At 71.3% G+C, this 94787-nt stretch carries 97 protein-coding genes and 3 tRNA genes (1 of these 100 cut by a window edge); 21 read left to right on the forward strand and 79 right to left on the reverse strand.

What is annotated here, in order from left to right:
* On the reverse strand, positions 1–680 hold the beginning of the coding sequence (locus ACIPYS_RS18830; RefSeq protein WP_400747372.1) for an NAD(P)H-hydrate dehydratase. The gene continues 868 nt to the left of window position 1, outside the view; the window shows 680 of its 1548 coding nt (coding positions 1–680); its start codon is at positions 678–680; its stop codon lies off the left edge, out of view.
* A 179-nt stretch (positions 681–859) separates the two neighbouring features.
* Here ACIPYS_RS18830 and ACIPYS_RS18835 point away from each other — a divergent pair, with 179 nt between their 5' ends.
* Positions 860–1408: a Uma2 family endonuclease gene (locus tag ACIPYS_RS18835; RefSeq protein ID WP_400747505.1), complete on the forward strand. Its 549-nt coding sequence runs from the start codon at positions 860–862 to the stop codon at positions 1406–1408.
* A gap of 42 nt (positions 1409–1450) precedes the next feature.
* On the opposite strand, the gene glmS is transcribed toward ACIPYS_RS18835, so the two are convergent.
* Positions 1451–3307, reverse strand: a complete 1857-nt coding sequence (gene glmS / locus ACIPYS_RS18840; RefSeq protein ID WP_093865071.1) for a glutamine--fructose-6-phosphate transaminase (isomerizing) — start codon at positions 3305–3307, stop codon at positions 1451–1453.
* A gap of 99 nt (positions 3308–3406) precedes the next feature.
* Between glmS and coaA the strand changes: the two genes are divergently transcribed.
* Entirely contained in the window at positions 3407–4402 is a 996-nt protein-coding gene (gene coaA, locus ACIPYS_RS18845; RefSeq protein ID WP_093861729.1) for a type I pantothenate kinase, read from the forward strand.
* Positions 4403–4465: 63 nt separating this feature from the next.
* Here coaA and glmM read toward each other — a convergent pair whose 3' ends face one another.
* The 37 genes from glmM to ACIPYS_RS19030 all read right to left on the reverse strand — a co-directional run bounded on the left by glmM (position 4466) and on the right by ACIPYS_RS19030 (position 29133).
* The gene (gene glmM, locus ACIPYS_RS18850; protein WP_400747375.1) at positions 4466–5830 is read right to left on the reverse strand and encodes a phosphoglucosamine mutase; all 1365 of its coding nucleotides are present in this window, start codon (positions 5828–5830) and stop codon (positions 4466–4468) included.
* Positions 5831–6001: 171 nt separating this feature from the next.
* On the reverse strand, positions 6002–6505 hold the full coding sequence (rpsI, locus tag ACIPYS_RS18855; protein ID WP_093861727.1) for a 30S ribosomal protein S9: 504 nt from the start codon (positions 6503–6505) through the stop codon (positions 6002–6004).
* A 46-nt stretch (positions 6506–6551) separates the two neighbouring features.
* Positions 6552–6995 (reverse strand): 50S ribosomal protein L13, encoded by a 444-nt coding sequence (gene rplM, locus ACIPYS_RS18860; protein WP_030393317.1) that lies wholly within the window; start codon positions 6993–6995, stop codon positions 6552–6554.
* Positions 6996–7235: 240 nt separating this feature from the next.
* Entirely contained in the window at positions 7236–8912 is a 1677-nt protein-coding gene (locus ACIPYS_RS18865) for an ABC-F family ATP-binding cassette domain-containing protein (protein ID WP_093861726.1), read from the reverse strand.
* 41 nt (positions 8913–8953) lie between these two features.
* On the reverse strand, positions 8954–9910 hold the full coding sequence (gene truA, locus ACIPYS_RS18870) for a tRNA pseudouridine(38-40) synthase TruA (RefSeq protein WP_400747378.1): 957 nt from the start codon (positions 9908–9910) through the stop codon (positions 8954–8956).
* 112 nt (positions 9911–10022) lie between these two features.
* Positions 10023–10502 (reverse strand): 50S ribosomal protein L17, encoded by a 480-nt coding sequence (rplQ, locus tag ACIPYS_RS18875; protein WP_030393314.1) that lies wholly within the window; start codon positions 10500–10502, stop codon positions 10023–10025.
* A gap of 127 nt (positions 10503–10629) precedes the next feature.
* Positions 10630–11652 carry a DNA-directed RNA polymerase subunit alpha gene (locus tag ACIPYS_RS18880; RefSeq protein ID WP_030393313.1) on the reverse strand — a complete coding sequence of 341 codons (1023 nt, stop codon included), beginning with the start codon at positions 11650–11652 and terminating at the stop codon, positions 10630–10632.
* A gap of 130 nt (positions 11653–11782) precedes the next feature.
* Positions 11783–12190, reverse strand: coding sequence for a 30S ribosomal protein S11 (rpsK, locus tag ACIPYS_RS18885; protein ID WP_014136257.1), 408 nt, complete (start codon positions 12188–12190; stop codon positions 11783–11785).
* 72 nt (positions 12191–12262) lie between these two features.
* Positions 12263–12643, reverse strand: coding sequence for a 30S ribosomal protein S13 (gene rpsM, locus ACIPYS_RS18890; protein WP_093861724.1), 381 nt, complete (start codon positions 12641–12643; stop codon positions 12263–12265).
* A 172-nt stretch (positions 12644–12815) separates the two neighbouring features.
* The gene (gene rpmJ / locus ACIPYS_RS18895) at positions 12816–12929 is read right to left on the reverse strand and encodes a 50S ribosomal protein L36 (RefSeq protein WP_003956441.1); all 114 of its coding nucleotides are present in this window, start codon (positions 12927–12929) and stop codon (positions 12816–12818) included.
* 33 nt (positions 12930–12962) lie between these two features.
* Positions 12963–13184 carry a translation initiation factor IF-1 gene (gene infA / locus ACIPYS_RS18900; RefSeq protein WP_003956442.1) on the reverse strand — a complete coding sequence of 74 codons (222 nt, stop codon included), beginning with the start codon at positions 13182–13184 and terminating at the stop codon, positions 12963–12965.
* 171 nt (positions 13185–13355) lie between these two features.
* Positions 13356–13799, reverse strand: coding sequence for a large conductance mechanosensitive channel protein MscL (gene mscL / locus ACIPYS_RS18905; protein ID WP_093861723.1), 444 nt, complete (start codon positions 13797–13799; stop codon positions 13356–13358).
* A 114-nt stretch (positions 13800–13913) separates the two neighbouring features.
* Positions 13914–14756, reverse strand: a complete 843-nt coding sequence (map, locus tag ACIPYS_RS18910; protein WP_400747507.1) for a type I methionyl aminopeptidase — start codon at positions 14754–14756, stop codon at positions 13914–13916.
* Positions 14757–14825: 69 nt separating this feature from the next.
* Complete coding sequence (locus ACIPYS_RS18915; RefSeq protein ID WP_093861722.1) at positions 14826–15479, reverse strand: adenylate kinase; 654 nt, start codon at positions 15477–15479, stop codon at positions 14826–14828.
* On the reverse strand, positions 15479–16789 hold the full coding sequence (secY, locus tag ACIPYS_RS18920; RefSeq protein WP_093861721.1) for a preprotein translocase subunit SecY: 1311 nt from the start codon (positions 16787–16789) through the stop codon (positions 15479–15481). The genes ACIPYS_RS18915 and secY overlap by 1 nt, the downstream gene beginning before the upstream one ends.
* Before the next feature lie 330 nt (positions 16790–17119).
* Positions 17120–17572: a 50S ribosomal protein L15 gene (gene rplO / locus ACIPYS_RS18925; RefSeq protein ID WP_093861720.1), complete on the reverse strand. Its 453-nt coding sequence runs from the start codon at positions 17570–17572 to the stop codon at positions 17120–17122.
* A 2-nt stretch (positions 17573–17574) separates the two neighbouring features.
* Entirely contained in the window at positions 17575–17757 is a 183-nt protein-coding gene (gene rpmD / locus ACIPYS_RS18930; protein ID WP_030251557.1) for a 50S ribosomal protein L30, read from the reverse strand.
* Complete coding sequence (gene rpsE, locus ACIPYS_RS18935; protein ID WP_030393306.1) at positions 17757–18377, reverse strand: 30S ribosomal protein S5; 621 nt, start codon at positions 18375–18377, stop codon at positions 17757–17759. The genes rpmD and rpsE overlap by 1 nt, the downstream gene beginning before the upstream one ends.
* Before the next feature lie 48 nt (positions 18378–18425).
* Positions 18426–18809 (reverse strand): 50S ribosomal protein L18, encoded by a 384-nt coding sequence (rplR, locus tag ACIPYS_RS18940; RefSeq protein WP_030055833.1) that lies wholly within the window; start codon positions 18807–18809, stop codon positions 18426–18428.
* Between the two features lie 3 nt (positions 18810–18812).
* Positions 18813–19352 carry a 50S ribosomal protein L6 gene (rplF, locus tag ACIPYS_RS18945; RefSeq protein ID WP_030393304.1) on the reverse strand — a complete coding sequence of 180 codons (540 nt, stop codon included), beginning with the start codon at positions 19350–19352 and terminating at the stop codon, positions 18813–18815.
* Positions 19353–19374: 22 nt separating this feature from the next.
* Complete coding sequence (gene rpsH / locus ACIPYS_RS18950; protein WP_030055831.1) at positions 19375–19782, reverse strand: 30S ribosomal protein S8; 408 nt, start codon at positions 19780–19782, stop codon at positions 19375–19377.
* Between the two features lie 286 nt (positions 19783–20068).
* Entirely contained in the window at positions 20069–20254 is a 186-nt protein-coding gene (locus tag ACIPYS_RS18955; protein ID WP_030393303.1) for a type Z 30S ribosomal protein S14, read from the reverse strand.
* Positions 20255–20258: 4 nt separating this feature from the next.
* Positions 20259–20828 (reverse strand): 50S ribosomal protein L5, encoded by a 570-nt coding sequence (gene rplE, locus ACIPYS_RS18960; protein WP_030393302.1) that lies wholly within the window; start codon positions 20826–20828, stop codon positions 20259–20261.
* Entirely contained in the window at positions 20828–21139 is a 312-nt protein-coding gene (gene rplX, locus ACIPYS_RS18965; RefSeq protein ID WP_030055828.1) for a 50S ribosomal protein L24, read from the reverse strand. The genes rplE and rplX overlap by 1 nt, the downstream gene beginning before the upstream one ends.
* Before the next feature lie 15 nt (positions 21140–21154).
* Entirely contained in the window at positions 21155–21526 is a 372-nt protein-coding gene (gene rplN / locus ACIPYS_RS18970) for a 50S ribosomal protein L14 (RefSeq protein ID WP_030393301.1), read from the reverse strand.
* A 102-nt stretch (positions 21527–21628) separates the two neighbouring features.
* Positions 21629–21901: a 30S ribosomal protein S17 gene (gene rpsQ / locus ACIPYS_RS18975; RefSeq protein WP_030055826.1), complete on the reverse strand. Its 273-nt coding sequence runs from the start codon at positions 21899–21901 to the stop codon at positions 21629–21631.
* Positions 21901–22125, reverse strand: coding sequence for a 50S ribosomal protein L29 (rpmC, locus tag ACIPYS_RS18980; RefSeq protein ID WP_049649042.1), 225 nt, complete (start codon positions 22123–22125; stop codon positions 21901–21903). The genes rpsQ and rpmC overlap by 1 nt, the downstream gene beginning before the upstream one ends.
* Positions 22125–22544 carry a 50S ribosomal protein L16 gene (gene rplP, locus ACIPYS_RS18985; RefSeq protein ID WP_030393299.1) on the reverse strand — a complete coding sequence of 140 codons (420 nt, stop codon included), beginning with the start codon at positions 22542–22544 and terminating at the stop codon, positions 22125–22127. Before rplP ends, rpmC begins: the two co-directional genes overlap by 1 nt.
* Positions 22545–22549: 5 nt before the next feature.
* Positions 22550–23374 (reverse strand): 30S ribosomal protein S3, encoded by an 825-nt coding sequence (gene rpsC, locus ACIPYS_RS18990; RefSeq protein ID WP_030393298.1) that lies wholly within the window; start codon positions 23372–23374, stop codon positions 22550–22552.
* Complete coding sequence (gene rplV, locus ACIPYS_RS18995) at positions 23374–23721, reverse strand: 50S ribosomal protein L22 (protein ID WP_030055822.1); 348 nt, start codon at positions 23719–23721, stop codon at positions 23374–23376. Before rplV ends, rpsC begins: the two co-directional genes overlap by 1 nt.
* Before the next feature lie 57 nt (positions 23722–23778).
* Entirely contained in the window at positions 23779–24060 is a 282-nt protein-coding gene (gene rpsS / locus ACIPYS_RS19000; protein ID WP_030055821.1) for a 30S ribosomal protein S19, read from the reverse strand.
* 11 nt (positions 24061–24071) lie between these two features.
* Positions 24072–24908: a 50S ribosomal protein L2 gene (rplB, locus tag ACIPYS_RS19005; RefSeq protein WP_030393297.1), complete on the reverse strand. Its 837-nt coding sequence runs from the start codon at positions 24906–24908 to the stop codon at positions 24072–24074.
* A gap of 36 nt (positions 24909–24944) precedes the next feature.
* Positions 24945–25265, reverse strand: coding sequence for a 50S ribosomal protein L23 (gene rplW, locus ACIPYS_RS19010; protein ID WP_030393296.1), 321 nt, complete (start codon positions 25263–25265; stop codon positions 24945–24947).
* Positions 25265–25942, reverse strand: coding sequence for a 50S ribosomal protein L4 (gene rplD / locus ACIPYS_RS19015; protein WP_093861718.1), 678 nt, complete (start codon positions 25940–25942; stop codon positions 25265–25267). Before rplD ends, rplW begins: the two co-directional genes overlap by 1 nt.
* 5 nt (positions 25943–25947) lie before the next feature.
* On the reverse strand, positions 25948–26595 hold the full coding sequence (gene rplC / locus ACIPYS_RS19020) for a 50S ribosomal protein L3 (protein ID WP_030393294.1): 648 nt from the start codon (positions 26593–26595) through the stop codon (positions 25948–25950).
* Positions 26596–26609: 14 nt separating this feature from the next.
* Positions 26610–26918, reverse strand: a complete 309-nt coding sequence (gene rpsJ, locus ACIPYS_RS19025; RefSeq protein WP_012785157.1) for a 30S ribosomal protein S10 — start codon at positions 26916–26918, stop codon at positions 26610–26612.
* A 400-nt stretch (positions 26919–27318) separates the two neighbouring features.
* Positions 27319–29133, reverse strand: a complete 1815-nt coding sequence (locus ACIPYS_RS19030) for a hypothetical protein (protein WP_093861717.1) — start codon at positions 29131–29133, stop codon at positions 27319–27321.
* A gap of 520 nt (positions 29134–29653) precedes the next feature.
* On the opposite strand from ACIPYS_RS19030, the gene ACIPYS_RS19035 reads away from it, so the two are divergent.
* The gene (locus ACIPYS_RS19035) at positions 29654–31363 is read left to right on the forward strand and encodes a hypothetical protein (protein ID WP_093861716.1); all 1710 of its coding nucleotides are present in this window, start codon (positions 29654–29656) and stop codon (positions 31361–31363) included.
* A gap of 94 nt (positions 31364–31457) precedes the next feature.
* On the opposite strand, the gene ACIPYS_RS19040 is transcribed toward ACIPYS_RS19035, so the two are convergent.
* The 6 genes from ACIPYS_RS19040 to rfbB form a co-directional block, all read right to left on the reverse strand.
* Entirely contained in the window at positions 31458–32366 is a 909-nt protein-coding gene (locus ACIPYS_RS19040) for a glycosyltransferase (RefSeq protein ID WP_093861715.1), read from the reverse strand.
* 5 nt (positions 32367–32371) lie between these two features.
* Complete coding sequence (locus tag ACIPYS_RS19045) at positions 32372–32770, reverse strand: DUF2304 domain-containing protein (RefSeq protein ID WP_030393290.1); 399 nt, start codon at positions 32768–32770, stop codon at positions 32372–32374.
* Complete coding sequence (locus ACIPYS_RS19050) at positions 32767–33456, reverse strand: glycosyltransferase family 2 protein (protein ID WP_030393289.1); 690 nt, start codon at positions 33454–33456, stop codon at positions 32767–32769. Before ACIPYS_RS19050 ends, ACIPYS_RS19045 begins: the two co-directional genes overlap by 4 nt.
* Positions 33457–33527: 71 nt before the next feature.
* Positions 33528–34865 (reverse strand): lipopolysaccharide biosynthesis protein, encoded by a 1338-nt coding sequence (locus ACIPYS_RS19055; protein WP_197698611.1) that lies wholly within the window; start codon positions 34863–34865, stop codon positions 33528–33530.
* Positions 34862–35797: a dTDP-4-dehydrorhamnose reductase gene (gene rfbD, locus ACIPYS_RS19060; protein WP_400747388.1), complete on the reverse strand. Its 936-nt coding sequence runs from the start codon at positions 35795–35797 to the stop codon at positions 34862–34864. Before rfbD ends, ACIPYS_RS19055 begins: the two co-directional genes overlap by 4 nt.
* Positions 35794–36771, reverse strand: coding sequence for a dTDP-glucose 4,6-dehydratase (rfbB, locus tag ACIPYS_RS19065; RefSeq protein ID WP_030393286.1), 978 nt, complete (start codon positions 36769–36771; stop codon positions 35794–35796). The genes rfbD and rfbB overlap by 4 nt, the downstream gene beginning before the upstream one ends.
* A gap of 81 nt (positions 36772–36852) precedes the next feature.
* On the opposite strand from rfbB, the gene rfbA reads away from it, so the two are divergent.
* Both rfbA and rfbC read left to right on the forward strand, forming a co-directional pair.
* Positions 36853–37728, forward strand: a complete 876-nt coding sequence (rfbA, locus tag ACIPYS_RS19070; RefSeq protein ID WP_030393285.1) for a glucose-1-phosphate thymidylyltransferase RfbA — start codon at positions 36853–36855, stop codon at positions 37726–37728.
* The gene (gene rfbC / locus ACIPYS_RS19075) at positions 37725–38333 is read left to right on the forward strand and encodes a dTDP-4-dehydrorhamnose 3,5-epimerase (RefSeq protein WP_093861714.1); all 609 of its coding nucleotides are present in this window, start codon (positions 37725–37727) and stop codon (positions 38331–38333) included. Before rfbA ends, rfbC begins: the two co-directional genes overlap by 4 nt.
* Positions 38334–38443: 110 nt before the next feature.
* Here rfbC and ACIPYS_RS19080 read toward each other — a convergent pair whose 3' ends face one another.
* From ACIPYS_RS19080 to ACIPYS_RS19120, 9 genes are all read right to left on the reverse strand, one after another.
* Positions 38444–38893 (reverse strand): GtrA family protein, encoded by a 450-nt coding sequence (locus ACIPYS_RS19080; protein WP_093861713.1) that lies wholly within the window; start codon positions 38891–38893, stop codon positions 38444–38446.
* Positions 38890–39849, reverse strand: a complete 960-nt coding sequence (locus ACIPYS_RS19085; RefSeq protein WP_093861712.1) for a glycosyltransferase family 2 protein — start codon at positions 39847–39849, stop codon at positions 38890–38892. Before ACIPYS_RS19085 ends, ACIPYS_RS19080 begins: the two co-directional genes overlap by 4 nt.
* Before the next feature lie 126 nt (positions 39850–39975).
* Positions 39976–41907: a hypothetical protein gene (locus ACIPYS_RS19090; protein ID WP_159424975.1), complete on the reverse strand. Its 1932-nt coding sequence runs from the start codon at positions 41905–41907 to the stop codon at positions 39976–39978.
* A gap of 240 nt (positions 41908–42147) precedes the next feature.
* The gene (gene tuf / locus ACIPYS_RS19095; RefSeq protein WP_093861710.1) at positions 42148–43341 is read right to left on the reverse strand and encodes an elongation factor Tu; all 1194 of its coding nucleotides are present in this window, start codon (positions 43339–43341) and stop codon (positions 42148–42150) included.
* A gap of 197 nt (positions 43342–43538) precedes the next feature.
* A complete protein-coding gene (gene fusA / locus ACIPYS_RS19100; protein WP_045937819.1) occupies positions 43539–45644 on the reverse strand; it encodes an elongation factor G in 2106 nt (701 codons plus the stop codon).
* Between the two features lie 39 nt (positions 45645–45683).
* The gene (gene rpsG, locus ACIPYS_RS19105) at positions 45684–46154 is read right to left on the reverse strand and encodes a 30S ribosomal protein S7 (RefSeq protein WP_030393278.1); all 471 of its coding nucleotides are present in this window, start codon (positions 46152–46154) and stop codon (positions 45684–45686) included.
* Between the two features lie 2 nt (positions 46155–46156).
* Complete coding sequence (gene rpsL, locus ACIPYS_RS19110; protein WP_014144289.1) at positions 46157–46528, reverse strand: 30S ribosomal protein S12; 372 nt, start codon at positions 46526–46528, stop codon at positions 46157–46159.
* Positions 46529–46908: 380 nt separating this feature from the next.
* Complete coding sequence (locus ACIPYS_RS19115) at positions 46909–48510, reverse strand: DUF2142 domain-containing protein (protein ID WP_093861709.1); 1602 nt, start codon at positions 48508–48510, stop codon at positions 46909–46911.
* 353 nt (positions 48511–48863) lie between these two features.
* Positions 48864–49385: a DUF1707 and DUF4190 domain-containing protein gene (locus ACIPYS_RS19120; protein ID WP_400747395.1), complete on the reverse strand. Its 522-nt coding sequence runs from the start codon at positions 49383–49385 to the stop codon at positions 48864–48866.
* Positions 49386–49760: 375 nt separating this feature from the next.
* Here ACIPYS_RS19120 and ACIPYS_RS19125 point away from each other — a divergent pair, with 375 nt between their 5' ends.
* The 12 genes from ACIPYS_RS19125 to ACIPYS_RS19180 all read left to right on the forward strand — a co-directional run bounded on the left by ACIPYS_RS19125 (position 49761) and on the right by ACIPYS_RS19180 (position 62943).
* Positions 49761–50570 carry an ABC transporter ATP-binding protein gene (locus ACIPYS_RS19125; protein WP_093861708.1) on the forward strand — a complete coding sequence of 270 codons (810 nt, stop codon included), beginning with the start codon at positions 49761–49763 and terminating at the stop codon, positions 50568–50570.
* Positions 50567–52237: a hypothetical protein gene (locus ACIPYS_RS19130; protein ID WP_093861707.1), complete on the forward strand. Its 1671-nt coding sequence runs from the start codon at positions 50567–50569 to the stop codon at positions 52235–52237. Before ACIPYS_RS19125 ends, ACIPYS_RS19130 begins: the two co-directional genes overlap by 4 nt.
* 73 nt (positions 52238–52310) lie before the next feature.
* Positions 52311–53177, forward strand: coding sequence for a hypothetical protein (locus tag ACIPYS_RS19135; protein WP_400747398.1), 867 nt, complete (start codon positions 52311–52313; stop codon positions 53175–53177).
* Positions 53178–53244: 67 nt separating this feature from the next.
* Complete coding sequence (locus tag ACIPYS_RS19140; RefSeq protein WP_093861705.1) at positions 53245–53985, forward strand: NAD-dependent deacylase; 741 nt, start codon at positions 53245–53247, stop codon at positions 53983–53985.
* Positions 53986–54195: 210 nt separating this feature from the next.
* Positions 54196–55599 carry a methyl-accepting chemotaxis protein gene (locus tag ACIPYS_RS19145; protein ID WP_400747400.1) on the forward strand — a complete coding sequence of 468 codons (1404 nt, stop codon included), beginning with the start codon at positions 54196–54198 and terminating at the stop codon, positions 55597–55599.
* Entirely contained in the window at positions 55596–56114 is a 519-nt protein-coding gene (locus ACIPYS_RS19150; RefSeq protein ID WP_093865067.1) for a hypothetical protein, read from the forward strand. The genes ACIPYS_RS19145 and ACIPYS_RS19150 overlap by 4 nt, the downstream gene beginning before the upstream one ends.
* A gap of 50 nt (positions 56115–56164) precedes the next feature.
* Complete coding sequence (locus ACIPYS_RS19155) at positions 56165–56824, forward strand: VWA domain-containing protein (protein ID WP_093861704.1); 660 nt, start codon at positions 56165–56167, stop codon at positions 56822–56824.
* Between the two features lie 13 nt (positions 56825–56837).
* Positions 56838–58163, forward strand: coding sequence for a protein phosphatase 2C domain-containing protein (locus tag ACIPYS_RS19160; protein ID WP_400747403.1), 1326 nt, complete (start codon positions 56838–56840; stop codon positions 58161–58163).
* A complete protein-coding gene (locus ACIPYS_RS19165; RefSeq protein WP_400747405.1) occupies positions 58160–59146 on the forward strand; it encodes a hypothetical protein in 987 nt (328 codons plus the stop codon). Before ACIPYS_RS19160 ends, ACIPYS_RS19165 begins: the two co-directional genes overlap by 4 nt.
* A gap of 149 nt (positions 59147–59295) precedes the next feature.
* The gene (locus ACIPYS_RS19170) at positions 59296–60510 is read left to right on the forward strand and encodes a cytochrome P450 (protein ID WP_400747407.1); all 1215 of its coding nucleotides are present in this window, start codon (positions 59296–59298) and stop codon (positions 60508–60510) included.
* Positions 60511–60530: 20 nt separating this feature from the next.
* Positions 60531–61532, forward strand: a complete 1002-nt coding sequence (locus ACIPYS_RS19175; RefSeq protein WP_400747509.1) for an ADP-ribosylglycohydrolase family protein — start codon at positions 60531–60533, stop codon at positions 61530–61532.
* Between the two features lie 100 nt (positions 61533–61632).
* A complete protein-coding gene (locus ACIPYS_RS19180) occupies positions 61633–62943 on the forward strand; it encodes a serpin family protein (protein WP_400747408.1) in 1311 nt (436 codons plus the stop codon).
* Positions 62944–63004: 61 nt separating this feature from the next.
* Here ACIPYS_RS19180 and ACIPYS_RS19185 read toward each other — a convergent pair whose 3' ends face one another.
* The 5 genes from ACIPYS_RS19185 to ACIPYS_RS19205 form a co-directional block, all read right to left on the reverse strand.
* Positions 63005–64120 carry an ADP-ribosylglycohydrolase family protein gene (locus ACIPYS_RS19185; protein WP_400747410.1) on the reverse strand — a complete coding sequence of 372 codons (1116 nt, stop codon included), beginning with the start codon at positions 64118–64120 and terminating at the stop codon, positions 63005–63007.
* Between the two features lie 138 nt (positions 64121–64258).
* Entirely contained in the window at positions 64259–65578 is a 1320-nt protein-coding gene (locus tag ACIPYS_RS19190; protein WP_400747411.1) for a DUF2786 domain-containing protein, read from the reverse strand.
* Between the two features lie 146 nt (positions 65579–65724).
* Positions 65725–66351, reverse strand: coding sequence for a hypothetical protein (locus tag ACIPYS_RS19195; protein WP_400747413.1), 627 nt, complete (start codon positions 66349–66351; stop codon positions 65725–65727).
* Between the two features lie 164 nt (positions 66352–66515).
* The gene (locus ACIPYS_RS19200; protein WP_231978826.1) at positions 66516–67136 is read right to left on the reverse strand and encodes a response regulator transcription factor; all 621 of its coding nucleotides are present in this window, start codon (positions 67134–67136) and stop codon (positions 66516–66518) included.
* Positions 67137–67192: 56 nt separating this feature from the next.
* Positions 67193–68368, reverse strand: a complete 1176-nt coding sequence (locus ACIPYS_RS19205) for a sensor histidine kinase (protein ID WP_400747415.1) — start codon at positions 68366–68368, stop codon at positions 67193–67195.
* Positions 68369–68413: 45 nt separating this feature from the next.
* Here ACIPYS_RS19205 and ACIPYS_RS19210 point away from each other — a divergent pair, with 45 nt between their 5' ends.
* Entirely contained in the window at positions 68414–68560 is a 147-nt protein-coding gene (locus ACIPYS_RS19210; protein WP_400747417.1) for a hypothetical protein, read from the forward strand.
* Here the strand turns inward: ACIPYS_RS19210 and ACIPYS_RS19215 are convergent.
* The 12 genes from ACIPYS_RS19215 to ACIPYS_RS19270 all read right to left on the reverse strand — a co-directional run bounded on the left by ACIPYS_RS19215 (position 68547) and on the right by ACIPYS_RS19270 (position 84167).
* Positions 68547–69227, reverse strand: a complete 681-nt coding sequence (locus ACIPYS_RS19215; protein ID WP_400747419.1) for a hypothetical protein — start codon at positions 69225–69227, stop codon at positions 68547–68549. The two genes, ACIPYS_RS19210 and ACIPYS_RS19215, sit on opposite strands and share 14 nt — an antisense overlap.
* 175 nt (positions 69228–69402) lie before the next feature.
* A complete protein-coding gene (locus ACIPYS_RS19220; RefSeq protein ID WP_093861694.1) occupies positions 69403–73293 on the reverse strand; it encodes a DNA-directed RNA polymerase subunit beta' in 3891 nt (1296 codons plus the stop codon).
* A gap of 101 nt (positions 73294–73394) precedes the next feature.
* A complete protein-coding gene (gene rpoB, locus ACIPYS_RS19225) occupies positions 73395–76871 on the reverse strand; it encodes a DNA-directed RNA polymerase subunit beta (RefSeq protein ID WP_030393256.1) in 3477 nt (1158 codons plus the stop codon).
* A 794-nt stretch (positions 76872–77665) separates the two neighbouring features.
* Positions 77666–78049, reverse strand: a complete 384-nt coding sequence (rplL, locus tag ACIPYS_RS19230) for a 50S ribosomal protein L7/L12 (RefSeq protein ID WP_093861693.1) — start codon at positions 78047–78049, stop codon at positions 77666–77668.
* A 90-nt stretch (positions 78050–78139) separates the two neighbouring features.
* Complete coding sequence (rplJ, locus tag ACIPYS_RS19235; RefSeq protein WP_030393254.1) at positions 78140–78703, reverse strand: 50S ribosomal protein L10; 564 nt, start codon at positions 78701–78703, stop codon at positions 78140–78142.
* A gap of 350 nt (positions 78704–79053) precedes the next feature.
* Positions 79054–79932 (reverse strand): hypothetical protein, encoded by an 879-nt coding sequence (locus tag ACIPYS_RS19240; RefSeq protein ID WP_093861692.1) that lies wholly within the window; start codon positions 79930–79932, stop codon positions 79054–79056.
* Positions 79933–80075: 143 nt separating this feature from the next.
* Positions 80076–80891 carry a hypothetical protein gene (locus ACIPYS_RS19245; RefSeq protein ID WP_400747423.1) on the reverse strand — a complete coding sequence of 272 codons (816 nt, stop codon included), beginning with the start codon at positions 80889–80891 and terminating at the stop codon, positions 80076–80078.
* A 182-nt stretch (positions 80892–81073) separates the two neighbouring features.
* Entirely contained in the window at positions 81074–81796 is a 723-nt protein-coding gene (rplA, locus tag ACIPYS_RS19250) for a 50S ribosomal protein L1 (RefSeq protein WP_093861690.1), read from the reverse strand.
* Between the two features lie 102 nt (positions 81797–81898).
* Entirely contained in the window at positions 81899–82333 is a 435-nt protein-coding gene (gene rplK, locus ACIPYS_RS19255) for a 50S ribosomal protein L11 (protein WP_093861689.1), read from the reverse strand.
* A 164-nt stretch (positions 82334–82497) separates the two neighbouring features.
* A complete protein-coding gene (gene nusG, locus ACIPYS_RS19260; protein WP_400747426.1) occupies positions 82498–83403 on the reverse strand; it encodes a transcription termination/antitermination protein NusG in 906 nt (301 codons plus the stop codon).
* 211 nt (positions 83404–83614) lie between these two features.
* Complete coding sequence (gene secE, locus ACIPYS_RS19265; RefSeq protein WP_093861687.1) at positions 83615–83947, reverse strand: preprotein translocase subunit SecE; 333 nt, start codon at positions 83945–83947, stop codon at positions 83615–83617.
* Between the two features lie 147 nt (positions 83948–84094).
* A tRNA-Trp gene (locus ACIPYS_RS19270) sits at positions 84095–84167 on the reverse strand.
* Between the two features lie 270 nt (positions 84168–84437).
* On the opposite strand from ACIPYS_RS19270, the gene ACIPYS_RS19275 reads away from it, so the two are divergent.
* Positions 84438–85682: a pyridoxal phosphate-dependent aminotransferase gene (locus tag ACIPYS_RS19275; RefSeq protein ID WP_400747428.1), complete on the forward strand. Its 1245-nt coding sequence runs from the start codon at positions 84438–84440 to the stop codon at positions 85680–85682.
* A gap of 142 nt (positions 85683–85824) precedes the next feature.
* Entirely contained in the window at positions 85825–86853 is a 1029-nt protein-coding gene (locus ACIPYS_RS19280) for an adenosine deaminase (protein WP_093861685.1), read from the forward strand.
* 46 nt (positions 86854–86899) lie between these two features.
* Here the strand turns inward: ACIPYS_RS19280 and ACIPYS_RS19285 are convergent, their stop codons facing one another.
* The 6 genes from ACIPYS_RS19285 to ACIPYS_RS19310 all read right to left on the reverse strand — a co-directional run bounded on the left by ACIPYS_RS19285 (position 86900) and on the right by ACIPYS_RS19310 (position 89516).
* On the reverse strand, positions 86900–87943 hold the full coding sequence (locus tag ACIPYS_RS19285) for a UDP-N-acetylmuramate dehydrogenase (protein ID WP_400747511.1): 1044 nt from the start codon (positions 87941–87943) through the stop codon (positions 86900–86902).
* Between the two features lie 98 nt (positions 87944–88041).
* Entirely contained in the window at positions 88042–88464 is a 423-nt protein-coding gene (locus ACIPYS_RS19290) for a MaoC family dehydratase (RefSeq protein ID WP_400747431.1), read from the reverse strand.
* 5 nt (positions 88465–88469) lie between these two features.
* A complete protein-coding gene (locus tag ACIPYS_RS19295; RefSeq protein WP_093861683.1) occupies positions 88470–88931 on the reverse strand; it encodes a MaoC family dehydratase N-terminal domain-containing protein in 462 nt (153 codons plus the stop codon).
* A gap of 147 nt (positions 88932–89078) precedes the next feature.
* Complete coding sequence (rpmG, locus tag ACIPYS_RS19300) at positions 89079–89243, reverse strand: 50S ribosomal protein L33 (RefSeq protein ID WP_006604855.1); 165 nt, start codon at positions 89241–89243, stop codon at positions 89079–89081.
* Positions 89244–89327: 84 nt separating this feature from the next.
* Positions 89328–89400 (reverse strand) — tRNA-Met (locus ACIPYS_RS19305).
* 43 nt (positions 89401–89443) lie between these two features.
* Positions 89444–89516: transfer RNA gene (locus ACIPYS_RS19310), tRNA-Thr, on the reverse strand.
* Positions 89517–89755: 239 nt separating this feature from the next.
* Between ACIPYS_RS19310 and ACIPYS_RS19315 the strand changes: the two genes are divergently transcribed.
* Entirely contained in the window at positions 89756–91024 is a 1269-nt protein-coding gene (locus ACIPYS_RS19315) for a hydrolase (protein ID WP_400747433.1), read from the forward strand.
* Between the two features lie 248 nt (positions 91025–91272).
* Here the strand turns inward: ACIPYS_RS19315 and ACIPYS_RS19320 are convergent, their stop codons facing one another.
* Positions 91273–91953, reverse strand: coding sequence for a response regulator (locus ACIPYS_RS19320; RefSeq protein ID WP_093861681.1), 681 nt, complete (start codon positions 91951–91953; stop codon positions 91273–91275).
* Complete coding sequence (locus ACIPYS_RS19325) at positions 91950–94607, reverse strand: ATP-binding protein (RefSeq protein WP_400747436.1); 2658 nt, start codon at positions 94605–94607, stop codon at positions 91950–91952. Before ACIPYS_RS19325 ends, ACIPYS_RS19320 begins: the two co-directional genes overlap by 4 nt.
* Positions 94608–94787: the final 180 nt, after the last annotated feature.

Raw genomic sequence — 94787 nt, forward strand, 5'->3', positions numbered from 1 at the left:
GGCAGCAGGGCGGCCACGTCGGCGTGCTGGAGGGCCGTCACCCCGGCCGGCGGCAGCTCCAGTCCGATCCCCACCAGCTGCACCGCTCCGGCGTACGAGGCGCCCGGGTCGATCAGCAGCCCGGGCTTGTAGGTGCCGAAGCAGACCGTGACGTCCGCCCGCAGCGCCGCCCCCGCGACCTCCCCGGTGTCGGCGTCCACCCCGCTGGGCACGTCGACGGCGACCACCACCCCGGTCCGCGCGGCCCGCGCGTAGGGCTCGGCCTCCGGCCGCAGCCCGCCCCGGCCGCCGATGCCGACGATGCCGTCCAGCACCAGGTCCGCGCGCGAGAAGTCGGCCAGGCCGACCTCCTGCTCCACCACCACCCGCCCGTGCGCCGCCCGCAGCGCCGCCAGCCCGCCGCCGTGCGCCCGCGCCGGGGCGAGCAGCACCGCCGTCACCCGCGCCCCGCGCCGGGCCAGGTCCGCGCCCGCGTACAGCGCGTCGCCCCCGTTGTCGCCGCTGCCGGCCAGCACCACCACCCGGCTGCCGTACACCCGGCCGCGCCGGCGGGTCAGCAGCCGCGCGCAGGTCACGGCGAGCCCGGTGGCGGCCCGCCGCATCAGTGTGCCCTCGGGGAGCCGGGCCATCAGCTCGGCCTCGGCGGCACGGACGACGTCGACGCGATGGGCGTGGCGCATGACGGAACTCCTTCGGCGGTCGGCTGACACCGACGCTAGCCCGCGTCCCGGCCCCACGGGGGCCGGGCCTGCGGCACACTTTCGAGTGACACCCACTTCGATCCCCCACCGGCCCCGGTCCGCACCCCTACCGTGTCGCTCGGTACGGACCAGCAGGAGGGAGAAGGGCCATGGTCGCCATGCCGGCAGTCGAGCACCCACTGGGCCGGGACGACGTCCTCCAGGCATTCCTGGCACTGGACACGCCGCCGGGCTTCAAGGCCGAGCTCGTCGAAGGGGAGATCACGGTGACGCCACCGCCGGACGGATCGCACGGGACGACGTTCTCGCTGCTGGCCAAGCAGTTCTTTCGCAAGGCCGCGACGGACCTCGACCTCGTGCCCGACAAGGGCCTGATCACGCCCACGGGCCGATACATCCCGGACGGCACCGTGGGCCCTGTCGACCACTTCATCGACGCGGATCCGTGGGCTCTGCCGACCGGTGTCCTGCTGGTGTTCGAGGTGACGTCCACCAACCCCCAGAAGGATCGTGGGCCCAAGCGCCACGGCTACGCCGCCGCCGGCATTCCCTGCTACCTGCTGGTCGACCGCAGCGAGCGCAAAGTCACCCTGTTCGCCAGCCCTGAGGGCGAGGACTACACCGTCCACACCCAGGTCGAGTTCGGCAAGCCCCTCGACCTGCCCGCCCCGTTCTCGTTCACGCTCGACACGGGGCCCCTGCGGTAGGACGCAGCCACCGCAGGGGCCCCGGGACGGAGCGGGTCCGGACTACTCGACGGTGACCGACTTCGCCAGGTTGCGCGGCTGGTCGACCTCGTGGCCCTTGGCCGTGGCCAGCTCGCAGGCGAAGACCTGCAGCGGCACGGTGGCGACCAGCGGCTGGAGCAGCACCGGCGTGACCGGGATGCGGATCAGGTGGTCCGCGTACGGGACGACCGCCTCGTCGCCCTCCTCCGCGATCACGATGGTGCGCGCACCGCGGGCCCGGATCTCCTGGATGTTGGAGACGATCTTGTCGTGCAGGATCGACCGGCCGCGCGGCGACGGCACGACGACCACCACCGGCAGACCCTCCTCGATCAGCGCGATCGGGCCGTGCTTCAGCTCACCGGCGGCGAAGCCCTCGGCGTGCATGTACGCCAGCTCCTTGAGCTTGAGCGCGCCCTCCAGGGCCACCGGGAAGCCCACGTGCCGGCCGAGGAACAGCACCGACTTGGCGTCGGCGAGCGAGCGGGCCAGCTCGCGCACCGGCTCCATGGTCTCCAGGACCTGCTCGACCTGCTTCGGCGCGTCGCCGAGCTCCTTGATGACCGCGAGGATCTCGTCGCCCCACTTGGTGCCGCGCACCTGGCCCAGGTACAGCGCGACCAGGTAGCAGGCGACCAGCTGGGTCAGGAAGGCCTTGGTCGAGGCGACCGCCACCTCGGGACCGGCGTGGGTGTACAGCACCGCGTCCGACTCGCGCGGGATGGTCGAGCCGTTGGTGTTGCAGATCGCCAGCACCTTGGCGCCCTGCTCGCGCGCGTGGCGCAGCGCCATCAGGGTGTCCATGGTCTCGCCGGACTGCGAGATGGCGATGACCAGCGTGCCCGGGCCCATGATCGGGTCGCGGTAGCGGAACTCCGAGGCCACCTCGACCTCGCACGGGATCCGGGTCCAGTGCTCGATCGCGTACTTGGCGATCATGCCCGCGTGGAAGGCGGTGCCGCAGGCGACGATGACGACCTTGTCGACCGAGCGCAGGTCGGCGTCCGACATCCGCAGCTCGTCGAGGGTGAGCCGGCCGTCGGTGCCGATCCGGCCGAGGAGGGTGTCGGCGACGGCCTTCGGCTGCTCGGCGATCTCCTTGAGCATGAAGTAGTCGTAGCCGCCCTTCTCGGCGGCCGAGGCGTCCCAGTCGACGTGGTACTCGCGCACGTCGGCCGGGGTGCCGTCGAAGTTCGTCACCGTGACGCTCTCGCGGCGCAGCTCGACGACCTGGTCCTGGCCCAGCTCGATCGCCTCGCGGGTGTGCGCGATGAACGCGGACACGTCGGAGGCGAGGAAGTTCTCGCCCTCGCCGCGCCCGACCACCAGCGGCGAGTTGCGACGGGCGCCGACCACCACGTCCGGGGCGTCGGCGTGCACGGCGACGAGGGTGAAGGCGCCCTCCAGCCGGCGGCAGACCGCGCGCATGGCCTCCGCGAGGTCGCCCTCGTACAGCTCGCCGAGCAGGTGCGCGACGACCTCGGTGTCCGTCTCCGAGCGCAGGGTGTGGCCGCGCTCGGCCAGCTCGGCCCGGAGCTGGGCGAAGTTCTCGATGATGCCGTTGTGGACCACGGCGACCTTGGCCGCGTCGTCCAGGTGGGGGTGGGCGTTGGCGTCCGTCGGACCGCCGTGGGTGGCCCAACGGGTGTGGCCGATACCGGTGGTGCCGCCGGGAAGAGGGGTCTCGGCGAGTGACTTCTCCAGGTTCGCGAGCTTGCCGGCCCGCTTGTCGGTGGCGAGGCTCCACTGCCCGTCGGAGCCGTGCACCTGCACCGCGACACCGGCGGAGTCGTAACCCCGGTACTCCAGTCGCTGCAGGCCTGCGATTACAACATCAAGGGCGGGCTGGGAGCCCACGTATCCAACAATTCCGCACATGCGTGCCAGCATAAGGGCGCTTCGGACGCCCCATTCGCACGGTTCGCCCACCGGCCGTGACCGACACCACAGCCACCGCGAACGGCGCTACGGCCCACAATGGAGCATGTGCTGACCGAACTCTGTACGCGGGGCGACATCACCCCCGGCCCCTCGCCGTCCCCCTACGTGGACCTCAGCCGGGCCGAGTGGAGCGCGCTGCGCGAGCGTACGCCGCTGCCACTGTCCGCGGAGGAGGTGGAACGGCTGCGGGGTCTCGGCACCGCACTCGACCTCGACGAGGTCCGGGACGTCTATCTGCCGCTGTCCCGGCTGCTGAACCTCTACATCCACGCCACCCACGACCTGCGCGGCGCGCTGGGCACCTTCCTGGACACCCCGGACACCGAACGCACCCGGACGCCGTTCATCATCGGGGTGGCCGGTTCGGTCGCGGTCGGCAAGTCCACCACCGCACGACTGCTCCAGGCGCTGCTGGCCCGCTGGCCGGAGCACCCCCGGGTCGAGCTGGTCACCACGGACGGGTTCCTGCTGCCGAACGCGGAGCTGCGCCGGCGCGGCCTGATGGCCCGCAAGGGCTTCCCCGAGTCGTACGACCGCCGGGCGCTGACCCGCTTCGTCGCGGACGTGAAGGCCGGCAAGGAGCGGGTCACCGCGCCGGTCTACTCGCACCTCGTCTACGACATCGTGCCGGACGAGCGCCTCACCGTGGAGCGCCCGGACATCCTCATCGTCGAGGGCCTGAACGTGCTCCAGCCGGCCCTGCCCGGCAGCGACGGGCGCACCCGCCTCGCGGTGGCCGACTACTTCGACTTCTCGATCTACGTCGACGCCCGCACCGACGACATCGAGAGCTGGTACCTGGACCGGTTCCGCAAGCTGCGGCAGACCGCGTTCCAGGACCCGAGCTCCTACTTCCGCCGCTTCACCGAGGTGCCGGAGGAGGAGGCGATGGAGTACGGCCGCCAGGTCTGGCGCACCATCAACCGTCCGAACCTGCTGGAGAACGTGCGGCCCACCCGCGGCCGCGCCACCCTGGTCCTGCAGAAGGGCTCGGACCACAAGGTCCGCCGGGCGCTGCTGCGCAAGCTCTGAGCGCACGCCGGAAGGCCCCCGCCGCGATCCTCCGCGGCGGGGGCCTTCCGGTGTCCGGGGCCGTCAGCCCAGCGAGCTGCGCACCGCCTCGGCGAGCGTCCCGGCGACGGACTGCGCCTGCGCCTCGTCGGCGGCCTCGACCATCACCCGGACCAGCGGCTCGGTGCCCGACGGACGCAGCAGCACCCGGCCGGTGGCACCAAGCTCGGCCTCGGCCGCGGCCACCGCGGCGGCCAGCTCCTCGCTGGTCCCGACCCGGCTCTTGTCGACGCCCTTGACGTTGATCAGCACCTGCGGCAGGCGGGTCATCACGGCGGCCAGGTCCGCCAGCGGCTGCTTGGTGGCGGCCAGCCGGGCACCCAGCATCAGGCCGGTCAGCGTCCCGTCGCCGGTGGTCGCGTGGTCCAGCAGGATGACGTGGCCGGACTGCTCGCCGCCCAGCGCGAAGCCGTGCTCCTTCATCGCCTCCAGCACGTACCGGTCGCCGACCGAGGTCTCGACCAGGTCGATGCCCTCGCGCTCCATCGCCAGCTTGAAGCCCAGGTTGGACATCACGGTGGCGACGGCGGTGTTGCGGCGCAGCGTGCCGGCCTCCTTCATGGCGACGGCCAGGATCGCGATGATCTGGTCGCCGTCGACCTCGTCGCCGGCCGCGTCGGCGGCCAGGCAGCGGTCGGCGTCGCCGTCCAGGGCGATCCCGAGGTCCGCCGAGTACTCGCGCATGGCGGTGCGCAGCCGGTCCAGGTGGGTGGAGCCGACACCGTCGTTGATGTTGAGGCCGGTGGGCTCGGCGCCCAGGGTGTGCACGACCTCGGCACCGGCCCGGGCGAAGGCCTCGGGGGCGACGTACGCGGCCGCGCCGTGCGCGCCGTCGATGACGACCCGGATGCCGTCCAGGCGGTTGGGCAGCACGCCGATGAGGTGGGCGACGTACTTGTCGAAGCCCTCGGTGTACTCGCGGACCCGGCCGACGGCGGCGCCGGTCGGACGGTTCCAGTCCTCACCGCCCGCCGCGTGCTTGTGGAAATGGGCCTCGATGGCGTCCTCGATGCGGTCGTCCAGCTTGTGGCCGCCGCGGGCGAGGAACTTGATGCCGTTGTCCGGCATGGCGTTGTGGCTGGCGGACAGCATCACGCCGAAGTCGGCGCCGAGCGCGCCGGTGAGGTAGGCCACCGCCGGGGTGGGGAGCACTCCGACCCGCAGTACGTCGACGCCGGCGCTCGCCAGGCCCGCGATGACCGCGGCCTCCAGGAACTCGCCCGAGGCGCGCGGGTCACGGCCGACGACCGCGACCGGCCGGTGGCCGTCGAAGGCCCCCGCCTCACCGAGCACGTGCGCCGCCGCGACCGACAGACCGAGCGCCAGCTCCGCCGTCAGCCCCTGGTTGGCCACACCGCGCACACCGTCCGTACCGAAGAGTCGTCCCATTGTCCCGTCCTCACATCGCCGCAATGCCTTGCAGTGAATCCGATCGAATCCCCGGCCTCCGCACAATGGCCGGGGAACACGACGCCCCGGAGTACACGGGGTACTCCGGGGCGTATGGAGCGCGTCCGGGGGCGTACACCACCAGGGCGGTGCGCACCCCCGGGGGCGCAATTAGCGCTTGCTGTACTGCGGCGCCTTGCGGGCCTTCTTGAGACCGGCCTTCTTGCGCTCGACGGCGCGGGCGTCACGCATCAGGAAGCCGGCCTTCTTGAGGGCGGCGCGGTTGTTGTCCACGTCCGCCTCGTTCAGGGCACGGGCGACACCGAGGCGCAGCGCGTAGGCCTGACCGGAGACGCCGCCACCCGAGATGCGGGCGACGACGTCGTAACGGCCGTCCAGCTCGAGGAGCTTGAAGGGCTCGTTCACGGTCTGCTGGTGCACCTTGTTGGGGAAGTAGTTCTCCAGGGTGCGACCGTTGATCTTCCACTGCCCGGTGCCCGGGACGATGCGCACGCGGGCGATCGCCTCCTTGCGACGGCCGAGGCCGGCGCCGGGGACGGCCTCGCCGAAGCGGCCGGCCAGGGACTCGGAGGTGTAGTTCTCCTCGGAGGTGTACTCGCCCTCGACGACAGTCTCGTCGAACTCGACCTCAAGGGTTTCAGTGGTCTCGGCCACGATGTTCCTCAGCTCTTTTCAGTGATGGGGGGCTTGGTGGCCGGAATTACTGCGCGACCTGGGTGATCTCGAACGGCACCGGCTGCTGCGCAGCGTGCGGGTGCTGGTCGCCCGAGTAGACCTTCAGCTTCGAGAGCATCTGGCGGCCCAGGGTGTTCTTGGGGATCATGCCCTTGATGGCCTTCTCGACGGCCTTCTCCGGGTTGTTCGCCAGGAGGTCGTCGTAGCGGACCGAGCGGAGACCGCCCGGGAAGCCGCTGTGGCGGTAAGCCAGCTTCTGGGTCTTCTTGTTGCCCGACAGGTGCACCTTGTCGGCGTTGATGATGATGACGAAGTCACCAGTGTCAACGTGCGGCGCGTAGATCGCCTTGTGCTTACCCCGGAGGAGGTTGGCGGCCTGGGAGGCCAGACGGCCGAGCACGACGTCGGTCGCGTCGATGACGTGCCACTGACGCTGGACGTCGCCGGGCTTGGGGCTGTACGTACGCACGGTCGTATGCCTTCGCTTTTCAGTGAGTGAGTCCTGACAGGAGCACCTGGAGGAGGGATCAGCCTGGCCGCCTTGGACGCAATTCAAGGGGGAGCCGCTGGTCGTCGACCTGATGTCTCCGGCGTACCGACCTCTCACGTGAGATAGAGCGAGCCAATACGCACATCAAGCGCCCAGGCTACCGGGCCGGACGGGGACGGTCAAAATCCTCCCCGCCGGAACGGTCTCCCGGGCCCCTGATCAGCGGTCCCGCTCGACCCGGCTGACGTCCCAGACCGGCTCCGGGGACTCGTAGACCCGGCCGTCCGCGCCGAAGACCAGGAAACGGTCGAAGGTCCGGGCGAACCACCGGTCGTGGGTGACGCACAGCACAGTGCCGTCGAAGGCCTCCAGCCCGGCCTGCAGCGCCTCGGCGCTCTCCAGGTCCAGGTTGTCGGTCGGCTCGTCGAGCAGCAGCGCGGTGACGCCGGACAGCTCCAGCTTGAGGATCATCAGCCGGGCCTGCTGCCCGCCGGAGAGCGACTCGAACTTCTGCTCCTCCTGCCGGTCCAGCTCGTACCGGCGCAGCACGCCCATCGCGGCGCCGCGGCCGAGCGCGTGCTCCTCCTCCACGATCGAGCGGACGGTGCGGCCCAGCAGCTCCGGGTGGGCGTGGGTCTGCCGGAAGTGGCCCGGCACCACCCGGGCGCCGAGCTTCCAGGCCCCGGTGTGGGCCACCGTGCCGTCGCCCGCCAGCAGCCGCAGGAAGTGCGACTTGCCGGAGCCGTTGGACCCCAGCACCCCGACCCGCTCGCCGTAGAAGACCTCCAGGTCGAAGGGCTTCATCAGACCGGTGAGCTCCAGCTGCTCCATGGTGAAGGCGCGCACCCCGGTGCGCCCGCCCTTGAGCCGCATCGTGATGCTCTGCTCGCGCGGCGGGGCCTCGGGCGGGCCGGCGTCCTCGAACTTCTTCAGCCTGGTCTGCGCGGCCGAGTAGCGGGAGGCCATGTCGTGGCTGACCGAGGCGGCCTGGCGCAGGTTGACGACGAGCTTCTTGAGCTTGGCGTGCTCCTCGTCCCAGCGGCGGCGCAGTTCCTCGAAGCGCTCGAACCGGGCCTTGCGGGCCTCGTGGAAGGAGTCGAACCCGCCGCCGTGCACCCAGACGCTGGAGCCGGCCGCGCCGGACTCGACGCTGATGATCTTCTCGGCGGTCCGGGACAGCAGTTCGCGGTCGTGGGAGATGAACAGCACGGTCTTCGGGGTGGCCCGGATGGCCTCCTCCAGCCAGCGCTTGCCCGGGACGTCCAGGTAGTTGTCCGGCTCGTCGAGCAGCAGCACCTCCTCGGGGCCGCGCAGCAGCGCCTCCAGCACGAGCCGCTTCTGCTCGCCGCCGGAGAGCGTGTTCAGGCCGCGCCACTGGGCCTTGTCGAAGGGCATCCCCAGGGCGGCCGTGGTGCAGACGTCCCAGTCGGTCTCGTAGTCGTAGCCGCCGACGTCGGCCCAGTCGGAGAGCGCCTGGGCGTAGGCCATCTGCGTCTTCTCGTCGTCCTGGGCGATCATCGCCAGCTCGGCGGCGTCGACCGCGCGGGCGGCCTTGGCGATCCGCGCGGGGGCGACGGAGACCAGCAGGTCGCGCACCGAGGCGTCGGCGGGCAGCGCGCCCGGGCCCTCCTGCTCGTCGCCGGCCTTCTTCTGCTCCTCGCGGCCGGTGGTGCCGACGAACTGGCGCATCACGCCGAGCCCGCCGCTGATCGTCACCGAGCCGCCGTGCGGCTGGAGGTCGCCCGCGATCATGCGCAGCAGCGTGGTCTTGCCCGCGCCGTTGGCGCCGACCAGTGCGACGGCCGCGCCCTCCCCCACCCGGAAGGACGCGTCGTCGAACAGCACCCGCCCGTCCGGCAGGTAGTACTCCAGGTGCGAAATCTCGACGTGTCCCATGGGGGAGATTGTCCCAAGCCGCCGCCCCGGACCCAAATGGATTAGGTGGCGCCGGGGCCTGACGGGAGGGTGGAGCCGAGCGGGGCGTCGGGGACCGGCGAGGCACCGGGGAGGGTGCGCATCCGGCGGGCGGCGCGGTTGCGCTCGGCGAGCTGTTCGTCGGCCGGGTAGCCGACCTCCTCCAGGGTCAGCCCGTACGGCCGGATCACGTTGACGGCGGAGTTGCGCACACCGCCGGCCAGCACCTCGCCGGGGAACTCCACCGGCCGGTGGCCGTCGCCGACCAGCAGCATCGCGCCGACCAGGGCGCGCACCATGTTGTGGCAGAAGGCGTCGGCCCGCACGGTGGCGACCGCGAGCGAGCCCTCCTGGGACGCGTAGCCGTCCACCGGGACCCGGTCCCAGCGCAGCTCCAGCAGGGTGCGGATGGTGGTCGCGCCCTCCCGCTTCTTGCAGTACGCCGCGAAGTCGTGCTCGCCCAGCAGCAGCCGGGCGGCGGCGTTCATCCGGTCCAGGTCGAGCGGCCGGTCGTGCCAGAGCACGTGGCCGCGCAGCAGCGGGTCGACCCCGCCGGGGTGGTCCGCGACCCGGTAGGCGTAGCGGCGCCAGATCGCCGAGAAGCGGGCGTCGAAGCCGGCCGGGGCCTCGCCCACCCGGTAGATCCGGACGTCACCGGGCAGCCGCCCGGCCAGCCGGCGCATCAGCTTCTCCCGGTGCGCCTCCCACAGCTCGGCCGGCAGGTCGACGTGGGCGACCTGGCCGCGGGCGTGCACACCGGCGTCGGTGCGGCCGGCCACGGTGAGCGGGTGGAGCTCCTGGCTGCGGGTGACGATCTGCAGCGCGGTCTCGATCTCCTCCTGGACCGTCCGCCGGCCGCCCTTCTGCCGGGCCCAGCCGGAGAACTCGGCGCCGTGGTACGCGAGGTCCAGCCGGACCCGGACGTACCCGTCGGCCGGGCCGTCCTTCACCGGCGGCCGCTCGGCGCAATCGTTGACCACTGCTCTCCACTCCCTGGACATAGAGGCTGGCTGGACGAAGAAGCTGGACAAAGAGGAACGGGCCCGCTCCCCCACGGATGGGGAAGCGGGCCCGCAACACACCTGGTGGGTGTCAGGCCTGCTCGGCGGCCTCGGCCTCGTCGGCCTTGGGGGCCTCGACCTTGGCCTCGTCGGCCTCCTTGACGGCGCGCTTGGTGGCGGCCTCGGCCTCGCCGACGGCGGTCTGCGCGACGGTCAGCGCCTCGACCAGCTCGATCACGGCCATCGGGGCGTTGTCGCCACGACGGGGACCGATCTTGGTGATACGGGTGTAGCCACCCGGGCGGTTCTCGTAGCGCGGCGCGATCTCGGTGAAGAGGGTGTGCAGCACCGAGATGTCGGTGATGGTCTTGCGCACCAGGCGACGGTTGTGGATGTCGCCCTTCTTCGCCTTGGTGATCAGCTTCTCCGCCAGCGGGCGCATCCGACGGGCCTTGGCCTCGGTCGTGGTGATGCGGCCGTACTGGAACAGCTCACGGCACAGACCGGCGAGCAGCAGCGGCTCGTGGTGCGGGCCGCCGCCGAGGCGGGCACCCTTGGTGGGACGCGGCATGGAATTACTCCTCGAATCTCCGACTGCGGCCGTACCAGGTACCGCAGCGGGCGTACGGACACTGTGTCCGCACGACTTTCACGACGACGGGGGCGGTTCCGGGGAACCGCCCCCGCGGTCAAGTCTCTCAGTACTGCTCGGTCTCCGCGTAACCCGCGTCGTCCAGGTCGTCGGCGCCGAAGGCGTCGGCGGCGGCGGTCGGGTCGAACCCGGGCGGGCTGTCCTTGAGGGCCAGGCCCATGCCGGCCAGCTTCGCCTTGACCTCGTCGATCGACTTCGCACCAAAGTTGCGGATGTCGAGCAGGTCGGCCTCGGAGCGGGCGACGAGCTCACCCACGGTGTGGATGCCCTCGCGCTTGAGGCAGTTGTACGACCGAACGGTGAGCTCGAGCTCCTCGATCGGCAGCGCCAGGTCGGCGGCCAGGGCGGCGTCCGTCGGGGACGGGCCCATGTCGATGCCCTCGGCGTCGATGTTCAGCTCACGGGCGAGGCCGAACAGCTCCACCAGGGTCTTGCCGGCCGAGGCCATGGCGTCGCGCGGACGCATGGCGGGCTTGGTCTCGACGTCGACGATCAGCTTGTCGAAGTCGGTGCGCTGCTCGACACGGGTCGCCTCGACCTTGTAGGTGACCTTCAGCACGGGGCTGTAGATCGAGTCGACCGGGATGCGGCCGATCTCCTGGCCGGAGGCCTTGTTCTGGACGGCGGAGACGTAGCCGCGACCGCGCTCGACGGTCAGCTCCATCTCCAGCTTGCCCTTGCCGTTCAGCGTGGCGAGGATCAGCTCGGGGTTGTGCACCTCGACACCGGCCGGGGGCGCGATGTCGGCGGCGGTGACGACACCCGGGCCCTGCTTGCGCAGGTACATCACGACCGGCTCGTCGTGCTCCGAGGAGACGACCAGCTGCTTGATGTTGAGGATGAGGTCGGTCACGTCCTCCTTGACGCCCGGCACGGTGGTGAACTCGTGCAGGACACCGTCGACGCGGATGCTGGTGACAGCGGCACCCGGGATCGAGGAGAGGAGCGTGCGGCGCAGGGAGTTGCCGAGGGTGTAGCCGAAGCCCGGCTCGAGCGGCTCGATCACGAACCGCGAGCGGAACTCGTCGACGACCTCTTCGGTCAGCGAGGGGCGCTGAGCGATCAGCATGGTGTGGATCCTCCTGAAGATCTTCGGCACCCACTATTTGATGCCGAACAGAACCAGCGTACGGGGTCCCGTCCGAAACGGGACCCCGTACGAGGTTTAAAACGTGGACTGCGAGCCCGAAGGCGCTGCGTCAGACGCGGCGGCGCTTCGGCGGACGGCAGCCGTTGTGCGGGGTGGGGGTGACGTCCTGGATCGAGCCGACCTCCAGGCCGGTGGCCTGGAGCGAACGGATCGCGGTCTCGCGGCCGGAGCCCGGACCCTTCACGAAGACGTCGACCTTGCGCATGCCGTGCTCCTGCGCGCGACGGGCAGCGGCCTCGGCGGCCATCTGCGCGGCGAACGGGGTGGACTTGCGCGAGCCCTTGAAGCCGACGTGGCCGGCGGAGGCCCAGGAGATCACGTTGCCCGAGGGGTCGGTGATCGAAACGATGGTGTTGTTGAACGTGCTCTTGATGTGCGCGTGGCCGTGAGCGACGTTCTTCTTTTCCTTGCGGCGGATCTTCTTCGCGCCGGCAGCCTGACGACCCTTGGGGGGCATAAGTCTGTTCTCCTACTGAGGTGGTCGGTCCGCTGACCCGCGGGCCGGAGGGATGTCCGGTTACGGGACGGACTACTTCTTGCCCGGCTTCTTCTTACCGGCGATCGCGCGACGCGGGCCCTTGCGGGTACGCGCGTTGGTGTGGGTGCGCTGACCGCGGACCGGCAGGCCGCGGCGGTGACGCAGACCCTCGTAGCAGCCGATCTCGACCTTGCGGCGGATGTCGGCGGCCACCTCGCGGCGGAGGTCACCCTCGACCGTGAAGTTGGCGTCGATGTACTGGCTCAGCTTGACCAGGTCTTCCTCGGCGATGTCGCGAACGCGGACATCGGGGCTGACACCGGTCTCGGCGAGGGTCTGCTGGGCGCGGGTACGGCCGATGCCGTACACGTAGGTGAGGGCGATCTCGATCCGCTTCTCACGGGGGAGATCAACGCCGGCGAGGCGTGCCATTCAAGGCTCCTGTGTTTCTTCAGAGGTCTGGCGAGCCACCTACTCCGACACCTCACGGTGAGGGAGCCCCGGCCTCTGACCGGGGGCGGCAGTCCGTCCTGGACGGATCGGGTGGCCCGCTTATGACGTTTTTCGCGTCGCGCGAAGTACTACGAGAAATGCGGGAGAGAGATCAGCCCTGGCGCTGCTTGTGGCGCAGGTTGTCGCAGATCACCATGACCCGGCCGTGACGGCGGATCACCTTGCACTTGTCGCAGATCTTCTTGACGCTCGGCTTGACCTTCATGCTTCAGGTTCTCCGGGTCTAGATCTGGCGTTCTTACTTGTAGCGGTAGACGATCCGGCCACGCGTCAGGTCGTAGGGGCTGAGCTCCACCACGACCCGGTCGTCCGGCAGGATGCGGATGTAGTGCATGCGCATCTTGCCACTGATGTGCGCGAGGACCTTGTGACCGTTCTGCAGCTCGACCTTGAACATCGCGTTCGGAAGAGACTCGATCACGGTGCCCTCGATCTCAATGGCGCCTTGCTTCTTAGCCATGAACTGCGAGATCCACCTTCCGGGACCGGCTACCGTATGCGGCACGCTCGTGCGAACCTGGGTCCACCCCGACCCCGACGAGGGGGAAGAGGGCGTGCTGGAGCACGCTACGAGTGAGCCGACGGTCCATCCTACGCCAGCGCGGGGGATGCACCAAAACGGGGGCTCCGGTCAGCGGCCGGTCGTGGCGGCCGGAACGACCGGGACGGCCAGCGGGTCGACGTGGGCGGTGCAGGCGGAGCAGCGGCGGGCGGCCTCGGGGATCTCGGTCAGGCACTCCGGGCAGGGACGCTTCGGGGTCTTCGGCTTCTTCGGCATGTAGCGGGCGGTCGCCTTGGTCACCGGCAGGACCACGCAGAAGTAGAGCACCGCGGCGGTCATGAAGAACGCGATCAGCACGTTGAGGAACTGGCCGTACGGGAAGGTCACTCCGGCGATGGTGGCCTTGTAGGAGCCGAAGTCGCCGGCGGCGCCGACCACCACACCCACCAGCGGGGTGAGGAAGGCGGACACGAAGCCGGTCACCACGCCGGTGAACGCGGCGCCGATGACCACACCGACCGCCATGTCGACGACGTTGCCGCGCATCATGAAGTCGCGGAATCCCTTGAACACTGCACTCTCCTCGCTCGAAGCCACTGCCAGCGCATAAAAATAGGACAAAAGCCCTGGAGGTCCAAACCTCCAGGGCTCCGCGTCCTTCGCCGGGCCGGTGGCCGGCCCGGTCCGCTACACGCCGAGCGGGTCCGGCGCGGCCGTGACACCCAGCCTGGCCAGCATCTCCTTGCCGCCGTCGAAGGCGGTGAGCACCAGCGGGCCCTCCTCGGTGACCGCCACCGAGTGCTCCCAGTGCGAGGCCCAGGTGCCGTCGTTGGTGACCACGGTCCAGTCGTCCTCCAGCACCTTGGTGTGCGGGGTGCCGAGCGAGACCATCGGCTCGATCGCCAGCACGGTGCCGGGGATCAGCTTCATGCCCTTGCCCCGGCCGCGCTCGACGTAGTTCAGCACGTGCGGCTCCATGTGCATCGCGGTGCCGATGCCGTGGCCGCCGTAGCCCTCGGTGATGCCCCACTTGCCCTTGGGCGGCAGCGGCTGGCGGCGGACGAAGCCCTCGATCGCCTTGGAGACGTCGACCAGGCGGTTGCCCTTCTTCATCTGGGCGATGCCGGCCCACATCGAGCCCTCGGTGACCCGGCTCAGCATCTCCACCTCGGGGCTCACCTCGCCGACCGCGACCGAGATCGCCGCGTCGCCGTGCCAGCCGTCCAGGATCGCGCCGCAGTCGATCGAGATGAGGTCGCCCTCCTGGAGCACCCGGTCACCGGGGATGCCGTGCACGACCTCGTTGTTCACCGAGGCGCAGATCACGCCCGGGAACCACAGGCCGCCGTGGTCCGCCCGGAAGTTCGAGGTCGCACCGTGCTCGGTGATGACCTTGTCCGCGATGTCGTTGAGCTCCTGGGTGGTGATTCCCGGGGCGACCGCCTCGCGGCACGCCTTGAGCGCCTCGGCGACGACCAGCCCGGCCGCTCGCATCTTCGCGATCTGCTCGGGGGTCTTGATCTCCACCATCTGGGTCACGCCTTCCTTGGGTTCCCGCGCGGTCCTTGCCGGCGGCCGTACGTACGTCGCTGAAAAAACTCAGCTGTCCTGCTTCAGCGCCTCGATCGCGCGGGCGGTGACCTCGTCCACCTTGCCGAGCGCGGGGATCGTGGCGATCAGACCCTGCTGGCGGTAGTAGTCGATGATCGGCTCGGTCTCCGTGTGGTAGACCTCGAGCCGGGTCCGCACCTTGTCCTCGGTGTCGTCCGAACGCTGGTACAGCTCGCCGCCGCACTCGTCGCAGACCCCGGCGGCCTTCGGCGGGTTGTAGTCCACGTGGAACACGTGGCCCCCGTCGTTGCGGCACAGCCGGCGGCCGGCGATCCGGCGGACGACCTCGTCCTCGGGGACCTCGAGGTCCAGCACGCCGTCCAGCGCGATGCCCTGCTCGGCGAGGAACTCGTCCAGCGCCTTCGCCTGGCCCAGGTTGCGCGGGAAACCGTCCAGCAGGAAACCGTTGGCGGCGTCCTCCTGGAGCATGCGGTCCTTGGCCATCCCGATGGTGACCTCGTCGGGCACCAGGCGGCCCGCGTCCATGTAGCTCTTGGCCTCGACACCCAGCGGGGTGCCCTGGCCGATGTTGGCGCGGAACAGGTCGCCGGTCGAGATGTGGGGGATGGACAGGGTCTTGGCGAGGAGGTGCGCCTGAGTACCCTTCCCGGCCCCGGGGGGTCCGACGAGGACGATACGCATCAGCGGAGGAACCCTTCGTAATTGCGCTGCTGGAGCTGGCTCTCGATCTGCTTCACAGTTTCGAGTCCGACGCCGACGACGATGAGCACGCTGGTGCCGCCGAACGGGAAGTTGGTCTGCTGTCCGAAGGCGACCAGGGCGATCATCGGGATCAACGCGATCAGGCCCAGGTAGAGCGAACCCGGCCACGTGATGCGGGTGAGCACGTAGTTCAGGTACTCGGCCGTCGGGCGGCCGGCCCGGATGCCCGGGATGAACCCACCATACTTCTTCATGTTGTCGGCAACTTCTTCGGGGTTGAAGGAGATCGCGACGTAGAAGAAGGCGAAGAAGACGATCAGCAGGAAGTACGTGGCCATGTAGACCGGGTGGTCACCGCGGACGAAGTGCTTGGTGATCCAGACCGCCCAGCTCGACTGACTGTTGGTCAGCTGAACCACCAGGGCGGGGATGTACAGCAGCGACGAGGCGAAGATGACCGGGATGACACCGGCCTGGTTCACCTTGAGCGGGATGTAGGTCGACGTCCCGCCGAAGGCCCGACGGCCGATCATCCGCTTCGCGTACTGGACCGGGATCCGGCGCTGCGCCTGCTCGACGAAGATGACGAGCATCACAACGATGACGCCGATCGCGATGACCGAGAGGAACTCGACCCAGCCGCCGCCGATGGTGCCGGACTGCTTGATCGCCCACATCGAGGTGGGGAACTGCGCCGCGATCGAGGTGAAGATCAGCAGCGACATGCCGTTGCCGATGCCCCGGTCGGTGATGAGCTCGCCGAGCCACATGATCACCGTGGTGCCGGCGGTCATGGTCAGGACCATCACGGCGATCCGGAACACCCCGGTGTCCGGGACGATCTGGTTGGCGTAGACGCACCCGGAGAAGAGGGCGCCGCTGGACGCGGTCGCCACGATCCCGGTGCCCTGGAGCACCGCCAGCGCGATGGTGAGGTAACGGGTGTACTGGGTGATCTTCGCCTGGCCGGCCTGCCCCTCCTTCTTCAGCGCCTCGAGTCGTGGGATCACGACCGTGAGGAGCTGGAGGATGATGCTCGCCGTGATGTACGGCATGATGCCGAGGGCGAAGATCGTCAACTGGAGCAGAGCGCCGCCGGAGAACAGGTTCACCAGGCCGAAGAGCCCGTTGTTCTTGGTCTCCTTGATGCAGGCGTGAACCGCCTCGAAGTCGACCCCGGGTACGGGAACGTGCGAGCCCAGCCGGAACAGCACCATGATGCCCAGCGTGAACAGCAGCTTCTTGCGCAGGTCGGGCGTCTGGAACGCCCGCGCGAACGCACTGAGCACGGTGCCTCCTGCGCCTCCCGCACGTCGTCGGCGGGAGGGTCGGTCCTGGAATGGGGAGTTTGCGGTTCGGGCCCCGTACAGACGGCACAGGCGAGCCTGCGCGCAGCCTACAAGGGAACTCCACGGACTCTAACAGTGCACGGCCACTCGAAAGAAGCGCGTACGCCCTCTCCCCCACTCATGGGGTACGGGATGCCCGGTTTTGCCACACAAAAGAACGAGAGCCCGTTCACCGCAATCCGGACCGCCCCGGGCCGGGGAAAGTCCGGAAAAGGCGTGAGCCCCGCGCTTCCCGGAACGGGAAACGCGGGGCTCACGAAGTCAGCGGGCTCAGACGAGCTCGGTGACGGTGCCGCCGGCGGCGACGATCTTCTCGGTGGCGGAGCCGGAGACGGCGTCCACCGTCACCTGCAGGGCGACCGAGATCTCGCCGGTGCCGAGCACCTTGACGAGGGAGTTCTTGCGAACCGCGCCCTTGGCGACCAGGTCCTCGACCGTGACCTCTCCACCCTGCGGGTAGAGCTCGGCCAGCTTGTCGAGGTTGACGACCTGGAACGTGATCTTGAACGGGTTCTTGAAGCCCTTCAGCTTCGGCAGGCGCATGTGGAGCGGCATCTGGCCACCCTCGAAGCGCTGCGGAACCTGGTAGCGGGCCTTGGTGCCCTTGGTACCACGACCAGCGGTCTTACCCTTGGACGCCTCACCACGACCCACACGGATCTTGTCGGTCTTGGCACCCGGGGCGGGACGCAGGTTGTGGATCTTGATCGGGTTCTCGCCCATGATCAGTCCACCTCCTCAACCGTCACGAGGTGACGAACGGTCTGGGCCATCCCACGGATCTCGGGACGGTCCTCCTTCACCACGACGTCGTGCATGCGCTTGAGACCGAGCGAACGCAGGGTGTCACGGTGATTCTGCTTGCTGCCGATGTACGACTTGGTCTGCGTGATCTTGAGGCGAGCCATCAGGCGCTCACCCCAGCAGCACGCGCCCGCAGCAGAGCGGCGGGGGCCACGTCCTCCAGCGGCAGGCCACGACGGGCGGCGATCTCCTCGGGGCGCACGAGGCCCTTCAGAGCGGCCACGGTGGCGTGCACGATGTTGATCGCGTTGTCCGAGCCGAGCGACTTCGACAGGATGTCGTGGATGCCGGCGCACTCCAGGACGGCGCGCACCGGACCACCGGCGATAACACCGGTACCGGGGGCGGCGGGCTTCAGGAGCACAACGCCGGCGGCCTTCTCACCCTGGATCGGGTGGGGGATGGTGCCCTGGATACGGGGGACCTTGAAGAAGTTCTTCTTGGCCTCCTCAACACCCTTGGCGATGGCGGCCGGAACCTCCTTCGCCTTCCCGTAACCGACACCCACGGTGCCGTCGCCATCGCCCACCACGACCAGCGCGGTGAAGGAGAAACGACGACCACCCTTGACAACCTTGGCGACACGGTTGATCGCGACGACGCGCTCGACGTAAGCGGTCTTCTCGACGGCGGGGGCGTTGCCCCGGTCGTCACGCTTACGGTCGCGCCGCTCGCCACCGGTGCCGCCGCCGGCGCCGCTACCGCGGCGCTGGGGTCCAGCCATTGGAATTACCTCTCTCGATTACGTCCGCCGACAGAGTCGACGAGCGGCTTAGAAGTCGAGCCCGGCCTCGCGGGCCGCGTCCGCCAGGGCGGCGATGCGGCCGGCGTACCGGTTGCCCGCGCGGTCGAAGACGACCGACTCGATGCCGGCAGCCTTGGCGCGCTCGGCGACCAGGCTCCCGACCTTCTTGGCCAGCTCGGTCTTGTCGCCCTCGGCGCCCTTGATGGACACGTCGAGGGTGGACGCCGACGCCAGGGTGTGACCCTTGGCGTCGTCGATGACCTGGGCGACCATGTGGCGGTTCGAACGGGTCACCACGAGGCGCGGACGCACCTCGGTGCCGGTGACGCGCTTGCGAACCCGGATCGCGCGGCGCTTGCGAGCGGCGCTCTTGTAGGCGTTGCCCTTGCCGATCTTGACAGAGACACTCATCGCTTACTTACCACTCTTTCCGACCTTGCGGCGGATAACCTCGCCCGCGTACTTGACACCCTTGGCCTTGTACGGGTCGGGCTTGCGCAGCTTGCGGATCTTCGCGGCGACCTCGCCGACCTTCTGCTTGTCGATGCCGTCCACGTGGAACTTGGTGGCCGACTCGACGACGAAGGAGATGCCCTCGGGCGCCTCGACGAGGATCGGGTGGCTGTAGCCCAGCTGGAACTCCATGTCGGAGCCCTTCGCCAGAACTCGGTAGCCGACACCGCTGATCTCCAGCGACTTGCGGTAGCCCGCGGTCACACCGGTGATCATGTTCGCCACCAGCGTGCGGGTCAGGCCGTGCAGGGCCTTCGACTGACGCTCGTCGTTGGGGCGGGTGACAGCCAGAATGCCGTCCTCGCCCTTGCCGATCTCGATCGGCGCGGCGACGACGTGGGTGAGGGAGCCCTTCGGACCCTTCACCGAGACCGTCTGGCCATCGATGGTGACGTCCACGCCAGCGGGGACCTGGATGGGCAGCCGTCCAATGCGCGACATTGCTGTACCTCCGTTTCCCGAATTACCAGACGTAGGCGAGAACTTCTCCGCCTACGCCCTTCTTGGCGGCCTGCTTGTCGGTCAGGAGGCCGGAGGACGTGGAGATGATCGCCACGCCCAGGCCGCCGAGAACCTTCGGCAGGTTGGTGGACTTTGCGTAAACGCGCAGACCCGGCTTGCTGATGCGCTTGATGCCGGCAATGGAGCGCTCACGGTTGGGGCCGAACTTGAGCTCGATGGTCAGCTTCTTGCCGACCTCGCCCTCAACCGGCTCCTCAACCTTGTAGGAGGAGATGTACCCCTCCTGCTGCAGGATCTCGGCGACGTGCGCCTTGATCTTGCTGGCCGGCATCGCCACGGAGTCGTGGTACGCCGAGTTCGCGTTACGCAGACGCGTGAGCATGTCTGCGATGGGGTCGGTCATGGTCATGATGGCCTCAGGCCTCTCTCGCCGCGGTTTCTCCGCGCCAGGTCCCCCTGCCGGACTCTTCCGAGTTCGTCAGGGGCACAAGCGCAGGGGACCTGCGACGTCGTAAGACTGGGTGCGAGCCCTCTCGCAAGAGGGCCACGGGCATCCATGGGGAAGCCGTGGCAGGGGGCCCGACCCCACTACCTTACGGGACTCCGTACGGCAGGCCCAAAACGGGCCGGTGTGGGATCGGGCACCTCTGCTTCGCTGGGTGCCCAGGGCACCTGGCTGACCTCGCGGAGGAGGACTACCAGGAGCTCTTGGTCACGCCCGGCAGCTCGCCGCGGTGCGCCATCTCACGGAGGCAGACACGGCAGAGGCCGAACTTGCGGTACACCGAGTGCGGACGGCCGCAGCGCTGGCACCGGGTGTAGGCCCGGACGCCGAACTTCGGCTTCCGCTCGGCCTTCGCGATGAGGGACTTCTTCGCCATTGGCTCACGCCTCCTTGAACGGGAAGCCCAGAGCACGCAGGAGCGCCCGGCCCTCGTCGTCGGTCTGAGCGGTGGTCACGACGGTGATGTCCATACCGCGCTGACGGTCGACCTTGTCCTGGTCGATCTCGTGGAACATAACCTGCTCGGTCAGACCGAAGGTGTAGTTGCCACGGCCGTCGAACTGCTTCGGCGAGAGGCCGCGGAAGTCACGGATTCGCGGCAGGGCCAGCGAAACCAGACGGTCCAGGAACTCCCACATGCGGTCACCGCGGAGGGTGACGTGGGTGCCGATCGGCTGGCCCTCGCGCAGCTTGAACTGCGCGATGGACTTGCGAGCCTTGGTCACGGCCGGCTTCTGGCCGGTGATCGCGGTGAGGTCGCGGATCGCGCCCTCGATCAGCTTGCTGTCACGGGCGGCCTCGCCGACACCCATGTTGACGACGACCTTGACCAGGCCGGGCGTCAGCATGACGTTCTCGTACGAGAACTGCTCCTGCAGCTGACCCTTGATCTCGGAGTTGTAACGCTCCTTGAGACGGGGGGTCACCTTCTCAACAGTCGTCTCAGACATCAGATGTCCTCACCGGTTCGCTTGGCAACGCGGATCTTGTTGCCCTCGTCGTCGAAGCGGTAGCCAACGCGGGTGACGACCTTCTTGCCGTCCTTCTCCACGACCAGCTGGACGTTGGAGACGTGCACCGGGGCCTCGACGGTGACAATGCCACCCTGGGTGCCCGGACCCGGCTTGGTGTGCTTCTTGACCCGGTTGACACCCTCGACCAGGACCTTGTTCTCGGCGGGCATGGCCTGGATGACCTTGCCCTGCTTGCCGCGGTCCTTGCCGGTGATGACCTGGACCAGGTCACCCTTCTTGATCTTCATGCTGTTCGCCATGAGTTAGAGCACCTCCGGCGCAAGCGAGATGATCTTCATGAACTTCTTGTCACGCAGCTCGCGGCCCACCGGGCCGAAGATGCGGGTACCGCGCGGGTCGCCATCGGTGTTCTTGAGGACGACAGCGGCGTTCTCGTCGAACCGGATGTACGAACCGTCGGGACGACGGCGCGACTTCACGGTGCGGACGACGACGCACTTGACGACGTCACCCTTCTTGACCGAACCGCCGGGGATCGCGTCCTTGACGGTCGCGACGATGACGTCCCCGATGCCGGCGTAGCGGCGACCGGAACCACCGAGAACGCGGATGCAAAGGATTTCCTTCGCGCCCGTGTTGTCGGCGACTCGCAGTCGCGACTCCTGCTGGATCACAGCTTTCTCCTGATCGTCAACGAGAGCTGACGGGCCGGCCGCTGCTCACACCGGCGTCCACGAGGGACCTGGTGCACATACGGCCGTACCGCATCAACTTCGTTACTTGGCCTTCTCGAGGATCTCGACGACGCGCCAGCGCTTCGTCGCGGACAGCGGGCGGGTCTCCGCGAGGAGGACCCGGTCGCCGATGCCGCAGGCGTTCGCCTCGTCGTGCGCCTTCAGCTTGTTCGTACGGCGGATGACCTTGCCGTACAGAGCGTGCTTGACGCGGTCCTCGACGGCGACGACGACGGTCTTGTCCATCTTGTCGCTGACGACGAGACCCTCACGGGTCTTGCGGAAACCGCGCGTCTCGTTGGTGTTCTCAGTCATCAGGCGCTCTCCACCGTCTCGATGCCCAGCTCGCGCTCGCGCATCAGGGTGTAGATCCGCGCGATGTCCTTACGGACGAGCTTGAGCCGTCCGTGGTTGTCGAGCTGCCCGGTCGCCGCCTGGAAGCGGAGGTTGAACAGCTCCTCCTTGGCCTCACGGAGCTTGGCAACGAGACCCTCGTTGTCCAGCTCGCGGAGGTCAGCAGCCTTGGTGCCGGCCGACATCAGCTCTCACCTGCCTCGCGCCGGATGATCCGGCACTTCATCGGGAGCTTGTGAGCTGCGCGGGTCAGCGCCTCACGAGCCACCTTCTCGTTGGGGTACGACAGCTCGAACATGACCCGACCCGGGTGCACGTTCGCGATCCACCACTCGGGCGAACCCTTACCGGAACCCATGCGGGTCTCGGCCGGCTTCTTGGTGAGCGGACGGTCCGGGTAGATGTTGATCCAGACCTTGCCGCCACGCTTGATGTGACGGGTGACGGCGATACGAGCGGACTCGATCTGCCGGTTCGTCACGTAGGCCGGGGTGACGGCCTGGATGCCGTACTCGCCGAACGCGAGCTCGGTGCCACCCTTCGAAGCGCCGCGGCGCTTCGGGTGGTGCTGCTTGCGGTGCTTGACCCGACGGGGGATCAGCATGACGGTCAGGCCTCCGTTCCGGTGTTCTCGGCAGCCGGAGCCTCGGCGACCGGGGCCGCGGGGGCCTCGGAAGCGGCGGGGCGACGGCCGCGGCCACCACGCTCGCCACCACGGCGCTCGCCACCGCGGGCGGGACGACCACCCTCGGGACGGGCCGGGCGGTTGCCCGAGCGGGCAGCAGCGTTCTCAGCGCGGACCTCGGCGATGTTCTTGACGTCGCCCTTGTAGATCCAGACCTTCACGCCGATGCGGCCGAAGGTGGTCTTGGCCTCGAAGAAGCCGTAGTCGACGTTCGCACGAAGGGTGTGCAGCGGCACACGACCCTCGCGGTAGAACTCCGAACGGCTCATCTCGGCGCCGCCGAGACGACCGGAGCACTGGACCTTGATGCCCTTGGCGCCGGACTTCATGGTGCCCTGCATCGACTTGCGCATGGCACGACGGAAGGAGACGCGGGAGGACAGCTGCTCCGCGACGCCCTGAGCCACGAGCTGGGCGTCCAGCTCGGGGTTCTTGACCTCGAGGATGTTCAGCTGGACCTGCTTGCCGGTCAGCTTCTCGAGGTCGCCGCGGATGCGGTCGGCCTCGGTGCCACGGCGACCGATGACGATGCCGGGGCGGGCGGTGTGGATGTCGACGCGGACGCGGTCGCGGGTGCGCTCGATCTCGACCTTGGAGATGCCGGCGCGCTCCATGCCCTTCGTCATCATGCGACGAATGGCAACGTCTTCCTTGACGTAGTCCTTGTACAGCTTGTCGGCGTACCAGCGGGACTTGAAGTCCGTGCTGATGCCGAGGCGGAACCCGTGCGGGTTAACCTTCTGGCCCATTACCGGGTCCCTTCCTTGCTGCTGACGACCACGGTGATGTGGCTGGTCCGCTTGCGGATCCGGTAGGCGCGGCCCTGGGCACGCGGACGGAACCGCTTCAGGGTCGGACCCTCGTCAACGTACGCCTCGCTGATGACGAGGTCGTCCACGTTGGAGTGGTTGTAGTTGTGCGCGGCGTTGGCAATGGCGCTGTCGAGCACCTTGCCCACCGGCACGGTGGCGGCCTGCGGAGCGAAACGCAGGACGGCCTGGGCCTCCGTGGCCGGCAGGCCACGGATGAGGTCCACCACGCGGCGGGCCTTCATGGGCGTGACGCGGATGTACCGCGCCTGGGCCCTGGCTTCCATGGTTGTCCCCTTAATGGAGTAAGTCATTGAGTCGGTCTGGCGGTGAAGCTCAGGCGACTAGCGACGCTTCGACTTGCGGTCGTCCTTGACGTGGCCGCGGAAGGTGCGGGTCGGAGCGAACTCGCCCAGCTTGTGGCCGACCATCGACTCGGTGACGAACACCGGGACGTGCTTGCGACCATCGTGAACCGCGATCGTGTGGCCGAGCATGGCCGGGAAGATCACGGAGCGACGGGACCAGGTCTTGATGACGTTCTGGGTACCCGCCTCGTTCTGCGCGTCCACCTTCTTGAGAAGGTGGCCGTCGATGAAGGGGCCCTTCTTGAGACTGCGCGGCATCTGACCTGCTCCTAGCGCTTCTTGTTGGTCTTGCGGCGGCGCACGATGAGAGCGTCCGACGCCTTCTTCGGGCGACGGGTACGACCCTCCTTCTGGCCCCACGGCGAGACCGGGTGGCGACCACCGGAGGTCTTACCCTCACCACCACCGTGCGGGTGGTCGATCGGGTTCATGGCCACACCACGCACGGTCGGGCGAACGCCCTTCCAGCGCATACGGCCGGCCTTGCCCCAGTTGATGTTCGACTGCTCGGCGTTGCCGACCTCGCCGACGGTCGCGCGGCAGCGCGCGTCCACCAGGCGGATCTCACCGGAGGGCATGCGCAGGTGCGCCATCTTGCCCTCACGCGCCAGCAGCTGGATGCCGGAGCCGGCGGAGCGGGCCAGCTTGGCACCGCCACCGGGACGCAGCTCCACCGCGTGGATGGTGGTACCGACCGGGATGTTGCGCAGCGGCAGGTTGTTGCCCGGCTTGATGTCGGCGCCAGCGCCGTTCTCGATCCGGTCGCCCTGCGTGATGCCGCGCGGCGCGATGATGTAGCGCTTCTCGCCGTCCGCGTAGTGCAGGAGCGCGATGCGCGCGGTGCGGTTGGGGTCGTACTCGATGTGCGCGACCTTGGCCGGCACGCCGTCCTTGTCGTGACGACGGAAGTCGATCACGCGGTAGGCGCGCTTGTGCCCGCCACCCTGGTGGCGAACGGTGATCCGACCGGCGTTGTTACGGCCGCCCTTGCTGTGCAGGGGGCGAACCAGCGACTTCTCCGGCGTGGACCGCGTGATTTCGACGAAGTCGGCCACGCTCGAGCCACGACGGCCCGGCGTAGTCGGCTTGTACTTGCGGATACCCATTTTCGTCCTCGTCTTGATCGACGATCACGGCCTCCGTCAGGAGGTCGGACCACCGAAGATGTCGATGCGGTTGCCCTCAGCCAGCGTCACAATGGCGCGCTTGGTGTCCTTGCGCTTGCCAAAACCCGTCTTGGAGCGCTTGCGCTTGCCCTGACGGTTGAGCGTGTTGACGGACTCGACCTTGACCGAGAAGACCGCCTCGACGGCCTGCTTGATCTGGGTCTTGTTGGCACCGGGCGACACGACGAACGTGTACTTGTTCTCGTCGAGGAGCGAGTAGCTCTTCTCCGAGATAACCGGCTTCACCAGGACATCACGGGGGTCCGTGAACGTCTTGCTCGTGATCTCTGCAGCCATCAGGCGGCGCTCCCTTCGAGCTCGCCCTCAGCAGCAACGGCCTTGGCGGACGCGGCGGGACCCGCCACGAAACGCTCGAAGGCGGCCTGGGTGAAGACCACATCGTCGGAGACGAGCACGTCGTAGGTGTTCAGCTGACCGGCGTCCAGGATGTGCACGTGCGGCAGGTTGCGGGCGCTCTTCAGACCCAGCTCGTCGGCACGCTCGACGACGAGGAGGATGTTCTTGCGCTCGGTGATCTTGCCGAACAGACCCTTGGCGGCCTTGGTCGACGGCACCTCGGCCGCGACCACGTCGGTGACGACGTGGATGCGGTTGTGGCGGGCCCGGTCGGTGAGCGCACCGCGCAGAGCGGCGGCGATCATCTTCTTCGGGGTCCGCTGCGAGTAGTCGCGCGGCACGGGACCGTGCACAACGCCACCGCCGGCGAACTGCGGCGCACGGGTCGAGCCCTGACGGGCGCGGCCGGTGCCCTTCTGGCGGTACGGCTTCTTGCCGCCACCGCGGACCTCGCCACGAGTCTTGGTCTTGTGGGTGCCCTGACGGGCCGCAGCGAGCTGCGCCACGACGACCTGGTGCATCAGCGGAACGCTGACCTTCGCGTCGAAGATCTCGGCCGGCAGCTCGAGGCTGCCGGTCTTGTCACCCGAGGGCGACAGGATGTCAATGGTGCTCATATCCTTCACAGCCCCTTCGCCGCGGTGCGGACGAGGACGAGGCCGCCGTTCGGGCCCGGGATCGCACCCTTGATGAGGAGCAGACCCTTCTCCGCGTCAACCGCGTGCACGGTCAGGTTCTGGGTGGTCACACGCTCGTGACCCATCCGGCCGGCCATCTTCAGGCCCTTGAACACGCGGCCCGGGGTGGCGCAGCCACCGATGGAACCGGGCGAACGGTGCTTGCGCTGCACGCCGTGACCGGCGCCGAGACCCCGGAAGTTGTGGCGCTTCATGACACCGGCGAAGCCCTTGCCCTTGGAGGTGCCGGTCACGTCGACCTTGACACCCGCCTCGAACAGCTCGGCGGTGATCTCCTGGCCCAGGGTGTACTCGGACGCGTCCGCGGTACGGAGCTCGACCAGGTGGCGGCGCGGGGTGACACCGGCCTTGGCGAAGTGGCCCGCGAGGGGCTTGTTCACCTTGCGGGGGTCGATCTCGCCGAAGCCGATCTGGACGGCGTCGTAGCCGGCCGGGCTGTCGGCGGTGTGGACCTGGGTCACGACATTGGGCCCAGCCTTGACGACGGTCACCGGAACGACCCGGTTGTTCTCGTCCCAGACCTGGGTCATGCCGAGCTTCTCGCCCAGGATGCCCTTAATCTGCTTAGCCATCTTCGGTGCGCCTCTCAGAGCTTGATCTCGATGTCGACGCCAGCCGGCAGGTCGAGACGCATGAGCGAGTCAACCGTCTTCGGCGTGGGGTCGAGGATGTCGATCAGACGCTTGTGAGTGCGCATCTCGAAGTGCTCGCGCGAGTCCTTGTACTTGTGCGGCGAGCGGATGACGCAGTAAACGTTCTTCTCAGTGGGCAGCGGCACCGGGCCCGCGACCTGCGCACCAGTACGGATCACCGTCTCGACGATCTTCTTCGCCGAGGAGTCGATGACCTCGTGGTCGTAGGCCTTGAGCCGGATGCGGATCTTCTGTCCCGCCATGGCTACCTTGTAGTCCTTCTGTCAAGTCGCCGCACGACTCCTCCTCCGACCCCCGCGCTCGGGCGTGTCGCCTTCGCGCTTGCAAAAAACCGGCGAATGAATCGTCGGTTTCAAACTTTCGGGGTGGGGGGGAGCCGGGCTGATACCCCGCACACGCTTCCCGGAAGATTCCCGTACTTTCGCCCCGCAGCTGCCGTGGCGTAACACACACGCTTGACGGCCATCACGGGAACGACGAGTAGATGGGACTCGCTTCCGGTCCTCCCGGCGGGAGGCGCGCAGCATCGGCACTCAACCGAGCAACTTGGACATACTGCCACAGGTGGGAGCCGGAAAGCCAATCGGGGCCGGTGAGGCAGCCCTCACCGGCCCCGGTCGGGGGCGCGCCCTCAGGGGCGGACTACTTCTGGGTCACCCAGGGAGCGATCCTGCCGCAGACCACGGGCCAGTCCTCGGTCGACACCCCGGCGCAGTGCAGCGTCTTCTTGTCCGGCTCCGGCTCCCAGTCCTTGACGATCGGGTCGGCGCAGGCGCGCTGCGGCGTCTCCGACTTCACCGGCGCGAACTTCGGGCAACTGCCGTCCTGCTTCTTGATGTTGTGCGCCCGCCAGGCGTCGATGCCCATCGTGTTGGTCTTCTCGTTCTGCGGCATGTAGCGGTCCACCGACCAGGACGCGCCCATGGTGGCGAACAGCGCCAGGGCGCAGACCAGTCCGGCGGCGAGCTGCCTGGTGCCGCGGAGCGGGACGACCGGGCCCGCCTGATCGGTGCGGCCGACCGCGCGGAACGACCGCTCGACCCAGCCCCGGCCCCGGTCGGTGGCGGCCATCAGACCGGTCACCGCCAGGATGATCAGGCAGTACATGATGATCCAGGTCGTCCGCGGGTAGAGCTGGACCATCTGGTCGTGGGCCATCTGCGAGGCGTAGTAGAAGCGCATCAGCCAGGCGCCGACGAGCACCGCCGCCGCCACCCGGACCACCAGGCTGCGCAGCCCGACCCCGATGCCGATGCCGACCGCGGTGAGCAGCAGCAGCGCGAAGCCGGTCTGGCCGGCCATCTCGCCCGCCTGCGGCCAGGTGTGGTACGTCTCCTGGCCGGAGCGGTCCGACAGCCAGCCGAGCACATAGGCCGGGTCGACGTAGTTGACGATGTAGGCGTACCGGTCCGGGGTCGTCGCCCCTTCCTTGGCGATCTGGTAGAGCAGCGGCGAGCCGATGGCACCCGCCAGACCCACCGTGGTGCCCACGAACAGCAGCGTCCGCCGGACGGCGCGGGCGCCGCCGCGCCAGGGGAACAGGAACAGGGTCAGCACGAAGATGCCCGGCGCCGACCAGAGGTACCAGCCCGAGTAGTAGAGGAAGAGCACACCGAAGACCACGCCGAAGCCCGCGCCGCGCAGCAGCACCGAGCGGACGGACAGCTCGCCGGCCCGGCGCAGCTCGCGCAGGCAGGCGCCCAGCAGCGGCACCAGGATGATCATCGTGACGTGGCTGTACGGCCGGATCGGGTCGAGGAAGACCAGCACCGAGGGCACCGCGACGGCCAGCGCCCAGAACGGCCGCAGCATGAGGCGCCAGGCCAGGTAGCTCATCGGCCCGGCCAGGGCGGTGAAGAAGATCTGCAGGTCGTGCAGGGCGTAGCCCTCGCCGCCGATCCCGCCGTAGTTGAGCTTCGCCCAGAGCGCGATCAGCCCGGGGAACAGCGGCGGGTAGACGCCGGGCAGCCCCTTGTCGTCGAGGATCGACGTGGCCATGTGGATCAGCTGGCTCGGGTCGCCCTCCTGGCCGCCGAGCGGCCACGGGGTGCCGCGCAGCGCGACCACCACTCCCCCGGCCACCACACCGGTCGCCAGGCCCGCGATCGCCCCGCAGACCAGCCGCTGGACCAGCCGGTGCCGCAGGGCCGCGCCCCGGTAGGCGGTGTAGAGCAGCACCGCGAGCAGGGGCAGACCGAGGAAGGCCGCGTACAGCTGGATCTTCGCCAGTCCGCTGACCTGGCCGATCCGGTTCAGCGGGTTCACGGAGATGCGCGTGCACAGCAGGGTGAGGAGGAGCGCGGCGGCGACGCTGACGACGACCTCGGCGGCGATCTGCACCGAGCGCCGCTCGAGCAGGGCCGCACGGCCCGCTCTCCCGCCCGTCTCCGGCGGCGGTCCGCCGTCGCGATCGGTGCTCGCGGCGCTGTCGACCGCTTCGGGGGCCAGGTTCGTCATCTCAGTCCATTCCGTCGGGCGGCCGCGCGGGGCCGCCGGAACTCGGAGGAGCACCTCGTGGCTCCCGTGCGGTGGACGGGGCCGTCGGCCAGGGCCCGGGAGGCTCCTCCGCCCGTCCGGCGCACCGCTCGCGGGGTCGTGCGGTCCGTTCGCGGCGCGTGAGCGCTTCGGTCCGCCCGACCCTCCGGATCGCACCGGGAAGTCTGCCACGCGGTCCTGGGCCAGGCCAATGTGTCCAACGGGGTAACGCACTGACCGTCCGGCCGCGTTGCCTCCCGCCGCCGGGTCGACCCCTTCGGGCAGTCGAACGCCCGGCGCGGCCGAGTGTTCATCCACCGGGCGCAACTCTTTTCCCGTCACGGTGGTCTACACAGGTGGCGTTCGAACGGCTCCCGTGCGCCTGGCAGAATCGAGGCTCGGCCCCACGGCCCCGCGGCCCCGGCACACCGCCGGCCGGCCCACCCGGTGGTCCACCGTCGGCCCCGCACCCCGATCACCACTCCTGAAGGACTCTCGGACAGTGACGAGCGCACCGACAGCCGCCCCCGACCTGACCAGACAGCCGCCGGCGACGCAAGGCCGTCGCGGTGCCCGGGGCGTCCCCGGCAGACCGGCCGTCTCCCTGGTCGCGGAGGGCCTGACCGCCGTCTTCGCGGCGCTGCTCATGACGGCGGCCGCGTCGACCGTCGACCTGAACCCGATGATGCGAATAGGCCAGGTCAGCGGACTGGCCGCGCTCCAGTTCCGGCTGCTGCTGCTGCTCGGCGTCGTCCTGGTGGCCTGTGCCGTCCTCATGCGGCGCCGGCCGCTCGCCCCGGTCCGCTTCGCCGCCGCCGCGGTCTCCGGCCTCGCCTCCGGCGTCACGGCCGCCGGGGTGTCGCTCGCGCTGCGGGACACCAACTGGCCGCTGGGCGGCCAGAACGGCGACGCCGGGAACCTCCAGGCCTGGGCCAACGCCCTGATGGAGGGCAAGTCGCTCGACGGCGGCTACCCCCCGGTCTACCCGCACCTGATCGCCTGGACCGCCGAGTACCTCACCGACGGCCAGACCGCGCACGCCCTCAAGCTGGTCGGCCTGCTGTTCACCGCCCTGCTCGGACCCGCCGCCTACCTGGCCTGGCGGCTGCTGCTGCCCCCGCTGTGGGCGCTGGGCATCGGCGTCACCGCGGCGCTGCCGATGATGCAGCCGTACAAGCCCTACACCAACATCGTGCTGGTGGCCTTCGTACCGGTGCTGGCCAAGCTGCTCCAGACCGTCCAGCGCGCGCCCCGGCTGCCGCGCCGGAAGGCCGCCGTCACCGGCGGCATCCTCGGACTGCTGCTCGGGCTGATGTTCATCGTCTACTCGGGCTGGTTCGTCTGGTCCGCCGCGGGAGCCGTGGTCCTCACCGCCGTGCTGCTGGTGCGGCTCCGGCGGACCGCCGGCAACGGCGCCCTGGTCACGGCCGGGTACACGCTCGGCGCCGCCGCTCTCGGCTTCCTCGCGGTGGCCGGGCTCAGCCTGTCCCGGCTGCTCTCCTCGGCCGGCGGGACGGTCGACCGCTACTGCTACTTCGACACCTTCACCGAGCCCACCTACTTCGCCATGTGGCGCGACGACCTGCCCGGGTCGGACGGGCTGAGCACCTGGCCGCTGCCCGGCGAACTCGGCGGCGTGGGCCTGTTCACGATCGTGCTGCTGGTGGGGCTGGGGATCGCCCTGACCCTCGGCATCGACCGGACCTCGGTGCTCGTCCCCGCCGCCTGCGCCGCCAGCGCCCTGCTGATGCGCTACTGGTACGCCTCCCACATGGAGAGCGACCAGGCGGTCATGCTCTACCCGCGGACGAGCGCGCAGCTGCTCCACTGCCTGCTGCTGCTCACCGGCCTCGCCTGCTTCCTGGTGGCCCGTCGCGGTGCCGACACCGGCGCCGCCCTCGGTGTGGTGCGGCTCTCCCGGCGCCCCGGCCCGCGCGCGGTGGCCGTCGGCACGCTCTGCGCGCTGGGCCTGCTGTTCGGCATGGCCGGCTCGGCCACCGCCGACAAGTTCATGCCGAAGCAGGACGGCGGCACCGGCATCCTCGCCTGGACCGCCCAGGTCACCGCCGACTACAGCGGCCACTGCTCCGCCTACGCGCCGGGCGGCACCTGCAAGCAGCCCGGCGACCCGGCCACGGTCGGGCTGCCCGAGGTGGACGAGGGGCTGCTGACCTGCCGGAACCTCGGCCCCTTCCCGACCTGGCGGCACTGACCCGCAAGCCCCGGGAACGGCCGTGGGGCCGGTGGACCTTCCGGTCCACCGGCCCCACGGCCGTTCTGTTCGCCGTCACCGGCGCGGGGACGCCTCAGGCGTCGTGCCGCTGCCCGGAGGTCAGGGCGTGCCGGACGAGCACCTTGGCGCCGCCGCTCTTCCCTCGGCGCAGCGCGCCCGGCAGCATCGTCAGCGCGTGCAGACGCGAGGCGCTGCGGAACCGGGCCGCCCGGGCGGCCTTCGGCCAGCCGCGGGCGTCCATCCGCTCCGCCACCGCGTTGAAGTACTTCTCCGCCTCGGCGAAGCGGGTGCCCGAGAACGCCTGCACGGAGGACTCGCTCACCGCGTGCCGGCGGTACTGGAAGACGACGGTGGTGTTGTCCACCATCATCGTCTCGCCGCGCTCCAGCAGGTCCACGACCAGCGCCAGGTCCTGGATGACCGAGTACTCGTCGCGGAAGTTGACCTGCCGCAGCACCTCGCCGCGCCAGCAGATCGACGGGAAGTACAGCCAGTTGCCGCGCAGCACGCTGGCCGCCAGCTCCTCGCCGCCCATCAGACGGCGGCCCTTGACGCTCGGCGAGTACAGCTTGTCCTTGACGTTGTCGGCCAGGCCACTGGTGACCACGCCGGCGCCGTCGATCACCTCGACGCCCGGCTGCACCATGCCCAGGTCGGGGTTGTCCTTGAGGATCGCCCGGACGGTCTCCAGGTAGTGCGGGTGCAGCAGGTCGTCGCAGCCCATGATGACCACATGGTCGGCGGTGGAGAGCTCCACGCACTTCTGGAAGTTCTTGGTGATGCCGAGGTTCTGCTCGTTGCGCAGGTAGCGCACCCGGTCGTCGCCGAGCCCGGCGAACCAGCCCGGGACCTCGGGCTCCTTGCCGTCGTCGACGACGGTCAGCCGGAAGTCCGGGTCGCTCTGGGTGAGGATGCTGCGCACTGCGGCCTGCATCAGGGCCACGTCGCCGTAGTACGGCAGCATGAACTCGAAGGTGGCCATGGAGGTCAGGCTCCGCTGCTGTTCACCGGGGCGGAGACCGGGAGGTCCAGGTCGAAGCGCTCCTCGTTCAGCCGGGCACCCTCGTTGATGGCCACGGTCCGGGCGAGGTCGGTGAGCTTCTTCTCCAGCGAGCGGAAGCGCAGGAAGGTGTTCAGGGTCAGGAAGCCCATGGCCAGGACCATCACGTACAGCACCAGGTCGGTGCCGCGGCCGACGCCCATCTTGTGGGCGAACCAGGTGACGTCGCTGGGGCGCAGGATCGCGTAGATGTTCGCGACCACGAAGACCGAGAACGCGATGCGCTTCCAGGCGCGGGTGTTCGCGGCGTCCCAGCGCCGGATGAACATGAACGCGAGGATGACCGCGCCAGCGATCAGGACCAACTGGATCCAGAAGTAGTTCATCGGCGGCCACGCTCCCGAAGCGAGATGTCGAAGATGATGTTGACGCCGTTGATCAGGGACTGACCCTTGGCGCGTGAGTAGTCGGTGTAGAGGATGTCGACCGGGAGCTCGGCGACGCGCAGGTCGGCGCCCGCCAGGAAGCTGACGATCTCCGAGGCGTGGGCCATGCCGTTCATGGTGATCCGCAGCCGGCCGGCCGCCTCACGGTTGAGCACTCGCAGGCCGTTGTGCGAGTCGGTCAGCTTGAGCTTGCGGGCGGTGGGGCTGACCGTCGCGGCGGTCCGCAGGACCACGCGCTTGATCCACGGCACCTGGCCGTTCTGCTCGATGAAGCGCGAGCCGAGGACCACGTCGGCCTCGCCGGTGCGCAGCAGCGCGACCATCTTCTCGACGTCGGCGGTCTGGTGCTGGCCGTCCGCGTCGAAGGTGGCGAAGTACTTGGCGCCCTGCTGGGCCAGGGCGTAGGCCAGCCCGGTCTGCAGTGCGGCGCCCTGGCCGAGGTTGACCGGGTGCCGCACCAGGTGCGCGCCGGTGCTCATAATGTGCTTGGCCGAGTCGTCGGCGCTGCCGTCGTCGACCACAACGATGTTCGGGAACGTCTTGCGCGCTCCCTCCACAACGTCAGCGATCACCTGGCCTTCGTTGTAGGCCGGGATCACCAGCCAGACATCGTCGTACTGGGACATGGGGGCTCCATGTTCGTGGTGTCTCCCGCGCTCGTGCGCGGCAAAAATCCGTATGTCGGGGGGCGAGACGGTCATTCGCCGCTCACCCGGGCACTCATGGTGGGCACAGCCTGCTCCGACGTACTCGGCGCGGGACCGGCCTGGTTCGCCGTCGAACCGGGGAAGCTGCGCCTGAGAGCGGCAAGCATACCGAGCACGGTCGCGACCGACCCGGCGGTGTACGCCACCACCACCCGGGTGGCGACCTCGCCGGGCATGAAGGTGATGCCGGCCAGCACACCGGTGCCGAGCGCCCAGCAGAGCAGCTGCAGGTTGTGCCGCTTGAATACCATCAGCGCCTGACCCAGCACCATCGCGAACATGTACGCGACGGTACCGGCGGACATCCAGAAGAAGTCGAGGTGGCCGAGCACCGGCTCGGCCCCGAACAGCACCTGGATCAGCCGGGGCCCGAGGAGCACCGCCGGGATTCCGCCGAGCAGACCGAGACCGCCGACCACGACGCCGATCCGGCGAAGCATACCGGTGAAGGCCGCCCGGTCGCCCACCGCGATCGCCGCCGAGAGGCCGCTGAGCAGCGAGGCCTGGAGCGAGCCGAAGACGAACAGCGGGACCCGGGCCAGCACGAGCGCGTTGAGCAGCGCCGCGATCAGGGCCGACTCCTCCGGGGCGAGCAGCTTGGTGCTCACCACCGCGGCGTTCACCACGACCTGCGACAGCAGGGTCGAGCAGATCAGCAGGCCGAGGCCGGAGCAGAGCTCGGACCAGGGGATCCGCGGGCCGGGCCGGACCGCCTTGAACAGCGGCGGCAGCGTCAGCACGGTGGCCGCGACCGGCGCCAGGGCGAGGATCAGGCTGAACGCCAGCGCGGAGTGCACCCCGGCCAGGCCGGCGCCGAAGGCCAGGCCGATCCGCAGGCCGCCGTCGATGCCGAGCTGGGTGCCGTAGGCGCCGAACCGGCCGAGACCGGCCAGCACACCGCGGGTGAGGTAGCAGACGGCCATGCCGGCGAAGGCGCCGCCGAGGGCCAGCACCAGCGAGCGGTCGCCGTGGAACATCACATCGGCGATCTTCCGCGAGCCGACGCCGAGCCCCAGCAGGACGACGCCGAGGATGCCGCCGGTCAGCAGCGTGGCACGGCGCAGCACCGGGGCCGCGCCGTGGCCGAGCGCGGCGCGGGCCGCGACGATCCGGGTGAGTTCCTGCTCGATCGGGAAGAACACACCGATCCCGACGGACATCACGATCGTCCACAGCAGGGAAACGTTCGCCATGTCGTCGACGGACAGGCTGTGACCGGCCACCCCGAGGTGGATGTAGGAGGCGGCCCCGAGCACCACGGTGCCGCCGGCCACCGCCAGGGTTCCCGGCGGCAGCGCGGCGGCGACCTTGGTCAGCGGATTCTTCACTGAGACCTGTCACTCTCGGTCGACCGGGCCACCGAGCCCAGCTCGGCGAAGACCGGCGTGCCGAGTGCCTCGGCCAGCTGCTCCCGCCAGTCCGGCAGCGGGCTCAGCCCGGCGTCGGCCCAGCGGTCGTGGCCCAGCACGCTGAACGCGGGCCGGACGGCCGGCGTGACGTACGCGGCGGAGGTGGTCGGCCGGATCCGCTCCGGGTCCAGCCCGCTCAGCCGGTAGGACTCCCGGGCCAGGCCGTACCAGGTGGTCCGGCCGCCGCCGGTGCCGTGGTAGACGCCGGCCGGGGCCTGCCCGGCGAGCGCGGCCCGGCCGAGCGCGACGAGCTGCCGGGCCAGGGCCAGCGACCAGGTCGGCTGGCCCTGCTGGTCGTCCACCACGTCGAGGCTGTCGCGCTGGGCGGCGAGCCGGAGCATGGTGGCCACGAAGTTCTTGCCGTGCTCGCCGTAGAGCCACGCGGTGCGGACCACGTAGCCGTGCTCGGGCAGGAGCTCGGCCACGGCCTGCTCCCCGACCAGCTTGCCGCGGCCGTAGGCGTTGACCGGGCCGGTCGGCGCGGTCTCGGCGTACGGCTCGGTGGCGTCGCCGGGCAGCACGTAGTCGGTCGACACCTGGAGCAGCCGGGCGCCGCTCTTTGCGCAGGCGGCAGCCAGGTGGCGCACGCCGGTGCCGTTGACGGCGGTGGCGGCCTCCTCGGCCGTCTCGGCGCCGTCGACGTTCGTCCAGGCCGCGCAGTTGACGACGACGTGGTGGCCCTCGACGGCGGCCAGCACGGCCGCCGCGTCGGTGATGTCGAGGTCGGCCCGCCCGAGGGCGGTCACCTCGGCCGCCGGGTCGCCGGCCAGGACCGTCAGCAGGTCCTGGCCGAGCATCCCGGCCGCGCCGGTGACCAGCCAGCGGACCGGACCCGAGGAGGTCCCGGTCACTTCTCCAGAGCCGCCTTCGTCTTCAGCGGCTCCCACCAGGCGCGGTTCTCGCGGTACCAGGTGATGGTCTCGGCGAGGCCGTCCTCGAAGCGGACCTGCGGCTCGTAGCCGAGCTCCTCGCGGATCTTGCTGATGTCGATCGAGTAGCGCAGGTCGTGGCCCTTGCGGTCGGCGACGTGCTCGACCATGTCCCAGCCCGCCCCGGCGGCCTCGAGCAGCAGCCCGGTGAGCTCCTTGTTGGTGGCCTCGGTGCCGCCGCCGATGTTGTAGACCTCGCCGGCGCGGCCCTTGCGCATGGCCAGCTCGATGCCGCGGCAGTGGTCCGAGACGTGCAGCCAGTCGCGGACGTTGCCGCCGTCGCCGTACAGCGGCACCTTCTTGCCGTCGATCAGGTTGGTGGTGAACAGCGGGATGACCTTCTCCGGGAACTGGTAGTGCCCGTAGTTGTTGGAGCAGCGGGTCACCACGACGTCCATGCCGTGCGTGCGGTGGTAGGCCAGCGCCAGCAGGTCCGAGGAGGCCTTGGAGGCCGAGTACGGGGAGTTCGGCACCAGCGGCCACTCCTCCGTCCAGGAGCCCTCGCTGATCGAGCCGTACACCTCGTCGGTGGAGATGTGCACGAAGCGGCCGACGCCGTGCTTGCGGGCGGCGTCCAGGAGGACCTGGGTGCCGACGACGTTGGTCAGCACGAACGGGCCCGCGCCCGCGATGGAGCGGTCCACGTGCGACTCGGCCGCGAAGTGGACGACCACGTCATGCCCGGGCATGACGTCGTCGACGGCCGCGGCGTCGCAGATGTCTCCGCGGACGAAGGTGTAGCCGCTGTGCCCCGCGACGGAAGCCAGGTTGGCCTCGACGCCGGAGTAGGTGAGCTTGTCGAAGACGGTGATCCGAGCCTCGGCGTCGGCTCCGAGGAGCTGACGGACGAACTCCGACCCGATGAACCCGGCGCCGCCGGTCACAAGGATGCGCATAATGCGCGCAGTCTATCGCCGTCCCGCGGCTGCCCAGGACCCCGGCCGTACCCCCTGCCCGTTCTCGCATAAGGTGCACGCATGCGTGGAATCCTTCTGGCCGGCGGCACCGGCTCCCGGCTGTGGCCGCTGACTCGAGCGGTGTCGAAGCAGCTCCTCCCGGTCTTCGACAAGCCGATGATCTACTACCCCCTCTCGACCCTCGTGATGGCCGGGATCAGCGAGATCCTGATCATCACGACCCCGAACGACCGCGACCAGTTCGAGCGTCTGCTCGGCGACGGCTCCCAGTTCGGCCTCCGCCTGGAGTACGCCGTCCAGGAGAAGCCCGAGGGCATCGCCCAGGCCTTCGTCCTGGGTGCCGACTTCATCGGCGACGAGTCCGTCGCGCTGATCCTCGGCGACAACATCTTCCACGGCAGCGGCCTCGGCACCCGGCTCTCCGAGCACACCGGCGCCAAGGGCGGCCGGGTCTTCGCGTACCCGGTGGCCGACCCGACCGCCTACGGCGTGGTCGAGTTCGACGAGGACGGCCAGGCCATCTCCATCGAGGAGAAGCCGACCGAGCCCAAGTCCCGGTACGCCGTCCCCGGCCTGTACTTCTACGACAACCGCGTGGTCGAGATCGCCCGCGGCCTGAAGCCGAGTGCCCGCGGCGAGCTGGAGATCACCGCGGTCAACGAGGCCTACCTCCAGGCCGGCGACCTGCACGTGACGATCCTCGACCGGGGCACCGCCTGGCTGGACACCGGCACGTTCGTCTCGATGGTGCAGGCCTCGGAGTTCGTCCGGGTCATCGAGGAGCGCCAGGGCTTCAAGATCGGCTGCATCGAGGAGGCGGCCTGGCGGGCCGGCCTGATCGACGACGCCCGGCTGCGCGAGCTGGCCGAGCCGCTGCTGAAGAGCGGCTACGGCCAGTACCTGGTGGCGCTGCTGGACGAGGAGGGCACCCGATGAAGATCCGCGAGCTGTCCATCGAGGGCGCCTGGGAGCTCACCCCCCAGGTGCACGGTGACGCGCGTGGCCACTTCACCGAGTGGTACCGCTTCGACCGGCTCGCCGAGGTCGTCGGCCACCCGCTGCGACTGGCCCAGGCCAATCTGTCGCTGTCCAGCCGGGGCGTCGTCCGCGGCATCCACTTCGCCGACGTCCCGCCCGGCCAGGCCAAGTACGTCACCTGCGTGCGGGGTGCCGTCCTGGACGTCATCGTCGACCTGCGGGTCGGCTCGCCGACCTTCGGGAAGTGGGAGGGTGTGCGGCTCGACGAGACCGAGCGCAAGGCGGTGTACATCTCCGAGGGCCTCGGCCACGGGTTCTGCGCGCTGAGCGACGACGCGACGCTGACCTACCTCTGCTCGGAGACCTACAACCCGACCGGCGAGCACGGCGTGCACCCGCTGGACCCGGACCTGGGCATCGAGTGGCCGGCCGACGCGCCGCAGCTGTCCGCCAAGGACACCGAGGCCCCCTCGCTGGCCGAGGCGCTGGCGAGCGGCCTGCTGCCCGACTACAAGGCGGTCAAGGCGTTCACCGACGGGCTGGGCGAGGCCCACCGGGCCTGATCCGGAACGCTCCGACGAGGAGGGCCCGGCCGCGTTCGACGCGGCCGGGCCCTCCTCGTCGTTCCGGGCCCTCCTCGCCGTACCGGGGCCGCCGAGCGAGTGCCCGGGCCTCAGCGGCCCTTGAACACCCAGACCTTCAGCAGCAGGAAGCGGACCACCGTGGCGAGCACGTTCGCCAGCACCAGCCCGCCCACCTCGACCGGACGGGAGGCGGCCGGCTCGACCAGTTCCAGCGCGCCGACGCTCAGTCCCAGCCCGATCAGGAAGGCCACCGCACCCTGGGCCTGGTGGCGCAGCGCGCCCTCGCTGCCGGTCACCCCGAAGGTGAAGCGCCGGTTGGCCGCCGTGTTCGCGACCGCGCTCACGGCCAGCGCGACCAGGTTGGACACCTGCGGGGAGGCCACCTGGCGCAGCCCCACGTACAGCGCGAAGTAGAAGAGCGTGCTCAGCCCGCCGATCACCAGGAAGGACGGCACCTGCCGCCGGGCGTCCCCGCCGCGCGGTGCCGGGGGCGGTGCGGGTGGCGGCGTCGACGGCGCCGGATCGCCGGTGAATGTCATCGAGAATTGTCCCGGCGTTCGTCGTCGACCGAGTCGTAGCCGACGAAATAGGCCGGTCGGGCCTGCACCGCCGAGTAGATCCGCGCGGTGTACTCGCCCAGCAGGCCGACGCAGATCAGCTGCACCGCGCCGAGGAACAGCATCCCCATGAAGAGCGAGGACCAGCCGGGGACGGTGACCCCGATGGCGAACGCCACGGCGGTGTAGACGCTCATGATCAGGCAGACCGCGAAGCTCAGCAGGCCGAGCCAGGTGGCCAGCCGCAGCGGGGCGGCCGAGAAGTTGACGATGCTGTCCAGCGCGAGCCGGACCATCTTCGTCAGCGGGTAGTGCGTGGTGCCGGCCACCCGCTCCTCGCGGACGTAGACCACCTCCCCGCTGGGGAAGCCCAGCCACGGCACCAGCAGCCGGTAGACCGGCTGGTGCTCGGGCAGGGCCTTGAGCGCGTCCACGGCGGCCCGGCTGAGCAGCCGGTAGTCGCCGGCCTGGTTGGGCATCCGCTTCCCGACGAGCTTGCGCATCAGCCAGTAGTAGGCGCCGGCCGAGCGCCGCTTGAACGAGCTGTCCGTGGTGCGGTCGCCGCGCACCCCGTAGACGATGTCGAGCTCCCGCTCGCGGGCCAGCGCGAACATCTCCGGGATCTTCTCCGGCGGGTCCTGCAGGTCGGCGTCGAGGCTCACCACGTAGTCGCCCAGGGCGCGGTCCAGACCGGCCTTCAGCGCGGCCTGGTGGCCGGAGTTGCGGGACAGCCTGATGATCCGGAACTCCGGCCAGTCCTGGCGGATCTTCTGCATCAGTACGGGGGTCGCGTCGGTACTGCCGTCGTCGATGCCGACCACCTCGTAGCCCACCCCGAGCGCGTCGAGGATCGGCCGCAGCCGCTCGACGGTCCTCGGCAGCGCCTCCTGCTCGTTGTAGATCGGCATGACGACCGACAACTGAGGCACTGTCGACATGAGTTGGTCCCGCTTTCGGCCTGGGCTGGTGGATCGTGGCCGACAATAGCAGCCGGTACTGAGGGCGGGATGAGGCCGGATGAGCAGGGCATGAGAGCTGTTCCCGCCGGTCGGGGCGGGGGCGGGTCAGACCCCGGGGAAGCTCCGGGCCCACGGGTGGACCCAGTTGTTGCCGGGCTTCACCACCACCGTGACAGCCGGACGGAAGCCGGCGAGGTCACGGCGGATCCGCTCGCCGGTCGCGGGGTCGGCCACCACCACGGTCATCGGCTCGCCCAGTTCCGACGCGGCCTTCCTCAGATGCTGCAGCGCCGCCCGGTGCTCGGCCTCCGGCCGCTCGGCGGCGCCGATGTCCACCCAGTGCGTCTCGTAGAGCGGCAGCATGTCGCCGCCGCGCGAACGCAGCAGGGCGGCGAGCCAGGTGGACTTGAGGTTCTTGTAGTCGTCGTTCGAGTAGAGCACCATCATCGGCCCCTGGATGCCGTCGAGGTCGCCCATCACGGTGGCACCGTGCCGGGGACCGATGTCGCTCCAGTCCTCCCCCCGGCTCCAGGCCGCCAGGCTGCTGTCGTGCCAGGCCGAGGGCCTGCCCTTGAAGGAGTGCATGCCCCATTGGACGCCGGCGAAGAGGGCGAACGCCGTCGCCACCGCGAGCACCGAGAGGAGTCCCTCGCCGATCCGGCGCCGCAGCACCGGTACCCCGGCGGACGGGACGGTGCGCAGCAGCGGGCCCACCGCGCCGATCGACACCAGGGCGATCACGACCCCGGTGCCGGCCAGCTTCTCGAAGTAGTAGGAGACCTGCCCGATGGTGCGGATCTGCCACCAGGCGAAACCGCCGACCGCCGCCCCGGTGCCGAGCACCACGACGAGCAGGGCCTGCCCGGTCGCGGTCCGCCGCAGGCCCGGCGACAGCGCGGCCAGCGTGCCCAGCAGCAGACCGCCGACCATGACGGCCCGGTCCGCGCCGACGCTGGGACCGCCGAGGTTGGAGGTGCCGGCGACGTCGAGCTCGGAGAGTACGGACACCAGGCTGGGCAGACCCGCGACGCCGAGCGCGAGCGCGGCGGCCAGCGCGCAGCGCGGCCGGTGCGCTCGCCGGAACCGGCGGCGGTGGACCACCAGGGACCCGACCACGGCGAGGCCGGCCACGGCGCCGAAGAGGTTGTAGACGTAGGTGACGGTGATCAGACCGAGCGCCGCGACGAGCAGGAACTCGACCGTCCCCGCCGCGGGCCGCACCATGAAGGCCGCGAGCAGGGCCACCGCCAGCAGACCGACCACGGTGGAGTCGAAGCCGTGGACGACCAGATCGGTGTAGTTGCTGGAGAAGACCAGCGCGGCGACCGTGCCGCACACCGCCGCCGTCCGCCAGCCGCGCAGTCGCGGGCCGCCGATCCAGCGGGCCGCCCAGACCAGGGCCGCGCCCAGCAGCGCGTACGCGGCCAGGACGTACAGCAGGTAGCGGTTCATGGTGCCGAGCGGCGTGCCGAGATCCGCCGCGGACCGCACCAGCGAGTCGACCCAGGCGAGCAGGAAATGGGTGCCCTGCGGGTAGACCGCCTCGGACGGCGACATCATGTACGCCTTGGCGGCCTCCTGGTGCAGGAAGTTGTAGCCGCCGACGTGCTGGATGCCGACGAAGTAGGAGAAGTGGTTGAGCCGGTCCTCGGAGGTGGTCAGGAACTCCAGGCGCCAGCCCGGTCCCTTGCCGGTCAGCGGCGCGGACAGGTAGTGCCACATCCCGTAGGCGGTACCGAGCACCAGGAGGTCGGACGGCCGGAACCGCAACGGCAGCCGGGGAGTGCGCCGGCCCAGCCACCCGGTGAGGGTCACCACGCTGAGGAGCGCGCCCGAGGTGGGGACGGGATCGAGCCCCCAGGGCCAGAACGAGAAGAGCAGTCCCAGGACCAGCACACCGCCGGCGACGACCAGCGCGGCGGCGACCAGCCGGTCGAGCAGCACGCCGCCGACCCGGAGCAGGGAGCCGACGGCCAGCAGCAGCAGCGGGAGGACCAGCACGCCGAAGCCGGTCCCGACGAGCGCTGCCGGAAGCACCCAGGATGCGAAAAGGCAGCCTGCCAGCATCGGCAGACTGCGCTCGGGGCTTCCGGGAGAGGGGTGTTCGACGCTCGATGCATTGACCGAGCGTGATTCTTCCAGCACGGAGAGTGTTCGCACCATGGTGCCGGATCCTATAGAGCGGAACCGCTCCGGACAAAAGCCGAGGGCCCGGCGAAGATCGTGAGATCTTCGCCGGGCCCTCCTCGACCGATGGTCGAGAAGTCAGAGCATCAATTACTTGATGATCTTGGTGACCTGGCCGGCGCCGACGGTCCGACCACCCTCACGGATGGCGAACTTCAGGCCCTCCTCCATGGCGATCGGCTGGATCAGCGCGACCGTCATGCCGGTGTTGTCGCCCGGCATGACCATCTCGGTGCCCTCGGGGAGGGTCACGACGCCGGTCACGTCCGTGGTACGGAAGTAGAACTGCGGGCGGTAGTTGTTGAAGAACGGGGTGTGACGGCCACCCTCGTCCTTCGACAGGATGTAGGACTGGGCCTCGAAGTCGGTGTGCGGCGTGACCGAACCCGGCTTGATGATGACCTGGCCGCGCTCGACGTCCTCGCGCTTGATGCCACGGAGCAGCAGACCGACGTTCTCACCGGCCTGGCCCTCGTCGAGCAGCTTGCGGAACATCTCGATGCCGGTGACCGTGGTGGTGGTCTTCTCGGTCTTGATGCCGATGATGTCGACGGTCTCGTTGACCTTGAGGATGCCACGCTCGATACGACCGGTGACGACGGTGCCACGACCGGTGATCGTGAAGACGTCCTCGATCGGCATCAGGAACGGCTGGTCCACGGCGCGGGCCGGGGTGGGGATGTTCTCGTCGACGGCGTGCATCAGGCCGAGGAGCTTCTGGCCCCACTCGGCGTCGCCCTCGAGGGCCTTCAGCGCGGAGACGCGGACGACCGGCAGGTCGTCGCCCGGGAACTCGTACTCGGAGAGCAGCTCACGGACCTCGAGCTCGACGAGCTCCAGGATCTCCTCGTCGTCCACCATGTCGGACTTGTTCAGCGCGACGACGATGTAGGGGACGCCGACCTGGCGGGCCAGGAGGACGTGCTCCTTGGTCTGCGGCATCGGGCCGTCGGTGGCGGCGACCACCAGGATGGCGCCGTCCATCTGGGCGGCACCGGTGATCATGTTCTTGATGTAGTCCGCGTGACCCGGGCAGTCGACGTGGGCGTAGTGACGCGCCTCGGTCTGGTACTCGACGTGCGCGATGGAGATGGTGATACCGCGCTGCCGCTCCTCCGGCGCCTTGTCGATCTGGTCGAACGGCGTGAAGGGGTTGATGTCCGGGTACGCGTCGTGCAGCACCTTGGTGATGGCCGCGGTCAGCGTGGTCTTACCGTGGTCGATGTGACCGATGGTGCCGATGTTGACGTGGGGCTTCGTCCGCTCGAACTTCGCCTTCGCCACTGAGTCCTCCTGAGGACAGTTCTGTACGCCGTGGTGACGTCAGTTGGTCTTTGATCGGTTTTGTGTGGGCTGTCCGGAGGACACCCCGTGCCGCCCCACCGGGTGGGGGGCCGGAGGCCCCGGGAGGATCCGACCGGATCCTCCCGGGTTGCCTCCCAATAGCCTAAGGGGTGGCTGTTGTCCCGAAAGTCGGGACGTTACTCGCCCTTGGCCTTCGCGATGATGTCGTCCGCGACGTTCCTCGGAACCTCGGCGTACGAGTCGAACTGCATCGAGTAGCTCGCGCGACCAGAGGTCTTGCTGCGCAGGTCACCGACGTAGCCGAACATCTCGGAGAGGGGCACCAGCGCCGTGACGACGCGGGCACCGTGACGCTCATCCATGGACCGGATCTGGCCACGGCGAGAGTTGATGTCGCCGATCACGTCGCCCATGTAGTCCTCGGGCGTGGTGACCTCGACGGCCATCATCGGCTCCAGGAGGACCGGCTTGGCCTTCCGGGCGCCTTCCTTGAAGGCCATCGAGCCGGCGATCTTGAACGCGAGCTCGGACGAGTCGACGTCGTGCGCCGCACCGTCGAGCAGCTTCACGCGAACGCCCTGGAGCGGGTAGCCGGCGAGGATACCGAACTCCATGGCCTCCTGGCAGCCGGCGTCGACCGACGGGATGTACTCCCGCGGCACGCGGCCACCGGTGACCAGGTTGACGAACTCGTAGCCCTCGGCCTGCTCGAGCGGCTCGATCGCGATCTGCACCTTGGCGAACTGACCGGAACCACCGGTCTGCTTCTTGTGGGTGTAGTCGATGCGCTCGACGGCCTGACGGATCGTCTCGCGGTACGCGACCTGCGGCTTGCCGACGTTGGCCTCGACCTTGAACTCACGGCGCATACGGTCGACGAGCACCTCGAGGTGCAGCTCGCCCATACCCGCGATGATGGTCTGGCCGGTCTCCTCGTCCGTGTTGACCTGGAAGGACGGGTCCTCCTCGGCGAGACGCTGGATGGCGACACCCAGCTTCTCCTGGTCACCCTTGGACTTGGGCTCGATCGCGACGCGGATGACCGGGGCCGGGAAGTCCATGGACTCCAGGATGACCGGGTTCTTCTCGTCGGACAGCGTCTCACCGGTGGTGGTCTGCTTCAGGCCCATGACGGCGATGATGTCGCCGGCGCCCACCGAGTCGATCTCCTCACGCTTGTTCGCGTGCATGCGGTAGATCTTGCCGATGCGCTCCTTCTTGCCCTTGACGGCGTTCAGCACCGAGGTGCCGGACTCCAGGCGGCCCGAGTAGACCCGGACGAAGGTGAGCTTGCCGAGGTGCGGGTCCGACATGATCTTGAACGCGAGCGCGGCGAGCGGCTCGTCGTCCGAGGCCTTGCGGGAGATCTTGACGGTGTCGTCGCCCGGCTTGGTGCCCTCGATGGACTCGATGTCCAGCGGGGACGGCAGGTACTTGACGACGGCGTCGAGCAGGGGCTGGACGCCCTTGTTCTTGAACGCGGTACCACAGAAGATCGGGGTGAAGTCCGAGTTCAGGGTGCCCTTGCGGATCGCGTCCTGCAGCAGCTCGACCGGGATGTCCTCGCCCTCGAGGGCGAGCTCCATGATCTCGTCGCTGACGTTCGACACGGTGTCGATCAGCTGCTCGCGGTACTCGTCCGCCTGCTCCTGCAGCTCGGCCGGGATGTCGACGATGTCGTACATCTCGCCCTTGGCCGCCTCGGCGGACCAGACCAGCGCCTTCATGCGGACCAGGTCGACAACGCCCTGGAAGTCCGACTCGGCACCGATCGGCAGCTGCATGACCAGCGGGGTCGCGCCGAGGCGGTCCACGATGGTCTTGACGCAGAAGAAGAAGTTGGCGCCCGTGCGGTCCAGCTTGTTGATGAAGCAGATGCGCGGGACGCCGTAGCGGTCAGCCTGCCGCCACACGGTCTCGGACTGGGGCTCCACACCGGCGACACCGTCGAACACCGTCACGGCACCGTCGAGGACGCGCAGCGAACGCTCCACCTCGACGGTGAAGTCGACGTGGCCCGGGGTGTCGATGATGTTGATGGTGTGGTCGGCATCGTCGACGGTCCAGTGACAGGTCGTCGCGGCCGACGTGATCGTGATGCCGCGCTCCTGCTCCTGCTCCATCCAGTCCATGGTGGCAGCGCCATCGTGGACCTCACCGATCTTGTACGACACACCGGTGTAGAACAGGATCCGCTCGGTGGTGGTGGTCTTGCCCGCGTCGATGTGCGCCATGATCCCGATGTTGCGGACCTTGGCGAGGTCAAGGGAGGTTGCAGCCATGGTGGCTCGTTCTCTCTCTGTCTAGTGACGGGGTACGGACTACCAGCGGTAGTGCGCGAACGCCTTGTTGGACTCGGCCATCTTGTGGGTGTCCTCGCGACGCTTCACGGAAGCGCCCAGGCCGTTGCTGGCGTCGAGGATCTCGTTCATCAGGCGCTCGGTCATGGTCTTCTCGCGACGGGCGCGCGAGTAGCCGACCATCCAGCGCAGCGCCAGGGTGCTGGCGCGGCCCGGGCGGACCTCGACCGGAACCTGGTAGGTCGCGCCACCGACACGGCGGGACTTGACCTCGAGGGCGGGCTTGACGTTCTCCAGCGCACGCTTCAGCGTGACGACCGGGTCGGCGCCGCTCTTCTCGCGGACGCCCTCGAGGGCGCCGTAGACGATCCGCTCGGCGGTGGAGCGCTTGCCGTGCAGCAGGATCTTGTTGACCAGCTGGGTGACGACCGGGGAGCCGTAGACCGGGTCGATGATGACCGGGCGCTTCGGGGCGGGGCCCTTACGAGGCATTCTTACTTCTCCTTCTTGGCGCCGTAGCGGCTGCGAGCCTGCTTGCGGTTCTTGACACCCTGGGTGTCGAGCGAACCGCGGATGATCTTGTAGCGGACACCAGGAAGGTCCTTCACACGACCACCGCGAACCAGCACGATGGAGTGCTCCTGCAGGTTGTGGCCCTCGCCCGGGATGTAAGCGGTGACCTCGATCCCGCTGGTGAGGCGCACACGGGCGACCTTACGAAGGGCCGAGTTCGGCTTCTTCGGGGTGGTCGTGTACACACGCGTGCAGACCCCACGGCGCTGCGGGGAGCCCTTCAGCGCGGGAGTCTTGTTCTTCTCGACCTTGTCCTGCCGGCCCTTTCGGACCAGCTGCTGGATCGTAGGCACCGTTTCTCCGTTTTCTGTGTGCCAAGGCTTGGTGGAACTAACCTGCGGTGTTCCCTCGCACACGGCCCCGTGGTCGACCCACGCGGTCGGGTGTGTTGGGTTTTTTCCGGCACGGAATCCCGTGGGCTGATGTACAGCGACGGCGCTCTACGCGCGGCGCGCCCGAAAAGGCGCTCCGGCTCGGCGCGGCGACCGGTGTGCATGCACGCACAAGGACCCGGGGACACCCCAGGCACAAGGTCAGAGCGTACCTAGCGCATCGGGCTCGGTCAAAACAAATGGAACGTCGCAGGTCATGGCCGTGGCGCCGAGGTCCCCGGCGCCACGGCCGATGCTTATAGCACACTCCCTCCGGGCGTGCTCCGCAACTCGTCCGACGTTCAGCCGACCGGCGTCGCCCGCCGGTCGTCGGCCCGGCGCAGGACCCGCTCGCCGTCGACCGGCGGGTGCGGCGTCGGGGCCGGGGCCGGCGGCGTGCGGTCACCGGCCAGGGCGATCACGGCCAGGCCGGTCGCGCCGAGGCCGTACGCCAGCAGCCAGAGCAGCCAACTGCCCGGCGGCGACCAGTGCGCGGGGTGGATGAAGAACGCACCCGCGGTGCCGACGGTGTTGCGGCGCAGCGTCCAGACGAAGGCGGCGACGTTCGCCACCGTGAGGGTCAGGGCCATCCAGCCGATCAGGCGCCGCCACGGCAGCCCGCCGGACGGCACCCGCAGGGCGGCCACGGCCGCCGCCGCCATCGGCAGGCCGACCATGAAGGGCAGCAGGTAGCGGCCCTGCCAGACCATGCCGATCTTGGTCGCCTGGCTCGCCTGCGCGGCGACCGGCACCAGGACCAGCGCGACCATGATGGCCAGCACCACGAAGGCCTGGCGCGGGCGGCCGAAGCAGAGCGCCAGCAGGATCAGCAGGATGATCGCGGCCGGCCAGAGCAGCCAGGTGATGGCCGGGGCCGGGGTGTCCAGCCAGCCGAAGTCGCCGATCATCTGGTGGATGTAGACGAGCGAGTTGTCGAAGGTCCGCCGTGCGGCGTTCAGCGGGGTGAACCAGTCGGGGATCTGGATCACCGAGTGGTCCGGGTGGGCCATCGCCCAGGCCATGGCGACCCCGGTACCGGCCAGCAGGAGCAGGCCCCAGAGCCAGGTCGCCCTCGTCCGCACCACCATGCGGACGGCCGAGCGCTGGGTCAGCAGCAGTGAGCAGACGACCGCGCCGGCGAACCAGACCAGACCCAGCGGGCGGATGTTGATCAGCACCAGGCCGCCGATCCCCAGCCGCAGCAGCCGACGGTTCAGCAGGGCACGGTCCGGTGCCATGAACATCGGCAGCGCCGCGCTCCAGACCAGGACACCGGCGGCGATCTCGGGGCCGCTCGGGTTCACCATGCCGCCCATGTACAGGGTCGTCGGCGTCAGGGCGGCGAGCAGACCGGCGATCATGATCCCGCGGCGTCGCCACTCGGCGGCCGCGACCACGGCGCTGGCCAGCAGCGCGGCGCAGAACACCGCGGAGACCAGTCGCATCAGGTACAGCCCGGGCTCACCGGACACGAGCAGGCTGGGCCAGCCCACCACCGCGTAGTAGAGCGGGTTGTAACGCCCCGCCGCGGTGGTCACCTCGACGGTCTTCTCCGAGGTGCCCAGCGGTGGCGCGCAGTCGGCCGACTGCCACTGCTGGAAGGCGTAGCAGGTGTGGCGGCTCGACAGCTCCCGGTACCACTCCGGCAGCTGGACGCCGGTCTCGGCGAACTGGCCGTCCATGCCGGCGACCTGGTGCTTGACCATCACCTCGGTGCCGTTGACCTGCCCGCGGGCGACCGCGGCGGCCCGCACCAGGTGCGCGTACTCGTCCGGCGAGCCGCCCATCGGAGTGGACAGCGACCACGCCGAGCCGAGAACGACGAACAGGAGGAAGGAGACCCCCCACAGCCGTCGCGGGGAGTTCACCAGGCGGTCGGCTATCCGCTTGAAGGTCTTCGTCATCGGTCGGTTGGGATTAGGAGTCACTGCCGTCTCTTCGTGTCAGCATCGAGCCCGTCACCGGACTTTCTCCCCGGCGGCACTGTCACCGCCCGTCGAGGTCCTCCGAGCAGGTACCGGCGGGAATGAGATCGCGTCTCATGGAACCGCCCCGGGCACGAGGTCCGGGGCAGCCTTCCCGGCATCCTAAGGCTTGGTCCCCACGGCGGTTCACCCGGACCTTCACCTGCCCGTCACACCTGGCGGGAGGGACCGCCCGGTCGCGTCGCGGCAGGCGGCCCGGGCCGGCACCCCCTGGCGGGCCCCGGGCCGGGGCGCTCCCGGTGGCGGCCGTCCCGCCAGCCTCCTCGTACCGCTCAGGCGCCGCCGGCCACCACGGCGAACATCAGCAGGGTCCAGAAGAAGCATTCCACGTACCCGAGGACCAGGCCGAAGGTGGCCATCCCGTCGCCGTCCTCGTTGCGCCGGGCGATCTGGTTCTTGGCGATGTGGCCGGCCACCACCGCCGGGGCGCCCATGCCCAGCAGGCTGAGCACCAGGGAGGCCACGGCCGCCGCGTTGGTCGGCCGCGGCGGCGGCATCATGACCGGCGGCGGCAGGAAGGTCGCCGGCACCACCATCTGCGGGGCCGTCATCTGCGGGGCGACCATCGGCCCGGCCGGCAGGTCGGCGACCAGCCGGGCGAGCTGGCCGTAGGTCTGCGCGCCGCTGGCCGCCTCGAAGCGCTCGCCGTACTCGGCGGCACTGAGCCGGCCCTCGGCGAACGCGGCCTTCAGCACGTCCACCGTGCGCTCGCGGTCCGCGGTCGCCGCCCGCATCGCCGCCTGCGGCATCGCCGCCTGCGGCGCGGCGGCCGGCGGCATCGGGGGGTACTGCATCGGGGGGTACGGCGTCGGGGGCGGGCCCGGAACCGGCGGCCTGGCCGCCCCGAACTCCTGCTCACCCCACGGCTGAACGGCCATCCGCCACCTCCCGGTACCCCCGTGCGACCACGGGGTCCCCCCGTTCGTCGGACTCTCATAGTGCAGGACGAACGGGGGCTCCGAGTAGTTGCCGTTTCTTCCGAACCGGTACACCTCCGGATCCGTCCCTCCTCCTGCGCCCCGCTCTTCACCCGTTCGGTCCCGACACACCTGGGGCAGCGCCGCAGGAGACAGGCCGGGCCGGGCGGTGGCAGGCTGTTGTCGGGGCCCGTTTCGATCTTGGAACGACCACCGCCCCGACCGGTCCGACCATCAGCAGAGAGAGCCACCATGCAGGCATCGGCGCCGCCGCCGTCCCCCGACCCGACCGCCCCCGTGCCCTCCGCGGTGTCCATCCAGGGCCTGTGGAAGCACTTCGGGAGCCAGGCCGCCGTCGCCGGGCTCGCTCTGGAGCTGCCGACCGGGGCGTTCATCGGACTGGTCGGCCCGAACGGCGCCGGCAAGACCACCACGCTGTCGATGGTCACCGGCCTGCTCCGGCCCGACCAGGGGACCGTGCTCGTCCACGGCGCCGACGTCTGGGCCGATCCGGTCACCGCCAAGGCCCGGATCGGCATCCTGCCCGAGGGCCTGCGCATGTTCGAGCGGCTCAGCGGCCGCGAGCTGCTCCAGTACAACGGCCGGCTGCGCGGACTGCCGGGCGCCGAGGTCGACCGCCGCGCCGAGGAACTGCTCGCCGTCCTCGACCTCGCCGACCACGCCGACAAGCTGGTCGCCGACTACTCCACCGGCATGCGCAAGAAGATCGGCCTCGCCGCCGCCCTGCTGCACAACCCGGACGTGCTCTTCCTCGACGAGCCGTTCGAGGGCGTCGACCCGGTCTCCGCCCAGACCATCCGCGGCGTGCTCAAGCGGTACGCGGCGGCCGGCTCCACCGTGGTCTTCTCCAGCCATGTGATGGAGCTGGTCGAGCAGCTCTGCGACTGGGTCGCCGTCATCAGCGCCGGCCGGGTGATCGCCCAGGGCCCGCTCGACGCCGTCCGCGGCGGGCGCAGCCTGCACGAGGCGTTCCTGGACCTGATCGGCGTCCGCGAGGACGACGGCCGGTCGCTCGACTGGCTCGGCGGGGGCGAGCGGTGAGCTCCTCCCCCGCCCCGGCCCCGCTCCCGGCTCCCGCCCCGCTCCCGACGGCCGGGGTCCCCGACGACCGGACGGTCGTCCGCACCCTGGTCTCGCTCAAGCTCCGGCTGCTGCGCAACGGGCTGCGGCGCAGCCGCGGCCGCGCCGCCCTCTACGTGCTCGGCACCGCCGTCGGTCTGCTGTTCGCGATCGGCGTCGCCCTGCTGCTGACGATCCTCCACGACCACGTCGAGCACGGCGCCGCCGGTGACGCCGGCGTCGTCCTGGCCGGCGCGCTCACCCTCGGCTGGGCCGCGATCCCGCTGTTCCTCTTCACCAGTGACGAGAGCGCCGATCCCACCCGGCTCACCATGCTGCCGCTGCGGCCGGGACCGCTGCTGCGCGGCTCGGCGCTGGCCGCGCTGCTCGGCCCCGGCCCCCTGATCAGCCTGGTGCTGCTCACCGGCGCCGCGCTGTCCGGCGCCCGCGGCGCCGCCTCGGCGGTGGCCGGCGCGGTCGGGGTGCCGCTCGCGGTGCTCACCGTGGTGACACTCTCCCGGGCGGTCGCCGCCGGCAACGCCCGGCTGCTCTCCAGCCGGCGCGGCAAGGACTTCGCCGTCTTCGGCGGCCTGCTCTTCGCGCTGCTGGCGCAGATCGCCAACCTCGCCTCGCAGAGCGTCTTCGGCAAGGCCGGCGAGAACGGCGCCGACCTCGGTCCGCTGGCCCCGTTCGCCGCCGTGCTGCGCTGGATCCCGCCGGTCGGCGCCGTCGACGCGGCCCGCACCGCCGGTGAGGGGCGGTGGCCGCTGGCCCTGCTCCAGCTCGCCGCGACCGCCGCGCTGCTCGTCCTGCTGCTGCGGTGGTGGCGGGCCGGCCTGCAGCAGCTGATGGTCACCGCGGACGCCTCGACGGTGGAGGTCGTCCGCGGCGTCCAGCGGGCGCGGCGCGGCCCGCGCTTCCTGCCGGAGGGCCGGACCGGCGCGGTGATGCAGCGCCACCTGCGGTACGCCTGGCGCGAGCCGCGGGCCAAGGCCGCCGTCTTCACCAGCATCGGGATGACCCTGGTGATCTGCGTGCTGTCGATCGTCCAGGGCTGGTCGACGGTCTATCTGGTGGCGATGACCGGGATGTTCCTCGGGCTGCAGATGCTCAACCTGTTCGGCATGGACGGCTCCGCGTTCTGGATGGTCGCGGCCACCCTGCTCACCCCGGCGGACGCCCGGGACGAACTGCGCGGGCGGGCGTTCGCCGTCCTCTCCTACTCCGTCCCGGTCACCCTGGTGCTCGCCCTGGTGCTCGCCGCCGCCACCGGCGACTGGGCCGGGCTGCCGGCCGCCGTCGGCGTCGCGTTCGCGCTGCTCGGCAGCGGCCTCGCGATCGGCGCCGTGCTCAGCGTGCTCGCGCCGTACACCATGCCCGCCGACAACAACCCGATGCGCAACGCCGCCCCGGGCCAGGGCGGGCTGGTGATGCTGAACAGCTTCGGCTCGATGTTCGGCAGTGCCCTCGTCGCCGCACCCGTCGTCGGCTGGCTGGTCTGGGCCCTCGCCACCGACGCCGTCACCTGGCCGCTGCTGCTCGTCGGCCCCCTCTACGGCGCCGCCGTCGCCGTCCTCGGACTGCGCCTCGCCGCCGGGCGGCTGCTGGAGCGTCTCCCGGAGATCCTCGCCAAGGCCGTCGAACGCTGACCCCCGCCGGTGGCGGGGTGCCGGGCCGCGGAATCCGCTGGAGCCCGGCGCCCCGGCGCCGGACAATGGCCCGATGATCGAGGTGGGGCGTGACAGCGCGTCGAACGTCAACAGCGTCGGACCGGACCACCGGCCGTTCCCGCTGACCTTCGGCGTCCGCGCGGCGGGCGGGTCCTGGCTGGTGGACGCGACGGCCGCGCAGGCCGGGGAGCTGGCCGGGCTGCTCGCCGGCCGGGCCGCCGGACCGGTCGCCGTGGTGGATCTGCACACCTGCAGCTTCGTGGACGAGGACTTCCGGTCCCTGGCGCCGTCGCTGATCGCGGCGGAGCTGGGCGTCGACTGCGCCGTGCACCCGGTCGGCGCCTGGGCGTCGGACACCATCGGGGTCGGCGAGGAGTTCCTGCTCCTGGACCGCGGCGAGCTGCCCCGCCTGCTGGACGGCACCTGGACGCCGTACCAGGTGGCCCTGGTCGACCTGCCGGGCGAGGTGACCCCCGAGCGGCTCGACGAGCTCGCCCTGGTCGTCGGCACGACCGCGTTCGACCAGCCGCTGCTTCCCCTCCTCGAGGGCTCCACCCTGTGGTTCTCCGGCCACGACGACTGCTACCTGCGGGTGGAGTCGACGGACCCGGAGGTGCCCGGTGCCCTGCTCGGCCGGCTGCTGGCCCTCCTGGCCGGCTCCGCCCTGACCGACGCCGACGCCGACGACGCCCCGCCGGTGCTGGTGCCCGAACCCGACCCCGCCCTGGCGGAACGGCTGATCGCCACGAGCGCGCACTGGGCGGGCACGGTGGCGGCGGTGTCCGCGACCGAGGTGGCGCTCGCGCTGACGGCGCTCCCCCGGCGCTGGCGGCTGCGCGACCCGGCCCCGGCCGGGGCCTGGCACACGGTGACGCTCGACCTCGTGCGCGGCCGGTGGCGGCTCGGCCCCGCCCCCTGAAGCCGCGACGGCCGTACCGGCGGATTTTCGGTGGCGGGCGCTCGGCACGGACCGTAGCGTCCCGGGCATGAACGCCAAGCGCCCGCTGATCGCCGTGCTCACCGGCGCCGGGATCTCCACCGACTCCGGCATCCCCGACTACCGCGGCCCGAACGGTCTGTGGCAGCGCGACCCGGGCGCGCAGCGACTGGTCACCGTCGGCCCGTACCTGTCCGATCCGGAGGTCCGCCGCGAGGCGTGGCGGATGCGGGCCGCGACCGGCGCGCTCGCCGCCGAGCCGAACGCCGGGCACCGGGCGCTGGTGGCGCTGGAGCGGTCCGGGCTGCCGCTGCGGATCCTCACCCAGAACGTCGACGGCCTCCACCAGCGGGCCGGGCAGACCCCGCGCAAGGTGCTCGAACTCCACGGCACCGCGCGGGAGGTGCGCTGCGTGGACTGCCGGGCGACCGGCCCGATGGAGCAGGCCCTGGAACGGGTCGCGGCGGGCGAGCCGGATCCGGCCTGCCGGGCCTGCGGCGGGATCCTGCGGCCGTGCACGGTGATGTTCGGCGAGCAGCTGGACAGCGAGGTGCTCCGGCAGGCGGAGGCGATCAGCACGGCCTGCGAGCTGTTCATCGCCGTCGGCACCAGCCTGAAGGTCTACCCGGTGGCCGCGCTGCCGTACGACGCGGTGCGGGCCGGCGCCCGGCTGATCGTGGTGAACGGCGAGCCGACGCCGCTCGACGAGGCCGCCGAGGAGGTCGTCCGGGAGCCGATCTCGACCGCCCTGCCGGCCCTGGTGGAACGGCTGGTCGCCCGCCTCGGCTGACCGCCCGCGCACGCCGGGCGCGGCTCCGGAAAGGCTCGCGATCTTTCCGAACTGCCAAGTCCCGAAGGCCTGTTCTGCGCTACGCTGCCGCGCGGAGCGGCGTGGTCGGTTTCCGGCCACGGGGGGAGGCCGCGCGGGCGGGGCACGCCCGCGCGCCGCACCGGGGCACGGGCGTGCCCGCTCCGCGGCGGCGCGTACGAAGGAGCCCTCATGACCCCAGGCCTGCTGCTGGACCGCACCGCGCTCGGGGACGGACTGCGGGCACTGGCCGACCGGCCCGGACTGGCGAACCGGCGGGAGGAGCTCCGCGAACTGGGCCTGGCGCTCTCCGGGACCGGCGACCTGGACCACTGGGCCGAACTCGACCTGGTGCACAGCTTCGTCCGGCCGGAGAGCGTACGGGCCGCCGTCCGGCCCCGGCCCGCGCCGCGGTTCTGGGCCTGGGCCGAAGTGGCGCTCGGCGGTCTGGTGTTCGTCCCCCTGCTGGTCACCTGGGGCGGGCTGATGCAGGCCAGCAGCGCCTACCGGGCCCTGATCGGCACGGACCCCCGGCAGGCCGCGCGGCCGTTCCTCCAGCTCTGGCAGACCGGCTTCGAGGGCCGGCTGCCGGGCTGGGCCGGCTTCGGCGACATCGCCCGGTCCGCGACCCTGTTCATCGCGCTGCTGCTGGCGCTGTCCGTCGCGCACGGCCTGCGCAGGGCGGGCACCGAACGCCGCGAGGCGGCGGCCGAGGCCGAGGCGGAGGACCTGCTCGCCGAACTGGCGCCGCTGCTCACCCGGGCCCAGCTGGTACTGAACGAGCGCCGCCGTTCGACGCCGCAGCGCTTCGCCGCCGAGCTGACCGGCGCGGCGCAGACCCTGGAACGGCTCGCCCGGCAGGCCGCCGACACCCAGCGCGAGCTGAGCGCGGCGGCGCTGGCCGTCGAGCGTTCGGTCGCCGGGGCCGAGCGGCGGCTGACCGAGGCCGGCGAGGCGGTGGACCCGCTGCGCCTGGCCGTCGACGGTGTGGAGAAGGCGGTCGACGGCGTCGGAAGGGCCGTCGACGGCGTCGGCCGGGCGGTGAGGGACAGCGGGGACCGGCTCGCCGAGACCGTCCGGGACGGCGCGGCGGCCACCGACAGCCTGGTCCACCGGAGCGGGAAGCAGGCCGCCGACGCGGTCGACCTGGTCCGGCAGGCCACCGACCGGGTCGGCACCGGACTCGCGGACGCCGGGGAGCGGGTGGAGGACGCGGTGCGGGACCTCGCGGTCGCCCAGCGCGGCTTCACCACCGGCGCGGAGACCGTCGCGGACGTCGGCGGGCAGGTACTGGAACGGCTCGACGGCCTGGCGCGCGAGGTCGTGGCGATGGCGGACCGGGTGGCCGCCGCGGCCTCGGCGGCCACCGCCGCGGCGGCCCGGCTGGACGCGGCGGCCGACCGGCGGGGCGACGCCTCCCCGGGGGTCGTCATGGTGAAGACCTCCGCCGGCCCCGGGCCCGACGAGGGCACCGCCCGGTCCCGGGGCACCACCACGGCCACCGCCACCGCCCCGGGCGGCGTGACGGCCGCGGACCTGGACGACCGGACGCTGCTGGACCTGGACGAGGTGCCGGTGCACGGGCAGGGCCGATGAGGGACCGGTTCCGGACCGCGCGGCCCGGCCCGCGCGGCACCCACCTGGTCGGCTGGCTGTTCGCCGACATGCTGCTGGTGCTCGCCCTGGTCGCGATGGGCGACCAGGGCGACCCGGTGGCCGCCGAACGGGCCGCCACGACCCCCACCGCCACCCCGGTCCCGAGCGCCACCGCGAGCGCCGCGCCGCTCCCCGTCCCCACCCCGGCCGGGCCGCGCGGGGTGGAGCACGACCCGGTCACCGTCGACGTGACCGGGGACTCCTCGGACGCGGCGGGCCTGGCCGCGCAGATCCGCGCCGCCACCGAGCCGTACGCCGGACGACAGGCCGCCGTGGTCCTCACCTTCGGCAGCAACCGCGACCCGGGCGCCGGCCAGGCCTACGCCCACACCGTCAACGGCCTGCTCGCGCAGGCCCGTCCGGAGATGTTCCGGGGCACCACCGCGCGGGACTTCATCTCGCTCGCGGACAACCCCCGGCACGCCTCGCTGGAGATCTACTTCTACACCGGCTGACCGCCGCACCGGCCGACCGCCGAAGCCCTGCCGTTCGAAGGAGAAACGCAGTGCAGATCCTCCCGTTCTACGCCGTCTGCGACGAGTCCTCGTCCATGACCCCGCACATCGACACCCTCAACAAGGCGCTGTTCAGCCTCCACCAGGAGATCAGCACCAACCCGACCGTCGCCGACAAGACCCGGTTCGGGCTGATCGGCTTCTCCACCGACGCCCACGAGCTCCAGCCGCTGGTCGACCTGAGCGACCTCGAGGAACTGCCGGCCCTGGAGGCCTCCGGCCTGACCTCCTTCGGCAGAGTCTTCGAGCTGCTCGGCCGGGCGATCGAGCGGGACGTGCGGGAGCTGAAGGCGGAGGGCCACGACGTCTACCGTCCGGTGGTCTTCTTCCTCTCCGACGGCGAGCCGACCGACACCGACTGGGAGCAGCCCTACCAGGACCTGCTCGCCGCCGCGTTCCGGCCGCACATCATCGCCTTCGGCATCGGTCAGGCCGACCGGACGGTGATCGCGCGGGTCGCGACCTTCAAGGCCTTCATGCAGGAGGACGGGGACGCCGACGTGGCGCCCGCGCTGCGGGAGTTCGCGGCCAGTCTGACCCGGTCGATCGTGCGCTCGGTGAGCGGGGCGACCGCCGCCGGCACCGGTATGAGCCTCCAGGTCGACGACCAGGTGTCCGGCTTCACCGCCGTCTCGCTCGACAAGCTCTGAGCCGGGCCGCCGGATGAATCCGCACGAGGGTCCGCCGTCGGCCGGCCAGGTGCCCGAGCCCGGGCCGGAGCACGCGCCGACCCGCAAGGACGACCCGTTCGAGGTCAACACCCCGGTCTACGAGGACTGGGACCTCAAGCCGCCGGAGCCCGCGCCGGCCCCGGCACCCGCGCCCGCCGACGCCGTCGTGGGGCCCGTCGTCACCCCGGGGCGGGTGACGCCCGAGGACTTCCTGCCGCGACCGATCGGCCAGGGCCCGGCCGCGGTCCGGGGTCCCTGGCCGGACCCGGTGTCGCCGCTCGGCGGGCCGGTCGGACCGCCCGCCGCCGCGCCCCCGGCCGGGACGGCCGGGACGACCGCGCCCGAGGCGCCCACCGGGACCACCACCGTCGGCGCCCCCGGCGCCGCCGGCACCGGCGCCGACCCGGTCGTACGGCCGGCGTCGTTCCGAACCCCGGGACCGCTCGCCCACGTCGGCCGCAAGGCCCCCGCCTATCCCGCCGAACCGACCGACATCCCCACCGTCCGCGGCGGCGACCTCTACGGCGTCCTGCTGCCCGACACCGTCGTGGACGGCGGCCGGTTCGGCGCGATCACCGTCCGGGCCGCCTCCGTCCGCGGCGACTCCCACCGCTACGCGGCCGAGTGCCGGCAGGACGCCGCCCTGGTCGTCCGGGCCGGCGGGCTGCTGCTGGTCGCGGTCGCCGACGGCGTGGGCTCCCAGCCCCACTCCCACCACGGCTCCAACGGCATCGTCCGGCTGCTGGCCAAGCAGGTCCTGCCGCGGGCGGACACCCTGCTGGACCTGCTGCGGACCGGCGCGGCGGCGGAGTTCGACGACCTGACGAGCCGGCTCGTCGCCGCCGCGGCCGAGGAACTCGCCCGGGAGGCCGAGCGGTTCGGGCATCCGCCGAAGACCTGGTCGACCACCCTCCGGGCGCTGCTGGCAGCGGCCGACCCGGCGGTCCCGGCCCGGGGCTTCGTCGCGGTCGGCGACGGCGGACTGCTGCGCCTGCGCGCGAACCGCTGGGAGAACCTGGACGCCGACGGGGACGGCGCGGGCACCCTGATCAGCACCCGGACGGACTGCCTCCCGCAGGCGTACGACCGCGCCCGGACCGCGCTGATCACCGACACCCGCCCCGGTGACGTCCTGGTGCTCTGCACCGACGGGCTCGCCCTCCCGCTGGTCAAGGAGCCCGAGCTGCGGGAGTTCCTCGGCGGGCGCTGGGGCCACGAGGTGCCGGGCCTGGCCGAGTTCCTCTGGCAGGCCCAGGTCCGGGTGCGCAGCTACGACGACGACCGCTCGGTCGTCTGCCTCTGGGAGGCGCCGGTATGACCGCCCCGGACATTGCCGACGCGCTGGCCGGCGGCACGGACCTCGGCCTCGCCCTGCTGCCCGCCGGCCCCGAGGCCGGCCGGGGCGGTCAGGGCCTGGTGCGGCGGCTGGACGGCGTACCGGGAGTGCTGTTCAAGCGCTACCTGGAACCCGGGCGGGTGCACGGCCCGGCCCTGGCCGAACTGGTCGCCCTGCGGCTCGCCCTGCCGCCGGACGACCGGGACCGGCTGGACGCGCAGGCCGCCTGGCCGCTCTGCCGGGTGGTGGACGGCCCGCGCTGCGTCGGGTTCCTGATGCGGGAGGCGCCGTCGTCGATGACCTGGCGGACGGCCTCCGGCGGATCCAGGCTCACCGAGGCGCAGTACCTGCTCTACCCGGAGAAGCCCGCCACCCAGGGCGTCGTCCGCCCCGGCCCGGAGCAGCGGCTGGCCCTGGTGCTGGAGCTGGTGGGCCTGGTCGACCGGCTCCACCGCTGGGGGCTGGTGATCGGCGACCTCTCGCACGCCAACGTGCTCTGGTCGGCAGGGCCCGGACCGGCGGTGCACCTGCTGGACTGCGACGGCATCCGCCGGGTCGGGGCGGCGCCGGTGCTGGAACAGGCCGACACCCCCAACTGGTCCGACCCGCTCTCCCCGCACGGCAGCGCGGCCTCGGTGGACAGCGACCGCTACAAGGCGGCCCTGCTGATCGGCCGGATCCTGGCACAGGACCCGTACCTGGTGCCGGGAACGCCGTTCGAACCGCTGCCCGGGGTGCTGACGGAACGGCAGCTGACCCTGGCCCGGCGGGTCTGGGAGCAGGCCGGCGGGCCCTACGGGAGCCGCCCGGACCCGACCGCCTGGCTGCTGGCGCTGGGCGGCCGGGGCAGCATCCCGCTCGCCCGGGCGGACACGCCGGTGCCGCGTCCGGCCCGGCCGGTCGACCCTCGGCTGTTCGACGGCCGGGCGCCCCGGGGCAGCATCCGGCTGCGCCGGCCCGACTGACGGGCCGCAAGCAGGACGGCGGGCGGCGGCCGGGCGGCGGGGTCCGCGGCGGGGTCCGCGGCGGCGGGTCCTCCGCCCCTGGGGCCGGACGGAGCGCGTGCGTACGATGATCCTTCCGGCTCCCCCTCACGGCCTGGAGTGATCGACCGATGACGACGACGGCGAAGTTCGACCCCTGGTCCGCGGCGTTCGTGGCCCACCCCTACGACGCGTACGCCGAACTGCGCGCCCAGGGCCCGGCAACGTACTTCGGGCCCACCGACCAGTGGCTGGTCCCCCGCTACGGGGACGTCGGCGCGCTGCTGCGGGACCGCCGCCTCGGCCGCACCTACACCCACCGGTTCAGCCACCAGGAGTTCGGCCGGCCCGAACCCGACCCGGCGCACGAGCCGTTCCACACCCTCAACGACAACGGCCTGCTCGACCTGGAGGCCCCGGACCACACCCGGATCCGCCGCCTGGTCTCCAAGGCCTTCACCCCGCGCATGGTCGAGGGCCTGCGCCCGACCGTGCGGCGGCTGGCCGGCGAACTCGTCGACGACCTGCTCGCGGCCGGCGGCGGCGACCTGATCGCCGCCGTCGCCGAGCCGCTGCCGGTCGCCGTGATCGCCGAGATGCTCGGCGTCCCGGAGTCCGACCGGCACCTGCTGCGCCCCTGGTCCGCCGACATCACCGGGATGTTCGAGCTCAACCCGTCCGAGGAGACCGCCCGCCGGGCCGTCACCGCGAGCACCGAGTTCTCCGACTACCTCCGCGCCCTGATCCGCGACCGCCGCACCGCCCCCGGCACCGACCTGATCAGCGCGCTGATCCAGGCCCAGGAGGGCTCCGACGCGCTCAGCGAGCAGGAGATGGTCTCCACCTGCGTCCTGCTGCTCAACGCCGGCCACGAGGCCACCGTCAACACCACCGGCAACGGCTGGTGGGCGCTGTTCCGCAACCCCGCCGAACTCGCCCGGCTGCGCGCCGACGTGGACGGGCTGCTGCCCACCGCCGTCGAGGAGCTGATGCGCTGGGACACCCCGCTGCAGATGTTCGAGCGCTGGGTCCTGGAGGACATCGAGATCGGCGGCGTGACCGTCCCGCGCGGCGCCGAGATCGCCCTGCTCTTCGGCTCCGCCAACCGGGACCCCGAGCGCTTCGCCGACCCCGACCGCCTCGACCTCGGCCGCACCGACAACCCGCACATCACCTTCGGCGCCGGAATCCACTTCTGTCTCGGTGCGCCCCTTGCCAGACTGGAGCTCACCGAGTCCTACGGCACCCTGCTCCGCCGCGCCCCGGGCCTGCGGCTGGTCCGCGAGCCCGAGTGGCGCCCCGGCTACGTGATCCGCGGGCTGGAGGAACTGCTGGTCGAGGTGTGACGGACGAGGGGGAGCGGGCCGTGGGCGACAAGGCGACGGGAGCACTGCTGGGGCTGGCGATCGGGGACGCGCTGGGCAAGGCCACCGAGTTCTCGGACGTCGCGCTGATCGCGCGGCAGTGGCCGGACTGGCGGCGGCTGCCGCTGCCGGACGACGGGCTGATCACCGACGACACCCAGATGACGCTGGCCCTGGCCCGCGCCCTGCGCACCGCCCTGGCGGACGGGCCGCTCACCCCGCAGACCCTGGAGCCGCCGCTGCGCGCCGAGTTCCTCGCCTGGGCGTGCTCGCCGGAGAACAACCGTGCCCCCGGCATGACCTGTCTGCGCTCCTGCGACCGGCTCGCCTCGCCCGGGGTGCGCTGGCAGCTCGCCACCGACGTCGGCTCCAAGGGCTGCGGCGCCAATATGCGGGTCGCCCCGCTCGGCCTGGTCCGCGGGCCGACGACGGCGCAGCTGGCCGGCGCGGCCCAGCTCCAGTCCGGCCTCACCCACGGCCACCCCACCGCGCTCGCCGCGAGCGAGCTCACCGCCCACGCCGTCCGCGAGCTCGCCGAGGGCCTGCCGCCGGCCGGACTGCCCGCCTTGCTGCGCGGGTACGCGCTCTCCCGGCGCGGCCACTACGACGCGCGCTGGCTCGACGACCTCGCGGCGCACGCCCAGGACCCCACCACCGAGGGCTTCGCCACCCGCGGCTGGGACGAGTGCCTGGCGGTGCTCGACCGGCTCGACGCCGCGCTCGCCGCGCCGGACACCGAGGCCGATCCCTGCCTGGCCACCGGCGAGGGCTGGATCGCCGAGGAGGCCCTCGCCACCGGACTGCTCTGCTTCCTGCTGCTCCCGGACGACCCGGTGGCCGCCGTCCGCCGGGCCGCCTACTCCTCCGGGGACTCCGACTCGATCGCCTGCCTGGCCGGCGCCTTCGCCGGGGCCCACGCGGGCGCCGACGCCTGGCCGGCGGACTGGGTGGAGCGGATCGAGCACCGGGACGAACTGCTGGAGTTCGGCGCGCTCTGGGACTGAGCGGCCGACACCGGAGGGAACCGGGCCCCGGCGGGGTGCGTCGAACCGGGACCGAGGCGCGGGCACCGGCCCGTGCCGGGATCCAGGGGCGAGGTCAGCCATGTCCGCCACGACCGTCCGCACCCGCCGCCCGGCGGTGCTCCTGCTCTGCTGCGCGGCCCTGCTCACCGCCTGCGGCTCCACCGGCGGCGGGACCGGGGTGGTGCGGGCCGATCCCCCGTCGCTGCCGCCCGCCGACCCGGCGGCGGTCGCGGCCACCGCGTCGGCGACCGCCGCGTTCGGGCTCGACCTGCTGCACGCCCTCACCGTCGAACCCGGCGCGGCCGAACGGAACCTCGTGCTGTCGCCGTCCGGCCTGGCGACCGTGCTCGCCATGGTGCTGCCCGGGGCCCGGGGCACCACCGCCGAGCAGCTGGCCGAGGCCCTGCACACCGGGCTCACCCCCGAGCAGTACGCGCTCGCCACCGGCGCCCTGAACCGCGCCGGCGCGCCGGGCGGCAAGGGCGGGGCCGTGCTGCGGCGCTCCGACGACGTCTGGGCCCAGCGCGACTTCCCGCTCGACCCGCACTACCTCGGGGTGCTGGCCGCCGGCTTCGGCACCGGGGTGCGCACCACCGACTTCCGCAAGGACCCGGAGGGCGCCAGGAAGGCCGTCAACGGCGTCGTCGAGAAGGCCACCGAGGGCCGGATCAAGGACCTCTTCGCGGAGGGCCAGCTCAATCCGGACACCCGGCTCGCGCTCACCGACGCGCTGTACCTCAAGGCCGACTGGGCCCACCCGTTCAAGGCCGGACGGACCACCGCCCTGCCGTTCCACCGCCTCGACGGCTCCGCGGCGCCCGTGCCGACCATGGCCGGCGCCGAGTCGCTGCGCTACGCCGAGGGCTCCGGCGGCATCCTCGGCGAGCCCTGGCAGGCCGTGGAACTCCCCTACGCGGGAAGCACCCTGGCGATGGACCTGATCGTGCCCGCGCAGGGCGGCTTCGCCGCGTTCCGGCAGGGGCTGGACCAGGCGCAGCTGGACCAGGTGCTGGGCGGGCTCACCGAGCGGACGGTCGACCTCACCCTGCCGAAGTTCCGCTTCGACAGCGGGGGCGAGCTCACACCCGTGCTGAAGGCGCTCGGCGTCACCGCCGCGTTCGCGGAGGACGCCGACCTCTCCGGCATCCCCGGGCCGGGCGCCGCCGAACGGCTCCGGATCGGCCCGGTGGTGCAGAAGGCCACCGTCCAGGTGGACGAGCAGGGCACGGTCGCGGCGGCCGGCAGCGGCGTCGGGGTGGAGGTGGCGGCCGCGCCGGCGCCGCGGGACCCGGCCCGGCTGCACATCGACCGGCCGTTCCTGTTCCTGGTCCGGGACACCGCGAGCGGGCTGCCGCTCTTCCTCGGCCAGGTCACCGACCCGGCGGCATAGCCGGCGGCTCGCGGTCGGACCGGGTGGCGGTCGGACCGGGTGGCGGGCGGCGGCTCGGCGCTCAGACCGGGTAGCGGTCCCCGAGTGCCGGATGGCCCGGCTCCCGGCTGCCGAACAGCACCAGCAGGTCGTCCGCCGTCCGCAGCAGCGTCTCCCGCCCCTCCACCGCCTCGGTCCAGTCGGCCGGCAGCCCCGAGGCGCCGTACGCGGCGCCGACCAGATTGCCGCAGACCGCGCCGGTCGAGTCGCTGTCGCCGGAGTGGTTCACCGACAGCAACAGCGCCGTCCGGGCCGGCTCGGCGCCGTCGGCGCCCTCGGCGCCCGCCAGCAGGCAGTACACCGCGATCGCCAGGCACTCCTCGGCGATCCAGCCGAGGCCGACCCGCTCCACCGCCTCGGCGGACGGCCCGGACTCCTGGGCCACCCGTACGGCCCGGGCCAGCGCCTGCACCGTCTCCTTCGAGGCCGGCCACTCCCGGGTCTGCTCCACCGTCTCGCCGACCGCGGCCCAGGGCTCCGTCCCGGCCGCCAGCCGCTCCACCAGCGCCGCGAAGGCGCCGGCCGCCAGGTAGCCGGTCGGGTGCCCGTGGGTCAGCTGCGCGCACTGCGCGGCCAGTCCGAACGCCTGCTCCGCCCCCAGCCGGCCGAGGCCGAACGGCGCCGAGCGCATCACCGTGCCGCAGCCCTTGGAGTGCGCGTTGATCGGGCCCGGCTGCCCCAGCGCCACCGGCGCCTCGAACACCGGGTGGTACTGCACCCCGGTCAGGCAGGCGGTGCCGGGCGCCCGCCGCGCGTACAGGAACGGCTCGCGCAGCAGCCAGCCGTCGTACGGGTGGGGCAGCGGCTCGCGGTCGGGCGCGCCCTGCTGCTGGGTGAGCAGCCACCGGCGGTACGCGCCGTGCACCGCCTCCGGCACCGAACCGCCGCCGCCCGACCAGCCCCGGACGAAGCCGCGGATCAGGCCCTCGGCGGTGAAGAGCGTCATCTGGGTGTCGTCGGTGACCTCGGCGACCAGACCGCCGCCCGGCAGGCCGGTCACCCCGTCCGGCCCGAAGCGGTCCCGGATCTGGTCCAGCCGCTGGAACTCCACCGGCCAGCCCAGCGCGTCCCCGACCGCCCCGCCGAGCAGGGCGCCGCGCACCCGGTCCTGGTAGCCCGTCTCCGTACTCGTCCTCACACTGCCCGCCCCTCGTCGGTCCCCGTGCCCTGTTGTACCAGGCGCCCCGGTCCCGGCCGAGGCTCCCCGCCGAGCCGGCCGCCGCCGCAGGGCCGGCCGTCCCGGCCGAGGCTCCCCGCCGGGCGGCCGGGCCCGGGGTCAGCCGCGGATCTCCCCCGAACCGCCGCGCAGGGACGCCCGGTCCGCCGCCGCCCGGCCCGCCACCCAGCCCTCGCCGTCGCTCACCCGCACCCGCTGCGACACCAGCTTGGGGAACATCCGGCCGACCTCGTGGTCCACCGCCTCGGTGCGCGCCTTCAGGGCCGGCAGCAGCCGCTCGTCCGGCACCAGCTGCTCCGCCGTGCCGTCCTCGCGCAGGTGCCGGCCGGCCGCCGCGGCGCTGGTCGTCCGCTCGGTCGCCTCGGTCAGCCGCTCCCGGATCCGCGCCGCGTACGCGACCAGGAAGGACTGCCGGAACGCCTTGGTCCGGGAGGCCCCGTCCAGGTGCTGCCGGGCCCCGGCCTGCTGCATCGCGTGAGTGGCCTGCACCAGCAGCGAGGTGTACAGCAGCTCGACGCCGTCGAGGTCGGCGTCGAAGCCGATCACGGTGCAGAAGCCGAACTCCTTCGCCCACACCACCCGGCAGCGGTTGGCCGCGGCCACCGCGTCCAGCAGCATCGTCTTGGGGCCCTCGTACGGGTTGTCCACCCCGATCCGCAGCGCGCCGGGGGCGTGCGGGTCGGCGCCCTCGACGGCGAGCAGTGCCTCGTCGATGCTGTGCTGGGCCATCAGCTGCTGGGCCTTGGCGGTCAGCGCCTCGGCCTCCTCGGGGAAGTCGGTGGACTCGGCCTTCGCCAGCAGGGCGCGGATCCGCGACAGCATCCGGGGCTCGCCCGCCACCGGGCCGCGCGGCCGCTGCTCCGGGCGCGCCGAGTGCGCCGAGTGCGCCGCCCGCCCGGGGGCGGGGCCGACCGGGGCGATCGGCGGCAGCCGGCCCCAGCTGCGCAGCAGCTCCAGCAGTGCGGTGGCCAGCGCGAACCGGTCCAGCCGGTGCCGCTGGGCGAAGCCGGACAGGTACGCCTCGTCGGAGGGCCACCACACCTCCGCCTCCAGCTCGCGCAGCTGCTCCTGCCAGCGGCGGTCGAGTGCGGCGGCCGGGTGGCGGCGCCCCTCGGCGGCGATGAGGTCCACGGCGAGCGCCAGGTGCACCGGCTTCAGTTCCCGCCGCACCACCCGCACCAGGTCCGCCGGGCGCCAGCCGGCCGACCAGCACCGGCCGACCGCCGTGTCGGCGTGGCCCAGCGCCGCCCGGCTCACCGCCGGCCACGACCCGGCGGAGGCCGCCAGCAGCGAGGCGCCGGTGTCCAGCGCGAGGTCCAGCCCCTCCTCGGGGGCCGTCACCACCCCGCGCACCGCCGTGTCCAGCAGCACCCCGGCGTCCCCGCCCCCGCCGCCGCCACCCTGTCCACGCCTGCCCACGCCTACCTCGTCCCACGAACGGTCCCGTGCATCTCCCGCCCATGATGCCGGACCGCCCTGCCGGACGTCGGGTCTCCTCGGGTCTCCGGCCCGGGTCACCGTGCCCCGGACACCGCGGCTCGGGCCGCCCGGGCCGCCCGGGCCGCTCAGGCCGCTCGGGCCGCCACCGGACCGCGGGCACCCCGGCCGAACCCGGCCAGCGGGGCCAGCGCCACCAGCTGGCAGACCGCGGCGAGCGGCAGGAAGGCCAGGTCCGCCGCCGACAGCACGATCCCGACGGCCACCAGCACCGGACTCCACCGGCGCAGCACCCGGCCGGCCCCGACCGAGGCTCCCACCAGCAGCGCCAGCAGCCCCAGGTGGAACAGCAGCGGGAGCGCCGAGTAGAAGAGCGGCTCGACACCCGGCCGGCTCTGCACCGCCTCGAACAGGCGGTTCTGGTCCGCCTTGTCCACCGCCACCGCGCCGACGTACAGGTCGATCCCGATCTGCCCCAGCGAGGCGGCGAGCCCGGTGAACGCCGCGCCCAGCGCCACCCGACCGGCCACCCGGCCCCCGGGCGTCCGGCGCGGGCCCGGGGCGCGCCCCAGCGCCGACAGCAGCGGGGCGAACAGCAGCAGGGCCAGCAGCAGCAGGCTGTGGCCGACCAGCCAGCCGGGGCCGGGGTCGCGCGATCCGTCCAGCAGCCGGATGCCGCCGTACAGCGCCGTCAGCACGGGGGCGGCGACGACGGCGACGGTGACGACGGGGCGGGCGGGCGGCAGGGCGTTCACGGTGCACTCCTGACGGGACGGGGACCGCCGGCCCGGCCGACGGCTCCGGCGACTGCCGGCAGCACGGATCCTGTCCGCCGGGGCCCTCGTCGCGGATCGCCCGCACCGGCGAACCCGGCCGCTCCCCCGCGCGGGGGAGGACACCGCACGCCCCGCCCCCGCGCTCAGCGTTCGCCGGCCACCACCGCGCCCGCCTCGTAGGCGAACACCACCGCGTGCACCCGGTCCCGCAGCCCCAGCTTGGCCAGCACATTGCTGACATGGGTCTTCACCGTGTGCTCGCTCACCACCAGCTCGGCGGCGATCTCGGCGTTGGACAGCCCCCGGGCGAGCAGCACCAGCGTCTCCCGCTCACGCGCGGTGAGCTGCTCCAGCAGCCGGGACGGCGGCCGGGCCGGGCGCTCTCCGGAGCCGGGACGCCGGGCGGCGAACTCGCCGATCAGCCGGCGGGTCACCGAGGGCGCCAGCAGCGCGTCCCCGGAGGCCACCATCCGGACGCCGTGCGCCAGGTCGTCCCGGCGGACGTCCTTGAGCAGGAAGCCACTGGCCCCCGCGTACAGCGCGTCGAAGACGTAGTCGTCGATGTCGAAGGTGGTCAGCATGATCACCTTGGTGTCCGGGTACTCGGCACACACTCGCCGGGCCGCCTCCAGCCCGTCCATCACCGGCATCCGGACGTCCAGCAGCAGCACGTCCGGTCCGTGCGCACGGACCGCCTCGACCGCCTCGGCCCCGTCCGCCGCCTCGGCGACCACCTCGATGTCCGGCTGTGCGTCCAGGATCATCCCGAACCCGGCCCGCACCAGCTCCTGGTCGTCCGCGACGACCACCCTGATCGGCTTCACGCCCCCACCACCTCCCCGCCGCCCAGCGGCAGCCGGGCACTCACCAGGAACCCCCGGCCCCCCGGTCCGGGACCGGCCTCGGCCCGGCCGCCGCAGGCCGCCGCCCGCTCCCGGATGCCGACCAGCCCCCGGCCGCCGGAGAAGACGCCCGGCTCCCGGTCCGCCCGCACCCCGCGCCCGTTGTCGGACACCAGCACCACCAGCTCCGCCCCCTCCCGGACCACCCGGATCCCGATCCGGCCGGCCTCCGCGTGCTTGACCGTGTTGGTCAGCGCCTCCTGCACGATCCGGTAGCCGGCCGCCTCCACCCCGGCCGGCACCGGCCCGACCCGCTCGTCGAGTTCCAGCTCGACGACCACCCCGGCCCGGCGCACCCGCTCGGCCAGCACGGGCAGTTCGGCCAGCCGCGGCTGCGGCGCCAGCTCCGGCACCGCGCCGTCCTCCTTCAGCACCCCGAGGACCCGCCGCAGCTGGCCCATGGCGTCCCGCCCGGCATCGGCGATGGTGTCGAAGGTCTTCACCGCCCGGTCCGGATCGCTGCGCACCACCAGTGGTCCCGCCTCGGCCTGGATCACCATCAGCGAGACGGCGTGCGCCAGGATGTCGTGCATCTCCCGGGCGATCCGGGCGCGTTCCTCGACCACCGCGCGGGCCGCGTCACTGGCCGCCCGCCTCCCGGCCTCCCGGGCCCGCTCCGCCTCCACCGCCGCCAGCCGGCGCAGCTCCCGCACCAGGCAGCCGAACACGAACGCCCCGACCGAGGTGAGCAGCGAGAACAGCGCGCCGTTCGGCGAGTGCGTACCCACGACGTTGGCGACCACGGTCACCGCCAGCACCGTCCAGCGCTGCCGCTCCCCCGCCCGGTCGGCCACCGTGTACAGCGCGATCACCGCGTACAGCGGCAGCTGCGGCATGGCCGAGTGGGCGAGCACCGAGAGCACCGCCGACAGCCCGCCGCTGAGCACCAGGACGGTGACCGGCGCCCGCCGCCGCCAGGGCAGCGGCAGGGACGTCCCCAGCGCCAGCAGGTAGACCCACCACGGCCGGGCGGTCTCGTCCTGGGACACCGACCACAGCGAGACCGCCGCCGACACCGCCGCCAGCAGCCCGTCCACCACGCGCGGGTCGAGCCCGGTCGCCCGCGCCCGCCACTGTGCCGCCCGTCCGGTCATGGCCCCTCCCCCGTGTCCGGGGTACCCGCCCCCGCGGAGAAGATCATGCCCGACCGGCAGCGCGGTGGGCACTCCCCCGCCGGGACCGGCCCCGGCCCCGGCCCCGGTACCAGCACCAGCACCAGCACCAGCACCGGTACCGGCCCCGGCCGCTCGCGCGAGGGAACCGCCCCCCGGCTCAGCCACCGGTGACCGCCACGCCCCCGGTCCCGGCCCGCGCCGTGATGCTGCGGGGCGCCCCGTCCTGCCGCGGCACCGTCACCTCGACCCCGCCGACGTCGGTCCCGGCGTCGACCGCGTACGGCTCGCCGCCGGGCACCGAGACCCGGACCCCGCCGATCTCCGCCCGGGCCTCCACCGAGGTCGGGCTCACGGCGAAGGCCAGCTCGACCCCGCCGGTCTCCGCGACCACCCGCACCTTCGCCGAGGTCAGACCGGTCGCCTCCACCCCGCCGACGCCGGCCGTGGCCTGCACCTCCCCGGCCAGGCCGTGCAGCCGGATCCCGCCGGTCGCGCTGTTCAGCCGCACCGCCGTGCCGGCCGGGACGGTCACCTCGTAGCCGACCCCGCAGTCCGAGCAGTCGTAGGACAGCCGGAGCGTGCCGTCCACCAACGAGTGCCCGGTCCGCGGCGGGTCGCCGCGGAAGTCCTGCTTCTCGACCACCCGCAGGGTGTCCCCGGCCCGGACCTCGATCCCGCCGACCCGCCCGTCCACCACCAGCTCGTTCACCGGCCCGGCCACCCCGTAGGAGACCGTCAGCCGGTCGCGGCCCTCGTCCCCGTCCCGGAAGCAGCCGACCGAACCCAGCGCCACCGCCCCGGTGATCGCCGCCGCCCCCAGCACCCGTCGCACGTCCATGCCCGTGTCCTCCGCCCGTCCTCGTTCCGACGGTCCAGAGCCTGACGCCCCCGGTCCGCCGGACGCCTCCCCCGCCGGACCGGTCTCCCGCCCTCCCCCGCACGACGGAGTCCGGGAACGCCGCAGGGCGGCCACCCCGTCCGGGGTGACCGCCCTGCGATCAGGAACCTTCGACTCAGCCGGTGTACGGGCCGTAGTCGTAGTCGTCCAGCGGGACCGCCTGGCCGGAGCCGGCGCCGAAGGGCGACAGGTCGTAGTCGTCGTAGCCGACGGCCGAGTACATCGCGGCCTTGGCCTCCTCGGTCGGCTCGACCCGGATGTTGCGGTAGCGGGGCAGACCCGTACCGGCCGGGATGAGCTTACCGAGGATGACGTTCTCCTTGAGGCCCAGCAGCGGGTCCGACTTGGCGTGGATCGCCGCGTCGGTGAGGACCCGGGTCGTCTCCTGGAAGGAGGCGGCCGACAGCCAGGACTCGGTGGCCAGCGAGGCCTTGGTGATACCCATCAGCTGCGGACGGCCGGAGGCGGGGTGACCGCCCTCGGAGACCACACGACGGTTCTCGGTCTCGAAGCGGCCGCGCTCGACGAGCTCGCCCGGGAGCAGCTCGGCGTCGCCCGACTCGATGATCGTCACGCGGCGGAGCATCTGCCGGATGATGATCTCGATGTGCTTGTCGTGGATCGACACACCCTGCGAGTTGTAGACCTTCTGGACCTCGGCGACCAGGTGGATCTGGACGGCACGCTGGCCCATGATCCGCAGCACGTCGTGCGGGTTGGTGGCACCCATGGTCAGCTTCTGGCCGACCTCGACCGCCTCGCCCTCGCTGACGAGCAGCTTCACACGCTTCGAGACCGGGTAGGCGATCTCGTCGGTGCCGTCGTCCGGCGTGACGACCAGCTTGCGGGTCTTCTCGGTGTCCTCGATGCGGACCCGGCCCTGGGCCTCCGAGATCGGGGCCACACCCTTGGGGGTACGGGCCTCGAAGAGCTCGACGACACGGGGCAGACCCTGCGTGATGTCGTCACCGGCCACACCACCGGTGTGGAAGGTACGCATGGTCAGCTGGGTACCGGGCTCACCGATGGACTGGGCGGCGATGATGCCGACCGCCTCACCGATGTCGACCAGCTTGCCGGTGGCCAGCGAGCGGCCGTAGCAGAAGGCACAGGTGCCGACGGCCGACTCACAGGTCAGGATCGAGCGGGTCTTGACCTCGCTGATGCCGTGGCGGATCAGCTCGTCGATCAGCACGTCACCGAGGTCGGTGTTCGCGGTGGCCAGCAGCTTGCCGTCCACCGTGATGTCCTCGGCGAGCATGCGGGCGTAGACGCTGGTCTCGACGTCGTCCGTCTTGCGCAGGACGCCGTTCTCGACCGTGCCGATCGCCAGCTTGAGGCCGCGCTCGGTGCCGCAGTCCTCCTCGCGGATGATGACGTCCTGGGAGACGTCGACCAGACGACGGGTGAGGTAGCCGGAGTCGGCGGTACGGAGGGCGGTGTCCGCGAGACCCTTACGGGCACCGTGGGTGGAGATGAAGTACTCCAGCACGGAGAGGCCCTCACGGAACGACGCCTTGATGGGTCGCGCGATGGTCTCGTTCTTCGCGTTGGACACCAGACCACGCATACCGGCGATCTGACGCATCTGCATCATGTTTCCACGAGCACCCGAGTCGACCATCATGAAGATGGGGTTCGTCTTCGGGAAGTTCTCGTTCATGGCCTCGGCGACCTCGTTGGTCGCCCGGGTCCAGATGCCGATGAGCTCCTGCTTGCGCTCGTCGTTGGTGATCAGACCGCGCTCGTACTGCTTCTGGATCTTCTCCGCCTGGGCCTCGTAGCCCTCGAGGATCTGGCCCTTGTTCGGCGGGACCACGACGTCGGAGATCGAGACGGTGACACCCGAACGGGTCGACCAGTGGAAGCCGGCCGCCTTCAGGTTGTCCAGGGTCGCCGCGACGGTGACCTTGGGGTAGCGCTCGGCCAGGTCGTTGACGATCGCGGAGAGCTGCTTCTTGCCCACCTCGTAGTCGACGAACGGGTAGTCCTCGGGCAGCAGCTCGTTGAAGAGCGCGCGGCCCAGGGTGGTCTTCAGGCGGAAGGACTCGCCCTCGAACCAGGACGACTGACCGTCCTCGTCCAGCGGCGGGGTCCAGCCGCGCGGCGGCACGGTGCCGATCGGCAGGCGCAGCTCGATCGGGGCCTGGACACCCAGCTCGCGGGCGTCGAAGGCCATGATCGCCTCGGCGGTCGACGAGAAGGTGCGGCCGGCGCCCTTCACGTTCTCGCGGTCCGAGGTCAGGAAGAACAGACCGAGCACCATGTCCTGGGTCGGCATGGTGACGGGGCGACCGTCGGCCGGCTTCAGGATGTTGTTCGAGGACAGCATCAGGATGCGGGCCTCGGCCTGCGCCTCCGCGGAGAGCGGCAGGTGGACGGCCATCTGGTCACCGTCGAAGTCCGCGTTGAACGCGGTGCAGACGAGCGGGTGGATCTGGATGGCCTTGCCCTCGACCAGCTGCGGCTCGAAGGCCTGGATGCCGAGGCGGTGCAGGGTGGGCGCACGGTTCAGCAGGACCGGGTGCTCGGCGATGACCTCTTCGAGGACGTCCCACACGACCGGGCGGGCGCGCTCGACCATGCGCTTGGCCGACTTGATGTTCTGCGCGTGGTTCAGGTCGACCAGGCGCTTCATCACGAACGGCTTGAAGAGCTCCAGCGCCATGGCCTTGGGCAGACCGCACTGGTGCAGCTTGAGCTGCGGGCCGACGACGATGACCGAACGGGCCGAGTAGTCGACTCGCTTGCCGAGCAGGTTCTGGCGGAAACGACCCTGCTTGCCCTTCAGCATGTCGCTGAGGGACTTCAGCGGGCGGTTGCCCGGACCGGTGACCGGACGGCCGCGGCGGCCGTTGTCGAACAGCGCGTCGACGGCCTCCTGGAGCATGCGCTTCTCGTTGTTCACGATGATCTCGGGCGCGCCGAGGTCGAGAAGCCGCTTCAGGCGGTTGTTGCGGTTGATGACACGGCGGTACAGGTCGTTCAGGTCGGAGGTCGCGAAGCGGCCACCGTCCAGCTGCACCATCGGACGCAGGTCCGGCGGGATGACCGGGACGCAGTCCAGCACCATGCCGTTGGGCTTGTTGGTGGTCTGCAGGAACGCGGAGACGACCTTGAGGCGCTTGAGCGCACGGGTCTTCTTCTGGCCCTTGCCGGTGCGGATGATCTCGCGCAGGCGCTCGGACTCCTCCGCCAGGTCGAAGGTCTCGAGGCGGTCCTTGAGGGCCGCCGCGCCCATCGAGCCGGAGAAGTAGGTGCCGAAGCGGTCGCGCAGCTCGCGGTAGAGCAGCTCGTCGCCCTCGAGGTCCTGGACCTTGAGGTTCTTGAAGCGGGCCCACACCTCGTCGAGGCGGTCGAGCTCGCGCTGCGCGCGGTCGCGCAGCTGCTTCATCTCGCGCTCGGCGCCCTCGCGCACCTTGCGGCGGACATCGGCCTTGGCGCCCTCGGCCTCCAGCTCGGCGAGGTCGGTCTCGGCCTTCTTGGCGCGCGTCTCGAGGTCGGAGTCGCGACGGTTCTCGATCTGCTGACGCTCGACCGAGACGTGCGCCTCCAGGGACGGCAGGTCGCGCTGACGGCGCTCGTCGTCCACCCAGGTGATCATGTAGGCGGCGAAGTAGATGACCTTCTCGAGGTCCTTCGGCGCCAGGTCCAGCAGGTAGCCGAGGCGGGACGGCACACCCTTGAAGTACCAGATGTGGGTGACCGGGGCGGCCAGCTCGATGTGGCCCATCCGCTCACGGCGCACCTTGGCGCGGGTCACCTCGACGCCGCAGCGCTCACAGATGATGCCCTTGAAGCGGACGCGCTTGTACTTGCCGCAGTAGCACTCCCAGTCCCGGGTCGGACCGAAGATCTTCTCGCAGAAGAGTCCGTCCTTTTCGGGCTTCAGGGTGCGGTAGTTGATGGTCTCCGGCTTCTTGACCTCGCCGTGCGACCACTGGCGGATGTCGTCGGCGGTGGCCAGGCCGATGCGGAGCTCGTCGAAGAAGTTGACGTCAAGCACTGGTCGTCAAGCCCTCTTTCGTAAGTCGAGAGTCGTTCATGTGGTCTGAGGGGGGCCTGGGGGCGGGCCGGCCGCTCGGTGAGCGGCCGGCCCGGCCTCCGTCAGACCTCTTCGACGCTGCTCGGCTCGCGCCGGGACAGGTCGATGCCGAGCTCCTCGGCGGCGCGGAACACGTCCTCGTCGGAGTCCCGCATCTCGATGGACTGGCCGTCCGAGGACAGCACCTCCACGTTGAGGCAGAGCGACTGCATTTCCTTGATGAGCACCTTGAAGGACTCGGGAATGCCGGGCTCGGGGATGTTCTCGCCCTTGACGATGGCCTCGTAGACCTTCACACGGCCGAGAACGTCGTCGGACTTGATGGTGAGGAGCTCCTGCAGCGCGTAGGCCGCGCCGTACGCCTCGAGGGCCCACACCTCCATCTCACCGAAGCGCTGACCACCGAACTGCGCCTTACCACCGAGCGGCTGCTGGGTGATCATGGAGTACGGGCCGGTCGAACGGGCGTGCAGCTTGTCGTCGACCAGGTGGTGCAGCTTGAGGATGTACATGTAGCCGACCGAGACCGGCATCGGGAACGGCTCGCCGGAGCGGCCGTCGAACAGCCGGGCCTTGCCGGTGGAGTTCACCAGGCGCTCACCGTCACGGGTGAGGGTGGTGTGGTCCAGCAGGCCGGTGATCTCGTCCTCGCGGGCGCCGTCGAAGACCGGGGTGGCGAGGTTGGTGCCACCGTCGACCTGGTCGGCGCCGATCGCCTGGAGGCGCTGGGCCCACTCGTCGGCGAGGCCGGAGACGTCCCAGCCCTGCTTGGCGAGCCACCCGAGGTGGATCTCCAGGACCTGTCCCGGGTTCATTCGGGACGGGACACCCAGCGGGTTGAGGATGATGTCGACCGGGGTGCCGTCCTCCAGGAACGGCATGTCCTCGACCGGCAGGATCTTCGAGATGACGCCCTTGTTGCCGTGACGGCCGGCGAGCTTGTCACCGTTGGTGATCTTGCGCTTCTGGGCCACGTAGACGCGGACCAGCTGGTTGACGCCCGGGGGCAGCTCGTCGCCCTCTTCGCGGTCGAAGACGCGGACGCCGATGACCTTGCCGGACTCACCGTGCGGCACCTTCAGCGAGGTGTCGCGGACCTCACGGGCCTTCTCGCCGAAGATCGCGCGGAGCAGGCGCTCCTCCGGGGTCAGCTCGGTCTCGCCCTTGGGCGTGACCTTGCCGACCAGGATGTCGCCGGTGACGACGTCGGCGCCGATGCGGATGATGCCGCGCTCGTCGAGGTCGGCGAGGACCTCCTCGGAGACGTTCGGGATGTCCCGGGTGATCTCCTCGGGGCCCAGCTTGGTGTCACGGGCGTCGACCTCGTGCTCCTCGATGTGGATCGAGGAGAGGACGTCGTCCTGCACGAGGCGCTGCGACAGGATGATCGCGTCCTCGTAGTTGTGACCCTCCCAGGACATGAACGCCACCAGCAGGTTCTTGCCGAGGGCCATCTCGCCCTCGTCGGTGCAAGGACCGTCGGCGAGCACCTGGCCGGACTCGACCCGGGCGCCCTCGTCCACGAGCACCTTCTGGTTGAAGGCGGTGCCCTGGTTGGAGCGGGTGAACTTGGCGGCGCGGTACGTGGTGTACGTGCCGTCGTCGTTGGCCACGGTGACGTAGTCGGCCGAGACCTCCTGGACGACACCGGCCTTCTCGGCGGTGATGACGTCCGCGGCGTCGACGGCGCAGCGGTACTCCATGCCGGTACCGACCAGCGGAGCCTCGCTCTTCAGCAGCGGCACCGCCTGGCGCATCATGTTCGAGCCCATGAGCGCGCGGTTGGCGTCGTCGTGCTCGAGGAACGGGATCATGGCGGTCGCGACCGACACCATCTGGCGCGGCGAGACGTCCATGTAGTCGATCTCGGTGCCGGGGATGTAGTCGATCTCGCCGCCGCGGCGGCGGACCAGGACACGCGGCTCCGCGAAGGTCAGCTCCGCCGTCAGCGGGGCGTTGGCCTGCGCGATGACGAAGCGGTCCTCCTCGTCGGCGGTCAGGTAGTCGACCTGCTCGGTGACGACACCCTCGATGACCTTGCGGTACGGGGTCTCGATGAAGCCGAACGCGTTGACCCGGCCGTAGGAGGCGAGCGAGCCGATCAGACCGATGTTCGGGCCTTCGGGGGTCTCGATCGGACACATGCGGCCGTAGTGCGAGGGGTGCACGTCACGGACCTCGAAGCCGGCCCGCTCACGGGACAGACCACCGGGGCCGAGCGCGGACAGACGGCGCTTGTGGGTCAGGCCCGACAGCGGGTTCGTCTGGTCCATGAACTGCGACAGCTGGCTGGTGCCGAAGAACTCCTTGATGGAGGCGACGACCGGCCGGATGTTGATCAGGGTCTGCGGCGTGATCGCCTCGACGTCCTGGGTGGTCATGCGCTCGCGCACGACGCGCTCCATGCGGGCGAGACCCGTACGGACCTGGTTCTGGATGAGCTCGCCCACGTTGCGCAGGCGGCGGTTGCCGAAGTGGTCGATGTCGTCGACCTCGACCACGATGTCGCGGCCGGTCTCGTCACGCCAGTCGACCTCGCCGGCGTGCAGCTTGACCAGGTACTTGATCGCGTTGATGATGTCGGGCTCGGTGAGCACACCGGAGTCCAGCGACTCGGCGTTGCCGAGCTTGCGGTTCACCTTGTAGCGGCCGACCTTGGCGAGGTCGTAGCGCTTCGGGTTGAAGTACAGGTTCTCCAGCAGCGTCTGCGCGGCCTCGCGCGTCGGCGGCTCCCCGGGACGCAGCTTGCGGTAGATGTCGAGCAGCGCGTCGTCCTGGCCCTGGGTGTGGTCCTTCTCCAGGGTGGCGCGCATCGACTCGTACTCGCCGAACTCCTCGAGAATCATCTCGTTGGTCCAGCCGAGGGCCTTGAGCAGCACGGTGACCGACTGCTTGCGCTTGCGGTCGATGCGGACGCCGACCATGTCGCGCTTGTCGATCTCCATCTCGAGCCAGGCACCGCGCGAGGGGATGACCTTGCAGGAGTAGATGTCCTTGTCGGACACCTTGTCCAGGGTGGAGTCGAAGTACACGCCCGGCGAGCGGACGAGCTGCGACACGACGACACGCTCGGTGCCGTTGATCACGAACGTGCCCTTGTGGGTCATGAGCGGGAAATCGCCCATGAAGACCGTCTGAGACTTGATCTCACCGGTCTCGTTGTTGGTGAACTCGGCCGTGACGAAGAGCGGGGCCGCGTACGTGAAGTCGCGGTCCTTGCACTCGTCAATGGAGTTCTTCGGCGGCTCGAAACGGTGGTCGCGGAAGGTCAGCGACATCGACCCGCTGAAGTCCTCGATCGGGGAGATCTCCTCGAAGATCTCCTCCAGACCGGACTTCGTGGGGACGTCCTGACCGTTGTCCAGCGCCCGCTCGACCCGGGTCTTCCAGGCCGCGTTGCCGAGCAGCCAGTCAAAGCTCTCGGTCTGCAGGGCCAGGAGGTTAGGGACCTCGAGGGGCTCCTTGATCTTCGCGAACGAGACGCGGAGCGGGGCGGTGGATGCGGCGGAATTGTTCGAGGCGTTGCGCGGCGCGGCCAAGAGGGGGGTCCTTCCGAGGGCTCGGAGCTCACTACGCGCGTACCGGCCGGGCCTTCACGGGCTCGGTCCCACCTCCGCGCCACCGGCCTCCGCCGAGGTCGAAACCTCAGGTCAGAGCCGCTTTGCGGAGGCGGTGCCAGACCCCTTCAGGGCAACGCAAACTCCGGGCGACGAGTCACGGAGCAGCTAACAGGCAGCGCAAAGGGACAGTGTAGCCAAAGGCGACACTGCTGTCCAGCTCTGATTCGGAGACCGAATCGGAGACTCCTCCCGGTAGCCGTCGGGCGCGAACGCCCTCCGGGTACTGCAGCGGCCCGGACTCGTCCGGGCCCACGACTCACGTGGAGTCACTTCCCTCCGGAGCCGCCGGTTATGCATCCGGCGGTCGACCAACCGGGGCGGACTCGCGCCTCGAGAATCGCGCGCGCCCGCCGGGTTCGTCAAGGGCCCGCCTCCGGTGCGGGCCTCGTCCCGTTCATCGCTCCGGGCCACCCCGGCGTTACAGAAGCCGTGGTCGGGGCCGTAGCCGATGACAGCGATCACCATACCCGTCCGCACCGACAGTGCCGAGTGCTCGATCGGCCACGCCGGTGTGTCCGGCCGCGGACCCGCCGGGGACGGGGCGGATGCGGGGCGGGCGCAGGCCGGGGGCGGACCGGGGAACGGCCGGGGGCAGGCCGGGGGCGGCCGGGAAGCGGCCACCGGCCGGGCGGGGCCGGAAACGCAAAAAGCCGGGCCGACCACCCGCAAGGGTGATCGGCCCGGCCCACTGCCCCCTCAGAGGGGGCGGCGAGTCACTTGACGGTGACCTTGGCGCCGGCGCCCTCGAGAGCGGCCTTGGCCTTCTCGGCAACGTCCTTGGCAACCTTCTCCAGAACCTTGGCACCAGCGGTGTCAACGAGGTCCTTGGCCTCCTTCAGGCCGAGGGAGGTCAGGGTGCGCACCTCCTTGATGACCTGGATCTTCTTGTCGCCCGGGCCATCGAGGATGACGTCGAACTCGTCCTGCTCCTCGACGGCCTCGGCCACGGCGCCCGGGCCGGCGATGCCGGCAACGGCGACCGGAGCGGCAGCGGTGACGTCGAACTTCTCCTCGAAGGCCTTCACGAACGCGGCCAGCTCGATGAGGGTGAGCTCCTCGAACTGCGCGAGCAGCTCGTCCTGGGACAGCTTCGCCATGATTGGCGTCCTTCCACTAAATCGGCAGGTGGTGCCGGATGTACGGGTTGGCGGGCGTACGGGCCCGCAGCGAGGCAGGGCCTCGGCCGATCACTCGGCCGCGGTCTCCTCGGCGGCGGGAGCCGGCGTACCGGCACCGCCCTGCTCGACCTTTTCCCGAAGCGCCTCGACCGTGCGGACGAGCTTCGAGGGCAGGGCCTGGAAGAGCGCGGCAGCCTGCGACTGCTTGCCCTTCATGGCACCCGCCAGCTTGGCGAGCAGCACCTCGCGGGACTCGAGGTCCGCGAGCTTCTTGATCTCGTCGGCGGACAGCGCCTTACCGTCAAGGACACCGCCCTTGATGACGAGAGCAGGGTTCTCCTTGGCGAAGTCACGCAGAGCCTTCGCCGACTCCACCGGGTCACCGGTGACGAAGGCGACAGCCGTCGGACCGGCGAACAGGTCGTCGAGCTCCGTGATCCCGACCTCATTGGCCGCGATCTTGGTCAGCGTGTTCTTCACCACGGCGTACTGGGCGTTCTCGCCCAGCGAGCGACGCAGGGTCTTGACCTGCTTCACCGTCAGACCGCGGTACTCGGTCAGCACCGCAGCGTTCGAGCCACGGAAAAGCTCCGTGATCTCGGCGACGGCAGCAGCCTTGTCGGGCCTAGCCATAGGCTTACGCCTCCTTCCGTGATGTCGAAATCAGGCCGACCGCGAGAGTCGACCATTCGCGCCTCGGACCGCCGGACGGAGGAGAACCTCTGCGGAAAAGCAGATGAGCCCCGGTGCGCAGGCGCACGGGGCTCGTGGCGAACTCGACGGGTCCGCATGCGAGGCACGCGACCCGGAGGTCGAAGCTCCAAACAATCCTGCGCGGGCTGCCCGCGCACGAGGCGCGGATCCTTCGGTCACGCACTCCCTGACGGGGGCGGCGCGACAACCAGCGGTCTTTGGCTTCCGACACAGTAGCCGGATGCCGCCGTCCGGGGCAAATCGCCCCTGGTCGCGACCGCCCGGCCGGCTCAGCGGGCCGTCGGCGGGGTGCTGCGGGTGCCGGTGTCCACGGTGTCCGACTCGGCCGGGGCCTGCGCCGAGAGCGGGCCGCCGGGCTCGGTGTAGAGCACCGAGTCGTCGAGCCGGCCGCTGTCGCCCGCCCCGGTCCGCTGCAGCCGGACCAGCTGGTCCTTGTCGTTCAGCCAGAGGTCCAGGACGAGCGAGGCCGAGCCGCCGGGCGCCAGCGCGGTCCGCAGGCCCTCCCGGCGGACCTGGCTCAGCTGGGTCTGCGCCGCCGCGTAACGGGCCGCGTCGGTACTCACCCGGTAGTGCTCCACCGCGGAGTCCTCGAACTTCTCCTCGCCGACGTACTGGGCGGTGGTCCCCTCGGCGGTCGCGGCGGCCAGCGCCACCACCGGGTTGAGCAGGTCGATCAGCCCGGCGTACGGGATCTCCCGGTGCCCGTCCGGGCCCGGCGCCCCGGCGAACCGCTCCCAGTGCCGCCCGCCCAGCCGGGCCGCGGTGGCCGCGTCACCGCCCTCGTAGGCGACGGTGTCCACGACGATCAGCTGCTCGGCCGCCGCCGGGGTGGAACGTTTGACCTGGAGCGCGGTCTTCGGCTGCCAGAACAGCGGGCCGGAGCCGGCGTCCGAGCCCAGCCGGTAGCTCACCTTGGCCCGGCGCGCGGTCTGCATGGCCAGCTGGGCCGAGAGCAGCACGCCGTGCGGGGAGCGGTCGGTCGGCTTGGCCGGCCAGGTCGGTGAGGCGCTGCTGGGTGTCGGCGTCGGGGCGCCGGACGCGCTCGACGAGCCGCCCGGGGCCGGGCCGTCCGCCCCGCCGCACCCGCTCAGGCCGCCCGCCAGCACCGCGACGGCGACCACCGCCGCCAGCCGCTGCCGCACCGCCATCCAGGCCTCCCCGTCGGATCCGTCCTCGGCGGACGGCCACCCAGGCCGGCCCGTCCGCTCCCGCCCACCTTGCCACCCGGTCCCGCGCGGCTCCCTGGCACCCCCCGCCACTCGGCCGCACCGACCGTCCCGGACCGGCCGGTTCAGCCCGCGGAGGCCGGCGGCGCGGTGGGCGCGTCGGTGGCGCCCTCGGCCGGCTCGGCCCCCTCGGCGATGTCGGTGGTGGTCACCACGGCGCCGGAGGCGCCCCTGACCGTGGACCGCACCCGCAGCAGCCGGTCCCCCGGCGCCACCCAGAAGTCGTACTCGACGGCGGCGACCCCGCGCCGCTCGTAGTAGTCGAGCCTCTCGTTCAGCCTGGCCGGGCTCAGCCCCTCCTCGGCGCCGAAGTAGTCCGCCACCGGTGCGGCGCCCCGGTAGTGCGCGACCGTCCCGCCGTTCAGCTCCTCGCCGCCCAGCGGGGTGAGCTTGCCGGCCAGCGCCATCAGGCGGGCCGACCCGCCCGGGTTGGCCAGCAGACCCGTGATCCAGCCGCCGGACCAGCCGGTCGGTCCGCCGGGGACGGCACGCGGGTCCAGCGACTCCGCCCGGTCCCGGTCCGCGGAGCGCGGCGCCGCACCGGCGTAGCCGAGGTCCAGGGCACCGTCCCGGCCCCGCAGCAGCCCGGTGCCCAGCTCGTCGGTGACGGTCAGCTCGGCCGAGTCGTGGGCGCCCCAGGACACCGTGCCGCTCGCGCTCCGCCGCCCCGCCGGTCCCTCCTCGACCGCCTGGATCCGTGCCCCGCCCGCGTCGTCCAGCCGCTGCGAGGCGGACAGCAGCACCTGCCGGGGCGGCCGGACGGTGGGCCGGTCGCTGATCGGGGTGCGGTCGCCGGAGACGGCCAGCACACTGCACGCGGTGAGGCCGGCGGCGAGCAGCAGCAGGGCCGCCCCCTTGGCGGCGGGGCGAACGGCGGGCACGGCACACTCCGGCGGTCGGACGGCGGCGGGCTCCCTCGGCCGGGAACGCGCGGGCGGACCGGCCGAGCGTACGACGGACCGTGTGCCCGTTCCCCCGGCAGGGGGTATCGATCGGGAAACGACGGCGGGCCCGCACCCCCGGCGAAGGGGGTACGGGCCCGCCGTACGAAGGTCGGCTGCGATCAGACCGCGGCCGGGTCCTCCTCGACGAGGAGGTTGCGGGTGCGGTTCGGGTCCACCAGGATGCCGGGGCCGATGGTGGTCGAGAACGCGGTCTTCTTGATGTAGCGGCCCTTGGCGGCGGACGGCTTGGCGCGGAGCACCTCGTCCAGCGCGGCGGCGTAGTTCTCGACCAGCTGCTCGTCGGTGAAGGAGGTCTTCCCGATGATGAAGTGCAGGTTCGAGTGCTTGTCGACGCGGAACTCGATCTTGCCGCCCTTGATGTCGTTGACAGCCTTGGCGACATCCGGGGTGACGGTGCCGGTCTTCGGGTTCGGCATCAGACCACGGGGACCGAGCACGCGGCCGAGGCGGCCGACCTTGCCCATGAGGTCCGGGGTGGCGACGACGGCGTCGAAGTCCAGCTTGCCCTTCGCGACCTCGTCGATGAGCTCGTCGGCACCGACGATGTCGGCGCCCGCAGCACGCGCGGCCTCGGCACGCTCGCCGGTCGCGAAGACCAGGACCCGAGCGGTCTTACCGGTGCCGTGCGGGAGGATCACGGTGCTGCGGACCATCTGGTCGGCCTTGCGCGGGTCGACACCCAGACGCATGGCGACCTCGACGGTGCCGTCGAACTTGCTGGTGCTGGTCGCCTTGGCGAGGCGGACGGCCTCGAGGGGGGCGTAAAGGCGCTCGCGGTCGACCTGGGCGTCCGCGGCCTTCAGGGCCTTGCTGCGCTTCATAGCTGCTCCTGAATGGTGAATGGAGTTGTGGTGTCACGGGCCTGCGCGGGCCCTACCACAGGGACGGCTGAATCAACTTTTCCCTGACGGGAAGGGAGGTTCTCAGCCCTCGACCGTGATGCCCATCGACCGGGCGGTGCCGGCGATGATCTTGGACGCGGCGTCCAGGTCGTTGGCGTTCAGGTCGGGCATCTTGGTCGTGGCGATCTCGCGGACCTGGGCGGCGGTGAGCTTCGCGACCTTGGTCTTGTGCGGCTCGCTCGAGCCCTTCTCGATGCCGGCGGCCTTCAGGATGAGGCGCGCGGCCGGCGGCGTCTTCGTGATGAAGGTGAAGGAACGGTCCTCGTAGACCGTGATCTCCACCGGCACGATCATGCCGCGCTGCGACTCGGTCGCGGCGTTGTAGGCCTTGCAGAACTCCATGATGTTGACGCCGTGCTGACCCAGCGCGGGGCCGACCGGCGGGGCCGGGTTCGCCGCGCCGGCGTTGATCTGGAGCTTGATAAGCCCCGTGACCTTCTTCTTCTTGGGAGGCATGTCTCTCCGGGTCCTTCCGAGAGGTGATTGCTGGTGCGTGCGGACACGGGGCGACACCCGGTCGCCAGCACACACATCGGACCAGGCTAACGCCTCGGCGTCGCTGGACCAAAACGGATTCGGGGCGGGCCCGCGGGCCCGCCCCGAATCCGAAGACGATGGGACTAGTTCTTCTGGATCTGGTCGAAGGAGAGCTCGACCGGGGTCTCCCGGCCGAAGATCTCGACCAGGCCCTTGACCTTCTTCGAGTCGGGGTTGATCTCGTTGATGGTCGCCTGCAGGGTGGCGAACGGACCGTCGGTGACGGTGACCGAGTCGCCGACCTCGAAGTCGAGGACCTGGATCTCGCTGGGCTTGACCGGCGAGGGCTTGCCGGCCTCCTTGGCCGCCTGGCGCTCGACGTCGGGGGCGAGCATCTTGACGACCTCGTCCAGGGTCAGCGGGTACGGGTCGTAGGCGTTGCCGACGAAGCCGGTGACACCGGGGGTGTTGCGCACGACGCCCCAGGACTCCGGGGTGAGGTCCATGCGCACCAGGACGTAGCCGGGGAGCTTGTTCTGGCGGATGGTCTTGCGGTCGCCGTTCTTGATCTGGACGACCTCCTCCTGCGGCACCTCGGCCTGGAAGATGTACTCCTCGACGTTGAGGGAGACCGCGCGCTGCTCCAGGTTCTGCTTCACCCGGTTCTCGTAACCGGCGTAGGTGTGGATCACGTACCACTCGCCGGGCATGAACCGGAGGTCCTCGCGGAACTTGGCGACCGGGTCGACCTCGACGGCCTCCTCCTCGGTCTCCTCGGCGGCGGCCTCGTCCTCGTCGCCCTCGGTGTCCTCGTCGGCGGCGTCCTCGACGAGCTCCTCCTCGGTCTCCACGTGCAGCGCGACGTCCTCGGCCGGCTCGCCGGCCTCGGCCTCGTCGAACGCCTCGACCTCGTCCTCGTCGGTGTCGACCGCGTCCACGATCTGCTGCTCGTCGGACTCGACGGCGTCAGCCAGCTCGGCCGCGTCCTCGGCGGCGACATCCGCCTCGAGGACGGTCTCGTCGGCGTCGTACAGGGGGGACTCAGACACGGTGGCTGCTTCTTTCCTGGAGATGGTGAAGGTGGCACGCTCCGCGACGGTCCGGCTCCGCTCCGCTCACGCGGTCGCCGGAAGTTCGCCTCGAAGACTTCAACAGTACCGAGTCAACGGTAGCGGCCCCGTACCTCCGACGCAGACAGCTCGACCCGGGCCGAGGACCGGCCCGGGTCGGGAGGTTGTACGCACAGGTGGAACGGCTTGGTCAGCCGAAGATCCAGAGGGCGGCCTTGGAGAAGCCGTAGTCGAGGCCGGACACGAAGGCCATCACGACCACGACGAACACGACCACGACCGTGGTGTAGCTCACCAGCTGGTTGCGGGTCGGCCAGACGACCTTGCGCAGCTCGGCGATGATCTGCCGGTAGAAGAGGGCGAGGCGCGCGAAGACGCCCTTCTTGCCCCGCTTGCCGGACTTCTTGTCGCCAGAGCGCTTGCGGCGCGAATCACCCTCCGCAGGGGTGGTCTCGGCAGCGCCGTCGGCCCCCTCGGGGTTGCCGCTCTCAGGCGTTGCGGTGGAGCCCGTGGTCTCCGTCACTCGTCCTCACCTGAATCCGGGTCCTGCCGAGCGTCGACTGCGTACCCGAAGAGGCACGAGCGGCCGGCTAGCGGTGCTGATCGGCGCCCTCTCCGCATCAAGCCCGCTCGCTCTGTGGAGCGAACGGGCTGAGTACGGATCAAGCAGCAGGGCAAGAGGGACTTGAACCCCCAACCGCCGGTTTTGGAGACCGGTGCTCTACCAATTGAGCTATTGCCCTACGGAACCTCGCGGCCCCAGTAGTGACGACCAACCTACCGTATCTTCCACCGGACTCCGCACTGTTTCGGTGCGGTGGTGGAGGCTCCGGTTCGTTCGGTGGCCGTCGATCAGTGAGTGTACGGGGTCGAAGGGCGTTTGGTCGAACCTCTTCTTTTTCGGGCCGTCACCGGGCCCCCACCCGGTCCCCACCCGGCCGCCATCCGGACGGTCCCGTACATATCGTGAAACCGCCATGCCCGGGCGGTGTGCGGTCTGCGACCATGCAGGCATGAGCGCTTCCACCCCGCAGCCCGACCGTTCCGTCCGCCCCGCCGACCGCCGCGTCTCCGCCCGGATCGGCGCGATCGCCGAGTCCGCCACCCTCGCCGTGGACGCCAAGGCCAAGGCCCTCAAGGCGGCCGGCCGGCCCGTCATCGGCTTCGGCGCCGGCGAGCCGGACTTCCCCACCCCGGACTACATCGTCGAGGCGGCCGTCGAGGCCTGCCGCGACCCGAGGAACCACCGCTACACCCCGGCCGGCGGCCTGCCGGAGCTCAAGGAGGCGATCGCGGCCAAGACGCTGCGCGACTCCGGCTACGCGGTGGACGCCTCCCAGGTGCTGGTGACCAACGGCGGCAAGCAGGCGATCTACGAGGCGTTCGCGGCGATCCTCGACCCGGGCGACGAGGTCATCGTCCCGGCGCCGTACTGGACCACCTACCCGGAGTCGATCCAGCTGGCCGGCGGTGTGCCGGTGGAGGTCGTGACCGACGAGACCACCGGCTACAAGGTCTCGGTCGAGCAGCTGGAGGCCGCCCGCACCGAGAACACCAAGGTGGTGCTCTTCGTCTCGCCGTCCAACCCGACCGGCGCGGTGTACACCCGGGCCGAGGCCGAGGCGATCGGCCGCTGGGCCGTGGAGCACGGGCTGTGGGTCCTCACCGACGAGATCTACGAGCACCTGGTGTACGGCGACGCGGAGTTCGTCTCGCTGCCGGCCCTGCTGCCGGAGCTCGCGGACAAGACCGTCGTGGTCAACGGTGTCGCCAAGACCTACGCGATGACCGGCTGGCGGGTGGGCTGGGTGATCGGTCCCAAGGACGTGATCAAGGCCGCGACCAACCTGCAGTCGCACGCCACCTCGAACGTCTCCAACGTGGCCCAGCGCGCCGCCCTGGCCGCCGTCGCCGGCGACCTCTCCGCCGTCCACGAGATGCGCACCGCCTTCGACCGGCGCCGCCGCACCATCGTCCGGATGCTCAACGAGATCGACGGCGTGGTCTGCCCCGAGCCCGAGGGCGCCTTCTACGTGTACCCGTCCGTCAAGGCCCTGCTGGGCAAGGAGATCCGCGGGCAGCGTCCGCAGACCTCCGCCGAGCTGGCCTCGCTGATCCTGGACGAGGTCGAGGTCGCGGTCGTTCCCGGCGAGGCCTTCGGCACCCCCGGCTACCTGCGGCTCTCCTACGCGCTGGGCGACGCCGACCTCGCCGAGGGTGTCGGCCGGATCCAGAAGCTGCTGGCCGAGGCCCGCTGAACCCTCCCCGCCCCGGGCCCGCTCGTGGTGCCCCGGACGCGTGACGTCAACGCCGATTGACCGGACCGCCCTCTTTTCACCCCTTCGGGGGCCGGGAAGAGGGCGGTTCCCGTAGGGGGCCCCGATACGGCAGGATTCGTGAATGGAACGCCTGCTGAACCCGCGAGACGTCAGGGACCTTCCGAAGGCCCACCTGCACCTGCACTTCACCGGCTCGATGCGCCCGGCCACCCTGCTGGAACTGGCCGACAAGCACGGGGTCCGGCTGCCGGAGGCGCTCAGCTCCGGCGGGACGCCCCGGCTGCGGGCCACCGACGAACGCGGCTGGTTCCGGTTCCAGCGCCTCTACGACACCGCCCGCTCGGTCCTCCGCGACGAGGAGGACATCCGCCGGCTGGTCCTGGAGACCGCCGAGGACGAGCGGCGGGACGGCTCCCGCTGGCTGGAGATCCAGGTCGACCCGACCTCCTACGCGCCCCGGCTGGGCGGGCTGATCCCGGCCCTGGAACTGATCCTGGACGCGGTGGAGCAGGCCGCCGCCGCCACCGGGGTCGGCATCAGGGTCCTGGTCGCGGCCAACCGGATGAAGTCCCCGATGGACGCCAGGACCCTGGCCCGGCTCGCCGTCCGTTACACCGACCGGGGCGTGGTCGGCTTCGGCCTGTCCAACGACGAGCGCCGCGGGCTGGCCCGCGACTTCGACCGGGCCTTCGACATCGCCCGCCGGGGCGGGCTGCTGGCCGCCCCGCACGGCGGCGAACTGGCCGGCCCGGAGTCCGTCCGGGACTGCCTGGACGACCTCGGCGCCGGCCGGATCGGCCACGGGGTGCGGGCCGCCGAGGACGAGCGGCTGATGCAGCGGCTGGCCGACCGCCAGGTGACCTGCGAGGTCTGCCCGTCCTCGAACGTCTCGCTGGGCGTCTACGAGCGCCCGGAGGACGTCCCGCTGCGACGGCTGTTCGACGCCGGGGTGCCGCTGGCGCTCGGCGCGGACGACCCGCTGCTGTTCGGTTCCCGGCTCGCCGACCAGTACGACCTGGCCCGGGACGTGCTGGGCTTCTCCGACCCCGAGCTGGCCGAGCTGGCCCGGCAGTCGGTGCGCGGCTCGGTCGCGCCGGACAGCGTGCGGAAGGAACTGCTGGCGGACATCGACGCCTGGCTGACGGCCTGAGGCCGGTGGTGGTGGCGGCTGCTGCTGCTGCGGTGGCGCCGGCGACTCAGAGGCTGACGCCGACCATCACCGGCTCGTTCACCAGCTCCACCCCGAAGGCCGCCCGCACCCCGTCCCGGATCTCCCGGGCGAGTGCGAGGAGGTCCTCGGTGGTGGCCGCGCCGCGGTTGGTGAGCGCCAGGGTGTGCTTGGTGGAGAGGGTCGCCGGGCCGCTCCCGTAGCCCTTGCCGAAGCCGGCCCGGTCGATCAGCCAGGCGGCCGAGGTCTTGGTGCGGCCGTCCGGCGCCGGATAGGCGGGTGCGGTCAGCTCCCGCTCGGCGGCCAGCGCCAGGAAGGCCGCGTACTGCTCGGGGCCCAGCACCGGGTTGGTGAAGAAGGAGCCCGCCGACCAGGTGTCGTGGTCCGCCGGGTCCAGCACCATGCCCTTGCCCGCCCGCAGCCCGAGCACGGCCTCGTGCGCCGCCCGCAGGCCGACCCGCTCGTCCTGGGCGACCCCGAAGTGCTTGGCGACCTCGGCGTAGCGCACCGGGGTGGAGAGCCCGGCGGCGTCCTCCAGCCCGAAGCGGACCCGCAGCACCACGTAGCGCTCGGGGTCCGCCTTGAAGCGGCTGTGCCGGTAGGAGAAGGCGCACTCGGCGTTGGGGAGGGTGACCACCTCGTCGGCCCGGCGGTCGTAGGCGACCACCTCGGTGATCGTCTGCGCGACCTCCTGGCCGTAGGCGCCGACGTTCTGCACCGGGGTGGCGCCGGCCGAGCCGGGGATGCCGGCGAGGAACTCGATCCCGGCCAGTCCTGCCCCGACCGCGCGGGCCACCGCGTCGGCCCAGACCTCGCCGGCCGCCAGCTCCAGGACGGTGCCGTCCAGCGCGAAGCCGGTGGTGGCGATCCGCAGCACCGTGCCGGGGAAACCGGCGTCGCCGATCACCAGGTTGGAGCCGCCGCCGAGCACCAGCAGCGGCTGCCCCGCCGCGTCCGCGGCGCGCACGGCGGCGATCACCTCGTCGTCGGTGTGCGCGGTCACCAGGCGGCGGGCCGGGCCACCGAGCCGCAGGGTGGTCAGCGGGGCGAGGGGGGCGTCGAGTTCTTCCAGCACGCCCCCAGGGTACGGGGAGCCCGCGCCCGCCCGGCCCCGCACGGGGCGGGGGCGGGGCGGGGGCGGGCACGCCCGGGGTGCACGCCCGGCCGGGCTCAGCCGAGCCGGACGACCGCCTTGGCCATGCCGAGCACCTTCTGGCCCTGGTAGGTCGCCAGCAGGTCGACCTGGACCTTGCCGTCGTCGAGCAGCTTGGCCACCTTGCCGCTGACCTCGACCACCGAGCCGGTGCCGTCGTCGGGCACCGGCACCGGGCGGACGAAGCGGACGCCGTACTCGACCACCGCGGCCGGGTCGCCGACCCAGTCGGTCACCACCCGGACCGCCTCGGCCATGGTGAACATGCCGTGCGCGATGACGTCCGGCAGGCCGACCTCCAGCGCGACCCTCTCGTTCCAGTGGATCGGGTTGAAGTCGCCGGAGGCGCCCGCGTACTGCACCAGCGCGGCCCGGGTCACCGGGAAGGACTGCGCCGGCAGCGCGGTGCCGACCTCGACCTCGTCGTATCCGATCGCCATCGGGCTCACTCCCCCGCCTTCTCGTCGGCGGCCCGGGCCACCAGGGTCATGACCGACGTCACCACGTGCTCGCCGGACTCGTCCGCGACCTCGCCGCGCACGGTGAGCACGTCGTTGCCGGCCAGCGACTTGATGTTGTCGACGGTGACCGAGACGGTCAGCCGGTCACCGGCCCGCACCGGGCGGGTGTAGCTGAACTTCTGGTCGCCGTGCACGACCCGGCTGTAGTCGAGACCCAGCTCCGGGTCCTGGACCACCTGGCCGGAGGCCCGCATGGTGAGCACGATCGGGAAGGTCGGCGGCGCGATCACGTCCGGGTGGCCGAGTGCCTTGGCGGCCTCCGGGTCGCGGTACACCGGATTGGCGTCACCCACGGCGACGGCGAACTCGCGGATCTTCTCCCGGCCGACCTCGTAGGGCTCGGTGGGCGGATAGGTCCGCCCGATGAAGGAAGGGTCGAGTGCCATCGGCAGCTCCTAGGAAACGCGGCGGACAGACGGTCGGAACACGTTGGAACACGTTGGAACGCAAAAGACTCCGGGCCGCACCCCCCGTGAGGGATGCGGCCCGGAGCCGTAGACCTGGTCACACAGGCCCGTTGCCCTGCAAGAGGGTCAGCGGGTCTCGCGGTGCGCGGTGTGCGAGTTGCAGCGGGGGCAGTGCTTCTTCATCTCAAGACGGTCCGGGTCGTTACGCCGGTTCTTCTTGGTGATGTAGTTCCGCTCCTTGCACTCCACGCAGGCCAGCGTGATCTTCGGGCGGACATCGGTGGCAGCCACGGGAGTGCCTTCCTTGGACAATGAATAAGAACACAGACAAGAGTAGCCGACCGGGAGTGTGATCCCCCGACCGACTACGCGGGGTAGCGGTGACCGGACTTGAACCGGTGACACAGCGATTATGAGCCGCTTGCTCTACCAACTGAGCTACACCGCCACAGTGATCCGGAGCACAGCCGAAGCCGACTCCTTCTCACCAGAGCCCCCATGCGGAATCGAACCGCAGACCTTCTCCTTACCATGGAGACGCTCTACCGACTGAGCTATAGGGGCGAACGAGGAAGAGATTACACGTTTCGCGCCCAGAGGTGAAATCCGTATCGCGCGGCGAAGTCCGCAGGTCGGCGAGGCGCACGGGCGAGCGATCGAAGGTCCGGCGTTCGACCGGCCCCCCGGAGCCACGCCCCGACCCGATACGACTATTGCCCGCCTCCCGGCGCCCCGGGCCCGCCCGCCGTAGGCTCGTCGCTCATTGACCCGAGCAGGAACCGGACGCCAGAAGGAGCCGGGCGATGGACAGCGCAGCCGCCGACGGACCGCACCCCGGACCCGGCCCTGCCGCCAACCCGCTCGGGCACGGGCCCGTCCTGCTGCTCACCGGAGCCAGGCTGGCGGACGGCCGGGTGGTGGACGTACGGATCAGCGGCGACCGGATCCAGGCCGTCGGCACCGCCGGCGGCCTCGGCCCCCTGCCCGCCGTGCCCGGCGGGCCCACCGTCACCACCGGGGCCAGGATCGACCTGCGCGGCTACCTGCTGCTGCCGGCCCCGGCCGAGCCGCACGCGCACTACGACGTCGCCTTCTCCGCCGCCCTGCCCACTCCGCCGCCGGAGACCCCCGCCGAGCTCACCCGGCGGGTCACCGAGGCCGCCCTGACCTCGCTCGGCTACGGCGCGACCGCCCAGCGCACCCACGTCCGGATCGGCGACGTGCACGGACTGCGCCGGCTGGAGGCGGTGCTCACCTCCCAGCAGGCGCTGCGCGGCCTCGCCGACCTCCAGGCCGTGGCGATGCCCCGGCTGCTCACCGGAAGGGCCGGGGCGGACGGCCGGGCCCAGCTGCGGGAGGCGCTCAAGCTGGGCGCCACCGCCGCCGGCGGCTGCCCCGAGCTGGACCCGGACCCGGCCGGCTACGTCCAACTGCTGCTGGAGGCCGCCCGGGAGGCGGACTGCCCGGTGGACCTGCACACCACGGCCGCCGATCCGGCGCAGCTGGCCCGGCTGGCCGGAGCGCTCGCCCCGTTGCGGCCCCGGGTGGTGGTCGGTCCCTGCGGGTCGCTCGTGCCGGGCGCCGCGACGGTGCTGGCCAACAGCGGGGTCAGGGTGGTCTGCCTGCCGCAGAACGGCGCCTGTTCGGGGCTGGAGGGCCTGGCGGGCGGGCCGCGGCCCGCGCCGCTGCGGGACCTGCTGAAGGCCCGGGTGCCGCTGGCGGCCGGCAGCGGTTCGCTGCGCGACGGCGCCAACCCGGTCGGGCGGGCGGACCCGCTGGAAGCTGCGTACCTGCTGGCGGCGGCCGGGGTGCTGGATCCCGACGCGGCGTACGACGCGGTCTCCAACCAGGCACGGCTGGCGCTGGGACTGCCGCCGGTGCGGGTGGACGCCGGGTTCCCGGCGGAGCTGCTGGCGGTGCGCGGGGACAGCCTGTCCGGGGCGCTGGCGGGCGGGCACAGCCGGCTGGTGGTGCACAGCGGCCGGGTCGTCAGCCGGACCAGCGCGGTGCGGGAGTTCGCCGACACGGTGGCCCTGGCGCTGCCCCGGCAGTCGGACGGCACGGACGGGTGATCGGGGCGCGCGATGCCGGCATCGCGCGCCCCTCCCCCACCCGGGTGGCCGCCGGAGCGGCGAAGCGGTCCCAGGCATCCCCCACGGAGCGGGACCGCTTCCTCGTCACCGACGCTATGCCCCCGGGCGGCCGGCCCGGCCGCTCCTGACGGGCCGTTGACGCCGGGGCGGCCGGTCCTGACGGACTGTTGACGCCGGGGCGGCCGGTCCTGACGGGCCGTTGACGCGCCCGGTGACGCGGGGCGCGGTCAGGGCTCGTAGCGGTAGCCGATCCCCGGCTCGGTGATCAGATGGCGCGGCCGGGCCGGGTCGCGCTCCAGCTTCCGCCGCAGGCCGGCCAGGTAGACCCGCAGGTAGTTGCCCCGCTCCTCGTGGGCCGGGCCCCAGACCTCGCGCAGGATCCGCCGGCCGGGCACCAGCCGGCCGGGGTGGGCCAGCAGCAGGGACAGGATCCGCCACTCGGTCGGGGTGAGCCGCACCGGGCCGTCCGGCCCGCTGACGGTGGTGGCGGCGAGGTCCACGGTGTGGTCGCCGATCACCGGCGCGGGCACCGCGGGGCCGAGGGCGACCGGCGGGCGGCGCAGCACGGCGCGCAGCCGGGCCAGCAGCTCGTCCATCAGGAACGGCTTGGTGAGGTAGTCGTCGGCGCCGGCGTCCAGCGCGCCGATCCGGTCGGCGGCGTCGGCCCGGCCGGAGAGCACGATGATCGGCACCGCACTGCGGCTGCGCAGAACGCGGATGACGTCCATGCCGTCGAGGTCGGGCAGGCCGAGGTCGAGCAGGACGGCATCGGGGGAGGTACCGGCGGCGCGGGCCAGGGCCTCGCCGCCGGTCGCGGCGGTGCGGACGGCGTACTGCCGGGCGCCGAGGTTGATCCGCAGGGTGCGCAGCAGCGCCGGCTCGTCGTCGACGACGAGGATCTCGCTCATTCGGGGGCCTCCCCGTACTGCTGGGCGGGCAGGGGACCGGCGGACACCGGATCCGCCGGTACGGGCACGGGACCGTCGGGCAGCGGCCGGGCCGGGGCGGCGGGCAGGGTGAGCAGCATGGTGGTGCCGCCGCCGGGGGTGTCCTCGACCTCCAGGCTGCCGCCCATGGCTTCGGCGAGGCCGCGGGAGAGGGCGAGGCCGAGGCCGACGCCGGTGGTGTTGTCGGTGTCACCGAGGCGCTGGAACGGCAGGAAGACCCGGTCCCGGTCCTCGGGGGCGATGCCGGGACCGCGGTCGATCACCCGCAGTTCGACCCGTCCGGCGTGCTGGCTGGCGGCGACCAGGACCGGCGCGCCGGGGGCGTTGTACCGCAGGGCGTTGGTGATGACGTTGGCGAGGACGCGTTCCAGCAGCGGCGGGTCGGCGAGCACCGGCGGCACGGTCTCCAGGTCCAGCGGCTGGACGGGCGCGTACGGATCGGCGAGCGAGTCCAGCGCGCGGGGCAGGATCTCGTCGAGGTGGGTCTCGGCGAGGTGGAGGGTGAGCGCGCCGGCCTGGAGGCGGCTCATGTCGAGCAGGTTGTCCACCAGACGGGTGAGTCGGACGAGGGACTCGTCGGCAGTGGCGAGGAGTTCGGCCCGGTCCTCGGCGGAGAACTCGACGTCGGGGCTGCGCAGCGAGCCGACCGAGGCGAGGGCCGCGGCGAGCGGGGTGCGCAGGTCGTGGCTGACGGCGGCGAGCAGGGCGGTGCGCATCCGGTCGGCGGCCTTGATGGGTTCGACCTCGGCCGCGACGACGGCGAGGCGGTCGCGTTCCAGGGCGGCGGCGACGTGGGCGGCGAAGGCGGTGAGGACGCGCTGGTCGGCGGCGGGCAGCCGGCGGCCGGTCAGGACGAGGACGGCGTCGGCGCCGACGGGGACCTCGGTGGTGACGAGGGTGCGGTCCGGGGCGGCGGCGCCGGTGTCGGCCCGGTCACCGTCGGCGGCGTCCCCCGGCTCGGCGGCGGTGTCGCAGGAGGCGAGCACCTCGCCGCCGGTGCGGCCGAGCAGGGCCACCGAGCTCATGCCGAAGGCGGTGCGGGACTTCTCCAGCAGGGCGGGCAGGGCGTCGGCGCCGCGCAGCACGCTGCCGGCCAGGGTGGAGAGGGTCTCGGCCTCGGCGGTGGCGCGGGCGGCGCGGGCGGTGAGGCGGGTCGCGTGGTCGACCACGGTGGAGACGGTCAGCGCGACGGCCGCGAAGACCACCAGGGCGATGATGTTGTTGGTCTCGCCGATGGTGAAGGCGTGGACGGGCGGGATGAAGAAGTAGTTGAGCAGCGCCGAGGCGACCAGCGAGGCCAGCAGGGCCGAGGTGGCGCCGCCGAGCAGGGCTACCACGACGACGCCGAGCTGGAAGATCAGGGCGTCGGTGGTGAGGTTGACGGTGTCGTGGAACTGGGACAGGACCAGGGTCAGCAGCGAGGGCACCGCCAGGCCGGCCAGGAAGCCGGCGACGGTGCGGCGCCGGGAGTGGCGCCGGCCGAGGGCGGGCAGCCGGCCCCGGCCGGTGAACTCGTGGGTGACCATGTGGACGTCGATGTCCTCGGAGGCGTCCACCGTGGTCTCGCCGATGCCCGGTCCGGTGAGGAAGCGGGCGGTCCGGCCGCGGCGGCTGGTGCCGAGGACGAGCTGGGTGGCGTCGTGGGCGCGGGCGAAGGCCAGCAGCGAGGTGGGGATGTCGTCGCCGACGACCACGTGGTAGCTGCCGCCGAGGCTCTCGACGAGCTGCCGCTGCTGGGCGAGGGCGCCGGAGGAGGCGCCGGCCAGGCCGTCGCTGCGGGTGACGTGGACGGCGAGCAGGTCGCCGCCGGCGGTGCGGTCCGCGATCCGGGCGGCGCGTCTGATCAGGGTCTCGCCCTCGGGGCCGCCGGTGAGGGCGACCACGACGCGTTCGCGGGTCTCCCAGACCCGGTCGATGTTGTGGCTGGCCCGGTAGTCGCGCAGGCCCTCGTCGACCCGCCCGGCCACCCAGAGCAGGGCGAGCTCGCGCAGGGCGGTGAGGTTGCCGACCCGGAAGTAGTTCGAGAGCGCGGCGTCCACCTTCTCCGCCTTGTAGACGTTGCCGTGGGCCATCCGGCGGCGCAGCGCCTGGGGGGCCATGTCGACGAGTTCGATCTGGTCGGCCCGGCGCACCACCTCGTCCGGGACGGTCTCGCGCTGCGGGATGCCGGTGATCTTCTGAACGACGTCGTTCAACGACTCCAGGTGCTGGATGTTGACCGTGGTGATGACGTCGATCCCGGCGTCCAGCAGCTCGTCGACGTCCTGCCAGCGCTTGCCGTGCCGCCCGCCGGGGATGTTGGTGTGCGCCAGTTCGTCCACGAGCACGACCGTGGGCTTCCGCCGGAGTACCCCGTCGAGGTCCATCTCCTCGAAGTCGGTTTCCCGGTAGGCGCGGTGGACGCCCGGCACGACCTCCAGGCCGTCGAGCATCGCCTCGGTGTGGCGGCGGCCGTGGCACTCGATCCAGCCGACGACGACGTCCGCGCCCCGGTCCTGTCTGCGCCGGGCCTCGTCCAGCATCCGGTAGGTCTTGCCGACACCGGGAGCGGAACCGAGGTACACCCTCAGCCGGCCGCGTCGGTGGCCGGTGCCGGGGGTGAGGTCGCGGGCCATGGGCGCTGCTCTTTCGTCTTCTGCGTCGTACGGGGGACGGGTCGTGCAGGGGACGGGTCGCACGGGGACGGACGGGGGGGGGGGGCCGGGGGGGCACCAGAGACACAACCCCCCGGGGCATCAGCCCCCAACAACGGCAACAAACAAACCAAAAGAAAACGCACACAAAAACCAAAAGTA

Source organism: Kitasatospora sp. NPDC089913 (genome assembly GCF_044748625.1).
In the GTDB taxonomy this organism is placed as follows: domain Bacteria; phylum Actinomycetota; class Actinomycetes; order Streptomycetales; family Streptomycetaceae; genus Kitasatospora.

Bases quoted from the DNA above. Each gene is read 5' to 3' on its own strand.
- ACIPYS_RS18835 (WP_400747505.1), top strand. From the start codon at position 860: ATGCCGGCAGTCGAGCACCCACTGGGCCGGGACGACGTCCTCCAGGCA.
- glmS (WP_093865071.1), bottom strand. From the start codon at position 3,307: ATGTGCGGAATTGTTGGATACGTGGGCTCCCAGCCCGCCCTTGATGTT.
- coaA (WP_093861729.1), top strand. From the start codon at position 3,407: ATGGAGCATGTGCTGACCGAACTCTGTACGCGGGGCGACATCACCCCC.
- glmM (WP_400747375.1), bottom strand. From the start codon at position 5,830: ATGGGACGACTCTTCGGTACGGACGGTGTGCGCGGTGTGGCCAACCAG.
- ACIPYS_RS18865 (WP_093861726.1), bottom strand. From the start codon at position 8,912: ATGGGACACGTCGAGATTTCGCACCTGGAGTACTACCTGCCGGACGGG.
- rplQ (WP_030393314.1), bottom strand. From the start codon at position 10,502: ATGCCGCGTCCCACCAAGGGTGCCCGCCTCGGCGGCGGCCCGCACCAC.
- ACIPYS_RS18880 (WP_030393313.1), bottom strand. From the start codon at position 11,652: ATGCTGATCGCTCAGCGCCCCTCGCTGACCGAAGAGGTCGTCGACGAG.
- rpsK (WP_014136257.1), bottom strand. From the start codon at position 12,190: ATGCCCCCCAAGGGTCGTCAGGCTGCCGGCGCGAAGAAGATCCGCCGC.
- rpsM (WP_093861724.1), bottom strand. From the start codon at position 12,643: ATGGCACGCCTCGCCGGCGTTGATCTCCCCCGTGAGAAGCGGATCGAG.
- rpmJ (WP_003956441.1), bottom strand. From the start codon at position 12,929: ATGAAGGTCAAGCCGAGCGTCAAGAAGATCTGCGACAAGTGCAAGGTG.
- infA (WP_003956442.1), bottom strand. From the start codon at position 13,184: ATGGCTAAGAAGCAAGGCGCCATTGAGATCGAGGGCACCGTGATCGAG.
- map (WP_400747507.1), bottom strand. From the start codon at position 14,756: ATGGTGGAGATCAAGACCCCCGAGCAGATCGCGAAGATGCGAGCGGCC.
- ACIPYS_RS18915 (WP_093861722.1), bottom strand. From the start codon at position 15,479: ATGCGTATCGTCCTCGTCGGACCCCCCGGGGCCGGGAAGGGTACTCAG.
- rplO (WP_093861720.1), bottom strand. From the start codon at position 17,572: ATGGGCGAGAACCCGATCAAGATCCACAACCTGCGTCCCGCCCCGGGT.
- rpmD (WP_030251557.1), bottom strand. From the start codon at position 17,757: ATGGCTCGCCTCAAGATCACGCAGACCAAGTCGTACATCGGCAGCAAG.
- rpsE (WP_030393306.1), bottom strand. From the start codon at position 18,377: ATGGCTGGACCCCAGCGCCGCGGTAGCGGCGCCGGCGGCGGCACCGGT.
- rplR (WP_030055833.1), bottom strand. From the start codon at position 18,809: ATGAGTGTCTCTGTCAAGATCGGCAAGGGCAACGCCTACAAGAGCGCC.
- rplF (WP_030393304.1), bottom strand. From the start codon at position 19,352: ATGTCGCGCATTGGACGGCTGCCCATCCAGGTCCCCGCTGGCGTGGAC.
- rpsH (WP_030055831.1), bottom strand. From the start codon at position 19,782: ATGACCATGACCGACCCCATCGCAGACATGCTCACGCGTCTGCGTAAC.
- ACIPYS_RS18955 (WP_030393303.1), bottom strand. From the start codon at position 20,254: ATGGCGAAGAAGTCCCTCATCGCGAAGGCCGAGCGGAAGCCGAAGTTC.
- rplE (WP_030393302.1), bottom strand. From the start codon at position 20,828: ATGTCTGAGACGACTGTTGAGAAGGTGACCCCCCGTCTCAAGGAGCGT.
- rplX (WP_030055828.1), bottom strand. From the start codon at position 21,139: ATGAAGATCAAGAAGGGTGACCTGGTCCAGGTCATCACCGGCAAGGAC.
- rpsQ (WP_030055826.1), bottom strand. From the start codon at position 21,901: ATGACTGAGAACACCAACGAGACGCGCGGTTTCCGCAAGACCCGTGAG.
- rpmC (WP_049649042.1), bottom strand. From the start codon at position 22,125: ATGTCGGCCGGCACCAAGGCTGCTGACCTCCGCGAGCTGGACAACGAG.
- rplP (WP_030393299.1), bottom strand. From the start codon at position 22,544: ATGCTGATCCCCCGTCGGGTCAAGCACCGCAAGCAGCACCACCCGAAG.
- rpsC (WP_030393298.1), bottom strand. From the start codon at position 23,374: ATGGGCCAGAAGGTTAACCCGCACGGGTTCCGCCTCGGCATCAGCACG.
- rplV (WP_030055822.1), bottom strand. From the start codon at position 23,721: ATGGAAGCCAGGGCCCAGGCGCGGTACATCCGCGTCACGCCCATGAAG.
- rpsS (WP_030055821.1), bottom strand. From the start codon at position 24,060: ATGCCGCGCAGTCTCAAGAAGGGCCCCTTCATCGACGGCCACCTTCTC.
- rplB (WP_030393297.1), bottom strand. From the start codon at position 24,908: ATGGGTATCCGCAAGTACAAGCCGACTACGCCGGGCCGTCGTGGCTCG.
- rplW (WP_030393296.1), bottom strand. From the start codon at position 25,265: ATGGCTGCAGAGATCACGAGCAAGACGTTCACGGACCCCCGTGATGTC.
- rplD (WP_093861718.1), bottom strand. From the start codon at position 25,942: ATGAGCACCATTGACATCCTGTCGCCCTCGGGTGACAAGACCGGCAGC.
- rplC (WP_030393294.1), bottom strand. From the start codon at position 26,595: ATGGCTAAGCAGATTAAGGGCATCCTGGGCGAGAAGCTCGGCATGACC.
- rpsJ (WP_012785157.1), bottom strand. From the start codon at position 26,918: ATGGCGGGACAGAAGATCCGCATCCGGCTCAAGGCCTACGACCACGAG.
- ACIPYS_RS19030 (WP_093861717.1), bottom strand. From the start codon at position 29,133: ATGACGAACCTGGCCCCCGAAGCGGTCGACAGCGCCGCGAGCACCGAT.
- ACIPYS_RS19040 (WP_093861715.1), bottom strand. From the start codon at position 32,366: ATGGCCACCTTCGAGTTCATGCTGCCGTACTACGGCGACGTGGCCCTG.
- ACIPYS_RS19045 (WP_030393290.1), bottom strand. From the start codon at position 32,770: ATGAACTACTTCTGGATCCAGTTGGTCCTGATCGCTGGCGCGGTCATC.
- ACIPYS_RS19050 (WP_030393289.1), bottom strand. From the start codon at position 33,456: ATGTCCCAGTACGACGATGTCTGGCTGGTGATCCCGGCCTACAACGAA.
- rfbB (WP_030393286.1), bottom strand. From the start codon at position 36,771: ATGCGCATCCTTGTGACCGGCGGCGCCGGGTTCATCGGGTCGGAGTTC.
- rfbA (WP_030393285.1), top strand. From the start codon at position 36,853: ATGCGTGGAATCCTTCTGGCCGGCGGCACCGGCTCCCGGCTGTGGCCG.
- rfbC (WP_093861714.1), top strand. From the start codon at position 37,725: ATGAAGATCCGCGAGCTGTCCATCGAGGGCGCCTGGGAGCTCACCCCC.
- ACIPYS_RS19080 (WP_093861713.1), bottom strand. From the start codon at position 38,893: ATGACATTCACCGGCGATCCGGCGCCGTCGACGCCGCCACCCGCACCG.
- ACIPYS_RS19085 (WP_093861712.1), bottom strand. From the start codon at position 39,849: ATGTCGACAGTGCCTCAGTTGTCGGTCGTCATGCCGATCTACAACGAG.
- fusA (WP_045937819.1), bottom strand. From the start codon at position 45,644: ATGGCTGCAACCTCCCTTGACCTCGCCAAGGTCCGCAACATCGGGATC.
- rpsG (WP_030393278.1), bottom strand. From the start codon at position 46,154: ATGCCTCGTAAGGGCCCCGCCCCGAAGCGCCCGGTCATCATCGACCCG.
- ACIPYS_RS19115 (WP_093861709.1), bottom strand. From the start codon at position 48,510: ATGACGAAGACCTTCAAGCGGATAGCCGACCGCCTGGTGAACTCCCCG.
- ACIPYS_RS19120 (WP_400747395.1), bottom strand. From the start codon at position 49,385: ATGCAGTACCCCCCGATGCCGCCGGCCGCCGCGCCGCAGGCGGCGATG.
- ACIPYS_RS19125 (WP_093861708.1), top strand. From the start codon at position 49,761: ATGCAGGCATCGGCGCCGCCGCCGTCCCCCGACCCGACCGCCCCCGTG.
- ACIPYS_RS19135 (WP_400747398.1), top strand. From the start codon at position 52,311: ATGATCGAGGTGGGGCGTGACAGCGCGTCGAACGTCAACAGCGTCGGA.
- ACIPYS_RS19140 (WP_093861705.1), top strand. From the start codon at position 53,245: ATGAACGCCAAGCGCCCGCTGATCGCCGTGCTCACCGGCGCCGGGATC.
- ACIPYS_RS19145 (WP_400747400.1), top strand. From the start codon at position 54,196: ATGACCCCAGGCCTGCTGCTGGACCGCACCGCGCTCGGGGACGGACTG.
- ACIPYS_RS19150 (WP_093865067.1), top strand. From the start codon at position 55,596: ATGAGGGACCGGTTCCGGACCGCGCGGCCCGGCCCGCGCGGCACCCAC.
- ACIPYS_RS19160 (WP_400747403.1), top strand. From the start codon at position 56,838: ATGAATCCGCACGAGGGTCCGCCGTCGGCCGGCCAGGTGCCCGAGCCC.
- ACIPYS_RS19165 (WP_400747405.1), top strand. From the start codon at position 58,160: ATGACCGCCCCGGACATTGCCGACGCGCTGGCCGGCGGCACGGACCTC.
- ACIPYS_RS19170 (WP_400747407.1), top strand. From the start codon at position 59,296: ATGACGACGACGGCGAAGTTCGACCCCTGGTCCGCGGCGTTCGTGGCC.
- ACIPYS_RS19180 (WP_400747408.1), top strand. From the start codon at position 61,633: ATGTCCGCCACGACCGTCCGCACCCGCCGCCCGGCGGTGCTCCTGCTC.
- ACIPYS_RS19200 (WP_231978826.1), bottom strand. From the start codon at position 67,136: ATGATCCTGGACGCACAGCCGGACATCGAGGTGGTCGCCGAGGCGGCG.
- ACIPYS_RS19205 (WP_400747415.1), bottom strand. From the start codon at position 68,368: ATGACCGGACGGGCGGCACAGTGGCGGGCGCGGGCGACCGGGCTCGAC.
- ACIPYS_RS19210 (WP_400747417.1), top strand. From the start codon at position 68,414: ATGCCCGACCGGCAGCGCGGTGGGCACTCCCCCGCCGGGACCGGCCCC.
- ACIPYS_RS19215 (WP_400747419.1), bottom strand. From the start codon at position 69,227: ATGGACGTGCGACGGGTGCTGGGGGCGGCGGCGATCACCGGGGCGGTG.
- rplL (WP_093861693.1), bottom strand. From the start codon at position 78,049: ATGGCGAAGCTGTCCCAGGACGAGCTGCTCGCGCAGTTCGAGGAGCTC.
- rplJ (WP_030393254.1), bottom strand. From the start codon at position 78,703: ATGGCTAGGCCCGACAAGGCTGCTGCCGTCGCCGAGATCACGGAGCTT.
- ACIPYS_RS19240 (WP_093861692.1), bottom strand. From the start codon at position 79,932: ATGGCGGTGCGGCAGCGGCTGGCGGCGGTGGTCGCCGTCGCGGTGCTG.
- rplA (WP_093861690.1), bottom strand. From the start codon at position 81,796: ATGAAGCGCAGCAAGGCCCTGAAGGCCGCGGACGCCCAGGTCGACCGC.
- rplK (WP_093861689.1), bottom strand. From the start codon at position 82,333: ATGCCTCCCAAGAAGAAGAAGGTCACGGGGCTTATCAAGCTCCAGATC.
- ACIPYS_RS19275 (WP_400747428.1), top strand. From the start codon at position 84,438: ATGAGCGCTTCCACCCCGCAGCCCGACCGTTCCGTCCGCCCCGCCGAC.
- ACIPYS_RS19280 (WP_093861685.1), top strand. From the start codon at position 85,825: ATGGAACGCCTGCTGAACCCGCGAGACGTCAGGGACCTTCCGAAGGCC.
- ACIPYS_RS19290 (WP_400747431.1), bottom strand. From the start codon at position 88,464: ATGGCGATCGGATACGACGAGGTCGAGGTCGGCACCGCGCTGCCGGCG.
- ACIPYS_RS19295 (WP_093861683.1), bottom strand. From the start codon at position 88,931: ATGGCACTCGACCCTTCCTTCATCGGGCGGACCTATCCGCCCACCGAG.
- ACIPYS_RS19315 (WP_400747433.1), top strand. From the start codon at position 89,756: ATGGACAGCGCAGCCGCCGACGGACCGCACCCCGGACCCGGCCCTGCC.
- ACIPYS_RS19320 (WP_093861681.1), bottom strand. From the start codon at position 91,953: ATGAGCGAGATCCTCGTCGTCGACGACGAGCCGGCGCTGCTGCGCACC.
- ACIPYS_RS19325 (WP_400747436.1), bottom strand. From the start codon at position 94,607: ATGGCCCGCGACCTCACCCCCGGCACCGGCCACCGACGCGGCCGGCTG.